The organism is Acinetobacter sp. YH12128, assembly GCF_013418655.1.
Taxonomy (GTDB): Bacteria; Pseudomonadota; Gammaproteobacteria; order Pseudomonadales; family Moraxellaceae; genus Acinetobacter; species Acinetobacter amyesii.
Genome location: NZ_VPBO01000001.1, coordinates 57,672 through 173,014, shown reverse-complemented (window position 1 = coordinate 173,014; position 115,343 = coordinate 57,672). Strand labels below are relative to the sequence as shown.

Below are 115,343 nucleotides of genomic sequence, written 5' to 3'. Positions count from 1 at the left end.
GATCTTGTTCATTCATCTTCATCAGCCTCGATGATATGCAATTGTTCACGTCCGCGAGTTACATCTTGAATCTTTAACTGTAGCGGTTGGATTTGATGAATTTGCAATGCTGCAAGTACATTTACGCCCTGCGCTGTATAGTCTTCCTGAAATTCAATTTGCTGCTGATTGAGTTCATATTGGAAAATTGCCCATTCATTAAACTGACAACTAAATTGCACTTTTTTCTTCTCAATAAGTTCAATTTTTTCAGCTTGTAAAAGGCATTGACCTGCACAGCCACCATAGGCACGTACCAATCCCCCTGTCCCGAGCTTAATTCCGCCATACCAACGATTAACCAAGACCAACACGTTGGTTAGGTCATTCCCTTCTATGGTTGCTAGAATGGGCCGACCTGCTGTGCCTGAAGGCTCACCATCATCATTAAAACGTACGGTATGTCCAATTTTCCATGCCCAACACTGATGTGTTGTTGAGATATCTTTATGGGCTTCGAGAAATTCTTTAACGGCTTGTTCATTTTCCACAGGAACTGCGATGGCTTGAAAACGACTTTTTTTAATGTCTTCTTCATATTCAAACTGTGCGGCGAGTGTAAATGGCATAACGTCTTTAGATCCTATATCAAAGGATATTATAGCGTTTTTTGAAAGACTTACATCCACAAAAAAGCCCCCAATGCTGGAGGCTTGATTGGCACTGCGCTATTAACGTTCGCGAAGTGCTTCTTTTGCTTTATTGAATGGCTTGATTAAGTACTCAAGTACAGTTTTCGAGCCGGTACGGATATCAACTGTCGCCACCATACCCGGAGTGATACTAAAACTTTTACCTTCTTTATTGCTTAATTTATCACTATCTGTACGAATATAAACACGATAATAGAACTGATCTTGTTTCACTTCATCACGTAAAGTATCTGGTGAAATGACGGTCACTTTACCTTTTAGACCACCATAGATCGAATAGTCATATGCCGTAATTTTCACTAAGGCTTCTTGACCCGGACGAATAAAAGCAATATCTCGCGGTGAAATACGTGCTTCTACCAAAAGCTGTTCATCCAAAGGTACAATAGTCATCAATTTACCATTTTGCGGAATCACACCGCCCAATGTCATCACATCAATCTCTTTGACCACACCACGAACTGGAGATTTAAAAACGGTACGGCTCAGCGTATCCGATTTGCCTTTCACCACTTGTTGCTGCGATTCAATATCAGTATTGGCTTTCGACAATTCTTCCCGTGATTTCACCAAATATTGGTTACGGACATCATTTAACTGATTTTGTAAGTCATTCGCTGAACGCTTTAAACGAAGTACTTCAACTTCACTTGCTGCCCCTTTAGCAACGAGCGGCTCAGTCATGGCCAATTCTTGTTGAACTAACACCAATGCCTGTTTTAAGCCGGCAACAGATTCTTCCAAGTTTGCACGACGTGAATGATATAAAGCTGTTTCTTCCTTCACTAAAGCTGGAATCTTTTGAACATCTTCAGGAAAGGTTAATGGTGTACCATTCACTTCTGCACGTAAACGTGCTGCTGTCGCACGTGATGCCACAAGTAAAGACTCGGTTTCACCAACATTTGATGCGAAGCGTGTTGGATCGAGTTGCGCAAGGACTTGACCTTGTTCAACAATTTGACCTTCCTTCACATTCAACTTGGTTAAAATACCTCCCTCAAGCGACTGAACAATTTGTTCTTTCGAAGATGGAATCACTTTACCTGTCCCTGTAGAGACTTCTTCTAATTTAAACAACCAAGCCCAAACTAAAAGGATTGCCAGACCAATCGTAATAATCCAAATGATTAAACTCGATTTCGGTAATGGTGGCTCTTTAAAGCTGACTTTGGTCGAGCGTTGTATTTCTTGTTTATTTTCACTCATGATTTAAGCCCCAGCTACTTTTTTCTGAGCATTCTGATTCAGAATTTGATCACGAGGCCCATCCATGACAATTTTACCTTCATTCACCACAATAATGCGGTCAACCAACTCAAGTACCGCACGGCGATGTGTTGCTACCACCATAGTTCGGTTTTGTAAATAACCTTTTAAATGATCGATCAACTGCTTCTCAGATACGTCATCAATGGCTGCTGTAGGTTCATCAAGCAATAAAATATTGGGTTGACGAATCAATAAGCGTGCAAGCAACAAAGCTTGGCGTTGACCGCCAGAGAAGCCTACACCACCTTCTAAAATGATATGGTCTAGCCCTTCTTTTTTCTCTTGAACAAAGTGAATTGCACCCGTAATTTTCAGTACTTCAATCAATTGTTCATCCGTAGCCAGCGGAGCACCCAAGGTCAAGTTTTCACGAATCGTACCATAAAATAACTGTGAATTTTGGTTCAATAGCCCCATATCACGGCGTACATCTGCGGGGTCAATTAAAGACAGCTCAATCCCATCTAATTTAACTTTGCCTTGTACTGGCGTTTGCATACCCGATAACAATTGGAGTAGCGTCGACTTACCAGCACCGTTACGGCCCAAAATTGCGATTTTTTCTCCAGCCTTAATTTCCAGTTTTGGAATTAAAAGACTTGGACGTGGGTCATCTTCACCATACTTAAATGACACACCATTGAGTTCATAATGACCATTAATTGATGGTCGATGAATAAGATGAGAATAATCCGGTTGATCGACAGGTTTCTTCATGAGCTCATCCAGACCGGCTTTTGCCACTTTAGCCTGTTGTAAACGACCTAATACCCCTGCCAGTGCAGAAATCGGTGCCAACATTCGTGAAGACAAAATCGAACAAGCCACCAAAGCACCTGTGGTCATTTCACCTTTCATCACAGCAAAACAGCCGACAAGTACAACAATTGCAAACGTTAGACCCTGAATTTTTTGCGTCCATGCCGACATTAAGCCCACAATTTTACGTTGACGCATGCTGACATCAGCAGACACTTCATTCATGTGGTTCCATTGGTTTTGGAAACGTGATTCAGCACGAAGTAATTTGATATCCTCCATACCTTGCACAGATTCAACCAATAAGGCATTACGAATCGAAGACTCGCGCATACCCATTTGTGCAAGTTTAGCCAATGGTTTTTGCGCCAAAATCCCTGGAATAATCATCAAAGGAACCACCAACAGCATAACCCAAAATAGATTGCCGCCAATTAACCAGAAGATGAACAGGAACAAGAAGAAAAACGGTAAGTCGGCAATCGCAGTAACAGTCGTCGAGGTGACCATTTCGCGTACCCCTTCTAATTCACGAATCTGTGAAATAAAAGTACCTGTAGATTTTGAGCGTTCGCTATTTTTAATTCTTAATGCATGACCAAATACACGATCTGAAATTTTCAAATCGGCACGTTTACCAATAATATCCGACAAATAAATTCGTGAAACACGTAATGCAAACTCAAATATCGCTGCAATTAACACCCCACCCGCAAGTACCCATAAAGTCGGCACAGATTGAGATGGAATGACACGGTCGTACACATTCATTGAGAATAAAATGGTGGCTAGGGCCAAGATATTTGCCATTAATGAAGCAAACATAATGTCGATGTAGCGTTTCCAGTCTTTTAAAACGATCGACCAGAACCAATTTTTTTCAAACGGCTTGATGTATTCATCAACACGTGCATCGGGTACAGATGACTCTGGACGCAGAATATATATATTGCGAACGCCATGGCTCAATCGTTCAATAGAGAAGACTTGAGATAAACCTTCATCTCCGCTCAATTGGACACTGGCATTACCGTCTACGTCGATGCGTTCTACCACACCCACTTCACCACTGATAAACTCAACCAATACAGGTAAGCGCCATGGATTGAGCAGATTTATGTCGTATTTGTTTTTACGAACACTTAATCCAATTTGGCGTGCCATAACTGCGACCAGTTCATCGGCATTTTTGTGTTGATCCCAATCCAACTGCAACCGTATACGTTCTTCAGAGGGTTCAATTCGATAATGCTTTGCAATATTCAGAACCGCTTGTAGCCACGGTTGATAATTTATTGTATTACTCATGGCTGAACTTCAAACCCCTGAATAGATATATTATTAAGTTCATAGATATTTCGTGAACGCCCTGTCACTTGGATGTACTGTGCAAGTGCTGAGTAGATATCATATTGCGATGTCACAATTTCTTGTGCGGCACTATGTATGGCTTGCTCTGCATTCAGTAGATCGACAACCGTTCGAGTGCCTAATTTATATTGTTCTTGATACAGCTCTTTGGTTCTTACCGTTGTTTCACGGCGCTGCACCAATATCGACATTTGACGCTTTTTATTTTCGATTTGTTCACGAATCATTCGGACTTGATCAATCACATCCAAATACACTGTATTTACTTGTGCTTTTGCTGCTTCTTCTGCATAGCTTGCGGCACGTGTTTGCGCTGCAATTGCACCACCTTGGTAAAAATTACTGGTGGCTTCCAACATGATTGAATTATATAAACCATCATCTTCATCATTATTTGGATTACGGCCATTCACCGCCTGACTCAGACTGCCTTTGACATTGAGGGTTGGATAAGCACTTAATTTTGACTGTTGCTTTTGCAGTTTGGCAACTTGAACTCCAGCCTGTGCTTTCATCATGCTCGGAATCATCTTGAAGTCCGGATCCTCATATAAAGCCGCTGCAGTTAAGATCCGATCGGGTATCACCCAATTGATCTGACTTACATCAAAACCTAACAAGGTACGAAGTCGCTGTTGGTACTGTCGAAGTTGAGTTTCTTGCACAATTAAATTTGATTCCGCAGCTTCTAAATTTGACTTGGCTTGAATAGGGTCTGCTTGACTACTGATCCCTGCGGTTGCACGTAAATTAGCAATCTCAGCAATCCGACTCACACCGGCAATTTGCTGCTGCGCAATTTTAGCAACTTCTTGATATCGTTTAATGTTGATAATGGCATTTGCAACATCAAAAGAAACTTCATCTAAATTTACAAGTACATTAGCCTGCTCTTGTAACATTTTTGCTTCTTCGATACCGACAGCACTTTTGGTTTTACCAAAGTCATATAACATCTGCGTCGCATTTAAAGATACCAACTGACGTCCACGCTCGCCTTTAGTCAGATCTGCAGTGCTCAATCCACCTGAAATTTGGGGATAATATGCAGCATTCGCTAGGTCAATATTAGCGTTTTGCGATGCGACTGTAGCAATACTTTGTGTGATTTCTGGACGTCTTTGGACGGCGATATGTATCGCATCAATAAAACTTAGATTCTTCGCTACTGTGTTTGGATTATAGCTGCCTTGTTGTGTTCGACCATAAGCAACGGCTGGCATTTCTTGGACACGTGAGGTATCTAAATTATATTTACTGAGTTCGGTGATGTTAATTTTTTCGGCAGAAGGTTTAGGCTTATTAGGTAAAAAAATCTTATCTAATGTCTTTTGAATGGTACTTTGTGCAGTGCTAGTATCTGCTGCATACACTGAACCAATGGAAAAGGGTAATAATAATATACAAAAGAAATTACACTTATTTTTACGCGGACGCCCAACTTCTGGACCATTCATCTTTCGTAATCGCATGATTTTTGCAGGTCGTATTTTTAGTTTAAAGTATACTGAATTCTTGTTAATTTTTTAGATTAATCGCTCAGTTTTTGTCATTTCAGACAATAACATAAACCCGCTGAATGAAACTAGCGCCATTCAACGGGAAATTTCTTATATTATTCAATTAAACGATAAAATCATCACCAAGATAAACTTTACGTACCGTTTCATCTGCAAGGACTTCTTCTGGAGTACCTTCTGCAATCACTGAACCTTCGCTCACGATATAAGCATGCTCACAAATCGCAAGGGTTTCACGCACATTATGATCTGTAATTAATACGCCAATACCACGATCTTTCAATGTTCGGATAATGTCTTTAATATCACCCACTGAAATAGGATCGACCCCTGCAAAAGGTTCATCTAGCAACATAAATTTAGGGTCTGCCGCTAACGCACGCGCGATTTCCGCACGACGACGCTCACCACCCGACACACTCATACCAAGAGAATCTTTGATGTGTGTGATTTTAAAGTCGGCAAGCAATTCCGTTAAACGTTGCTGACGTTGTTGCTTATTTAGATCTTTACGGGTTTCTAAAATCGACATGATATTTTCAGAAATGGTTAATTTTCTAAAAATAGATGCTTCTTGAGGTAGATAACCAATACCTTTACGTGCGCGCTCATGCATTGCTAAGTCAGACAAATCAAGATCATCTAAATGAATCTCACCTTTATCCATACGCACTAGACCAACGACCATATAGAAACTTGTGGTTTTACCTGCACCATTTGGACCAAGTAAACCCACAATTTGACCACTTTGCATGCTAAAGGACACATCCTTTACCACCCAACGCTTGCTGTAGTTTTTGGCTAAATGTTTAATACATAAAGTTTGAACTTGCGAGGTTTGCTCCATTAATCACGTGCTCCTGGGAAGGACTTAGTGCTTGACGGTGGAATTACGATCTGTACACGACCCGAAGAAGATCCAGATTTATTTGGTGTACCCTCAGCAACGATGTCACCTTTATTCATACTGTATTTCAGGCTATTACCCCGAATACTTGCACCATCTTGTTGTAACAAAGCACCACCTGTCATGGTGATAATACCCGTTTCAGCATTGTAGACAATTTTCTGAGCTTGGCCTTTTGCATAGCCTTTGGCAGGGTCAGTTTTTTGTTGGAAATGTGCTGGCCCACCCGTTGCTGTAATCGTACTGATCTCTTTTTTGCTGTTTAAGTTCGCAACGATTGAGTTTGCCTGAAGCTTCATCGAACCCTGTTCAATGATGACATTACCGGTATACGTCGTAATCCCGGTTTTTTCGTTAAATGTTGCACGATCGGCAACCAATGAAATCGGTTGATTACGATCTGAAGGCAAAGCAAAAGCTGCAACCGAACATATCGCCAGTGAACCGAGTAGCACTGTACGTTTTAGGAAAGTTTTTGCAGTTTTTCGATTAAAATTATGGTTCATACTTTCCTCGAATATTAAAAAATTCGTATTGACCGTCGTTTAAATTTGCTTTTAAACCTTGGCTGACAAATTCGGCTTGTGGTGAAATCACCGTTACAGTCTTGTCCGTTTCTATTTCACGCTGTTTTGGAAAAGCAGTTAGTTCCTCAGTACGAAACTCCATTTGCCCTTCACGCATCAATTTTGTTGCAACCACATTGTCACTCAGCACGACTTTTTGGTTATCGTCCATACCATTGGCTTGTTTGGCAAAAAACGTGGCATCGACAGCACCATCTTGATAGGTCGATGCTTTCAGATTGACCAAATGAGACGTTTGCTTTTGCAAATCCTGCTCAAGTCGATCGACTTGCGCACGAATATGCAATTTTCCCTGCTCATCAGTCTGCGTCAGGTTAATGTTTTCAGCTGAGTAAGTCATACTTTTCGAAGAGTCCGCCTGAAGCTTATTACCCTTTCCACCGAAATAATAAAAACCACCGCTTACTGCAGCAATGACCACAGCTGTCACGTATAAAACTTTAGTATCCATAAGCGGAGATTCAATCCAATGACTGCATCAATTTATTAATAAGGTGCACTTGCATATTTTTCAAGTAGTTCCTGGTATACACCTTTAGAAACTAAAAGCATATCGCAGATTTCACGAACAGCACCACGTCCACCCATCGCCTGCGTAACAAGATCTGCACGGCGACGTACTTCTAAATGTCCATTTGGTACGGTCACTTTCATCCCCGCAATAGCAAAGGCTGAAAGATCGGGCCAGTCATCGCCCATATATAGGCAATCTGAAGGATCAATACCGAACTGTGCGCAGGCTTCAGTCAAGGCAACGCCTTTATCTTCACGACCTTGAAAAACCAAGTCCACACCTAAGTCAGACATGCGTTTTTCAACAATATTACTTTTACGGCCAGTAATAATAATGACTTTGATACCCGCTTTTTGCACCAACTTCATGCCCAAGCCATCACGAATATCAAAAGATTTGATTTCATCGCCACTATTGGTCAACGTTACAAATCCATCACTTAAAATTCCATCTACATCCAGTACCAGTGCTTCTATGTGACGCGCTTGTTCTAGCAATACATACGATGCCATTTTCTTAATTTACCCCAGCCTGAATCAGATCATGCATGCTGATAATCCCAATCACTTTATTGGCATTATCAACAACTACAAATTGTGTAATTTTCTTTTCGTTCATACGTTCTAAAGCATGTACCGCGCGTTCTTCTTGTGAAATCGTCAACGGATTTTTAATCATCACTTCTGAGACTTTCATATTCACATCAAAGCCTTGCTGTTTATCAATCAAACGACGTAGGTCACCGTCGGTAAAGATACCCAATAAGGTATCGTTTTCATCGACAATCGTGGTAAGACCCAAACGCTTATTTGAAATTTCGTACAGAACTTTATTCATTGGTGTCTCTGGCGACACTTTGGGTAAGTCTTCACCTGTATGCATCAAATGTTTTACATGCAATAACAAACGTTTACCCAACGCTCCAGCAGGATGAGAACGTGCAAAATCATCTGAGGTAAAGCCACGTGCATCCAATAATGCAACTGCAAGGGCATCACCTAAGGCTAATGTTGCAGTGGTACTTGAGGTCGGCGCTAGACCCAAAGGGCATGCTTCTTGAATATTACCCAAGGTCAATGCGACATCGGCATTTTGTGGCATTGGGCCTTTATTGTCGCCACTCATGGTAATTAAAGGAATGCCCAAATGTTTAATCAACGGCATGAGCATCATAATTTCATCACTCTTACCTGAGTTTGAAATTGCAATGAGCACATCACCTTTAACTAACATGCCCAAATCACCATGTCCAGCTTCACCTGGATGCATGAAGAAAGATGGCGTACCTGTCGAGGCAAACGTAGCGGCCATTTTACGACCGATATGCCCCGATTTGCCCATACCAGTAATCACTAAACGCCCTTTGCACTGTAAAATGATTTCGCAGGCTTGGCTAAAACGATCATCTATTTGCGTCGCTAATACTTGTAAAGCATGCTCTTCAATACGCAAAGTTTCTAATGCGACTTTCTGAAAATCGACTTGATTCGGCATATTTGGTGGATTCAAAGTTGTTATACCTTAAGCCGTGAGAGGTGCGCTCTCACTTTCAAAATAAAAAATTTTCACAATTTTATCATATCTATGCAATTAGCACGTTTCCAAATGTATAAGAATTCATGAATTATGCAGAAAAGATGCATTTCTTCTTTTTTATCTTAGGAACAGATAAATTGAATTCAACTCTCAAATGAAATTCAGCCCGAATCAAATGAGCCTTCAACTTCTTTTTCCAGCAGTACAATTACATCAAGCATTAAAAAATATCTGCTTTTTTGGGTTTTAACTTTATGAAAAAAAATGCTTAGGTTAAGATGAGCCATCTTTCGGTAGAAACAATTTGAAGACCTATGCAACCTTTTGTTCTATATAACTCAGAGCAACGTAAAAAAGTAGAATTCGTACCTCGCAAAGAAGGACATATCGACATGTATGTCTGTGGAATGACTGTGTATGACTACTGTCATATTGGTCATGCTCGAGTTATGGTTGCATTTGACTATATTATCCGTTTCCTGCGCAGTCAGGGCTGGAGCGTTAAATACGTTCGAAACATTACCGATATTGACGATAAGATCATTGCCCGTGCCAATGAAAATGGCGAAAGCATTACTGCTTTAACCGACCGTTTTATAAAGGCCATGAACGAAGATGCTGCCAATTTAGGTTGTGCAGCACCTGATGAAGCACCACGTGCAACAGACTATATCGATCAAATGCAGAATATGATTGGTAGCTTGGTTAACAAAGGTACAGCATATCCATCTGCAAATGGCGATGTTTATTTTGAAGTTGAAAAGTTTGCCAAATATGGTCGTCTTTCGGGTCGTAAACTTGACGATATGCAGGCTGGTGCTTCTGAACGCGTTGATGTAGAAGTAGAAAAGAAACATCCTTTTGACTTCGTGCTTTGGAAACATGCCAAAGAAAATGAACCTTCTTGGGCTTCGCCTTGGGGCAATGGCCGTCCGGGCTGGCATATTGAATGTTCAGCGATGTCGACCTGCTGCTTAGGTAACCATTTTGATATTCATGGTGGCGGTTCAGACTTAACTTTCCCGCATCATGAAAATGAAATTGCGCAATCTGAGGCATCTACTGGCGAACAGTATGTTAATTACTGGATGCATGTCGGCTTTATTAATGTCGATGGCGAAAAAATGTCGAAGTCTTTAGGTAACTTCTTCACTATTCGTGATGTCATGGATAAATTCCACCCTGAAGTGATCCGCTTCTTTATTGTGTCATCACATTACCGTAGCCCAGTAAACTTCTCTGACACTGCTTTAAAAGAAGCGAAAAATACCCTTTCCCGTTTCTATCATTCATTTAAAGCGTATCAGCAAGTCTATGGTGAAAAAACCGTAGAAACTTTGGATGATGCTTTAGTTGAGCGCTTTAATGCCGCTATGCGTGATGATTTCAACACCGCAGAAGCAATTGCGGTATTGTTTGAAGTCAACAAAGAATTGAACCGTGCCGTGAAAGATGAAAATGCTGAACAAGCGACTGTGTATTATTCGACATTGCGTCACTTGACCAATATTTTAGGTTTGGTGCAACACAATGTGGATGATTTCCTGAAATCTGATATCGGTCAGGAAGCATTAGGCTTATCAGAAGAACAGATTGAAGATTTAATTCAACAACGTAAAGATGCGAAAAAAACCAAAGAATTTGCCAAAGCAGATGACATTCGTCAATCTTTGTTAGATCAAGGGGTTGTTCTGGAAGATACTCGTCAAGGTACTATTTGGCGCCGTGCTGATTAATTGAGCAAACAGAAGCATAGAGAGTTGACAGTTGTGTGAAATTCTCTATAATTCACCTCATTGCGGGAATAGCTCAGTTGGTAGAGCATAACCTTGCCAAGGTTGGGGTCGGGAGTTCGAGTCTCCTTTCCCGCTCCAGAATACGAAAAACCCTCATCGAAAGATGAGGTTTTTTTTATGTCTAAATTTTTCTTCAACGGCTTATTTTTAGATTTATTTACTCATGTTATGCACATAAAAGTAATTTCGCATTTAGGGATTGAATAAAGAGATTAGCCTTCGGCTGGAGGTACTCTTACGAAACGTTGTTTTTCATTCGGCAAAATGAGATGCGAAGCTTCGCAAGGAAACCATCTTGCGGTGCAATGCACCTCACCAACAAAACTCGTTCACTACCGTCAAATTATTCAACGTATCGCAAAAACATTTTTGATTAGAAGTCGTCCTGTCTCAAACAATTGCGCATGACATTACCGCGTATCTTTATTATTTGAAGCAAAGTACGCTTCTGATGCTACTGCGTCACCTCAGTTATTTATTATATTGTAGCGACGTTAATAGGCCTTAATTTTCCCCCAACGAATAAGGCTTCCCCTATTGCCACACGACCTTTCACCTACCTGTTAAAAAATAATCTGATGAAATGCTCATCTCGCCAATTTTCCTCAATTTTTCTCCATAATTTTCCGTTATTCTTTGCCAAAATTACATTTGGACAACCAAATAATGCACGGCGCGCACACTACACTCAAACTGACCAGCTTAAGTTACGCATTACTTACGATCTCAACATCAATTTGGGCCGCAGATACTGTTCAAAATCCGCAAGAATCTGTAGCAGTTCAGCAAATGGAAGCTTTAACATTTGAAGTTCCGACAGCAAGCACTAAGCCCAAAGACCCAGATATCAGTGCTGTCGCAAAAACCATTGTAAGCCGTGATGAAATGTTGAAATTTGGCGATCAGTCAATCAATGATGCGCTGCGTCGTGCTGCAGGGTTTCAACTCCCCGGTGCTGGTGGTGGTCCACGTGGTGGTGCAGGTGCTGGCGGCATGCGTTTTCGTGGTGGTGGCGCACCCGTGTTCTTAATCAATGGTGAACCTGTACAGGGTGGTCCTCGCGGCGGCATGTCAGTTGTTGATAGCATTACACCCGAAATGATCGAACGCCTTGAAATCACAAAACAACCGAGCGTCGCTCAAGGCTCGGTTGCATCATCTGCAGTCATCAATATTATTTTAAAAGAACCATTGAATGGCACGCGCTTGAGTGGATCTGTACGTGCTGGTTATGGCCTAACCAAATCAAATACACGTGAAGAAGAACGTACAAATTTAAACTTTCAAATGGATGGCCGCTCGGACCCTTGGATCTATAGTTTATCTGGGAGCCAAATGTGGAATGATTCAGATACACTCACCCGTACACAAGATGCAACAGGAACGAAAACCCAGAAACGCATCACCAATCGTACTTCACAGATGTTAACTCCTCGTGTTGAATATCAGCTTGATGATCAACAAAAACTGGTCGCTGAAATGTTTTATCGCAACAATGAAAGCGAAGGTTCAAGTGGCTCCCAAGTCCAAAAAGATAAAAATGACAGCATTCGTCTCAACACACGGTATGAGCGTAAAGACCAAGGAAATTCAGACAAAATTCGCTTATCTATCGAACAGCAAAATGAAACTGAATTGACAGAATTTAGAGATTCTCAATCGTATATTGACGAACAAATTAATGAATATGGCTTAGGCTACGACGGTGTCCGAAAGTTCGACTCAAAACGGCAAATAAAATTTGGTACCGACCTACGTAGCAATGAACTTGAAAGCAATATTGCAGAGACCTTAAATGAACAATTATATGCTGCATATGTCGAAGGTAGTTGGAGATATACGCAGCGCCAAACATTAACTTTAGGTGTACGCCAAGAGTGGATTGATCGTTCAGGTTTAGTGGATTATCAAGATCAGCATTTGAGTCCTGTATTAGCACACCGTTTTGACTTTAATGACCAATGGTCACTTCAAACCAATTTGAGTCAGGCTTTTAAAAACCCACGTAGCAATCAATTGATGCCGACTGTTTCAGTTTCTACAGATAGCGATGCAGGGACACTAAACAACCCTGACCGTGGTGGTAATCCTGACTTACGACCTGAAACTATTAATGCTTACGAAACAACCCTAGGCTATAACACCCCTGCTGGCGGCGTTAATGTCACAGCCTATTATCGAGAAATTAACGACTATATCGAAAAATCAATTCAGTCTGAAAATGCTGCAGGTGGTCGTTGCGAAACGGGAAATACAGATTGCCGTTTTGTCGAACGCCCATATAACCAAGACAGTGCAACCACCTATGGTGTAGAAATTGCAGGTCGTTATGCCCTAAAACAAACTGAAAACGGCCATTCATTTATGTTGAGTGCTCAGCTTTCAACTGTACGTGCAAAAATTGAAGAAGCTGACGGCTCTGACCGCTTGGCAAGCGATGTTGCACCGTATACCGCAAGTGCTGGTTTATCATACAACTACCAACCGTGGCGTATTGCAACAAGTGTGAACCTCAATTACACCCCAGAATATACACGAGCGCTGAGTAACGAGCCGTATAATCGCACCAGCAATGAACGTGTCAACATGGATGTGAGTTTTACTAAACGCTTTGATCAAAATTGGTCTGCATCGGTCAATGCACGTAATATTCTCAGCTCAGATTATAAAGAAGTGTTAAAAGAACAAAGTTCTGGCGCGCTATACCAATCTCGTATCAATGAAGCAATTCCAAGCTTTATATTTACCTTAGAAAAGAAATTCTAAACCGTTTCTAATAGACTTCTAAGAGATTCAATATAAAAAACCGATACGGATATATATCGGTTTTTTATGCGTACACGACCGCAAACTAGCGCTCAATTGCCTTCAGCATTTTCGCAATTTTTAGGGTATGTTCCTTCTGTCCTTTTTTCTCTAAGACTTTTTGCTCAACCCACCATAAATATTCAAAAATTTCTGATTCACTTGAATCCTCTTGAATTAATTTAAAAATATTGGGCAAATAATCATCATACTCATCACGTAAAGCAGGAATACGGCGAATCCCTAACGGGTCCCATTCCTTTAATAAAATTTTATGTATCGCATGCAAGAGACTGGCATCTCGATTATGTTTTGACTGCATACAAGTTCCCTGGCTTATATTTTTTTACTTTTAAAATCAGTTATCTAATTATGTGATGATATTAAAAGAAAAATGAACTGTTGTTTGTCGAAGATTTCATCATACGCATCTCTAAACGCTTTTCCATTGGTTTTTCATCTTTTTTTTATACTAAACCAAAGCTTTATCTAAATTTCATGCACTTTTTCTCATAAATTTTGCCAATAAAGCCTTGCGGGATCCCTTAATTCACAGCACCAAAGTTTTAAATGCTAAGTTCTATCGTCGAACATAATCACTCAAAGAAAAAACAATCCGCTTCAACCAACTTCTATATTTATTTCTTTTCGAAATTGTGAAAAATTTACAGTTTTCCTTTTTAATCTCCGGCAATTTAAGCTACATTCTATTTTGAAATCTTAATCCTGAAAAATCCCTATGAGTACTGCATTAAACGAAACCATCTACGTCATTCAACACCTTGCATTTGAAGATTTGGGTTCATTGGAAGATGTATTTTACCAACTGGGTTATCGGGTGAGATACTTCGAAGCTGGAGTCGATGACCTGAGTAAAGCTATGCAACATACAGGGCTTACCATCATTTTGGGTGGCCCGATCGGAGTCTATGAAACTGATGACTACCCATTCCTACAAAAAGAAATAGACTTACTTAAAGTACGTTTAGAGAGTAAATTACCGACTTTAGGCATTTGCTTAGGTGCTCAGCTTATTGCGTATGCATTGGGCGCTAAAGTTTATGCAGGTCATAGCAAAGAAATCGGTTGGAGTTCCCTAGCGCTTGAAGCCATTACTCACAATATTTTAGCGCCATTAGATCAAGTACCGGTACTGTATTGGCATGGCGATACCTTTGATTTACCTGCAAATGCACAGCTACTCGCCAGCTCGGCAATTTATCCAAATCAAGCGTTTAGCTATGGGCCCAATATTTTAGCCCTACAGTTTCATATTGAAGCAGAAGCACAGGCCATGGAAAAATGGCTGATTGGGCATACATGTGAATTACATAAAGCACAAATTAACATTCCAAATTTGCGCATGCAAAGCCAACAACAAGCACCTCATTTAGAACGTGTTGCTCCCCTTATTTTGCAACAATTTTTACAACAGCTTGAGCTTTAAAACAGCTATTAATTTAATGCTAAATGGCTTATAACGGTTGCACTTCAAAACGTATAAGCCATTAGAATGACTCCCTTACTCAGCATTGCGCTCATCCACTTTTTTGCTCTCATCAGCCCAGGCCCAGACTTCTTTTTTGTCACTCAAAGTGCTATTCGACAATCCAGATCACATGCATTATTTGCCGCATTAGGTATATCACTTAGTATTTTAGTTTGGTCAATTTGTGCAATAAGTGGCTTACATTTTCTATTTCAAAAAATGGCTTGGTTACAACAATGCCTCATGATTTTGGGTGGCTTATATCTTTTATATTTAGGCTCTCAGTTATTAAAATCTGCATGGAGTAAAGACCTCGGCACAATAACGAAACCAACCGAGCAAGCTGTACAGAAAAAATCGCCTTTGACGCTGTTATTCCAAGGTTTCTTGACCAATATGGCCAATCCTAAAGCATTGGTTTATTTCACTAGTGTATTTTCCATTGGGATCAGTGCAAAGGTCAGCATTTTTGATCAAAGCTCTTTATTGGCTTTAGTCTTTATTGAAAGTTTGATTTGGTTTGCATTGGTTGCGGTCTTATTCTCAGCACCTAAAATGACCCATTACTATCAAAAATTTAGTAAAAAAATTGACGCCATTACCGGTGGAATTTTCATCAGTTTTGGCTGCCTATTGCTGCTCAATCGCGATTGACCACTCATCAAATACTCATCTACGAGACATAAAAAAGCACCCAAATGGGTGCTTTCCTAACTTAGCTGAGGAAGCTAAATCTTATTTCGCTGCTGCCTTTGCTGTAGACACAGCCGCTTCAGTCGTAATATTTACCGTAATTTTGTCGCCTACATTTGGTACATATGCACCGACACCAAATGCTGAACGATCAAAAGAAGTCGTTGCATTAAAACCAATCGTTTCCGCCTTAGTCATTGGGTGAACGGCTTGCTTGTTCAATACAGCATCCAATACCACTGGTTTAGTCACATTTTTAACTGTTAAATCACCCGTGATTTTGTATTTAGTTTTGCTGATCGCTTGAACTTTTGTACTTTTAAACGTGATATTTGGATATTTTTCAGCATCAAAGAAATCAGCTGTTTTTAAATGATCATCTAATGCTTTGACATTGGTATTTAAGCTCGATAATGGAATCGTCACATTCACAGACGAATTTGCAGGTTTTGCATTATCGACATTGATTGTCCCTTGAATGTCACTAAAGTTTGCAGAAGGCGTTGAGAAACCAAAATGATTCCAAGTAAATACTGTTGCGGTATGAGTAGGATCAATTTGATAGGCAACAGGTTTTGCCATAGAAATTGTTGTAACTGATGCTACCGCCAAACCGATTGTTAATGCTTTAAAGTTCATGTTTTTATCTCACTTTCGAATACCATTAAGTCTATAGATTTTTAGCCGTATTACAGCTTTAAAGATAAAACGTTTTGTTGCATGTTTAGAACGATAGTTTTGTAAAATCTGTAGCAGCATCTACAACCACTCTCAATTATTAAATTTTCCATATATTTCAAATAATTATTCTTTTCAAGCTACTCCCCGACGATTTATCCTAAATTTAGGAAACATCAACCTATCTGAGTCGTAGGTTTTCTAAACAAATCCACTTAAGATTTTTAGACATCATAAAAATCTGAGTACCCAAAAATGACAGAACAATCGCTGGCTATTGAAAAAGCCTTAAACACTAAAACTCCCAAAGATGTCGTTTTGGCATTTCTTATGAATACTTCAAAAGAACTCGTCGAAAATGCAACTCAGCTGCTGGTTGCAGAAGACGCGGCGTATGTTTCCTTAAACTTCAGCAACCCAGAACTTAAACAAATTGAGCCGTGGGCTGGGTCTGGAACAGGTAGAGACATTTATATATACCTTTGCCAATGTCGGCACTTACTGGAATATCGATGAATTTCATATCACGGATATGATCGCTGAAGATGAAACTGTAGCTGTATTTGGTCAATTCACCTACACCTCAGTCTATGCAAAAAATACTTTCACCTCGCCTTTTTCAATTAAAGCCAAAGTTCAAAACGGTTTAATCAGCTTTTTCCAATTTATGGAAGACACCTACGCCTCAGCATCATCATTCCGCGTAGGTGGAGAATGGATCATTCAGCAAGAAGCCGACTCAGCTAAAAACTTTAAAGTTTCAGCTTAAATGCTCAGATCCAGCAGCTCTTCACGCAAGAGCTGCTGTTCATTTAGAATAGCCTTTTACATTGAGTTAATGACAGCGATATTGGATAAATCCTGTTTTTTTCGCGATTTGATCATACAGTTTTTGCGCAGTTTCATTATCCTGATGCGTAAGCCAATACACACGGTCACACTGCCGCTGATCACAATATTCTTTCACTTTCGCGATCAGCGCCTTGCCGATGCCCTGCCCGCGATAATCTTCATGGGTATATAAATCCTGCAAATAGGCATAAGGCTGTAATGTCCAGCAGCTCTCATGTTCAATGACATGCACAATCCCAACTACTTGATGATCAATCACAGCTGCAAAGCCATACATATGTTCGCAGTCAGCAGCATTTAACCTGTGCCACGTTCGCTCAGTCACTTCATCTGGCACCTGACTTTTATAAAATTTTAAATACAGCTCCCAAAGCGGCTGCCATTGGTTTTTTGAAATTTCTGTTAAATTTTTAATCTGTATTTGCACGTTTGATGTCTTTTTTAAATGAGCACTGGATTTTTATAACTGAAATAAAGCTTCATGTGTTTAAAACACTTTATTTAATGCGCTCTTTTTTAGTCTTGATAAGTCTTGGATGGACTTTTTCTTATCCGTTTTATAAATACGATAGGCAAATAAAAAGCCCGAACAATCGGACTTTTTAACCATTTAGCTTATAGCTTCTCAACCAAAATGCGGTCAACCTGCTTCAAGCCTGTATGCTTTTCATGGTTCTTACGGCGAATCTTAATCACTTTGTCTTCTTGCAAATCTTGCAGCATCAATTCTACTGCAACCATGGCTTCAAGCTCTAAGTCCGTGCCTATCCATTTCTGTTCACCAGCATCCATCAGTACAATTTCATCATTTATCTGATCGTAAAGGCTCATCGTTTCCTCACTTGGGGCAACATTGCACCCGTGGCTGAATACTGCATGAATGAATTAATTTTAAACCAATGCTTTAATTCATTCGTTACAAATCGTTATTTCACAATTAAAAATAAATTTAATCTCTGCAATAAAAAACGCCCCTTCTCTGGGGCGTCTTTATTACGGTTAATCTTTACAGATTAAGCGGTAATTTCTTTCACAGCAGCAACAACAGCATCAGCAGTAATACCAAAGTGTTGATACAAGTCTTTTGCTGGAGCAGATTCACCGTAAGTCGTCATACCGATTACACGACCATCAAGACCAACAAATTTCCACCAGTAGTCCACATGCGCAGCTTCAACAGCAACACGCGCACGGATCGCAGCAGGAAGAACCGCTTCACGGTAAGCAGCGTCTTGTTTTACGAATTCTTCAGCACATGGCATAGAAACAACACGTACGCCTTCAAGCTGTGCGTAAGCATCCATTGCCAATGAAACTTCTGAACCAGTCGCAATGATGATTGCTTTCAATTCGCCTTTTTCTTTTGCAAGTACATAACCGCCTTTCGCAACGTCAGCAATTTGATCTGCTGTACGAGTTTGGAATGGCAAGTTTTGACGAGAGAAGATTAACGCTGTAGGGCCTTCGCTACGTAACAATGCAGATTTCCAAGAAATAGACGCTTCTACAGTGTCACATGGACGCCAAGTGTTTAGGTTTGGTGTTCCGCGTAAAGATGCAATTTGCTCTACAGGTTGGTGTGTAGGACCATCTTCACCTAGACCAATTGAGTCATGGGTATACACATGAATTACACGCTGTTTCATCAATGCAGACATGCGTACTGCATTACGTGCATATTCCATGAACATCAGGAATGTTGCTACATAAGGAACAAAACCGCCATGCAGCGCTACACCGTTCGCAATTGCAGTCATACCGAATTCACGTACACCGTAATGAACGTAGTTACCCGCTGGGTTAGATTCAACGCCTTCTGCGCCTTTCCATAAAGTCAGGTTAGAACCTGCAAGGTCAGCAGAACCACCTAGAATTTCTGGAAGCTGTGGTGCAAATGCTTGAATGGCATTTTGGCTCGCTTTACGAGTAGCGATTGTTTCAGCTTTTGCATTTACTTCTGCAATATAAGCATCCGCTTTTACAGCGAAGTCAGCAGGTAATTCACCAGAAAGACGACGTTTGAGTTCAGCCGCTTCTGTTGGATATTTAGCAGCATAAGCCGCAAATGTGTCGTTCCAAGCAGATTCAGAAGTAGTACCTTTCGCTTTTGCATCCCAAGCTGCATATACATCAGCAGGAATTTCGAATGGACCTTCTGTCCAGCCCAAAGCTTCACGAGTTAAAGCGATTTCATCATTACCAAGCGGCGCACCGTGGCAATCTTCTTTACCTTGTTTGTTTGGAGAACCTAAACCAATAATGGTTTTACAGATAATTAAAGTTGGTTTAGCTGTTTCAGCTTTCGCTTCAACAGTTGCTGCGCGGATTGCGTCTGCATCATGACCGTCAACTTTAAGCACTTGCCAGCCGTATGCCAAGAAACGCTGTTCTGTGTCGTCAGAGAACCAGCCTTCTACTTCACCATCAATTGAGATGCCGTTGTCATCGTAGTAAACAACCAATTTACCTAGACCCAAAGTACCTGCCAATGAACAAGCTTCGTGAGAAACACCTTCCATTAAACAACCGTCACCCAAGAAGCAGTATGTGTTGTGATCTATAACTGTGATGTCTTCTTTGTTGAATTGAGCCGCTAAAGTTTTTTCAGCAAGTGCAAAACCTACAGCGTTTGCAATACCTTGACCCAATGGACCAGTCGTTGTTTCAATACCCGGTGCATAGCCCAATTCTGGGTGACCTGGAGTTTTAGAATGCAATTGACGGAAAGATTTTAAATCTTCAATAGACAGGTCATAACCTGTTAAGTGCAATAACGCATATTGCAACATAGAGCCATGGCCGTTTGACAATACGAAACGGTCACGGTTTGCCCATTGTGGGTTTGCAGGGTTGTGGTTGAGGAATTCACGCCACACCACATCAGCAATATCTGCCATCCCCATTGGAGCACCTGGATGTCCTGAATTTGCTTTTTGCACAGCATCCATTGCCAATACACGAATTGCGTTTGCAATACGACGTTCGTTAAGCGGGGTTGTCATAGGTCAGAGTCCAAACAAATGGTTTAAAAGAGTAAGATGAATAAGAATTCAAAGATGCGTATATTGTCTTAAAAAAAGCGGAATGGGTAAAGCCTCAGGGGCAAATTTTCGCTAATTATTCCTGCACCACCTGTATTTTGGGCGCTTATTGCTCAATTTCAAGCCTATGCATGTCGTTTATTTTGTATACAGTGATGCTTTTATATGGCGAATCAATGACAGCGCAATGCATATTTAGAGTTTGGTAGAGAAAGTAAACGCTTTATAACTGATAAAAGTCCGATACATCGAATGGAAATCGTGAATAAAAATAGCAGCCAAAGCCGATCCAGATAAATGACCATTTGAAATTTGATTTCATATAAAATACACCCACTACGGTTTGGGTAACTCAAACAGCAAACTCATCCCTTTGAAATCAGCACTTATCCAATATACTCACGGTTTCACATTCAATATTTATATACCACGACCAATATTTATATACCACGACATGTAGCAGGCAAATTTCGCTGCGAAATATCATCCGATTGACAATTCCAAGCACCATTTAAACCATCTGGAATATTAAAATAAATCTGCTTTGAACGAAGACCTAAAGTTACATCTGTTGATTTAAAGGTAAAAACCACTGAACACGTTCCTGCCACATCAGTAATTTCACTACTCGCAATATACTTGGTACTGATACTTTCATTCAGCGCTGTATTCAAATCTACACAGCTTTGTTCCGCTGAATAATTTTCAATCAGTTTTAATTTATAGGGTGAAATCATTGTTAATACTTCAGCCACTTGCGCCCGAGCGACATAGCCATTGTAAGATACAGTAGCAATTGCAGCCAAAATACCGATGATTACCACCACGATCATAATTTCAATGAGTGTAAAACCAGACTGTTTCATTACGTTTCCCCATTCAACGTAATGACAAATAGGCAATTTGCATACCAAGTCTCAAAAGTCCGTATTTATTGTGTTTTATTTTTCAAATTAAACGAATAATTGTCGTTTACAGTCATATTCTGACAGTTCATGACATTCATCAATGATAAATCTCAGGATATTGATTTGATTTTTTCTTATAATTGATTCACTTAAAATGCCAATTTAGGCATTTTAACGCCTAATCACATTGTTGCTTGTGCCAAAGCCCAATATCTCTGTTTTATCTCATCATAAAAATTTAAATTGAGAAATCCATAGCTCATATCAATTTTTTAGATGCATATATCAATTAAAAAGTCATTGAAATGAATTAATTTCATCCAATTTGGTCATGTTGAGCTAGTCCTAAACGCTTTCTCGATGTAACATATTGCGTCTTTAAATTTAACTGTGATAGGACTTATGCGCGAGTACGCTGTATTTACCTCGGAATCTGTAAGCGAAGGCCATCCGGATAAAATGGCTGACCAAATCAGTGATGCTATTTTGGATGCAATCTTAAAAGAAGACCCATATGCACGGGTTGCTTGTGAAACGCTTGTAAAAACGGGTGCGGTTGTACTTGCCGGTGAAATCACAACAACTGCAAATGTTGACTTTGAAGCGATTGTTCGTAATACCGTAAATGGTATCGGATACCATCATTCAGATCTTGGCTTTGATGGTTCAACTTGTGCCGTGATCAACATGATCGGTAAACAATCACCTGAAATTGCTCAAGGTGTAGACCGTCAAAAACCAGAAGATCAAGGTGCGGGCGACCAAGGTTTAATGTTTGGTTATGCAAGCCGTGAAACTGATGTGCTTATGCCAGCACCGATTTCATATGCGCATCGCTTAATGGAAAAACAAGCTGAACTACGTAAACAAGGCAAACTTGCTTGGTTACGTCCTGATGCAAAAAGCCAAGTAACATTTGCTTATGAAAATGGCATGCCAGTTCGCTTAGACGCAGTTGTACTTTCAACTCAGCACGATCCAAAAATTACCCAAGCTCAATTGAAAGAAGCGGTAATTGAAGAAATCGTGAAAAAAGTGATTCCTGCTGAAATGTTCCATGCAGACACTAAATTCCACATCAACCCAACAGGTATGTTCGTCATTGGCGGCCCTGTAGGTGACTGTGGTTTAACAGGCCGTAAAATCATTGTAGATACTTACGGTGGTATGGCTCGTCACGGTGGTGGTGCGTTCTCTGGTAAAGATCCATCAAAAGTGGACCGTTCTGCTGCTTATGCAGGCCGTTATGTTGCTAAAAACATTGTGGCTGCCGGCCTAGCTGACAAATGTGAAATTCAAGTGTCTTATGCGATTGGTGTTGCAGAACCAACATCTATCTCGATCAACACATTCAATACTGCAAAAGTATCTGAAGATTTGATTATTGCACTTGTACGTGAACACTTTGACTTACGTCCATACGGTATTACTCGTATGTTGAACTTAATCCAACCGATGTACCAACAAACTGCTGCGTATGGTCACTTTGGTCGTGAAGGTTCTGATACCGCATTTACATGGGAAAAAACTGACAAAGTGGAAGCGCTTAAAGCATCTGCTGGTCTTTAATCTTAATAGATTAATTTCTCAAAAAAGCCTGCATTGATTGCAGGCTTTTTTATGCCCAATATGTTCATAAATAAAACATTTAGGATAAAAATATTGACTAAAATTTACGCCTAGCTTATTCATAAAACACCAAAATAATTTAAGAACAACATCATGCCCTTTCCATTAGACTTAAAATTTATTACTGCAACTGAAGAACAATTAGGATTTAAGTTTCCAGAAAAATATAAAGCCAAAATGCAAATTGAAAATGGTGGCGAATTCGGCATTAGCTTTTCTAGCGCGGATGAATTTAAAGATGGTGATGACATCGAAGCATGGTGGCTTTTTCCCTTCCAAGACACCAGCGATGTGAAAAGAATAAAACGTACAACGAATCATCTAGCCGTAGAACATCAATCCATCAGTGAAATAGAAGACTTCCCTGAAAACAGCATTGCTATTGCACATAACGGCGATGGCGATTATTTATTGATGCGTACGGTAGACGATACACAATTGGGGGAAGAAATATATTTATGGCGCCATGAAGACAGTGAATTTATCTATCTACTTGTGACTTCAATTGAAGAATTATTTAGTCAAAACCCTTAACGCTATAAGTAGATATAAAGCCTTTCAAACTACAAAATAAGCTGAATAAAATTACACTAAATCAACAATTTTTGATCGATTTTTGAATATTTTTTCAGCTAATATAAATTCAGCCCATGCTACGGGCATAACAAAAAAAGGAAAGATCAAAATGAATAAATTACTTGTTGCTTTAGGTTTGGCTGCAACTGTTGCACTTGTTGGCTGTAATAAAGACAAAGCGCCAGAAACAGGTGCAACAACTGGTGAACACCTAGAAAACGCTGCTGACCAAGCAGGCCATGACATTGCTGATGCAACTTCAGAAGCAGCAACTGCGACAGCTACTGCTGTAGATAATGCTGCAACTGCAACTGCGACAGCAGCTGATAATGCAGCAGAAAATGCTGAAGCTGCTGCACACAATGCAAAAGAAGCAGCTAAAGACGCGACTGCTGCAACAGCAGGTGCTGTTGAGCAAGGTGCAGCAAACGTGAAAGAAAAAGCTCAACAATAAGCATTCTTTAAAAAAAGCACCTTCGGGTGCTTTTTTTATATTTGTCTTTTGTTCAGCGTGTTGTTTCAATCCATTTTTAACTTGAAATTTAACTGACGTCAGGTCAATCTTATGACGTCATATAAATAACAAATTTAGAGAAAAGAATGTCTTATTCACATCATACCGAAAAACATTTTATGGAACGTACAGGTTGGCTACGTGCATCTGTACTCGGTGCAAATGATGGCATTATCTCCGTCACTAGTTTAATTATGGGCATGGCTGCAAGTGGTGCTTCTAGCCATACCTTACTCATTACATGCATTGCAGGACTCATCTCTGGTGCAACCTCTATGGCGGCGGGCGAATATATCTCTGTGAAATCTCAAGAAGACGTCGAAAAAGCAGATCTTCACATGGAGCATAAAGAATTACAACGTAACCCAGATATGGAGCTTAAAGAGCTGACTCAAATTTATGTAAATCGTGGGTTAGAGCCGAACCTAGCACATGAAGTTGCAGTCCAATTAACTGCCCATGATGCACTAGAGGCCCATGCACGAGATGAAATTGGAATCCATGACAATACCGCAGCAAAACCCGTTCAAGCAGCACTCTCATCGGCTTTAGCATTTTCAATTGGTGCGCTATTTCCGATGGTTGCGATCTTGATCAGTGCTGACATGCATATTGAAAAAACTGTTATGGCCGTTGGCGTAATTTCCCTAGCACTCCTCGGTGCCTTGGCCAGTTATGCAGCTGGCACTTCTATGTTGAAAGGCAGTCTACGTGTTGCGCTTTGGGGCATTGCAGCCATGCTTTTTTCTAGTTGGATTGGTTCTTTATTTAATGTAAATCCAGTTTAATGCCCACTTCATCAGTTTTTTAAATATATTAAATCAATTATACACAGCAATGATTGTGTGATTTTTCAACAATATTCATTTTTACAATATATAAAAACCGTAAAATAGAGATACATTTTTTAAGCTTTTTTCTCCATGTCTGTTATTGCTACGCCAGCCAATCGATCCAATGTATCGATTTGGGTGGCTTTTGTTTTATTAATTTTAGGCACCCTTGGTGCTTATCTGGTTGTAGGCGTTAACCAAGCATTGCTATTTTTAATTGGCGGTGCTTTGGGTATGACCCTTTATCACGCATCTTTTGGTTTTACCTCAAGTTGGCGTGTCTTTATTAAAGAGCGTCGTGGTCGTGGCTTGCGTGCACAAATGATCATGTTGGCTTTGGCTGTACTGCTCTTCTTCCCTGCTTTAGGTGCGGGTGAATTATTTGGCAACCCAGTCAAAGGTAACGTTAATCCTGTTTCAATGTCCGTGATGATCGGTGCCTTTATTTTTGGTATTGGTATGCAAGTCGGCGGAGGCTGTGCATCAGGTACACTGTACACTGTGGGCGCTGGTAGCGCACGTATGATTGTAACGTTGATCTTTTTCTGTACAGGTTCACTGATTGCAACTTCACATATTCAATGGTGGTTTGACCTTCCCCACTTTGAGCCGATTTCTTTAGTCAAAAGCTTTGGTGTAGTTCCTGCACTGGCATTAAACTTTGTAGTTTTTGCAATCATTGCAGCAGCAACAGTTTACTTTGAAAAGAAACGCCATGGTCAGCTTGAAGTTGAGCCGCAAGCTAACCAACACGGCTGGAAACGCTTTCTACGTGGTCCATGGCCATTGGTTTGGGGCGGAATTATCCTGACTTTACTAAACTTTGCCACACTCGCACTTGCAGGCCGTCCTTGGGGCGTGACCTCTGCCTTAGCCGTTTGGGCAGCAAAATCAGCAAGTATCATGGGGATCGATGTTGCATCTTGGGCATATTGGCAGCAACCTGCGAATGCCAAAGCACTCACCGAATCATTATGGTTTGATATCACGTCGATGATGAATTTCGGCATCATGCTCGGTGCATTACTCGCAGCGAGCCTAGCAGGCAAATTTGCACCGAACTTTAATATCCCAAAACGCTCACTGCTAGCGGCTGTGATCGGTGGTTTGATGTTGGGTTACGGCGCACGTTTAGCATACGGCTGTAACATTGGTGCGTATTTCAGCGGTATTGCTTCAGGTAGTTTGCATGGCTGGTTATGGTTAGTATTTGCCTTCATTGGGAACGGTATCGGCGTCAAATTACGCCCAATCTTCTTCCCTGGCGAACGTCCACAACCTGAAAAATTAACAGGCTGCTAATTTCTGTAAATAAAAAGCCCCTCAAATGAGGGGCTTTTTTTAATCTGCTAGTGCAGCTTTTAGATTACAACCATATTGCATGGTTTCTTGTGCATGCTTGTATGTGGTATAGCGGTTGATAATAAAATCATAAAATTGGTCTGTATTCGCAAATACCTGACTCAAATCTTCGTTTGCGGCATTTGGCAGTTTAACGTCTTTCACCAAGGCTAAGTTCACATGTCCGAGATGATACATTTCAGAAAAATAATGATTCATTACTTCGCAATAGGCAATTTTGGAGCTTTTTAAAGCGGTATTGGCAACAAAATGCTGATTTAAAGTTTTTAAGTTCTGAACATCTAAAGCGGATTGATCTGAAAAAGCCATACTTTCTACTTTTTTTAGTTGGCTAAAATCAGCTGCTAGAGTCTGATTTAATTGTTCAAAGCGTTGTTGTAATCCCGCTGTATCGGCAACTTGATAACTTTGCGGATTGAATGTTTTCTTTTCTTGTTCATTTGCAGAACACGCCGTGAGCGTCATTGCCGTCAGAACGGTTGTAACAAGAAATAATTTCATCAAAGTCTCACTTAAACAATCAAAAGCTCGATCATTATGCCCGAAAACAACTAGATGATTCGCACCTAAATCGCTTTTTCATTCAGATAACGCCAATAACGACGTGGCACATACTGCACATGTAATTTCATATTACGTCGGGCTTCAATATTGACACTTCTAAAATAATCTTTCCAAAGCTGATCATATAAAACTTCCTCATCATCCAGTTCGATATTGAAAGATTGACTATGGCCTGACTGTATTTGCCCATCTATGGTTGTGGCATCCATATCCGCTTGATGCACCTGCTGTAGATCATAGTAAATGCCGTAGCTGCGTTTTTCATCGTAAATCAACCAACGTTGATCTTGATAGCGTGATTTGAAATGCCGTTCGATCAAAGGCAATACATTAAAGTCAGGTGAGACTAAACTGATAAACAAGCCATCCTGACATTTTTTAAAACGCACAAAAGCTTCCATTCGGTGCTTTTCACGCCCCACTTGCTTCGCCCACTGACTCATCCCTAATACATCAGCATGACCATAGTTTTTAGACACATCACGCTGTTGCTGGAACGCATAAATCGCAAAATTAAAACAATGTTGAAAAGCCTGCTGCTGCTCGGATAAAAACGCATAATAAAACTGCTTCAAAGCACTTTCAGATGCTTTAAGCTTTAATCCTTGCCATACCCGCTGTGCTTGTTCATCGTGACTAGCCACATCAATGACTTCGGCGAAAAGACCTGCCTGCACTTGCCCATCTGTACAAATCTGAATGTCAAATTGCTTAAATTGAAAGGCCCGAAAAACACAACTTAACAATCCTGTCATCGTGCCATCAAAGACATAAATACTCACGACTGTATCCTAAAAACCTAAGTTCAATTGTGGAGAAATTTGCTGCGTATATTTCGACTGGCCACTTTGCAAGATCTGCTGACGTATTTGATGTGGCTGTTGATCTCGAATAAATTTTGGAGAATCTTCACAGCGTATAAAATGTTGTGCTCTGTTGTAGGAAATACCCATACGTTTTAATTGGTCGATATGGATTTTCCCAAAACGTCGTGCTTGAACAATTTTTTGAGCAGAACGTACACCAATACCCGGCACACGTAAGATCATTTGATATTCAGCACGATTGATATCCACGGGAAATTGCTCGGGATGACGCAGTGCCCACGCTAATTTAGGGTCAATATCCAATTCTAAATTTGGATGCTCTTCATCGACCAATTCCGTCGCTTCAAACCCATAAAAACGCATCAACCAATCACTTTGATACAGCCGATTTTCTCGTAATAAAGGTGGCGCAGACCCCACAGCTGGCAGCGCACGCTCCTCTTCATTAATTGGAATATAACCCGAGTAATACACACGCTTGAGCTTAAACTCTTTGTAATGACGGTCTGCCATCAGTATGACATCACGGTCAGACTCTTGATGTGCGCCCACCACCATTTGCGTCGTTTGTCCTGCGGGTACAAATTTAGGAACTGTGCGTATTATTTTTCGTTCATCTTTGAATTGAATCAAACGATCTCGCACGATACCTAAGTCTTTTTGGACTTCAACATGACTTTTTTCAGGTGCAAATTTTTTTAAACCATCTTCTGTCGGCATTTCCAAATTAATGCTCATACGGTCGACATATAAACCTGCTTCGGTAATGATTTCCTGAGATGCCCCCGGAATGGTCTTCAGATGAATATAACCATTAAAATTTTCTTCTAAACGCAGTTTTTTTACCACCTGCAACATACGTTCCATGGTGTAATCCGCCGATTTAAAAATCCCCGAACTTAAAAATAACCCTTCAATATAGTTCCGTCGATAAAAATTCATGGTCAAATCGACCACTTCCTGTACCGTAAATGCTGCGCGCTTTACGTCGTTACTTCGACGGGACACACAATATGCGCAGTCAAAAATACAGACATTGGAAAATAGAATTTTTAACAATGATACGCAGCGGCCATCTTCAGTATAGCTATGGCAAATGCCATTTCCAGTATTACCCAGACCTTTGTCTTTATTTTGGCGCTTGCTACCACTCGAAGAACATGAGACATCATATTTGGCAGCATCGGCTAAAATTTGCAGTTTTTCACGGATACGTTCAGACATGGGAGAGTTTTAAAATTTAAAATGATCAGAGCATTATTTTAAAATGATCAAGTTCAAAAGTTAGGTCATACATCATCAATACGACATGAGGTGTCGCTTAATTTTAAGTACAGCATTGGTGCAGGCTCCAGACCATTTTGATATGAAATAACGAATATTATTTGCTTAATTTCACTCGCTTGGGCAAAGTATTTAGAGTGATTGGAGTATGCACATGACTTTATTAGAAAAACTTGGCATCAAACACCCTATATTTCTTGCCCCAATGGCAGGTGTTTCTACACCTGAGCTTGCTGCAGAGGTGTCAAATCAAGGTGGACTTGGTTCACTGGGTTTAGGTGCAAGCAGTGTTGAGAATGCACGTCAGCAAATATTACAAACTCAAGAACTTACTGACCAACCTTTTCAGGTCAATTTTTTTTGTCATGACACTGTAGAACTCGATGAACAAGTTGCTGCTAAATGGATCATGCAATTTAAGTCACGCTTTGCCCAATATAATGCAGAAGCTCCAGAAGCACTCAACTGTATTTATCCAAGCTTTAAAGACAATGACCAGTTTCTAAACCTCGTATTGGAAACGCGCCCTAAAGCGGTGAGTTTTCATTTTGGTATTCCACATCCACATCAAATCCAAGCCTTGAAACAAGCGGGTATTTTGACTCTAGTTTCTGCAACCAACTTAGCAGAAGCTAAACTGATCGAAGCTGCAGGCATTGATATCGTGATTGCTCAAGGTATTGAAGCTGGTGGTCACCGTGGCATTTTCAATGAAAACTTTGATAGCAGCGTTAAGACTCGTGATTTGGTTCAGCTCTTGAAACGCCATATTCAATGCCCCGTTGTTGCTGCTGGCGGCATTATGAATGGACATCAGGCCTATCAAATTATGGAGTTGGGTGCAGATGCTGTTCAATTGGGCACTGCTTTTGTGCAATGCAAAACATCAAATGCAAATGAAGCTTATCGCAAAGCATTATTTGATGCACCCATCACGCAGATTACATCTAGTATTTCAGGCCGCCCTGCTCGTGGCATTATCAATAACTGGCACACAGATATTGACACACCAACACGCCCGACCGTCCCGGCTTACCCATATAGCTATGATTTAGGCAAACAATTACATGCCGCTGCTAGCAAGCATGGTGTACATGAATATGGTGCTTTTTGGGCGGGAACCAATGTCTCTCAAATACGTGAATTGGAAGCACCTGACTTGATCAATCAATTGGTTTTAGAAATGCGCTTTAACTAAGACCTCGCTCAACGCGACATTCAAACATGAATGCCTATAAAAAGCCCTCAACATTGAGGGCTTTTTATGTGCAATTTAGGCTGTCATCGATGCACAATTTAATAATTGCTTCAGATCATTTGAATCAAGTTAGTTAAATCTATTTCAAATAAATCCAGCTAATTTTATCGACCTACTTTGTATCACATTGCACAGATCCATTTCGATTGGCTTTAAGTTACTTGGTTTCAAGCAAATTGACCTGATCAACTTGAACATCACTCATGATCTGACCATGATCAAGTAAGTGATTAAAATAGTTCTCGACGACTTTATATTGATCTGCTGTAGATTCAACTTTATACATATTTTGGCGGAACTCATTACTAGAGCGTAAACCCTTGGTGTACCAAGCAATATGTTTGCGTGAAATTCGACAACCTGAATATTCACCATAAAAACCATATAACTCAGATAAATGTCCGAGCAATACGTCACGGACTTCCATAATACTTGGTGCCGCCATATGCTCACCCGTCGTCAGGTAATGTCCTATTTCACGGAATATCCATGGGCGACCTTGAGCTGCACGGCCAATCATGACTGCATCGGCACCAGTATAATCCAATACATATTTGGCTTTTTCAGGTGTATCAATATCACCATTGGCAATCACAGGAATATTGATCAACGATTTCACATCTTTAATTAAGCTATAACGCGCCGTATTCAGATACATATCTTCACGTGTACGACCATGAAGCGCCAATGCAGCAATCCCAGCTTCTTCGGCACGTTTCGCAACGCGCATAATGTTTTCATGACCATTGAGATAGCCCAAACGGGTTTTTAAGGTCACGGGCACATCAACTGCATCAACCACAGCATCTAAAATGCGAGCCACTAAGTCTTCATCTTTGAGCAGCGCTGAACCTGCTAACTTATTACAGACTTTCTTCGCCGGACATCCCATATTAATGTCGACAATTTGCGCACCATTTGCCACTTGATAGCGAGCGGCTTCAGCCAGTTCAGCTGGATCTGACCCTGCAATTTGGGCAGAAATAGGCGCTATTTCACCATCAAAATTGGCACGATAAAGACTCTTTTTACTCATGCGTAGTGTCTTATCTGCCGTCATCATTTCACTGACCGCATGACCTGCACCAAAGTATTTGCAAAGTGTACGAAATGGGCGATCTGTAACCCCTGCCATAGGTGCCACCCACAGTTTTCTCTCGATGGGACGATCGAACAATTCTTGAATGACAGGATGTTGACTCAATGTTTTAACCTCTAGCTATATTTAGCAAATGATGCCCGAACCACATTCGAAATCTTCGAAGCCACTTTTACAATGCTAAATTCAAATGTATGTTCGCAAAATCTGTTGAGCGTAAAAACGTTTCATGGCAATGATTATGCAATTGAATGATGACAATGAATATCAACATTGCTCAACGATTGAATTGAGGAATTTGAAGCTTCGGAATTGGACGGCAAATTTGCAATGCGATAGTTTAGTAATTCCAAACAAAAATTTCTACGCTTTTGCTTAAGAGTCGTTGAAACTTATGCATCAGCCATGTAGTTAACACACTATCGATTCAACATCAGACTTTCAGCAGATCTGCCTGTACAGGTGTTACTATAGAGGGATACTGCTAAAATCATTGAAAACTTAAATCTATAAATTCACATCAGTGAGTTGAACTTTATGAAAAAATTGAAAATTCTCTCTTTTATATTTTTCGCTACTTTTCTGACTGCCTGCCAACAACCCAATGACGAGGTGGCTGCAGCTGAAAGCCAAAACGCTGATTTAACAACGGAACAAGCGACTCAACAATTTGAGCAGTCAGATGCGCAAATCAGTCAATACCTTGATGTTTTAGATGCCCCAAGCACATCTATCAAGGAAAAAACACAAGTCTTATGTCATGACTACCCTCATGAATATAAAACCAACTATATGCCTGCCATGCTCAAACTCGCAGCCCAAGACTATACTCAAGATAAAATGTTAAATGATTTGAAGATTGCACAGGACTACTACAAAGTAAAACTCAAAATTGAATGCCCTGCTGAATAATCTCCCTTTCATCATGGCGTCATATTTCAGCGATAAATTGTTATTAAGCGAAAAGTGTGTAAGTTTCGCTGTAATAACAATGTAAAATACACTTCCCGATTTATTCGGGTTTTTCTTTTTAAAGCCTTTCAAATATTAAACGACATTTGAATGACACATATTATTTTGTAATGGATTTCAAACTATTGATTTATTTTGATAAGTTTTTCGCAAATGTTCACAATCTAGACACATAACAACTCATTTTAATTACACTTTTATCATGATTAATACATTAAGTTGTTTTTTCCAAAAAAATAGACTGAAGATTGAATCATGAAAACTTTAAACAAAGTACTTTTCGCTACACTTATCTCTGCTGCTGCAACTACATTTGCTGCTGAAGAACAAAAAGTTGAAGCTGCTGCATCTGAAGCTCAAACAACTGAAGTTGCTCAAGATGCAACTGAAGCGGCTCCTGCTTCTGAAGCTGTTGCAAAATAATTGAGCAAAAATTTAAAAGCCCACAGATTGTGGGTTTTTAAATTCACAGACATTTTAGATCTGTCGCAGCTTTCAATGAATTTGATTTCAATTATTTAAAATATAAACGTTGAATTTGACGTGCCCGCCGGTTTAAACCCAATACTTTTTTTCTTTGTAAAATGTCTTCTTCACTAAATCCCAAGTGCTGGATTAATTCAGACATAGCTAAATCTGCATGTTCGATCAACACGGCATCTTGTTCAGTTGACCAAATCACGTTTGATACCTTTAATTTGTGCTGGCGTTTTAAATTTCTCATTTGCACAGTATAAAATACTTTAGACACATCAACAAAAAGCCCACCCGATGTGAGCTTTTTGCACAGACTGAGTAGTGATCATCTATTGGATTGAAATATAGATTTACTGAACGATGATGTTAAAGATTTTCATCCTTCGTGATCATCACTGAGGTTAAAATTGGAACGGCAAAACAAGGTAGTAAGAGTAAGATCCAATATTCCACCATCGGTTTAGCCACAACAAAGTTAATAATGATTGCCCCCAATACCATAACTAACGCAATCAAACCCAAGAAACGACTGAAAAATTTAGCTGGCATAATAATTCCCTTAAAAAATTATGGATTTCAGCTAGTATATACCTTCATTTTTATAATCTGTTGAAAATGATATTGGAATATTCATCTATTTAGCTCAAAAAGCATTCTTTTTCCAATCATCCTGACAGAACTGCTTGTTTTTACACGCGTAGATCTCCATAAATAGATTGACAGTCCCCTATGAGGCATATACATATTTATTCATTACTTATGTATTTTGCATAGTATACTGCTCTTGCTTTGTCGCCCCCATATGGCTGAGTTTATTGGAAAATATGAACAAAACTTTTTCGACCACATTATGCTTTAAATCCCTTTCTGTACTGGCTTTATCCATTGGCTTGGCTGCCTGTGGTAATGGTTCATGGTGGAGCAAAGATGAACCCACTATGGAAGCGGAACAGATCAAAAAAGCCATTCCACCTCGCGTGAATGAACGTCTTTCATGGGCCAATGATATCTACGACATTAGTGATCAGCTCGGTATTCCAACCACGAAAGAAAATGTTTGTACGATTGTTGCTGTAGTCGATCAAGAGTCCAATTTTGTTGCCGACCCGCATGTGCCGGGACTCGGTGAAAAAGCCGTCAAAGAAGTTCAAGATCGTCTTGAAGAAAAGTTTAAAGATAAATTGGGTGATGGCATCGGTGGTACAGTCGCTGGCTATTTCCAAGATGTGTTAAAAAATCAACCGAGTCCAGAAGATAACTATCTGAGCCAAATGCGCCGTGTACAAACTGAACGTGAACTAGACGAGTTATATCGTGAAATTTTTGACTATATGTCTAAACATTATCACGTGAGTGCTTTGACGGGCGCAGCGAAACTGGTTGGACAAGATATTGGTGAAAAGCTCAACCCCATTACCACTTTGGGTTCCATGCAAGTTCATATAGGCTATGCCAAAGACCACAAACGCCAAGGTGGAAATATTGCTGCTCTACGTACTGACATGTATAGCCAATATGGAGGTTTGTATTACGGCATCCACCGTTTAATGATGTATCCAGCTGAATATGACAAACCGATTTATCGTTTTGCAGATTATAACTCGGGTCGTTATTCGAGTCGTAATGCGGCATTCCAAAGCATGTTGAATGACTTAACCCCTGCTGAGCTCGGCTTAGATGGTGACCTCTTACTTTATAATAAAGATGGTTCTCCACGTTCTGCAAAAAGCCAGTCTGAAACCGCGTTGATTGCCGTTTTTGCAGAAAACAATGTGATCGCGACGCCACGTCAAATTCGTTCAGATCTTAAAAAAGAAAAAGATCAGGACTTTGAAGATACTTTGACGTATAAAGCGGTCAAAAAATTGTACCAAGAAAAGACTGGTAAAGAACCGTTTTACGCCATGATGCCTGAAGTCGTAATTTCGGGGCCAAAATTAAGCCGTGATTACAATACCAATTGGTTTGCCACACGAGTCGATGGACGTTATCAAACATGCATGCACCGCATCAAAAACCTAAAACTTTAGCCTTATTTGATTTTGACGGAACCCTGTGTAATAAAGACAGTTTTACAGGGTTCATCTTCTATTCCCTGCCTAAAAGGCATATCGTGCGCCAAGGGATTAAAATTCTTCCTTGGATTCAAGGCTATTATCTCAAGCTATATCCTGCACATGCAATGCGTCCTCGCCTATATGCCGCAATGTTTAGCCAAGCCAATCATGAGCACATTTTAAATCAAGCAGCGCAATATGCTGAACATTTGATGGCAGAACTCAATCCTTCACTGTATGAACAATTACAGCAACACCAAAAACGCGGTCATGAAGTCGTTTTAGTTTCGGCCTCCGTCGATTTATATCTTAAACCTGTGGCTGAAAAGCTCGGGGTCAAACTGATTTGTACCGAAACAGCAGCCAATGACCAAATACTGACTGGTTTGTATCAAACCTTAGACTGTAGTGGTGAGCAAAAGAAAATTCGCGTTTTGGAGCAATTTAACCTTCAAGACTATGAGCATGTTTATGCCTATGGAAATAGCGATGAAGACCTCGCCATGTTTGAATTGGCCACCCACCATTTCATGAATGGACAGGATAAGTGCCTACCAGAACTCGACTAAAGTCGAGTAATTTAGTTTGTTTTATTAATCAAAGTTAACAATCACAAACTTAAATTTAAGTCGCTCTAATATATGGGTAAATTTTGAAAATTCTGCTTTTATTTTGACTTTATAGTGTGCTATTTTTCTCATTAATTAGAAATAATGCGGTCAAATATTAAAAGCGGGAAAAGAATATGAATCAATTCAATCCACCGAAATATGTCAAAGGCCTCCATATTAAATTTGGCGAAAATCCATTTGTACTCCTTGCTCAATTTGCCTTCTCAGCCACTCGCCAGATGTGGACGAAAGAAGAAATTGAATTGGTCATTCGTATGGCTAAAAAAGGAAATTATATGAATTTGATTAAGATCCTCAAATTACATATCAAAAAGTAAAATAGATATTTCCCCAAAGTTAATATAAAAAAGCCATGCAATTGCATGGCTTTTTTTCCCGTAAATTTAGTGTAGCGTTTATTACTTTTTAAATGGAAACGCATATTTCACAATACGTTTTAGTACACTGCCGTACTGTTTCACTAAGCTTGCGTTGTTATAGTTCAAACCATATTTTTCACATACGGCCTGTACTTTTGGCGCCATTTTACGATAACGACGCGCAGGAACATCAGGGTATAAATGGTGTTCGATCTGATGGCTTAAATGCCCTGTCAAAATGTGAAATGCTTCTGAACCAGTAAGGTTTGAAGAACCACGGATTTGACGCATGTACCAATGTCCACGGCTTTCATTTTCAAGTACTTTTTTCGGGAAAACTTCAACATCTTTGGTGAAGTGACCACAGAAAATAATACTAAACGTCCAAATGTTACGAAGACCATTCGCAACGAGGTTCCCTGTGAGCACAGGTAATGCTGCCGGCCCTGCAATAAGCGGGAAAAACACATAGTCTTTAAATAATTGCTTGCCGATTTTGGCTTGCATTGGCTTCCATTCTTCTTTGGTCTGCTGTTTTGTTTTGCGACCTTTAAAGTATTTACCCAATTCAAGGTTTTGAATGGCAACACCCCATTGAAACAATAAGCAAAATGGAATGCTATAAATCGGTTGTAATAGATAGCCCGGCTTCCAACGCTGTTCTGGGAACAAACGAACGAGACCATAACCAATATCATCATCCATACCTTTAATGTTGGTATAGGTATGATGTTTAAAATTGTGAGTTTGGCGCCAGTTATCTGCAGTACCCACGATATCCCATTCATAAGTCTGACCATTGAATTTAGGATCATTCATCCAGTCATATTGACCATGCATGACATTATGACCTAATTCCATGTTTTCCATGATTTTGGCAAAACCTAAAAGACCTGTGCCTAAAATCCACGCTGGCGGAAACCAACCTGCAAACAATAATGCACGACCAGCCATAGATGAATATCGAATAGTCGAATACACACGACGAATGTATTTCGCATCCTTTTCACCTAAGTCATCTAAAACTTCTTGCTTAATCGCGTCAAGCTCACGCGCAAGTTCATCTAATTGCGATTGGGTTAACTCACGGTTTTTAGGATTTTTAAAATATTCAATTTTTACAGGCATGTTCATATTTTTTCTACCTTATAAATCAATAACGAGATCTGACTGTGCTGAGTTCACACAAATTTTGAGTAAATTACCCGGTTCTGTATTTTGGCTACCATTGACCATATTTTTAGTCGAACCTTCAACTTTGTTGCAGGCACATTTATTACAAATGCCCATACGGCAACCGTGATTTGGTTTGATATTTTGCTGTTCAAGACTCGCTAGAATTGATTGGCCTTTTGGAATACTGACGGTTTTATTGGATTGTGTAAGCGTGACATTCACAAAGCCAATATCATCCGTTGCAATTGGACTCATGCTAAATGCTTCACTCATAAAGCACTGTGCATGATCAAATAACGCTTCGGCCTGAGTGACGAAACCCGATGGACCACATGCAAACACAGTACTGTGCTCAATGTTGTCAAATTGAGCAGCGTGAGAGGCATTTAATCGTGGATCGGGAACATCTTCTTGGGTAAAGAAAATTTGAAATTTAAAGTTTGGATATTGATTTACCAAAGCTTCGAAGCGTAATTTGAATGCAGCATCATCGTGATACTTAACCCAATACATTAACTGAATTGGTTGCTCCGCAATTTGCTTGGTTTTGCTCATCGCTTTCAACAAACTCAACATTGGCGTAATACCACTACCCGCAGCCAATAGTAGCAAGGGTGTAGAATTTGACACCAAAGTCATATCACCAAAAGGCTGACCAAATTCTAAGATATCGCCCACTTGCGCTTGTTCTACCAGCCAAGTACTCACAATACCCGTATTCACTTTTTTTACGCTAAGCAATACGTGTTGATCATCTAACTGAGTCAAACTATAAGTACGTTCGTAACGGATCCCATTTACACGAGCAAAAACAGGATGATGCTGACCAGCTTCACCCATTTTAAACAAACGGTTCACCTGTATAGTTAGGCTGACCATCTCATTTGCTGCATTTTCTTTTTGTACAATTTTGCCGAGTGCCTGATTACCAGACCATAACGGATTAAATTTCTGCAACCAGAAATTTACCGCATTGACGTCTACAACACTGTCTTTGAGTGCGTTTAAAGGCTTTTTCGCTTTTTCGAGTACATGCATAATCAAATACAACTCATGGGAGGTTTTTAATTATTATACACATGTATATATATTTGTATATACGCTTGTACGTTTAATCAACATTTCCACAAAAGCTATTAGCAGACGCTATAATATGTTAATGTTTTTAATCTATTAAAAAATATGACTCAGTCTGCACAGACGAATATGGTTAACATGTACCAGGAAGAATTACATTCTGAAGCTGAAACTCCACTTGCAGTTCGCACTGTAGGCCGTAAAGCAACGATTACCAAGGAAGAACTGTTTCAGGCAGCGCTTAATTTAATTGGTCCACAAAAAAGTATTTCATCACTGAGTTTGCGTGAAGTTGCACGTGAAGCTGGCATTGCTCCAAATAGTTTTTATCGTCACTTCAAAGATATTGATGAATTAGCCATTGAGTTGATTGATCGAGCTGGCGGTGTGTTACGTCAAATTTTGCATGAAGCACGCCTTCAGGCATCACGCCAAAGCAGTATTATTCGTAGTTCAGTTGAAGTATTTATTCAGCAGCTAGATGCCGATGAAGGCAACTTAAGCCTTTTACTTCGTGAAGGCTATACTGGTTCGCATTCCTATAAAAATGCAGTTGAGCGTCAACTTAACTATTTCCAACAAGAATTAAGAGAAGATTTAATCGTCCTAGAACGTTTAAATCAGAGCAAGTTGGCTCATCCTGACATCGTGGCACGTGGTATTACCCAATTGGTGTTTAACATGGGTGCGAAAGTCATTGATCTACCGACAGAACAACGCAAAGAAGTTGCCGAACAAACCATGATTATGATTCGTATGATCTTGGAAGGTGCTCGCCATCTAGACGAAGCCCAAATTCGCTAAAAATTAACGGTGAGAAAAAAAAAGAAGACGTTCAGGTCCCCTTTTTTATGAGCAAAATATATTTTTCTAATGCTGTAAGTACTGCATGACGTGTAGCGCTGTCTGTTTCGGCTGCTCAAGTGGAAACATGTGCCCACCATCAACCACACTATAATCTATACCATAGGTTTTCTTCATTCCGTCAGGCAAACCTTGTTTATAAAAATGGCTGTCATCTGCGGTGATAAGGTGTACAGGTATTTGGGGCGCTTTACGTGGAGTACGCCACCACCATGCAGGCACTGTACGGAAAATTTGTGCTTCCACGGCTTTTGGAATGCTGAGGGTCACGCCACCGCGTTTTTCATCAGCTTGAATGCCTTGTGCAAAATAATCTTCAAAACACTGCGCATCAAAACTTTTAAATAAACGATTATTCCGTAGTGCCGTATAGGCTTCATCCAAATTTGGCCAATGGTCATTACGCTTCAATGTAATTGCTGCTGGGGTAATTTTATCGACTGCTTTGAGCTTTAATTTTTGCATGCCTTCAAAAATTGCGGACTTAGGGCCGATTACGAAAGGTGGATCCATAATGATCAGTTGTGAAAACAAATCTGGACGTTTATAAGCCGCCATCAAGGTGACTAAAGAGCCAAAAGAATGCCCAAGCCCAATCACTTGTTGCTTTGGAAATTGGTGCTCAATATCTGCAATGACTTGTTCGACCAAATATCGCCAATCTTTGGTGATCGGATAGCGCTCATCCATACCAATCAGCGGAATCGCCTTCACATCAAATTGCGGTGAAAAGTAAGATAAAAACTTTCGATAACTCGCGGCAGGAATACCATTGGCATGGGTAAAATGGATCGCGCTTTTCATGTAAAACTCATCCAATCAACTGATGATGACCCATCATAAAGAGATCAACTCGATTAGAATAGGACTCAATGAGTTTATTTAGATGAACTAAAAGTCAGTATGCAGATTATTTTTGTGATCCGACCATCGATTGATTGGGTAAAAAGGTTGCCCCACAAGTGGTTTTATCTCCAGCAACCACAACACCACGCCCCTTTACAGTTGTACTTTGATCTGCCGCGATCGCAGCCACAGCCGTATTGCATTTCGGGCAATAATGTTTCATGCCATTTAAATGTACTGCAATACCATTAATCACAAATGAAGGTTCACATTCTGAAACCACACCACCGTGTGACGTTTTACTACCTAAAGTAATTAAGGATTTCATATTTTTATTTTCTTCTAACGAACCGCTGAAATTTGAAGCATTTTAACGGAACTGCCCTCAACTCGCCAGCATCGACGTATAAATTTAACCAAACCAAAACTTTACTTAACTAAATCATCAAAACACGACATTAAGGCAGTTCGTGAACAATCATTTGATTATGATGCTATCGCTATATGTCCGAATACATTTAATAATTTCACTTTCATAATTCAATCGACACCAACAACGACAGTTTATGTCGCGATGCCGATTCTTTTACTAATCAAAGCATGTATATTGGGTCTAGCAATGAGCATGAAGCATAGCGCCCTATTTTACAATTTCAGTATTTAACTGAGCTTCGAATCAGAACAAGGTGTGTTTCTACACCATGATTAACTTTAGATCGTTCATAGATTGAACACATTATTCAAAACCATTTTTAGAAAATTTTAGATTCGATAAATAGCACCATTTCATTTTATAGCGCCGATAAATAAAGCATAACCATTCTATTTTCAGGAGGTTTTATGATTTTAATAAATGACTTTGATTTAACTCAACCGCAAAAAGTCATCGTGTTAGACCATACACTGGATGAAACAACCCTATTAACAGAAATACTGGCCTTGTGTAAGACCGCAGACCCAGAGCTGATCGTGGCGGCAAGCAAAGAAGCTGATTTAGTCTTACGTTTATTACCTGAAATACATGATTATTGCGGTGCCATTGCCTTAAAACAGCCGCTATGCATTGACATCAACTTTGATTTACTTACTGCTCATTATGCAACACGCAGCCAAGCAGACCGATGTACGATCCAAATTCAGTTAGCAAAAAATCATCCGGACTTTACCAAGCTCGAAGCCATATTTTATATGTTGGATGAACTAGAAGATTTTGATCAAGCTGTAGAATTACTGAAAAATAGTTACTTTTTTTATGCCGATGTCGACAATTTAGATTAAAAAAATAATACAAAACTAAGATTTAGCTTAAATCTGTCGTGATTAATTTTACAGTTATAATTTTAGCCATAAAAAAAAGCACCCGAAGGTGCTTTTTGAAGATTCTTAACTTATGGCTTAACCACTACCATAATTTGAATCGCTTCTGGTGTAACCGCTAGACCATCAAGCAGTGTTAAACCTTCTTTTTGCAGTTTTTGTAAACGTGCAATTTCGTCTTCACGAATACTTGGGTTGAACTGCTTCAAATAAGTCAAACGGTCAATTTCATACTGCCATTTGCTACCATAGATTTCTTTGGCTTGTTGTTTAAAGCCCGGTAATGCACCACGAGCAATTTCAAGCGCTTGCGTATAACGCTGTTCAATGACATCACGACGCGCCTTAACCACTTGGCGGCAACTGTTGCCATCAAGATGATGTAAATAAGGACGTAAAATTTCAGGTGCAATTTTTTGCGATAAATCCTGACCTTTTTCGCTCAGTAATACACGAACCAACTGTTGTGGCAAACTTGACGGCAAATTCAATGCTTTCGGTGCAACGACATCGACTTTAAACCACACTTCCATTAACACAGAACCTTGCGGTAAAGCGGCCGATTTCAATACAGCAACGTTGGTACTACCAAAGCCTTGCGTATTAATCATTTCCATCACACTTTCAGTGAATGGATGCTCAAGTGTTAAATACTGAGCATCTTCACGGATCTGTGCTTGGTCACGATAGAACGTCGCCGTCATACCTTCTTCGTCCAAAGTCAGACCTTGAACTTGCATTTGATCCGTTGGCTTGATGATCACGGTACCATTACTTTGCTCATCAAAATCAATGTTTGTAGACGCCATAAAGCGTTTCATAAACATTGGCAAAGTCGTGTTGTCATCATAATCTTCAAGTGCAGTCACAATTTCTTGTGCCACGATTGGACGGCAAGAGTTGTATTCAAGTAAACGGTCACGACCTTCTTGAAGTTCAGCTTCAAGCGCTTCACGTTGCACACTTACGGCTTCGAGCAGATCTTCAAACTCTTGGCCTTTATCTGCCAACAAACAATCTTTCAGATTGACGATGAAGTTTTCTTGTAAGGTTTGCGCAGTCGGCGAGATATTACAGAAAATATTTAATGCTTCGTTATACCAACGGAACATACGCTCTTGCGCAGTGCCAACCAGATAAGGCACATGAATTTGAATACGATTTTCTTGACCAATACGGTCTAAACGACCAATACGTTGTTCAAGTACGTCTGGGTTTGCAGGCAAGTCAAACAAAACTAAGTCCGATGCAAACTGGAAGTTACGACCTTCAGAACCAATTTCTGAACATAGTAAAATTTGCGCACCGTATGACTCTTCCGCAAAATAAGCTGCTGCTTGGTCACGCTCTAATAGGCTCATGCCTTCATGGAACATCGCTGTGCGAATACCCGCATGCAAACGAAGTACATTTTCTAAAGACTCAACGACTGGACCACTACGTGCAATCAATAACACTTTTTTGTGTTTTAGGTCTGTACGCAGACGTTCCATCAACCACATCACACGTGGGTCGGTTTCCATCCACGAGCCATCAAGCTGCGCTTCTTCAGGCCACATTTGTTCACGTAGCTTGCCATCTTTAGACCAGTTTTCAGGTGCAGGTAATGGCGCAGGCTGACAGTCACGACCTGGGAAACCTTGAATCGCTTCACGGGTATTACGGAATAAAATACGACCGGTACCATGACGATCTAATAACTCATGAATAGCACGGAAGCGTTGTTCAGGCTCGTCAGTAATTCGATGACCTAATAGACTTTCAATCGCTGCCAAATGCCCTTCTTCGAGTGGGAGATCAGACATAAGCACTTCAGCAATTTTAGCTGTTTGGTGATACTGCTCTTCTTCATCCAAGAAACGATCAAGCGAACTAAAACGTTGTGGATCAAGTAGACGTAAACGAGCAAAGTGACTTTCCACACCTAATTGTTCAGGTGTTGCGGTTAATAACAAGACACCCGGAGTTTTTTCAGCAAGTTCTTCAACAAGGTCATAACGGTCATTGCCGCCTTCTTCTTCTGACCACATTAAATGATGGGCTTCATCGACCACGAGCAAATCAAAACCAGCTTCAAGCGCTTGTTCACGCAAGTCATCATGGTCGATCATCAAATCGACACTCGCAATGATGCATTGTTCAGTTAAGAATGGGTTGAGGTCTGGATCGTGTTCTTTAATCGAAGCTGTACGCGTCAAGTCAAATAATGAGAACTCAAGATTGAAACGACGACGCATTTCAATCATCCATTGATATTGCAATGAATCAGGTACTAAGACCAAGATACGTTCTGAACGACCCGTTTTGAGTTGCTGATGAATGATCAGACCGGCTTCGATGGTTTTACCCAGACCAACTTCGTCAGCAAGTAATACACGTGGAGCAAAACGTTTACCCACTTCATGCGCAATATACAGTTGGTGTGGAATGAGACCCACACGTGAACCTACCAAGCCACGTAGAGGGCTAGACTTCATATTGGCTTGAAGAAGCAGTGCTTCGATACGCAGGTCATACCATTCTTTATAGTCCACTTGGCTTGCAAGCAAACGATCTAATGGTTTTGCTAACTGAATACTTGCACCAATACGTGTTTCATTCAGTGCTTTACGCTCTTCTGTGCCATCGGCAAGTTTACGTACCGCGTTATAACGAACCACACCACCACGGTCTTCAAGAGATTCAACAGTCCAAATTTGACCTTCTTGGTCTTGGACTTCGTCATTTACATTGAAAACAATACGAGATAAAGGTGCATTGTGACGGGCATAGACACGAGTTTCATCACTTTTCGGGAATAAAATGCTGACCGATCGCTCATCAACATCAATAAGAACACCTAAACCCAGTTCCGTTTCTGTATCTGATAACCAACGTTGACCAATAGCAAACTGCTGCAATTTTTCCACCTTTTTCTCAAGTTCGGTCTGAAAATATTATGCTCAAACTGTGAACGTTATTTGAGCAAAAATCTAGACCATAAAGCAATATATTTTGACATAAAGCCCACTAAATAGTGAGCAGAATTCTTAGGGATTTAAATGATTTTCCTAAAATGGTACGGGACAGTGAAATTCCACTGTTTGCTCAGTTTCAGGATGGTTAAAACTCAAGCGCTCAGCATGTAAACATAAGCGCGGCATCAGCTGCTGTTGCTCAGGTGTTGCATACAAAGTATCACCTACAATAGGATGACCTAAATATTGCATATGAACACGAAGCTGATGTGATCGACCGGTAATAGGCGTTAACACTACACGTGTTACGGCTTGCCCCTGAATCTCAAAATGTTCAGTGGCTTTCCAATGCGTAAGCGCAGGCTTATTGTGTGCAGGATCGGCAATATGCAGTGGCGGATGTTCTGGGTCATATATGACCGGTACATCGACAGTACCTTCACCTTCGAGCGTACCCGCAACCAATGCCTGATATGTTTTTGAAGTTTGACGTTCTTGGAACTGGCGTGAAATTCGATTTTGCCCTTGACGGGTTAATGCAAAAACCAAAATACCTGAGGTATCACGATCCAAACGATGGATGAGCAAGGTATTCGGTTCAATTTTTAATAATCGATTGATAACACAGTCTTGTAAATCTGCTGTTTTTCCCGGAACTGTGAGTAAACCTGCTGGTTTATGGATCACCATAAAGTCAGTGTCACGATGTATCAGGTGTTCGGTTAGAAAATTACTCAAAGTTCAATCCAGTTCTGATCTCGAAAAACAAGGCGGCAATAATAAAAAGCTTAGCCAACAATTACAATGCACAAAGGCATATTTCCCGACGTATTTTCCGATTTAGAACAAAAATAATTCCAATTGGCTTTGTTTAGTCTGTACTGAGCAATTTTTCTAGCAATGCTTTTAGACTTGCATCATCTAAAAAGTCTTCATAACGGATGTTAGCACCATTGGCACGCCACAACCCAATTAAGCTGACCATGGCAACGGAATCTAGTCCATAACTGCGTAAATCCAATAAGGGATCTATTTCCAATGCCTCCATATCTAGCTGTTCTGCGATAGCCAATAATATGCCTTTGGCTGACAAGACGAATTCAGTTGGTGCTGACAGATTCCAAAGCCGCATCAAATTATAACTACTCATGTGATGAATCCCTTGGCCTGACATGGAGTCCACCCACTGAATATGCTGCTCCTGATTATTCATCGCAATCGCATCATCAACGATACAGATTTGCTCTGTTACGCTATATAGATGCGGCAAGATCTGTTTCAGCATAGGCGTGATTTGCCCTGCAAAGATGAGCTGCGGGTGTGTTGTTGCATATTCACCGAGCTGCGGCATGCCTTGAAGTAAATCATCACCATATAAATCGACAATAGGAATCTCTAAGGCTTTGGCTTTATTGGTCAGCTGGATAATATTTTCCATCAGCTGCGTATCCTGTATACCCTGCTGCATGCGTAGATTTTGCAGTCCTGCTAATACCAATACTGACTGTGTTGAAGACAGCTGCCATTTTGCTTGAGATGGTGAAAATTGGATTTTTTTAGGCATGGGATAAAGCATGGGAGGCTCTAAAAAATATTTAACGATTCTATGGATAGGCTTTGTTGCATAAATATGTAAGCATCTGATTTAAATAAATTTAATTTTGGATCAAAAAATAATCAAAACCTTTAAAATCATATAGTTATGAAATCTTTGTGCAACAAAGCCGATAAATTGCTAAAATTCAATTTAGTTAAACTAAAACAATCATCCTGCTTGCATCAAAAACTTCTCAATCGCCTGCTGTGCAATTTCTGCATCCTGAAATGACTTTACCCCAGACACGCCCATTGCACCCACCAATTGCCCTTCGTACATAATCGGCTCACCGCCTTCCAGCATGCCTGAAAAGGTATCCATGGTCAGAAAACCCATCTGACCACTTTTGATGATGTCTTCAAATAACTTTGAAGGACGACGGCTAATGGCTGAACATTTGGCTTTTTCTAAGCATAGATTTGCTGTCATTGGCGATGCACCATCCATTCGTTTCATCGCCAATAAATTGCCTGTATCATCCATTACCGCAATGCTGACATTAAAACCATTTTCTACTGCATAAGTATGTGCTGTGTTTAGTAAAAATTCTGCATCTGCTAAAGTTAAATAATGCTTGGTTTTCATTTAAAAATCCTTTTCTTAAAAAACTGAACTTATAACAACAAAAAAGCCCACAGCAGGCTGCGGGCTTTATTCTAAAGCAGAATTTACCGATTTAAATGAAAATTACTTCATTTCAGCAAAAACTTCTTTCGCCATTTCAATTGTAAATGCGATATCTTCATCGCTATGCGCGCTTGAGAAGAACCCTGCTTCAAATGCAGACGGTGCAAGGTTAACACCACGTTTCAGCATGCCATGGAAGAAAGCGCGGAACGCATCTACATCACATTTCAAAATTGAATCAAAACCAGTGATTTCAGTTTGATCTGTAAAGTAAATACCAAACATTCCACCTACTTGCTGCGTAAAGAACGGAATGCCCGCTTCGTCTGCAGCTACCTGTAAACCAGCAAGCAAACCTGCCAATTTTTCAGTCAAAGTTTCATAGAAGCCCGGCTGACGCAAATGTTTAAACATCTCAATACCGGCACGCATAGCCAATGGGTTACCAGACAATGTACCTGCTTGATAGACTTTGCCAAGAGGTGCAATGCATTCCATCACTTCACGCTTGCCGCCAAATGCACCCACAGGCAGGCCAGCACCAATAATTTTACCTAAAGTGGTTAAATCAGGTGTTACGCCATAATGCGCTTGCGCACCGCCAAGACCTACACGGAAACCTGTCATTACTTCATCAATGATAAAGACTGAACCATGCTCATCACACACATCGCGAATTGCTTGCAAGAAACCATCTATCGGTTTAACCAAGTTCATGTTGCCTGCAACTGGCTCGACAATTACACCTGCAATTTCTGAACCGAATTTTGCAAAGCATTCTTTCAGCATGGCGATGTCATTGTATGGCAGTGTTAAAGTGTGTTTGGCAAAATCAGCCGGAACACCTGCAGAAGTTGCTTCACCCTCACCCTTTGTCAACAAGCCTGAGCCTGCTTTCACTAAAAGCGAATCTGAGTGACCGTGGTAGCAGCCTTCAAATTTTACAATCTTGTCACGGCCAGTGTAGCCACGAGCAAGACGAATTGCTGTCATGGTTGCTTCTGTCCCTGAGTTGGTCATACGCACCAGCTCAATAGACGGCATAATTTCGCAAATAATATCCGCCAATGTCGTTTCATGCACAGTTGGCGCACCAAAACTTAAACCATCAACAGCCGCTTCTTGAACCGCTTTAATAATGTCGGGCTGCGCATGACCTAAAATCATTGGGCCCCAAGAGCCGACATAGTCGACATAGCGTTTTCCGTCTACGTCATAGAGATATGCGCCTTGCGCTTTTTCGATAAATACCGGTGTACCGCCTACACCATTAAATGCGCGTACAGGAGAGTTTACGCCGCCAGGAATATGCTTGCTGGCTTGTTTAAATAATTGTTCTTGCTTAGCAGATAAGCTCATAAAAATTCTCTACTTATTCAATCTAAAAAATAAAATTAAGCTTGTTCAGCAAAAAGCTCAGACCATTCATAAACACGACTGCTTACAGCAGACATTGAACGACCTAATACATCACTAATCACAGCACAAAGATCAGCACCCGCTTCAATCACTTCAGCAGAATTTTCTACAGTTAAACCACCAATTGCACAAATAGGTACATTTAGTTTCGCTTTGGCTTGTTTTAGCGTTTCTAAGCCAATATTGCCTGCTTCAGGCTTAGTTTCAGTCGCAAAAATGGCGCCAAAAGCCACATAGTTTGCACCGTCTGCAATCGCCTGCTCAGCCAGCTCTAAAGAGTTATTACAGCTTCGACCGATCAAAACATTTTTAGGTAAGCGTGCTACAGCTTCAGCAATTGAACCGTCATCTTGCCCTAAATGGACACCCACACCATATTGAACTGCAGTTTCTAAATCGTCATTAATAACAAAAGGCACTTTGTACTGATTACACATATTTTTCATGTATTCAATTTCATAAGCCTGATCTTCCTTTGCCACTTTTTTACGGCGATATTGCAAAACAGCAACTTCATAAGTTGCCATCGCGCCTTCGAGTTTGGCTAAAAGCAATTCGATAGGATCATCATTGGTAATGAGGTATAAACCACGCATAGTTCAATCACAACTTAAAACTTTTGAATATTATAACGATTAGGTCTATGAAATGTTGCTTGGGGCATAAAATTTTAATGCTTTGCTGCTGAGAAAGTTATATTCCTTTTCACAGGACTACTTATATAAATGTTTAATTAAATTTTCTGTAGAAAATGGCAAAAAATACCTATTTTCAGGTATAGAACAAAACTGATACAAATTATTTAATAGTGCACTAGAAGAACTCAAAACTCAGCGCATAAAAACACAACACTTTTATAAAAATAAAAATGTGTAACCTATTAGACTTTTTGGTGCTTGGTAAGAAACGTTTTGGGGAGCGTTCAGAGCATCAAAAAGTCTAGCCTATTTTATAAAAGTTTTTATTGTAATATTTTTCAAATAATAGACTTTTCTAAAGCCATAAAAAAAGCCTAGAGAAGGTCACTCTAGGCTCGGAAAACTGGGGTTTATCGACTTTTCATCTTATAGACAGGAAGTAAATAAACAATATGAACATTATTAGACTAATCGCTCTAATTTTGCAAGTCATTTACTCAAAAAAATCACACCTAGATCCATAAAAATTAAACGTTTGATTAATAAATAATTAACTATCAATCTTATCTAAATTACGGTCTTTTAAGCTTAAGTTCCCCTTCACAATATCAGACAGCATGCGCCAATCGGAAATAAAACTGTACAAAGGTTGCTTGAAACTTGCTGGCTTGTTTTTTTCAAAGAAAAAATGTCCGACCCATGCACAGGCATAGCCTGAAACCAGGCCATAAGCAAAATACTTCGGTTGTTTTTTTAAAATTGCTTTTGCGAAGAAATAGAGTCCTATACTGCTGCCTGTGGCATGTAAACGTCGACTCATGATATTTCGATGTTCAGTCAAATAAAATCGATAAAATTGCGAATAGTCACGAATAGGCAACTGAAATTCGGGCTTTAAATCTCGATTAAACTCGGGTTGTACTTGTGAATTCATTTTGTGCTCATCCTGAACTTATTTTAATCAACATAGCTCAAAACTCGCCCACTTTAAAGGCGTAAAATTTTATTTTGATCCCATGAAAGTCGAACCATTGTGAATTATACAATTGATGGAATATCCATCTTTTAAAACTTTTATTAGTCCAAAAGCAGAGTTTTCAAATCCGTCAAGTCTTTCTTCTCAACTGTTTTTCGCTACAATCGATACGCGTTTAGCTCATAGAAAATGTACGCGCATTTTAGTTTTTCATTTTTATAAAAATTTAAAGATCGCTTCATGCCAGATCATGAAGTTTTGACATCAGGACAGAAAACCATGGTTGAAGTTGAATTAAAGTTCCAGATTCCAGAAGCACGTCGAACTGCATTATTAAAGGCACTCGATCCAAAAAAATCTGAACAAATTCAACTTAAAGCTAAATATTTTGATACCCCAGATCGACAAATGGCACAGCAGCATGCAGCCTTGCGTCAACGTTTAGAAGGAACCCGCTGGATTCAAACCCTGAAAGCTGCAGGTAAAAGCCACATTGAACGCTTTGAGCATAACTTAGATTTGGGTGAACTTGAACAAGCTCCTGCCCTAGATTTATCTGTTTATAGTAATGAAGCTGAAGTTCAATCAGTTTTAAAAACCACTTTAGGCGATCAGCAAGATTCACTACAACTTCAGTTTGAAACCGACATTCTGAGAACTTATCGCGTCATAGAGTTTGAAGACGCCAAAATCGAAGTTAGCTTAGATATCGGCTGTATCCGCAGCAACAGTACAGAAACAGAAGTTCACGAAGTTGAATTTGAACTGAAAAGCGGCTCTATTCAATCGCTCCTTGCCTTTAGTTTTGAATGGGTTAAAAAGTACCATTTGTGGTTAGACGTTCGAAGTAAAGCCGAAATTGGCAACTTGTTGGCATTGAGTCAAACTGTGAGTCCAGCAGTTGAGGCTAAAGAATTTCAACTCAGTAAAAAAGACACTGCCGCAAAAAACTTACGACTTTTAATTGCACAGGAAATGCAGCACCTTCTGCCTAATATTGCCGCAATTTCTGCAGGTGTTGCTCAAGCTGAGCACATTACACAAGCTCAGAAAGCACTCCATCATCTACAATTAACCATTTCGCTGTTTAAAGATTGGAACAGCGATATCGTTGAAAAATGGGCTGTGCAATTAGGCGCATTTAAGCAGCAGTTTGAACAATTACACCATTTTGAGCACATGCAAAATACCTTGGGTGGCTTTTTACAAAACCCAACGACCTCAGAAAATTTAACCAAAGATATTTTGTATGCCAAAGAGAAGTTAGGCAATTTGGTTAAATCGACTCAAAATGTGCATCATTATCTTGAGCTTTTAATGTTTAGTTTGAAAGTCGATGATGCACCGCAGCAGCATGATTTTAAATGGCATGCTCAAACAACCCTGCAAAACCAATATAAAGCCCTGCAAGAGGCTTTAAATGATGCCGACATTAACAATTTTGAAAGCTTAGATGTGCTTTCTCAGCGCATACAAGAGCTTAAATTTAGCTTCCCAATTTTGACGTCGATTTACGATGTAAAAAATTTGCAGAAATACAGTAAAGCACTCAATGATGCACAAGTTGCGGCACAGGAATACCAAGTTCTTTCCTCTTCTGCACAGTATATTCAGCAAACAGAGCTGGAAGCTAGCGATTGGTTTGTTCTCGGTTGGTTGACTGCAAAGCAAGAGGTTTATGCAGATAAACTTTTAGAAGCGACGGAACAATTCCTTGTCAGCCGAAAACTCATTAAATAAAACCTAAGGGAGATTGAATGAGTCTCCCTTTTTATTTGCGTCCCACATTATTATATAGATATTCATTTATTGGACATTCAGATTCGAATTCGGCTATTTTCAATTCATCAATTCCTTAGTTTGACTCAGTTACATTGAAATATTTTGAGAAGCTATTATTTTTGTTTTTTGAGTAAAAACTTTTAAAATAAGCTATCTGAAAAATTAGATTCAGGGTGGTTTTATGTTGAAAAGTCACATACCTGTAATTTATCCCCTATTTTCATTTTCACTTATTTTTATATTTTTCCCAATACTGAGTGCTTGTAGTGAACAACATAAGCCTGTGCAAAGTACCGAATTAAGGCGCACGGCATCCTTACAAGTCGAAAAGCCGCTTTCTCCAACTCAAAACTTTGATCAGACACGACGAACCTTTAAAGTCCTGCGCAATAATAATGAGGACTATGGTGATGAGTCTTACCAAATCAAAACCGATGCTGGCACACTGAGTATTTACAGCATGAACTTGAATCCGCAACAAGGTCAGCTACTATCTAGCGTCAAGTCTGGAGAATGTCTCACCCTATCGAGTCAAAGCGACAATTTGATTGCGGTTGATGGTTATATCAGTGTGATGGAATTGGGTGACATTAAAATTCATCCCTGCAAATAAACTTCAATATAGTATTTGCATATCAGTCATTCAAAAAAACTAAGAAAATTGCCTTAAGGCTACACTGCTATTGGGGGTTTAATTCATAATCCATACTGATTTAACCTTGTGCTAATAACCCCCATGATTTCATGGCATTACTCACCATGCGTTGTAATTGTGTCAAGGCCATACCATCACGTGCTTGTATCGTCATCCCTTGCAATAAGGTCATATAAAAATCAGTCAATTGCTCTGCATGAGCCAAACTTTCAATTTCGGCATTTGCCATAGTGGCTATTTTCACATTAGGGCGTGGATTACATAATCCAAAGCATCCTTGTGCAGCGAACTAAATTCACGTTCTAAGTAATATCGTCAACATATTTAATTAACTGATGTTACGCACGTAAAAGTAATTACGCATTTTTAAAATGATTTTTAAGTCTATTCGACGGAGTCTTACATCTAGGGTTTAAATAAAGGGATTAGCCTTCGGCTGGAAGTACTTTTGTTTCGGCAAAATGAGAAGCGAAGCTTCGCAAGGAAACCATCTTGCGGAGCAATGCTCCTCACCGCAAAACTCGTTCACTAGCGTCTACTTATTCAAAGTATCGCAAAAACATCTTTAAATAGATGTAGTTCTGTCTCAAACACTTGCGGATGACGTTGCCGCGTATCGCTCTTTTATTTGAATCAAATGGCGCTTCTGATGTTACTGCGTAACATCAGTAATTAACGATATTTATTAATTAACGATATTTCCCAAAGATTTTCCACGTATTGTTATCTGCTAAAGGGTCACTATAGCTATCGCTACGGGCTTTACGTGGTTTGTCACGGGCATCCACCAATTTAAAGTCGTTTTCGACACTGAGTACAATGCCATTCACATAAAAACGGGTACGGGTGTAATCACTTTGTCCATGTTGAAATACATAGGTTCTGAGATCAATAAATTCACGGTGTGCGACCAAGGCTGCCGTGTCATCGCTGTCAAGCCAATGTCGCATCGCTTGAATTTGATCTGCTTCAAACTGCCCACATTTTTCAACTAAGCTGGCAATACCCCGAAAGGTTTTAGATTCTTTTGCACGTGTTTTGTTGATTCGAATACGATCCACATGAAAATAAAAAAGCGGCAGATTCAAATGACTCGGCAAATGGATTGCATCAAGGACTTCATCTTCCACAAAGGGTTGAAATAAGTCTTGAGCACGTTCAATTAAACCTGTCCACTGTGCATAATATTCGGCTACTTCAGACTGCGTACCATAATAAATGGGCAGCCCTTCTACATTGGCTAAGGTTGAGGGCGGCCAAACATTTTGTCGAAGTAATCCAATATCACTTTTCAGACTTTGCACTGCGATTGCATCTTGCATGAAGCATTTCATTTTACTTAGGCTATTTTTTAGATTAAGTCAAAGGTTTAGTTTCTGCAAGGCTTTGCCTATAATACTGCATTAGATTTTTATGCTAGGACACATTCATGGTTCAAAAGATTGAAGCTACTGATGTAACCGAAGAAGAAGCGTTGAATGCAGCTTTCTTTGAACGTGCGGATGAATTTATTAAACAAGCCAATGAATTTTGTCGTGTTGAAAAGGGTTCTCAAGTCAAACCGGCAGAAATGCGCGGCCAAGTGAGTGCTGCCATGTTATTTGGTACTGCTCGCTTTAATACTTGGGTTGCTGCAAATGGCTTCAAAGATGGCAAAGAAATGCGTGATGCCAAAGATCAAGTGATGTCTTATATTCTTCAACAATTTCAAATGATGCTTGAAGATAATTATGATGAATATTGCGAACAGTTTGAAAACTATCTTCGCTTCCGTCATAACGAAGAATTCCATGCAAATAAGCATGATGACCACCACGATCATCAGCATTAATCAAAAGCCCTTCGGGGCTTTTTTTATACAACTTCTCTTTCACAAAGCTTTGATTTAATATTCAGTCATAACGTTGTATTTTCATCATTCAAACTATTTTCAGTGCCTCGCGTATTCGAAAATACAATGAAATACGCAAGAAATGGACATGGTTTTAAGGACAAGGATAGCAATGCAGACGCTCGATTTTGCCATCGTGGATTCACATATACATCAATGGGATCCATACAATACCCCACATGCCGCTTCACTTGCCGTGAAATTATTGGGTAAACATCCCTACTTGCTCGACAAAATGATGCGCTTAGTTAAGCCGCAAGAGTTAATTGACACAGTTGGTTTGACCAAACATGTGACGACACCGTATTTGCCTGAAAATTATAAGCAAGATGCAGGACATTATCAGGTTGATCAAATCGTACATGTAGAAGCGAGCTGGCATGACCATAAAGGCAAAGGGGTGGTTGGTGAAACCAAGTTTATTGAATCTTTAGACTTTAACGCTCAAAAGATTAAACTTGGTGCCATAGTCGGCACTGCAGACCCATGTGACAGTAGTTTTAAGAAAATTCTTAAAATGCATAAACAAGCTTCCCCGCATTTTCGTGGCATACGAAAAATGGCAGCTGTACATGAAGACCCAAAAGTTCATGCATGGACCAATGAGCCGCATCTCTATACCAATAAAAAATTTATGAAAGGTTTTGAAGCCCTCGCTCAAATGAACTTAAGTTTTGATGCATGGGTTTATTCAGACCAGATTCGTGATTTAACCGCTTTAGCACGTGCTTTCCCTGAAACATCTATCGTGCTGGATCATTTTGGGACACCTGTCGGTGCCTTTGGCGCTGTTGGCTCACATACAGGCTTAACCCAAACTTCACGTGACAATATCTTGTTTCGTTGGAAAGATGATTTAGCCGAACTGGCAAGTTGCCCAAATGTTTATACCAAAATGTCTGGTTTATTCATGCCGGTGTTGGGTCATCAGTTTCATAAAGAACAACGCCTTGCATCCAAACAAGAGATTTTCGATTGCGCCTTTCCGCTTATTTCTCATGCTCTACAATGCTTTGGGAAATACCGTGTGATGTTTGGCTCTAACTTCCCGATGGATAGTGTGAGTGCATCTTTGGTGAATATTATTGACGCCTTTTCAGATGCGGTCGCGAGTTATGATCATGATGCACTGACTTTAGTCTTCCAACAAAATGCCCGTCAGTTCTACCGCCTATAAGTTCGTTAAGATAATCTTACAATCAAGTCATACAATCAAGTCATACAATGCAGCTCAAAAAAAATCCTCCAGATGGAGGATTTTTTTATTAAGTTTATTTTTGAGTAGATTTTACAGCTTGACCATATTGGTCAGCCATCACCTCAACCAAACGCTCAGGTTGAATATATTTTTTGATGACAGCATCAACATCCGCCTTGGTCAAAGCAGCAATGCGTTGATCACGTTTTTCACGATAGTTTAGGTCACGACCTTTTTCTAACTGTGGAATCAACATACTATGAATGCGACGGTCATCTTCAAGTGCAGTTAAACGCTTTTTCAAAATACTGGCTTTGGCTGCTTCTACTTCCTGTTCCGTCACGCCATTTTTCAATAAGTTTTGCAAAACTTTATGAACAGACTGAGAAACTTGTGCTGATTTACCCGCAGTGTAGTTTGCATCAATACTCAGTACACCTGAATTCACCCATTCATCAAAATTAATGTCTGCACTAAAACCATAAACCAGTGCATTCTTTTCACGTAACTCTTGAGCTAAACGTGAAGACAACTGTGAATCACCAAGTATGTGGCGTAATACTTGTAGTGCAGGAGAATCGGTATGCTCTACGCCTACAGGTAGAGTCATAATGGCTTGGTAACTACCAAACTCACGCTGTTCAGACAATGCATGCACTTTCTGTGCAGGATATGCCGTAAACGTAGACTCTAAGCGTTGATATGGCTCGCTGGTTTTCCAATCTGCAAATTCTTTTTTCAGAATTTTTTCTATTTGCTTAGTATCAAAATCACCTGTTACCGCAATTTGTGCATGCTGTGTTTTAAAGAATTTTTGATGTAACTGCTGCACTTGATCACGTGTAGCCGACTCAATTTGTTTTTTCGCAAGTTCAGGTTCGAAGTGATAACGAATATCCCCCGGCTGATAGATCTCGACAATACGCGACAGAGTCATTGCAGCAACGGTATCCGGCTCTGTATAAGGTCGATCCAAACTCGATAAACTTTGCGCTTTGATTAAATCAAATTGTGATTGTTCAAATGCCGGAGCTTTAATAACATCAATGACATATTGCAAAAAGTCAGCAAATTTTTCTTTACGAGCAACCACTTGAATCATGAGGCCATTATCATTTGCACTAACCGTTGCACCGCCACCGACATCAATAATTTTATCGGCAATTTGCTGTAAGCTTTGATCTTTAGATGCACGGAACATGAGATAAGCTGTCAAATCTAGCAACTCCCCTTTATTCATTAAGCTTTGTGCTGTACCAAAATCCAATGCAATTGTTGCATAAGTCTTGTCATCACGAGTTTTGGTTGGAAACAATGCATACTGAATGCCGTTTTTAAATTTAGCGCGCTGAATCTGCTTTTCTTTCTGATTTAGATATTGCTTAGACTCAGCTACATATTGCTTCACTTCAGCTCGATAAACACTCGCATCTTTCAATGGCTCTTCTGCAGGCGCTTGCTGATCTAAAGTTTCAGCAGGTTTCGACGCTGCTTGTTGCTGTGCTTTCTTTTGATCTTCAGGTGTAGGCAGAATATTTCCTGTGACACGGTATTCAGGCTTTAGAAAGTCCTTATACACCTGATTCACGTCGCTTACATTCAGCTTTTGTACTTTATCTAAGTCTCGGAAATATTGAGACCAGTCCCCGTTATAAGCCACAGTATAAGAACTGAGACGCTCGCCAAGTGCTGTTGCGCTATTTTTGACATTGTCAGCCATATTTCGAGTTAGACTTTTAACACGGTTTAGCTCGACATCATTAAAGGCTTTGGTTTGCTCCACACCTTGTGCAAGACTGGTTGCCACTTTGTTAGCATCATGACTTGGGCCATATATCGCCCCCATAAACACCAAATTAAAATCTTTATCTAACCATGTGGTGGATTGAACTGCGGTTGCTGTCCCTGTTTCCACCATGCTTTGATACAAATGCCCACTTGGCTGTAAGGTATACAACGTTGGAGATACCGCCAAAGCAGTTTTAATTGGTTCGACTGCACCATTTAAATAAATATTAAATTTACCAAAGTCACTGCCCTTATGAACTGTAAATTCGCGTTGCTTTAATTTCGTTCCATCTAATTTAGGGACTTTGGCCTGTTCAGGAATTTGGCGTGCGGCAATTGGGCTAAATTGTTGATCAATTTGTTTTAATACAGCCGCTTTATCAAACTTACCAGAAATCACCATCACTGCATTATTTGGCGCATACCAACGGCGATAGAACTGGTTTAATTCGTTCATATTGATGGATTGAAGTTCTTTCAAATCACCTATCGGTAAGCGGCCTAAAGATTGATTGCCATAGGCTTCTTTTAAAACTTGGTCGATTAACACTGAAAATGGCTGATCTAAACGAATTTCACGTTCACGCTTAACGATATCAATTTCTGTTGGTACAAATTTTTCCTGAAGTACCAATTTGTCCATCCGTTCTGCTTCTAAATGCAAAACTTGATCGATTGAACTTTGTTCAGGACGAATCACATTGGTGTATTTCGTTGAATAATAATCCGTACTGGCATTGGTCATCAGCGTGAATTGGTCTAAGCGACGCTGAAATTCATCACCTTTGACATTTTCAGTGCCTTTAAAGGCCAAATGTTCGAGCAAATGTGCCAAACCACCTTTGCCCGCAGGGTCATTTAAAGAACCCGTGAAATACACCGTATTCATAAACACTTTGCTTTCTTTATCGTTTTGCGCCAAAACCACACGAAAACCGTTATCTAATTTATATTCTTCAATGGCTTGTTCAGTTTTAACCAATACAGGTTGAGCAAAGAGGCTTGTACTTAAACCTGCAAAAAAAAGTGAAAGCGTTAAATGTTTAATACGCATGTAATTCAAGTGTCCTTTATATTTAGCATCGATCAGCGCAGTGCTGTCGATCAGATTGGTTTTGATTTTATGCTGAGCTTTTCAGGATTAATAGTTACTTTTTATTAAATACATGCCGCAGATTTCGACAGCATGTATTTGATTTATGTTCAGATATAAATGTCCGACTGCATATACAAACACGCATAGCCTGAGATTTCTATACGGTCATTTTCGAGCATTTGACAGTGTAGTTCACCACCACGACTTGATGCTTGATATGCCAAGATCTGACTTTTTTGTAGACGTTCTGCCCAAATGGGCACAATTCCGGTATGAATAGAACCCGTAACAGGATCTTCATTGATGCCATTACCCGGTGCAAAATAACGTGAAATGCAGTCATATTGCTGGGCTGCCGCAGTGATTGCAACATCGGTAATCGTACCCGGTGCTGTAATTGCGGTGCGGATTTTGCCAAGACGTTTTAAAATTTCAAAATTCGGTTGTTCATCCAAGACTTGTTGAGCCGTTTCATATTCCACGATATACGCCTGCGCATTCAGATAAACTTGCTTAAAAGGTTGACTCAACCCTAGATGTAGCTCTTCAGGATATTCGCTCACGACCTGTGGCCGACGTACAGGGAAATTCATCAGAATTTTTCCATCTTCAGCTTTATTTACACTAAAAATACCGAGATTTTTGACATGAAATTGGATGTTTTTTTCAGCTGTATAAAACTCAAAAAGCACATAACTACTGGCCAATGTCGCATGTCCACAAAAGTCCACTTCAGTGGTCGGTGTAAACCAACGAATTTCATAATTACTGCTGTCAATTTTTTTCACAAATGCAGTTTCAGACAGATTATTTTCCAAAGCAATCTGTTGCATCAAGTGTTCATCTAACCATTCATCCAACACCAAAACCGCCGCTGGGTTGCCTTTAAATAACACTTGGGTAAATGCGTCCACTTGATACATTTTCATTGATAGAACTCCTGATTTAGTGATTTATATTAAAGGCTTTTGAAAATATTTCATGCGTTATATGCTATGTAACAACACTTTTTAATAAAACATCTAAGTTTTAGATGCACTTAAATATAGGTACAATTTTGAAAACGCATATTCACCCTGTTCCTTTAGAAAAATCATACCGACTTTTAAATCATGGCCCGACTGTGCTCGTCTCTGCTCAGGATCAAACCCATACTGGTGTGATGACTGCAGCATGGGCATGCGCCTTAGAGTTCAACCCTGCAAAAGTGACGGTAGTACTGGATAAATCAACTAAAACACGTGAGATTATTGAAAATTCAGGTTATTTCGCCTTACAAGTACCGACACTGAAACAACTCAAAATGGTCTATGCACTTGGCATGATGAGCCAACGTGATGCGCCAGAAAAATTACGCCAATGTGGCGTGGAATTATTTCAATTTAATGCCTCTGATATTCCTGTGGTTGAAGGTTGTGCTGCTTGGCTACTGTGCAAACTTATTCCTGAACCTCACAATCAACAAGCACATGATCTGTTTATCGGCGAAGTCATTGCTGCTTATGCAGACGACCGCGTCTTCCGTAACGGACATTGGTATTATCATGAAGTAGCAGATGAATGGAAAAGCCTACATCATGTTGCTGGCGGGCACTTTTATACCATTGGTAATCCTGTATCTGTAGACGAGACACCAGACTAAAATAGCGCTATGAACTCTGTCGTTTATTTAGGGTTGAAAATCGATAATCATACCTTTTGAGCATTTTCATGCTAACTTTAACTTAATTTAAAATATTGAATGAATGGATATGACGTTTAAAATACATACATTGGATGTCAAAAATTCACTGCAAAATTATATTTGGCTGCTTGAGCACACCGAAAGCCATGATGTCATTGCAGTAGATCCTACTGAAGCCGCTTTGGTCGAGCGCTATTGTCAGGTATATCAGCTCAATCTTACGCAAATTTGGCTAACGCATTGGCATAAAGATCACGTCGGTGGTGTACCTGAACTTATTCAAAATAAAAACATTGCCGTTTACGGCCCCCGTGCAGAATTAAGCCGTATTCCATGGGTGAATTTTCCTCTCGATCATAATGACCGTTTTGAATTTCATGGTCTTGAAGTTGAAATAACAGCAACGCCCGGCCACACCCTCGGTCATATCGTATATTTTATCGATGACATTCATACACTTTTCTGTGGCGATGTATTATTTGCTATGGGCTGTGGACGTGTATTTGAAGGCACCTTTCAACAAATGTACGATTCCTTGAACCGTATAGCCGCATTCCCTGCTGAAACTCAAGTGTATTGTACTCACGAATACACCCTATCGAATGCGCAGTTTGCGCGGCATGTTGAACCTGACAACCTTGCCATACAACAGCGGTTTGATGAGGTTGAATCCCTACGCATGCTCGGGAAATGTACTTTGCCAAGCAGCATTGAATTAGAACTAGAAACCAATCCATTTTTACGTGCAGAAAGTGTTGAAGCGTTTCAGCGCTTAAGAGAACTCAAAGACAATTTTTAATTGGATTGCGAGTTATAAGCATTTAAGATTTCATCACAAATAAACTGTTTTATTTGTGATGAATATTTCGGGCCGATTCATCATTTTATTTATAAAATTTGATTGGTTGCAGCAAAATCATCCAATTCGGCTTGAGTCACAACTCGTACGGCTTGCATTTCATCGATACGTACCATCAATAAACCACCTAATGCAGGCTGATAACGTCGCGCACTGCCAAAAGGCGTATATGCCACTTTGGATTGCTCCGAAAAGACCAACCAATCTTCATGTCCAAGCATCACCGCAATAGGCGTCTGCCCTGCTTGTTGCATCTGTTCAATTTTTGCTTTGACATCGTGCTCAATGTTTTGCATGCGTTCAATCTATTTATATCGATGGGATATAGTATAAAAGCATTTCGACAAATCTTGATGTGAAATAGCTTTGCATGCTCACCTATCCAGTTAATTTGGCTGTGAACAAGTCTTTATTTGCAATCAATACTGCACACCTAATCCACTATACTTTCTAAGTTAAGTCATCGCTTATTTTGCACACAGCTTCTCTATAGGCATAGGATAGATTTTAAGCCAGCAATTAAAACCCAAATTTTCAAAATACGTTATATTTACTTACATTAAGTTTAGATTGTTATAAAACAGCGAGTTAAATGAATTTATACAATTTATAAGCCGATAATCTGTTTATTTATCCATCAAAATTTCATATTTTAAATAAAAGTTTTCCATTTCCCCTTTAAAAAATATTTTGACACCCCTATTTAATATTTTAATGATTGATAAGGAGTTCGCTCGTGAAAAAAGTGGTTAAAGCAAAAAATTTAGTTGCCTTCCGTCTTTGGTTAGAAAAGTTAGGATATTCTGTTCGTACACTGGCAGATAATCGTGGATTTACATTCAGTTTTAAAAAAGAATATGGTCTAGTGACTGTAGATTTGTCTGGTAATGCTTTGGCCATGCAGCTCGGTGAAGAGTTTGAAGATCATCTAAAGGCGTAATCTTCTCTATAATTTATTCGAACGATTTGAAATAAATGATTTAATTCGAATCCGCATTTCTAAATTTGCCCGTATATGCGGGCTTTTTTTCACCTTTGTTTTACTGACTCATTTTTAACGAGATAAATTTCAGACAATAAAAAAGCAAGATTAGACATCTTGCTGTATCTCTTGGTTCATCATCTTTCATTAGATTTATTTCATTAGATTATGTTTTCAAAAAAACCACGTTTGAGACACTGATTTTTTCGAATTTCAAAAACAAAAAAGCAAGGTATAAAACCTTGCTTAATCTAATGGTGGGGACGGAGAGACTCGAACTCTCACACCTCGCGGCGCTGGAACCTAAATCCAGTGCGTCTACCAATTTCGCCACGTCCCCAACTCGGGTGCTGACAATGTCAGACTTTAATTTGTTTTAAAAACCTGTTTATTTGGCAACTTATAAATTAAGTGGTGGGGACGGAGAGACTCGAACTCTCACACCTCGCGGCGCTGGAACCTAAATCCAGTGCGTCTACCAATTTCGCCACGTCCCCAACAGGGTTGCTGACAATGTCAGACTTTTTAAAACTTGGCAGAGGATCAAGGATTCGAACCTTGACGAACGGTTTTGGAGACCGTCATGCTACCATTACACCAATCCTCTGTGACCTTCATTACCAAACTCATGTTTAGTAATTCAGTGGTGGGGACGGAGAGACTCGAACTCTCACACCTCGCGGCGCTGGAACCTAAATCCAGTGCGTCTACCAATTTCGCCACGTCCCCGATGGCTGTGTATATTATAGAGATCACCCCTACATGACAAGCCTTTTTTATAAAAAAGCATCTTGTTTGTTTAAATAAAAAACAATAGTGCTTTTTTTGTATTTTTCTTAAGCAAATTCAGCAACTAAGTCGCTTTTTAAGCGATAAAAATCCACCAATCTGTCATTTTTTTGCTTCATCAACATGTGTTGCAATAGCTGACTAAACCCTTGATATTGCATTGGCAGATCAAGCTTTAAGCGTTGGCAATGTAAATAGGCCCAATCTTGATAGTTTTTCGCCTCTAAACGCTGTGATGTCAGCCATTCCAAGAAAATAATCCCCAGCGCATAGATATCACTGTGCAAAGATTTCGCTTGTCCATGGAAAAGTTCTGGAGCCATATAACGTGGTGTCGCAGTTAAGGCATCTAACTGATCAAATTCTAAAGGTAACGCTTGCTCAAAATCGATGAGTCTGCACTGCCCTTGCCAATTCACAAAATGCTCTTGTTTTAAATCTGCATGTATCCAACCGTGCAAGCTTAATCGTTCAACCACATCGAGTGCTTGCCATAGCACTTGCCTCACCTGCGCAAGGCTCAAATTCGATGCAGGCTGTACGAACCAAGGCTCGGCATTCGGGAGTATTAATAGGCGATCAATAGACTCTTGCTGAATACTGAGATGCGACTGTTTTATCACTTGAAAAGGTAGCGTGATGCTGTTTTGTGTAGACGCTTGACTAAATAGTTGGTACAGCTCAATTTCACGACCAAAACTAGCTACATGTTCAGGACTGCTGTTACTGACTTGCGCCTTGAGCCAATAACGTTGTTGATTGAATTGAAATTGATATAGACGACGCCCAAAAACCAAACTTTTAGATTTGGTTTTTGGCTCATAAATGATTTGCGTTAAATCTGTGGATTTAAACCGCAATAAACTCTGCATGTCGTTGGCTGGGTTCATTTTGATAATTTAATAATTCCAAACAATGCTGAATGGTCTTACCGATACGGGCTTGCGTTTCGATTAATGAAATCTTCGGCCATGTGGCTCTTTCACCTTCACGTTGCAATACCTTAAACAGATAAGGTCGAGGATTTTGCAACATATAACTATAGTGTCTTAAGCCATATTTCCCCACAATATTGACATCACCATAGTAACGCTGATCCATCACGCCATAACCATGATCAAGCAAACGTCTAACAGGTGGAATACTTCCTGCGCGCTCACGGGCAAAATCCATAACCCCTTTACTAATCACCTTACCTTGACGACGAACGATCCGCTCAGGCCAACTCAACATGCTTTTACGAAAGCGTGCAGCATCATCCTGCATAAACGGCACAATATGCGGATTGACCTGACTGGCGATACTATAATTAATATTATATAGACGTGCCATTTTCTCCTGTGGGAAATCACTGCGCACACTACCATCTACCCAACGTGTTGCCGACATATATGGCGTAAATTGCCCGTCATAACGCTTACTTGTCAGTCGTACCGGTGGAAATAGAATGGGCACTGCACATGATGCCAGCACTGCACTCCATACCAACAAATCGGGTGATGTATAGGCATTCATAATTCTTGCATCTTGTGATGCATCATAAGGCGCAACTGCCACATTGATATGCAGACCAGATTGCTTATAGGCTTCGGAAAAAGTTAAGTCACCTAAGTTTTCAACCAAAAACTTTTTCAGATATTTTACATCCGCCAAGCCGCCATTACCCTGCACTAACTCAGTCAATTTCCGAAAGTGAAATGCCTCACTAAAGAAGTTTTGTCCGTTTAATAAATTGGTAAATTCTGACGGTTTAGATACACCCAACATCCCTGTCATAATGGCGCCAGCACTGGAACCTGACAAAACTTTTGGCATGAGGTCTTGTTCCATCAGCGCTTTACACACACCGGTATGAAACAAGCCTAAAGTTGAACCGCCGGAAAACATCAATACAGGTTGTCCATAGGCTTTTTGGCTTTGTTCAAAGAATTCAATTTTTTGTGCAGCATTGAGACAAACGCATTCTTCGGATGCGATAAATGCCAAACTTTGACTCACCTCATCAACATAGTCTTCAATAATTTTTTTGGTGCCGACGTAGGCTTCTGTAAACAGCAAGGGATGGGCAATATTGCCCACATCATAAGTTAAACCTTCACTTAAAATGTACATCAAATCTCGAGTACGTTTCTGAGCACGATATCGTCTCAGTAACCCTAAACGATGAGTAATAATTTCTGCATCAAAATACGGTGAACTATTATCGAATTTCCATTCTTGCGCACCCGATTCTTCATCTATTTTAAGTGCGATATCTTTCCATTCTTCATAACATTCAGCACGGTCGAGCTGACGCTTTAATTTTTTTATCCGATATGCCTGATGTGGATTAATACTTTTTGAAAACTCTGTAAACAACATGACTATCCCTCAGCACATTTTAAACTGTTCACTCGGCTAGATTTATAACAACTTTTTGGTTGTTCGAATAGCGCAGATCTGCCAGAACAATCATTTAACTTTGACATATTTCAGCAATTATAACTGCATTATTGATGTACACTGCTGTCATATACTAACCAACAACAAGACACGACAAGCTGACTTATCATGGCTACAATTGATTTACCTGACAACATCCTTCAATCGCTATCTACTGTACTCTTACAACTACAGCACAGTTTGCCTGAGCTTAAACAAGCACCCGATTTTTCGAGTATCGCGTTTAAATGGCAAGATAAACAGCTTAAAGCCATTCAACAGCCCAAAGTCATGTATTTAGAAGATTTAAAAGGAATTGAACGTCAAAAAGAAAAAGTGATTCAAAACACTTTACAGTTTTTAAAAGGCTTACCTGCCAATGATGTTTTACTCACTGGCTCTCGTGGTACAGGTAAATCATCCATCGTCCGTGCTCTGCTCACCCATTATGCAGACCAAGGTTTACGTTTAATTGAAATTGAGCGTGATGATTTATCTGATTTGCCAGAAATTCAAAAGTTAATTGAAAATCGTCCTGAAAAATTTATCGTATATTGTGATGATTTGGCATTCAATGCTGAAGATGAAAACTATCGCAGTTTAAAAAGTGTTTTAGATGGTTCATTACAGTCAGGTTCAAGTAATTTTATAATTTATGCTACCAGCAACCGTCGTCATTTATTACCTGAATTCATGCATGAAAATACACCTGTAACTAAGGTAGATGTTCCTCAATATACTGAGCTCCATCCACAAGAAGCGATCGAAGAAAAAATATCCCTTTCTGACCGTTTTGGGCTTTGGCTCTCGTTCTACCCAATGGATCAAAATTTATATCTCGAAATTGTGGAACACTATCTTGCCAAGGCTGATTTAGCCATGACCAGCGAAGTTCGTGCTGAAGCCTTAAGATGGTGTCAGTCTCGTGGGCAGCGTTCAGGCCGTGCTGCTTATCAGTTTTCAAAGCATTGGATTGGGTCTGAAAATCTAAAGGCTTTGGAAAAATAACGTCTACAATATTTTTATGATCTGAAAATATAAGTTCTGCAAAGCAAGTCAGACAATTTCAGCTAAAAGCAGCCACATCCTCGTTGGCTGCTTTTAAATGCTAATAAACTCTTGATTGAACCAATTGCTTGAAAATCATTAAGAACACACCACTTATGGCGCTAAATTGAGTTGACCAATCACATATAAGGTATTGCAATCAATCACACTTTTCTCCGCATCAAGGTATTTTTGCTCCAAGATCCCATCCGTTTCTGTAAAACCATAATCATCATCATTTATAATTGCCAAATGCTGTTCATCAATCACCCTCAAGCCTTCAACTTTATCGTGTGGATAATGTAAAGTTTCGACTAAATCGACAACTAAGCTCTTTGCCACAGGCAAAATATTTAACTTTTTGAGTGCTTCCCAACCATCATTAAGCAGATATTGTTCAAGTGTTTGCCCATCAATGAGCAATCCTAAAGATTCATTTTGCTGAAAATGATCACTTAGTTGAACTTTTTCTAGGTTTGTCGCCGCATCGAGATATATTTTATAGATTCGTTTAAAAGCGTTTGAATTATCTTTATAAAAATCATCATCACGTTCAGCGACTAAAAGCATGTCTCACTCAGCGCAACAATAGCTGTATTTGAGTTTGACCTAAGTTCTTGCCGATATAAATATTGTGCAATTGACCCATCGTCTAAATTGACCACCACAATACGAACCAAGTCTGACGTTGTGACTGATGAATCTGGATTACTCATCGTCGACTGCATGATGCCGACCAATTTTTTTTGATCTGGTGTAATCGTCAAACCTTCCATCCCTCGATTTTGCTTACGATTGGCAAATGCATTTGGAAGAAAATAACCCGACTTGCAACGCTCATCTTATTTGTATGCATTAATACGGTCTATTTCCACGCCTTCGCTATTAAAATGAACGAGATGAGGCCCATATTCATCACTCACCCAAAATGTGCCATCTTTTAATGCAACCAAACCCTCAGAATCTAAGCCATATTCATCTGTGCCAATTGCTAAAACCACACCATTTTGATCATAAGCCACTTCTTTTGTTGCACCGAAATGCTGATTTGGCAAACCTGTTATAGGTCTCCCAGTTGGATCTTTGAGTAATATTTCTTTCAATTTTTTAATCGATCCATCGAGCTGCAATTCAAAAAGTCTGATTTTTGGCGTATAGCTTGGATCTAAGAATATCTTGCCTTTATCTCCATTCACATCATAGGTTGTATTCGGACCTCGATCCGTAAGAGCATAAAATTGATATTTTTGAGTGGGATGTGAGAAAATTTCCGACCCAAAACCTCCACAATGAATTTCAATAAAATGGTCTTGTTTTGCCCCATCTGGAATATTGTGGATATCCAAAGTTTCATAGGGTAAAGAAACACCTTTATAAAATTTCTTTAGGTCAATATGACTTTGATTTGGTTTTGATTGATCCAAAGCTTCATTATTTTTTGTCATTATTTCACATGGCTCTAATTATTTATTGAGCCATCATATCCACAATATTGTTCTAAAACCACAGTCTCTTTTTTGAAACACACAATAAAAAAAAGAGGCTAATTTAGCCTCCTTTTTAAACGATTTTTACGCTTCGTTTGGATTACCTAATTCCGTCATCGGCCAACGCGGTGTAGTCGTAACAGACAAACCATCATGCTGGCCCGCTTTAAGACGCTGATAACCAGCAAATGCAATCATTGCGCCATTATCTGTACACAGTGCAGGTTCTGCATAAAACACATTTGCACGGATTTTTGCCAAATCAGCTTCTAAGCGCTCACGTAAACACTTGTTTGCACTTACACCACCGGCAATAACTAAACGTTTTAAACCAGTTTGTTTTAAGGCTTTCACTGATTTTTTCACCAATGTATCAACCAACGCTTCTTGGAAAGATGCAGCGATATCCGCCTCACGACCTTCGCCTTCAACTTTTTTCAATTGAACTGAAACGGCAGTTTTTAAACCACTAAATGAAAAATCTAAACCTTGGTGTAGCATTGGACGTGGAAATTCAAAGGCATTGATGTCGCCATTGATCGCCAATTTCGAAATATTTGGACCACCTGGGTATGGTAGACCCATCATTTTAGCGACTTTATCGAATGCCTCACCTGCTGCATCATCAATCGACTCACCCAATAATTCATATTGACCAATTCCATAAGCAGCCATCAATTGAGTATGTCCCCCAGAGACTAAAAGTGCCACAAATGGAAATTCTGGTGGAGTTTTAGACAACAGCGGCGCCAACATATGACCTTCCATATGATGTACACCAATTGCAGGTTTATTCAGTGCAAATGCCAACGTACGACCAAACAATGCGCCTGTCATTAATGCACCCATCAAGCCCGGCCCGCGAGTATATGCAATGGCATCAATTTCTGATTTATCAACTTTACTTTCTTCAAGCAGTTGTTTTAATAACGGAATTAACTTACGCACATGGTCACGTGAAGCTAATTCAGGTACCACACCACCATATTCTGCATGCAGTTTGATTTGGCTATACAATACTTGTCCGCGTAATCCTTGCTCACTATCGTAGAGTGCGAGTCCTGTTTCATCACACGAAGTTTCCAAGCCTAAAACGATCATTAAACTGCCTTTTGCCCATTTCAAAATATTGCGAAACCTATTATAGACTTGTGATATGAGATGTAAATGAGTAAAATACTGACCTTCACTTGTGATCAAGGGTAATTCGACCCGAGATCTTATCCATAACTTAATGAGGATTCTTCATGCCACAAGTTAAATTGAAAGAAGGCGAACCAGTAGACGTAGCTATCCGTCGTTTCAAACGTTCATGCGAAAAAGCGGGTGTTCTTGCTGACGTTCGTAAACGTGAATTCTACGAAAAACCAACTCAAGAACGTAAACGTAAAAAAGCTGCTGCTGTTAAACGCTACCAAAAGAAATTGGCTCGCGAATCAGTACGTACTACTCGCCTTTACTAAGATTAATTTGTGATTGATTGACTAACCTGGACAAGATAAATGACTACTTTAAAAAACCAAATAACTGAAGTTTTAAAAGCCGCTATGCGTGCTAAAGAAATGGACAAGTTAACGGTAATACGTAGTCTACAGGCAGCAATCAAGCAAATCGAAGTCGATGAGCGCATAGAGCTTGACGATAAGCAAGTTCTTGCGGTCATTGAAAAGCAAATCAAACAACGCAAAGAATCGGTTAAAGCCTTTTTAGGTGCAAATCGAGATGATTTAGCTAGTAAGGAACAAGCCGAGATTGAGGTGTTATCTCAATTTCTACCAGAAGCTATGACTGAGGAAGAACTTGATTCCATCATTGCGCAAACAATTACTGCGCAAGAAGCTACTAGCATGAAAGATATGGGTAAGGTGATGAACTCTCTACGTCCGCTCATAGCCGGACGTGCCGATCCTGCACAAGTTTCAGCTAAAATTAAAGCGAAACTCTCTTAATCTTTCATCTATATTGTTTGATTTGGTCTATTTAAGTACGCTGATGACTTAAATAGCCAAATTATCCAAATTCAAATTTATTCATCATTTATAATTTTCTTTCTTATCTAACGATTTCATACTTACAAATATCTCGCCAACTTCCATCTACTGGATTTTGAATTGCAGCTTGTTCGATTTCAATCAATTTAAAATTTGCTCGTTCACATAGACGTCGTGCTTGCTTGTTTTCTACATCTACAAAAGCGTTTAATTGCTGAAATCCTAGATCATTCAATAATTGATCCACAAATAACTGCAAAGCTTCTGTCATCAAACCCTGCCCTTTAAATTCAACATTTCCCCAAAACCCAACGTTAGCTTGGTTTTCCATCCAATTGATTTGATGAATATCCATGACACCTAGAAAGTTATGCGACTGTTGCTCACGAATCACATAAACAAAATTTTCCTGATTTAACGCAGCCAACACTCTCGAATCACAAAATGCCAATGAAGCATCTAAATTAGGTTCTTGTAAGGACCAAGCCAAACTTGCAGGAAACATTCGTAAGGTCTCTATACTTTGACAGATCGCTTCATAAAGTGCTTTTGCATCGTGACGCTGAATCAACTGAAGCGTGATTCTGCCATGACTTATATCAAAATCATCGAGTTTCATTTTTTTCAGTTTCTCGCAATGATTTAAAATGTTTGTAAAACCAATTTTAATTTAGGGCACACTGCACATTATATTTTTTTAATAATTGCATCTCTTTTGATGCGATCACCTGCTGAATCACATCCTGCTTATTCATATTACGGTACTCACGATCTAAAAATGCACGATTTTCGTCTGCAGCACGATAAAGATCATTCACATAAGTCTGAACAATACCGCAGTATTTCACTTGCTGGTCTGCTTTAAATCCCTGTTGCTGCGGGTCTAACTGACTAAAAAATTGGCGTACATCAGTTTTATATTTTTCGTTAATATCATTCACAGCAATCACATATTGTTCTGCGCTAGCTGCTGCAATATTCGTTGCTAAGCCCAACAGACAGGCCGCCAAAATCATATTTTTCATTTGTAAGTTCTTAATCATAAACTTTTTACATCCAGCTAGTTTACACTGATTAATCTAAACCACTAAAACTACAATTTGCACTTTATAATCGACATAGATAAGTACATCACATTTGAAATCTTTATATTTTTAATTTCCGTTCATTTTGCATTTCGTCCACACGCTGCTTGATTTTCGCAGAAAGACTTTTCGAGTCTTTGGCGATGCGCTGCGCCTGTAGCAAAGATTTAATCGCGCGTTCTTCATCCCCACCCCAATACTCTACTTCAGCTCGATATCGCAGCACATTGACCGAACGGAAGCTTGCATCTTTGTCTGCATCAGCCATTTGCAACATCAGTCGCCAACCACTCAAGTCACGTGGATTTGCTTGTAAAAATCGCTGTAGAATCAGTTGTGCCTGGGCATATTCTTTGTTTCGAATCAAAGCCTCTGCATATTTATAATTTAATGCCCGATTTTCAGGCATGATGATTGCCGAACTTTTCACAGCGTTCACAGCATCGGCTGTTTTGTTTTGACCCAACAGCACATCGGTCTGTAAAATAGTAAAAAGTGCATGCGATGCATTTTGTTTTGCTGCTTCATTTAATAACTTTTGGGCAGCACTAAAGTCACCTTGTTTAATATGCAAGCTCACCAAAGCCAACTCAGCTGCATAATTCTTTTGCGCCACCATCGCATTTAATTGCAATTCGGTTGCCTGACCCGACAGTACTCGACTATACCAACGCAGAATTTCAAAATCTTGATCAACCAAACTGGTTTTAACTTGAGGCAACTGATTGGCACGTAAGCGCGCCTCGCTCATACGTTCCGTGGTTAAAGGATGTGTCAACCAAAAATCAGGCAGAAAGCTCACTCGACTCGTAGAGCGATGCATCACTTCAAAAAAGTCAGCCATGCTTTGCGGATTGTATCCTGCACGGTACATATACTGCATCCCGATGCGGTCTGCTTCACGTTCTTGATTGCGGCTATAGGTTAGCTGTTTATCCATCAAAGCGGCTTGTGAACCCATCATTACAGCCGCACCGACATCACCATCTGCCTGTGAGGCCACCAAGGCGCCGACCAAGATACCGGCTAGGGACAATAAACCTTGCCCTTTAAAAGCTTCTTGTGAACGACTGTAATGACGTTGTGAGACATGTGCAATTTCATGTGCCATCACCCCTGCCACTTCATCCATATTACGTGCTGAATTAATTAATCCCGCATTTAATGCAAACAAGCCACCTGGTACAGCAAAAGCATTAATTTGTGGATCATTAATTAATAACAATCCGACCGGTTGGTTGAGTTGGGTTTGGCTCAAAATATGCGTAAAGACAGATAAAAGACGATCTTCCATCCACGGATTTTCAGTCACAGGAAGTTGACGATGCACCTCACGATACACCTTCTCGCCAATGGCACGCTCTTTTTGTTGATCCAACAAGCCGACGCCACTACCTATTTCAGGCACAGAAAATTGTGGGGATGAACTAAAATCTACGGACTGCGTCTGCGCCAATGTCGAACAAAGCCCGAGACCACATGCCAGTAAAATCTTTTTCAAGGTCTATTCTCTAAATTTCATATTCGTACTTCATCGAATATAGCATTGAATTTTGGTGAATTATGGAGAAAACTGTTGTGATTGTTTATTCAAATTTTGGATTGACCACATAGCGTGGCGCGCGTTCATGTACCAAAACATCCACTAAATTTTGATAAGCCAACTCTGCCATACGTTTACGGGTTGCCGCTGTTGCTGAACCTACATGGGGTAATGTCACGACATTGGCTAATGTAAATAATGGGGATTCTTGAAGTGGCTCTTGCTCATACACATCTAAGCCTGCTGCAAAAATTTGACCACGACTTAATGCATCGATTAAAGCGGCTTCATCAATCACTGAACCGCGTGAAATATTGACCAATACCGCATGCGATTGCATAAAGGCCAACTCACGTTCACCAATTAAAGCTTTCGATTCTGCATTTAAATCCACTGCAACGACCACAAAGTCAGCACGTTGCAACAAATCATCCAAATCGCAATATTGCGCTGATAAAAATTCAGCCAATTCAATTTTTTCTCGGCGATTATGATAGAGCACATTCATATTAAAGCCGTAGCGAGCACGACGCCCAATTGCTGCGCCAATATGTCCTAAGCCAATAATTCCGATGGTTTTAGCAAAGACATCCATGCCAAATTGCTCAGGACCAACTGTACGCTTCCACTGCCCTTGTTTGGTCCATTGATCCAATACAGGCACTTTACGTGCTGCACTCATCAATAAGGTAAATGCTAAATCTGCTGTAGTTTCCGTCAATACATGCGGAGTATGGCACAACCAGATATTTTTTTGATTTAAAAATGCTAAATCATAGTTGTCATAACCGACACTTACACTTGAGATGACTTTTAATTGTGATGCATGCGCTAAATTTGAGGCATTCAACAAACGTCCCGCACCAATCATGGCGTCAGCATCTTTTGAATGCTCAAGAATTTGCTGATTCACATCGCCCAATTTAGGACTAATTTGGAAAACTTTAAATTGCTGTTCTAAACGTTGGATTATTTCTTGATCTATTTGACTAAAAACCACTACTTTTTTTTGCATAAATTTTCCATTTACGTCATTTAAGTATTTTGTCCTGCCTTATTTTGCATAAATTGCCATAGGCGTTTTTTCAATAAAGGCTGTTCAATCATTTGCTGTAAAGATGCCAATGGATACACCTTCGCATGCTCTAAATGCGGAATATCGCCTAGACAAATGACATTTTTATCCAAGCTCATCGCATCGATAAAACCCTGTACATAAGATGCTGCACCACGACCATCTTGCAAATTCACCCAGCCAAAAGGCCACTGTAAAGCAAAGAAATCGGCACTGACTGCGCGCTGAATATTGCTCCACAAAACTTGCTGCTCTGCCGTTAATTCTGTGGCATTAATGACAATGACACAGTGCATTAAACAGATGGCTTCTAAGTTAAACGAAGGTATTTGAACAATTGGACGAACTTCAACAGGCTCAACAACCTTTAGTTCATCTTTAGGTGCTTCTACAGGTTGATTTACAACAACATCAACGTTGTTTTTAAGCTCAGTCTGTGATGAAACAGGCGTTGGCTGAGGCTCATTTTTGAGTAGAATTTCAGAGACTATTTCAGGAGCCGCCTGATCTCGCCAAATATTTGAGCTAAATTGCTGACACGGAGCCGCCTGAGGAATCCATACATCAATTCCCATTGCCGCCATTATGCTTCGCTGATGCCCAATCATGCTTTCATTTTCACCTATTCAAGGCTTGATATTCTAACGGGATTCACACTTTTTTGCTGAACTTTTATAAAGCAATTAGACCACTCTATTTCTTTAAAGATTTAGTAGAATCGCTCAAGCTACTTTTGATTCCCCCCACAATCTATTCATAAATCAAGCAGCTATAAACAATTATACGATCATTAAACTATTTTTCTTTTGCATTAATTCAACCATTTCAGCCGATTCAAATCCAATACGCCAATATAGCAACTGCAAAACATCCAACTCATCTTGCGTGATAATTCGATCATTCCATAGACATACTTCTGCAACCCCAAGGATGCTTAAACGCTCACGCAGCAACAATCCTGAAATATCATTTAGGATTTCAGCCAAGTCTATTGGCTCATCAGAAATATCACGATAAAACTCTAGTTCTTCTTTCGTTAAGATTCGATTGAGGATTTTTTCACGTACTTCGAGCTGGTTATCACTGTTAATTTGTTGCACATGCAACAAGGCATCAATCAAACGCACAATACTCGGTTTTACATCTTCTAATGATGTAGGTGTATGTGCAGGCAAAAGATTTAACTCATATTTGACTGTTTCAAGTAGCAAGGCATCGAGTAGACCAATTTCACCATCTTCTTGAATAATCTTAGCAAGCTTGGTTAAGAACTGCCGAGAAATCGTCGCAGGCATGGTGCCAATATTTTTACATGCTTCATGAAAAATTGAGATATGCACACGACCATCAAGATTCAATAAGGCATCTACAATCGCACGACTCACCTCAGCTTCAGTCGGAATAAACTCTCGGTACTGACGAATCATTAAAATCGCAACCATGACCTCACGCGAACCCGTTGCTGTTTGTAAGGCACGTTGGATCAATTCAGGTCTTTGCCAATTTTCACGAATCTCGGGGTTCAACGGTTTAATTGCATCTCTTATCGCAAAACTAATCGGTGATAAGCGCAGTAAAGGCAATGGTTGTGGCGAATTCCATGGTGTTGCAACATCTGGATTAGCTTCTTCCAGTGAACGGAATAAATAAAATAGCGGTTGGTTTCGCAGTTTTTTTAAATTTTCTAGTTGTAAATCATGAATGAGCGCTGGATTTAATTCAAAAATGCGCTGTTCAATACTCGGATGAATATTCATCCAGTTTTGCGGACTGAGTGAGTTTGCAAAACACATATGAGAAATCGATTCCGCATATTCACTATGAATTTGCGAACCTGAATGATGCACATAAATCCTTAATAAGGTTTGAATATTGGCATCATTTTGAATCAGACGTTTGGTTTTCTGATCATTGCGATAGGTTCGAGAACCCAAAGAGATATATTTAATAAAGCGGGAAATCAAAACACCCAAGCTTCCGATCAACCAAATGACCGCGCCAATCGCTACAAAGAGGGTTTCAAACTTATTGTCCCGTGCTTGTCCATTTTTATAGAAACCACGTTTTGCAATTTTACTACCCCACTGACTAAAGGTCGTCAAACCGCTATATAAGATTTTCAAACGGGTATTTTCCGCAGCTTCCCCTGACAAGATTTTATTAAATTCATGGCTCAGCAAACCATACATTTCCATCTCATCTAAGGTTTGTAATGCACCCCAGGTTAAAATGATCGATGTATCTCGAGGGCTAAAACCTGCGGTGAGTGCATTTACACCCACTTCATCGGGTAAGACATAAAGTGCAGGAGTATCGATTAGAAAGGTATCTGCCAGCTGCTCAGTCATACGCAGTGCAACACTTTCTTCAGGAATACTTTCTATCAGACTCAGACGACGCGCACCCAACTGTTTTGCAAGTGAATAGCCGCCTAAGCGAAAGGTGTAAAAATCATAGAGAACTGAAACCAACATAATCAGCAGCACAGCAGCCACTAAAAATGGGCTAAGTACATGCCAATAAATAGACTGAGTGGAATCATAATAATCCACAATTAAACCAACAATTACATTAATAATTGCGACGGTCAAAAACACTGCCGCCATACACATGGTGACAGGCCAAAACATATTTTTGTTTTTTATAAAATCATAACCCACACGTCTCAATGTAATACCCTTAAGCTACATTGTCTTTTGTTTGCTCATCATAAATGAAAAAAGCGGGAAATTCCCGCTTTTTCAGTGTGTTTTCAGCAGATTATTCTTCGCGAACACCTGTTAAATCCACAGAAGCTGCATCAATGTTAACATCGATATAAGCTGGCTTTTCATTTTTTGCAGAGTCATTACGCTTACGCTCTAATGCTGCCAAATATTCAGCATCAATACCGCCTGCCACATATTTACCATCAAATACCGAGCAATCAAAGTCTTGTAACTCAGGGACTTTCTTGGTGCGTACTGCAGATTTCAGATCTTCCAAGTCTTGGAAAATCAAGCGATCAGCACCAATAATTTCACGGATTTCTTCAACGCTACGTTCTGACGCAATCAGTTCAGATTTGGCTGGCATATCGATACCGTACACGTTTGGATATTTCACCATCGGTGCAGCAGACGCAAAGAATACTTTTTTCGCACCCGCGTCACGCGCCATTTGAATGATTTCGTTACAAGTCGTACCACGTACAATCGAGTCATCGACCAATAGTACGTTTTTGCCTTGGAACTCTAGCTCTACAGGGTTTAGCTTTTGACGCACAGATTTCTTACGAAGTTGCTGACCCGGCATAATGAAGGTACGACCGATATAACGGTTCTTCATGAAGCCTTCACGGAATTTCACACCTAAGGTATTTGCAAGCTCGAGCGCAGAAGTACGTGAAGTATCAGGAATTGGGATCACGACATCGATATCGTGCTCATCACCCCATTCACGTAGAATTTTCTGAGCAAGTTTTTCGCCCATTTTCAAACGTGCTTTGTAAACTGAAATACCATCAATAGTCGCATCTGGACGCGCAAAATATACGTATTCAAAGATACAAGGACGATATTCAGGGGCTACTGCACACTGCTTGGTCGACATCACGCCATCAGCAGTAATATAAATTGCTTCACCCGGTGCAATATCACGCTCAACCTTAAAGCCGAGCGCTGTAATTGCGACAGATTCAGACGCAATGATATATTCCATACCATTTTCAGTCTCACGCGAACCGTAGATCAATGGGCGAATACCATTTGGATCACGGAAACCAACAAGGCCCTGACCGGTGATCATAGCAACAACCGCATAACCACCTTTGCAACGTTCATGCACACGTGAAACCACGTGGAATACATCTTCAGCGCTTGGTGTAAGTTTTGCGCGTTTTTGCAATTCGTGAGCAAATACGTTTAATAATACTTCTGAGTCTGAATCGGTGTTCATATGACGTAAGTCAGTCTTGAACAAGTCATCATGAATTTCAGCAGCATTGGTTAAGTTACCGTTATGTGCAAGCGTAATGCCATAAGGTGAGTTTACATAGAATGGCTGAGCTTCAGCACTGCTAGAAGAACCCGCAGTTGGGTAACGAACATGGCCAATACCATAATTACCCTGTAATGCACGCATATGACGTGTGTGGAACACATCACGTACCATACCCGTATCTTTACGCAGGAATAAACGACCATCCTGACAAGTTACGATCCCGGCTGCATCCTGTCCACGATGTTGTAACATCGTTAACGCATCAAACAACATTTGGTTAACAGGTGATTTACCAGCTATACCAACTACTCCACACATAGCAACCTCGCAGACAAGCTAGGGTTAATAAAAAGGATTATTTGTTGACTCATCCGATCCAGAACGTCCGTGCCTGTTCTGCGACTCAGATGGGAGGTCTGAAGATTTCTGAGCATCTTCAGACTGAATATGATGAAGTGCTTGATTTGCAGCATCTTTGGACAATTCGGTTGCCCAAGGCGCATATGGCAATAATGACTGAACCATTTTAGATTGTTTCCAATGTGGTGAACTTTCTACCCAAGGACCTAGCCCCTGCATAGTGATCAGCACCACCAACAATCCTTTTAAGCTTCCAAAAACACCACCTGCCAGTCGATTTAACGGACCGAGCTTTAATGTTTTCAAAATACTGTTCAATAACCATGTCGCGACCCAAGTCATGACTACAATCAACAATACAATAAATGCGAACGCGGCAATCTTCTGTACCACTGGATCTGTACTTAAAGATGTCATCGAAGGTGCAAGGACGGTTGCATACTTTGCCGCAATGACAAGTGCAAGAATCCATCCAATGAAGTTCGCAAAGGCTTTTACAAATCCTTGACGCAAACCGTTAAGCCCTCCAATGAGCAAAATAATCAGTATAAAGATATCAATGGTATTCATGATATTTACAATGCGTCTACGCAGTCTTTTACAAGTGTCGGACCTGTATATATGAGGCCACTATACACTTGTACAAGGCTAGCTCCTGCTTTTTGTTTCGCAACAGCATCCGCGCCCGACAAAATACCACCTACACCGATCAATGGAATTTGACCGTTTAATACTTTAGCAAAAGCCGCCAAACATGCCGTACTTTTTTCAAAGACTGGCGCACCGGATAGACCACCTGCTTCATCACCATATGGAAGGCCTTCAACACCTTCACGTGACAAAGTCGTATTGGTAACAATCAGACCATCAATTTTAAATTTTAACAATTGTTGGGCAATAAAATTAATGTCTTCTGGTTCTAGATCTGGTGCAACTTTAAGTACTAAGGGTACATAATGTTGATTTTCATCCGCCAACTCGAGTTGACGTTTCTTGAGTGTCTCTAACAGTTCAGTCAAAGCATCACCGCTTTGTAAGCTGCGAAGATTTTTAGTGTTAGGAGATGAAATATTAACCGTAATATAAGAAGCGTAGTTATAAACTTTTTCTAGACAAATCAGATAATCATCAACTGCTTTTTCAACAGGTGTAACTGCATTTTTACCGATATTGATCCCAAGTACACCCTTAAATTTTGCAGCTTTGACATTTTCGATCAGCTGATCCACGCCATCGTTGTTAAAACCCATACGGTTAATAATGGCTTTTGCTTTCGGTAAACGAAATAAACGAGGTTCAGGGTTACCTAATTGTGGAAGTGGGGTAATTGTACCAATTTCAATAAAGCCGAAGCCCTGGCTCGCCAGCGCATCGATATAAGCACCGTTTTTATCAAGACCGGCTGCTAAACCAACTGGATTAGGAAATTCGATTCCCATACATGTCACTGGTTTAGACGCCACGTTTTGACGCATCATTCCCATCTTGTGAGAAGATTTCAACAGCGATAATGTCAGCTCATGTGCACGCTCTGGTGCTAAAGTAAACAACAAAGGGCGGGCTAGAGAATACAACATATCTATAAAAGTCTACTGCTTTTTAAGTCGGCATATTATAGGCACAGCACAAATAAAACACCATGCTTAGCAGATCTTTATTTTTACCGATTATTGCACACTCGCTGTTAATTTGACCTGTCCCGCTTCAGAACTTAATTCCATCTTTTCAATACTTAAGCCCATTTGAACCAATTGCGTCAAAAAATTGGCCAGAATTGCATAATTTTCATGCATCACTGCAATCTGTATTTGCTCACCGACTTGTTGCGATGCTACTGACAAGCCCTGTTGTTGCGATACACGCTGAACTTTTTCCAACGCGCTCAGTTGTGTATCACCTGCTGGTTTCATCGTGACGGCATTACTTTGCATCCAAACAACAGTATCTTTGAGTTCATTCACGCGCTTTTGTTGAAAATTTGCAGCTTTGTTCATATAAAACAGTGCCGAACCAATCGCTGCCACTACAACAAAAATCGTGGTAAAGATCACCATGACTCGTTCACGAGTAGAAAGTTGGTCTAAATAATCAGTGATGCGCTCAATTTGCCCATCTATTCGTTGCTGTAAGTTTTCCATTTTTGTCATTATTGTATTTTCACCAATCCAATCGCGCCGTTGGCACTTGGTTGAATATTCCCTAATTCAACCTTAAAACCTTGTTGTTTTAATTGATTGGTTAGGGTTTGTAGTACTTCTGCCGAATTGGCTTTTAGCTCCATATTCAACATCGAGGCTTCATAGCTGACACGATTTGCAGAAATTTGGTTTTGCATTAAAACTGGCCCGACACGGCTCAGTAAAGACAAAGCCTGCGCATTGCCTGTTTGACTCTGACGCAATTGTGATTCGAACTGGCTTTTCAGCGTTTGTTCAGTCACAGGATAGCTTTGACCAAACCAATATTTAAACTGATCAATCGCTTGTGACGCAGTGATATTTGCCACTTTTTTGTATTGATACCAACGAACTGCATCATAGCTAAACTGTGTAATTAAAGCCGCAACCAAAACTGCTGCACATGCTTTCCAATAACCACTCACACCCGTATTGGCTTTGGCTTTCGGCAAAACATTCAGTGGATGTTGTTTCGGTTTTTTTATATTGGGTAGTTCATAATGAAAAGATTCAATGTAATCATGCGTTACAGCGGCTTCAAGACTATGCGTCTGATCTGAACTTAGATTTGAAATCTTATAGTTCGGCTGACCAATTTGATAATCTAAATACAATGCCAAATCATCAACAGACTGACCGACATATTCATTATTTCGGACCAATAAATGACCGCTGACATTTGCCAAAACATGTTGCCCTGATTCTGGACTTGGTAAGACCAAAAAGTCTGGTAATAATGAAATAACTTTTACAGGAATTAGCGTCAAAGCATGCTGCATCGTTTCGACTGCACTATGTGCAATCCCCATGACCGTTAATTCATCTGGACTTTGAAAATGATGCAATACTTTCATTGCATCCAAAGGCAAAATGACATATTCCTCAAGTAAATATTTTACGCCGTCTGGGCCAAGTTTTTTATATTGGTTTTTTGGAAAATTTTGCTGAATGATTTGTACATCACGACTCGGAAAGAAAACAACCGCTTCCTTTCCCGCATGTGGCTGAATTTCCTGAATCAACTGTTCAAGTGTCGATGACTGCTTCCAGAAATCCCCTTCTGACCATTGCCAAACCCCATTGGCTTCGGGCATCCATAAATACAACATTAATTTTTCTGCCGTTTTAATTGGTTTTTATGTTGATGGTATAAACGTTTTAATTTGAGTTGATAACCCTGGAGCAATGACCGCTTGTTCATAAATGCGCGCTTCTGCCAAAGCATAGGGATTAAAATATTCTGAGACCAAAACACTGGCCATATGTGCCACAACGTTCATATGGCACACCACCACAATAGACTCATACGGTAAATGTGACAACCATTCCACTGCAACTTTGGCATCATCTTCCGGTTTGATGGCATTACAAATAACCACAGGTACATGTGGAAAATGTTTTTGCAAAAATGAAAGTGTTTGCTGCGCACGCAGTAACGGACTCACCACAAAAACGTCTGGTTGAATTAAATCTTTCAAATATGCTGCAGTTTCTTCCGCTTGAGTTTGTCCACGCGCTGTTAAAGGACGCTTTTCATCATTCCCCATTACAGGTGGAGCAGCTTCGCCATGCCTAACCAATGTCAGTTGCATAAAATTTCCTTATTCTATTCCGCACATTATATACAGCCAGTATGACAAAGCTATGTGTATTGCATATTAATCAGCAAACTTAAACTTGCTGATGTGGCAAGACAAATTCAACGTCACTGCGATGTCCATTTTTCATCAATGACAAAGCAATGTTCAGGGCCGGCGCACCTTCAAAAATCACTTCATACAATGCACTGGTAATTGGCATATATACACCCAACTCCTCAGAGCGTGCGCGTACTTGCACAATAGTATTAATCCCTTCCGCAGTTTGTCCTAGTTCTTTGGTCGCTTGTTCTAAGCTTTTACCACTGCCGAGTGCAAAACCGACTTGGTAATTACGACTGAGCGGACTACTACAAGTTGCAAATAAATCACCGACACCAGATAAACCTAGGAATGTTAATGGGTTTGCGCCTAATTTCACTGCAAAGCGGCTCATTTCTGCCAAAGCACGTGTCAAAATCATACTCTTGGTATTTTCACCGACACCATAAGCTGCAGCTAAACCCATCGCGACTGCATAGATATTTTTCAGTGCACCGCCCAATTCCACACCATGCACATCATCACTTGCAAACACACGGAACAAAGCACTGTGTAGCGCTTGTTGAACTGCATAACGAACCAGTTCAGATTGGCTTGCAATCACAGTCCCCGCAGGTTGTCCCGCAACAATTTCCTTCGCCAAGTTTGGCCCTGAAAGCACACCATAAGGGACTTCAGGAAGTTCTTCACGAATAATATCGCTCATAAAACTAAAGGTATTGGCTTCAATACCTTTGGTCAAAGACACCACTGCTTGTGACGTGATAAAAGGTTTGATCTGCTGTAAAACACTACGGAAAGAATGGCTCGGAATAGCCACTAAAATAATGTCACGATTACATACTGCTTTTTCTAAATCTGAAACAGCGAGCAACCCAGCTTCTAATTGAAAATCTGGCAAGTAACGTTTATTGATATGTGTTGCATTGATATCCGCAGCCGCCGCCTCATCACGAATCCATATCATGGTGTCACAGCCATTACGTACTGCGGTATTGGCCATCGCAGTACCAAAACTCCCGCCACCCAATACCGTAACACGCAGTGCAGTTTTTTGGTCAACTGACACAGGGCTAACAAGACTTGCAAAATCAAGTTCTGACATTGTTCTTTTATCCTAATTTCTTTACTGATCGATCTTGTTCAATCGAACTATTTTTCACTTTTATTGGTTTGCTTTATGCCAATGGCTTACAAAGTCAGCAGACTGTATTTCAGCACGCGGTGGAATTGCTTTCACTGCTGTACCGATATAAATAATGCCTGAAATCAAATCGTTTTCCGTTAAGCCTAAGGCTTGTTTAAACAATTTAGATTCAACCACCGCCCCACTACGCCACATGGTTGAAAAGCCCTGTGCTTGTAAAGAGAGCAAAAAGTTTTGTACTGCTGCGCCTGAACTTAAAATTTGTTCGAAATGCGGAACTTTGGGATGATCTTGTAATTGAGTTAAAGCCAAAACCAAGAGTGGCGCACGAAATGGATGGTGTTTCACACGTTCCAACTGCGCTTCTTCTGTTTGTCCAGTATCGGCTAAGGCATGTGAAAGTAATTCACCAAATGCTTCACGTTCAGTTTCAGGAATAATCACGAAACGCGTAGGCTTAAGACGATGATGATCTGGCGCCGTTAAAGCGGCTTGAAACGCATTTTCCAATTGCTCAGCATTCGGCGCAGGTTCAATTAAATGACCAATCGACTGACGCTGATGAATATTTTGATGAACTGTATCAACTGCTGATTTTAGAATTGACATCTATACACTGTACTTTAAAACGTTTGCTCAAGATTAGCATATTCTCAATAACTTACTCTAGAATGTTTACATCAGACTCGGTGCTTATTTGTTAAGTCAGCTTTATTCACAGATTTACTATAAAAAATCGCATAACTTGTACAGCAGTTCCCTGTTCTATAAGAAATTTTATGTTCAAATAAATCAAATTGTTTCTAACTCGGGGCACCGCATGAAAAAATTCAACAAAACTGTTGCCATTGTTAGCACGCTAAGCGCAACTGTGCTTTTAGCTGCATGTACATCTACGCCAACAAAATCTTTAGCGATTCAAAAACCGAATAATCAATATGAAGTGACTGCCGTAGGTAAAACCAGTTTAGCGGCAAAAAATAATGCAATTGCAGCAGCAAATAGTACCTGTGGTAAAAATGCGACCCCTGTTGTCGTGGATGAAAAGCAAGAATACAACGGTGTTTTAAAAGGCGTGGTCGATGAAAAGACAGGTCAAATGATTCAGGCTGCGGCTGGCGTACTTGGCACCATTACAGGAAATAGCGGTAGCATCAGCAAGGATGATGATTACCAAACTGTACTAACCTTTAGTTGCCGTGCAAACTAAAACGTTAGTCTGTGATTTTGTTTTGTCATTAACTCAAAATGAAATAGTCGACATGAAATAAAAAAGCCTGCAAATCTGCAGGCTATTTAGAAGCAAAATTAGCAATAACCGTCTAAACGGGTTAAAGGTAATTTTTGACCAATGGCTTTTTCAATTTCAGGCAGTGAAAAAGCATCATCTTCAGACAAGAAACTAATACTCACACCACGAGTACCCGCACGACCTGTACGACCGATACGGTGTACATAATCATCAGACTGTTCAGGAAGTGTGAAGTTCACTACATGAGAAACACCATCGACATGGATACCACGACCCGCAACGTCTGTTGCAATCATGATGTTATGTTGACCATTTTTGAACTGATCAAGCATTTTCAAACGTTTATCTTGAGCGATTTCACCTGACAACATCACCACTTTATAACCATCTTTTTTGAGGTGATCATAAAGTTTACGCACTTGATCACGACGGTTGGCAAAGATCATGACCTTTTCAATTGGTTCATCACGTAAGATGTCTTCCAATAATTTATATTTATCAGACTTCGCCACCATGTAGACACGTTGCTCTACATCTGCATTGGTTTTTTTCTCAGGTTCAATTTCAACAGTTACTGGTTCAAACAACCATTGCTGTGCCAAATTTAAAACGTCATAACTAAATGTTGCAGAGAACATCAAAGTTTGTCGTTGTTCTTTACGTGGTGAAAAGCGCACGATACGTTTCACTGAAGGAATAAAGCCCATATCTAAAAGACGGTCAGCTTCATCGATCACTAAAAATTCAATTTGATCGAGCCAAACTTCTTTTTGTTCCACAAAGTCAATTAAGCGACCTGGGGTTGCAACCATAATGTCGACAAAATTACGATTTAATAGATTTTTTTGCTTATCAAAATCTACCCCACCGAGCAAAGTCATGACATTGAGATCAGTGTATTTCACTAATTCTTTTGCATCACTTTCAATTTGCAAAGCAAGTTCGCGCGTAGGTGCAAGAATCAATGCACGCGGTTCACCACGATAACGCTGTTCCTTAATTGGATTATTCAACAAGTCATTGATCACACTGACCAAGAAAGCAGCTGTCTTCCCTGTACCAGTTTGAGCACGACCAATAGCGTCATGTCCAGCCAATGTAAATTTTAAAACCTTTTGCTGAATAGGCGTCATATCCTTAAAACCTAAAGCATCAATGGCTTTTTTAAGGTTCGGATGTAAATTTAAGGTTTCAAAACCTGATGACATATAGATGTGCCCTAATTGAATAATCACAAAATTGCTGAAGCATTATAAACAAAAAACGCCCCAATTTACATTGGAGCGTTTTTGAGTACATTCAGACGATTAGTCTAAAGGTTGTACTTCTTCAGCTTGGAAGCCTTTTTGACCTTTAACAACGCTGAATTCTACGCGTTGGCCGTCACGAAGTGAACGGTGGCCTTCGCCCATAATTGCGCGGAAATGAACGAATACGTCGTCGCCGCCGTTACGTTGAATAAAGCCAAAGCCTTTAGTGTCGTTGAACCATTTAACAACGCCTTGTTCACGAGCTGTCATAAGTTAATCCTTATCGTATTTAAAAAAGAAGGACCACCCGGTGTTGCAAACAGCAGACCAAACAAGGTTAAAAAAAATATTTTTATTTCTAAGCTTGTAATCATTCTGTAAAACTATCAACAAAATCCCGGTTACATCCAAATATATCAAGAGTTAAGAGGCTTCACAGCCAACAAAAATCTTAACAACGCAACGAGCTTAACACGGGTTTACCGCAATTAATAGATTTTTTTGATCTATTTTCCTTTTGAATATTCTTATTTTTTCACATCGTTTGAGTTATAAATCACAAAGGATTTTTACCTATTTTAGGTTGGGATTTGGCACTGTATTTGCTAATATTTCCATTGAAATGTAAACATGTTGGATCTGCTTCGTGAGTGACAGCCAAAATTCGCTTTTAACTGTAGATGCAATGGGTAAACCCTGCCCGATGCCACTATTGATGCTCAAAAAAGCTTTAAAGAAAAGTCCAGACCAATCTTTATTGTTAAAGTCATCCGATCCGCACAGCCAACAAGATGTATCACGATACTGTCAAATACATCAGTTAAACTGTGAAATGCGCAAAATTTCCGATTCTGAGTTTCATTACTTAATTGAATCTTAAAAAGATTCAGCTAAACTAAATTGCTTCATAATTGAATAAAAGTTTACATTTCTATACCCAATTTTCCATAATTTACGGAAATATTGGATTAAGATGAATCTTAGTTATTGGGCTTACCCATTTTTAGTTCTCAAGGAGAAAACATGAGTGACAGCAGCAATCAATTGATGCCCCTGTCATTATCGGCACCTGGGGTGAATCTTGGTGCTTATATTAGTACTGTTAATCAGATTCCAATTTTATCGGCCGAACAAGAAAAAGAGCTGGCCGAGCGTTATTATTACGACCAAGATTTAGACGCAGCTAAAATGCTGGTGATGTCGCATCTTCGTTTTGTTGTGCATATCGCACGTAGCTATGCAGGCTACGGCTTGCCACAAGGTGACCTGATTCAAGAAGGTAACTTGGGCTTAATGAAAGCGGTAAAACGTTTTGACCCAAATATGGGCGTACGTCTCGTATCTTTTGCTGTGCATTGGATTAAAGCAGAAATTCATGAATATGTGATTCGTAACTGGCGTATTGTCAAAATTGCGACCACTAAAGCACAGCGTAAATTATTCTTTAATTTACGTAGCTTAAAAAAGTCGTCTAAAAAATTAACTTTGGCTGAAGCACAGTCAATTGCCAATGACTTAAATGTGACACCCGAACAAGTCTTGGAAATGGAAGGCCGTTTAACCGCTTATGATGCTGCGTTTGAAGCTCAAGGTGATGATGACGATGAAGGTTCGACCCATGTCGCTCCTGCCCTTTATCTCGAAGATAACCGTTACGACCCTGCGCGTTTAGCGGAAGATGAAGACTACGAAGAACAAAGTACTTCAGCTTTACATGAAGCCATGGATCAGCTGGATGATCGTTCACGTAACATCTTACAACGTCGTTGGTTAGATGACGAAAAGTCGACGCTACATGAATTGGCGGCGGAATATAATGTATCTGCTGAACGTATTCGTCAGTTGGAAAAAAATGCGATGGAAAAAATTAAAGTCGCAATGTCTTCAAACTAAGTTGAAGGCTTTTCCCAGTCATACTAAAAAAGAGCATTTCGATGCTCTTTTTTTTATGCCTGAATATTGTCGAATGACAAACTGCAACACAAAAACTTTGGGCATTTTTGCTTTAACCCAAGGTACTAAATATGCTATGGTTATGCGCAAATTTTGTTAAGGTGAATGCACATGTGGATTGCCATTTCCGCACTTAACTTAGCTTTTGCTGTGATGCTTGGTGCCTTTGGTGCACACGGATTAAAAGCGCGCGCGACTGAAGCCCAATTGGCTTGGTGGCAAACTGCAACGGACTATTTCTTTTATCATGCACTGGGCTTACTTGCCCTCGCGATCTTATCCAAAGTCATTCCCCAACTTCCAATAAAAGCCAGTTTCCTGCTTATACAAATTGGTATTTTCTTCTTCTGTGGTTCTTTATATGTGATGGCTCTAGGCTTACCACGCGGTCTCGGTGCAATTACCCCGATTGGTGGAGCGCTGATGATTGCTGGATGGCTCATATTGGCATGGAATGCGTTTAAATACGCAAAATAATCAACAGCAGATATTGGCCTTACTCAATAGGCAAGGCAGCAAGAACGGAATCCACAAATGCAAATCTATTTAAATGGCGAAGCTACACAAACCGAATGTGTCAACCTCTTGCAATTGGTTCAACAATTACAACTGGAAGGCAAACGCTTTGCTGTTGAAAAAAATGAAATGATCATCTCGAAAAGTAAATTGGAACAAACCCCAATTGCAGAGCAAGATCATATTGAAATTATTCATGCCGTAGGTGGCGGCTAAAATGGAGCTCCCATGGAAGATACACCCCTAATCATTGGTTCACGTACATTTAATTCACGACTTTTAGTTGGTACAGGTAAGTACAAGGACTTAACGGAAACTGACCAGGCCATTCAAGCCAGTGGTGCTGAAATTGTGACCGTTGCCATTCGCCGTGTGAATATTGGTCAACATCCAGACCAACCAAACTTGCTTTCAGTGGTTCCACCTGAAAAATATACGATCTTGCCAAATACAGCAGGTTGCTTCGATGCGAACAGTGCGGTCCGTACTTGCATGTTGGCACGTGAACTCTTAGATGGTCACAATTTGGTTAAACTTGAGGTTTTAGGGGATGAGAAAACCCTATATCCAAATATTACCGAGACTTTAAAAGCTGCACGTACATTAATTGACGATGGCTTTGAAATCATGGTTTATACCTCAGATGACCCAATTGTGGCACAAGAACTGGAAAGCATGGGCTGTGTAGCCATTATGCCTTTAGGTAGCCTTATTGGCTCAGGTTTAGGCATTCTCAACCCACATACTATTTCGATTATTAAAGACAATGCCAAAGTACCTGTCTTGGTCGATGCTGGTGTAGGTACAGCAAGTGATGCAGCGATAGCGATGGAATTGGGCTGTGATGGCGTATTAATGAATACAGCAATTGCAGCAGCTCAAAACCCTGTTCTGATGGCTTCAGCGATGAAAAAAGCTGTTGAAGCTGGTCGTGAAGCTTTCCTAGCAGGACGTATGCCTCGTAAACGCATGGCAAATGCCAGTTCACCTGAAACCGGATACTTCTTTAAATAAGAACTCATTCACGGTATAAAAGAGGACTCTATTGAGTCCTCTTTTTGATTTTGAAAACCTGATAACAATGAAAAAATCCCATATATTGTGTACTTTGAGTCTTTGTGCCGCATCTAGTTGGCTGTCTGCCCAAGTGCCTAGCACAGCCAAATCACTTGCGCCTCAAGGTTGGAACATTTTGATGACTACGACTGGCGACCTAAACAAAGATCAAATGCAAGATGTTGCGATGATCGTGGAAAAGCAAAAAGTCGATGTAGCGACCTATGATGACGATGGCAAAGTCGTTCATAACCATCCACGACAACTCATCGTATTTTTTAAAACCGCAAAGGGATATCAACGTATCGTTGAAAACAACAGTATCCCAGTCGCTCAGCAGCCCAATTCATGCTTACTTGATCCACTTGCTGAAGCAGAAGACATCCAAATCAGTAAAGGCAATTTACTCGTTCATTTTAGTTATTTTATGGCTTGTGGTGGCTGGGAATGGCCCCGACATAGTTATACCTTCCGTTGGCAAAATCAACGCTTTGACCTGATTGGTTTTGACTACAATAGCTTTCACCGAGCTTCTGGTGAAGAAACATCGAAAAGCTATAATTTTTCGACCTTAAAACGTAAGGAAATTGTAGGCGGCAATATGTTTGAAGATGCCAAAACTCAGACCAAATGGTCAACCTTCAAAGCACCACAGCAACTGACGCTTAAAAATATTAACTTTGATGATTTCTATACACAGTTCGAGTATTAAGCTAAACCTGAGCAATAAAAAACCGCCAATTTCGGCGGTTTTTTTAATTCAATTTGAATACACAACTTAAGGAATCAATCCTTCATCACGCATCGCAATTTGAACTGATTGGCGCTCTGCAACTTTGTTTCGTAATGCAATGATATTTTTATATGGCGTTAAATCATGTCCGATGCCATTTGACCAATTTGTCAGTACAAAGAGATAGGCATCCGCTGGGCCGAAGTTATCATCGACTAAATAATCGTTATCCGATTCACCAATCGCTTTATCGATATATGTCAATAAACGATCAATTTCTGCATAGGCTTTTTCTTTAGCGTCTGCATCTAGTGGAGCACCAAAGAATACGGCATAAGCATCATGTAATTCTGAGTTCAAATAGCCAAGCCATTCTAAAACTTTGGCACGACCTAAACCTGATGGCGGAATTAAGTCTTGTTTTGGATCATGCTGTGCAAGAAACGGTAAAATTGCCACGTTCTCGGTCAGGATCAAACCTGGGTTAATTTCTAATGCAGGCACATAACCTTTTGGGTTGATCTCGTAATAATCCACCCCTTTTTCTGTTTTATGGTTTTTTAGGTCAACACGGACCAAATCAAAATCGACATTAATTTCATTTAAAATTATATGTGATGCTAATGAACATGCACCTGGAGAATAATAAAGCTTCATATCTGATCCTTGTTATGTACTATTCAATGTTTTAAATCTCTTCTGTCAAACTTTCAAGTGATCAAACCTGTAAATTGCAAAAAAGCGTAAATGCTGAAACACATATACTCATTGACTATTGTCCATTATCAAGAAGATTTCAAGTCAATCTGTTATGCATTTTTATACTCAGTTGTTTTAACATAGCCGCGTTTAAGATTTGATGAAAAGTTACCGTGTTACAACTTAAAAAAGAACAATGGTTTTCCAATATTCGTACCGATGTGCTCGCTGGCTTAGTAGTTGGACTGGCGCTAATTCCAGAATCGATCGCCTTTTCAGCCATTGCTGGGGTTGACCCTCAGGTTGGTTTGTACGCTTCGTTTTGTATCGCCGTCACCATTGCCTTTTTTGGTGGTCGTACAGCAATGATTTCAGCTGCTACGGGTGCGATGGCCTTACTTATGATCACTTTGGTCAAAGATCATGGTTTGCAATACCTTTTGGCTGCCACGGTTTTGACTGGTGTGATTCAGATCATTGCTGGCTATTTTAAAGTCGCAAAACTTATGCGCTTCGTCTCGCAGTCAGTGGTGTATGGTTTTTTAAATGCACTCGCGATTTTGATTTTTGTCGCACAGCTACCTGAAATGTCAAAGATGGATAGTTGGGGCTATGTCTTTATGCTTTTAGGGCTTGCGATTATTTATCTTTTTCCATATCTACCTAAAATTGGCAAAGCCATTCCATCACCACTGATTTGCATTATTGTCCTCAGTGGTTTGGCATTATTTTTAGGTGCTGACCTGCGTACTGTGAGTGATTTGGGTAAGTTTCCAGAGACTTTACCTATTTTCTTGATTCCTGAAATTCCTTTCAATCTTGAAACCTTCACGATTATTTTCCCTTATTCCATCACCCTAGCAACAGTTGGTCTATTAGAAACCATGATGACCACGACAGTGATCAATGAAGTCACGGGAACTGAAGGAGATCGTCATCAGGAATGTCGTGGTCAAGGGATTGCCAATATTGTCAGTGGCTTTATGGGCGGCATGGCTGGATGTGCCATGATTGGGCAGTCGATTATTAATGTTAGTTCTGGCGCGCGAACTCGCCTTTCCACTTTGGTTGCAGGTATATTTTTGTTGTGTTTGGTGGTGTTCTTAAAAGACTGGTTGGCTTATGTCCCAATGGCGGCCTTAGTCGCGATTATGGTCATGGTGTCATTCACTACGTTCCAATGGAATTCAGTCAAGCAATTTTCAAAGCATCCGATGTCTTTTAATGTCGTGATGATAGCTGTGGTGATCGTGGTGCTTGCAACACATAATTTGGCGCTTGGCGTATTGGTTGGTGTGCTCCTCTCTGCGTTGTTTATTATCAATCAACTGGAAAGTTCGGTAAAAGTCACATCAGAACTTAAAGACAATATTCGTAGCTACACAGTCTATGGACAAATTTTCTTTAGTAGCTCTGAGAGTTTTTATCAATTTTTTGATTTTCAGGAGAGGGTTAGTCATGTGCGAATTGATCTGAGTCATGCACATATTTGGGATATTACTTCTGTTAATATTTTGAAGAATGTCGTGCAAAAATTTGAATCAAGACAGATTCAAGTAGAGGTTTTTGGCTTAAATGAAGCAAGTAGCACTTTACTTGACCGTGTCAGTGACTAATGGATTTTTGAAATATTCACTTTGAATCAAATCAATTTTCAATAAAGTGTGACCTATTGAAACCCTATGCAGGATGTATATAGCAAAGGGTTTCAAAGATCGAAGCTCTGATGTGTAATGACATTACATATAATACTAAGCCTATAAAAAAGAGAAAAATTCACCATTCATTCGATTTAACTGTATAATTCATCTCATAAAATTATAACTATTAAAAATAAAACAAAGATTTGATGTGACTTTCTATATATTTTTTTAAATTGTGGATACACAAAATTGGGGGAATTTTGATGGTTTGGTTTTGGTCACGACACTGCATTCAAGCAAATCGGCTGCTGGTCTTAGCGAGTCTATTTTGCCTGCTATGTTGTATCGCTATACCCAGTTTTGCCAATGCCACCCCACAGATCTCAAGCAGTCATTGTCCTGTTGAAATCACCCATATTGCCACAGCTAAAATCGCTGTCGAGCAAGAGCGCCCACGTACAGGTTGGCAAAATCTGCAAAAGCTTCCAGACACTTGGAATAAACGTTGGCCGGATTATCATGGTATCGCTTGGTACAAAATCCAATTTAAGTTGAACTGTGACCTCCATCAGTTAAATCAACCCATTGCTATCGCTATACAAGGCATCACCCAAAGTGGACGGGTTTATATCAACGAAGCCCTACTTTGGCAAGATTACATTTCAGCAGAACATTTTTCGCGAAGCCAACATCAACCTAGACTGTTGAACTTACCTAGCTCGAGTTTAAAGCAAGGTGTAAATACCATTTGGGTGCAAGTGTATGGTTCGGTGACCCAAAAATCAGGACTCAGTTCAGTTCAAATTGGGGATTACCAGCAAGTCTATGACACCTTTAAAATTTGGTTACTCGAACAACGACAATTAGTCGAACTGAATACGATGATTAATTTCGTCGTGGCCGTGTTCTTTTTTTTAGCATGGCTCGCCAATCGTAATGAAAGAGCTTACTTATGGTTAACCATTACAGGCATGGCTTGGGTATTTTATAGCCTGTGTATTATTTTTAATGGGCCAATTGCATTACTAACCACCGTACAGGTCGATCGTCTACAAAATATTATTTTCTGTTTTTATACGGTTTTTGGCTGTATTGGTGCGTGGTATTTTGCAAACCACCCCTTCCCAAAAATTCAAAAGCTGTTATTAAGCCTTGCCACTATCGCAGCGATCTGTATTGGTTTTGCACCAGAGGCTTATTTAAAGACCGTCATCCAAATTTGTTTTAGCTTCTTTGTTTTAGTCTTTGTGGCCAAATGTATTAGCTACCCGTACTTGGCGTATAAAGCCAAAATGGCCGAAACCTATTTGCTTGCAACGCTGTATCTGATTTATTTACCGATTGCGGTACATGATGCGCACTTTATGATGACCATGGAAGGCCATGCGCTCTCACCATATACTGGCCCACTAACGACCCTCGTTTTGGGTGGCGTACTGGCTTTGCGTTTAGCTCGACACACCCGTCAAATTGAACGTTTTAATAAGACCTTAACTGAAAATGTACAACGTGCAGAACTGAAACTTGCTACCTCACTCGGTCAACAACATCAACTCGCACTTGAAAATGCACGACTTCAAGAACGAATTCATTTATCTCATGACTTGCATGATGGTTTAGGCGGATCTATTGTCCGTTCAATTTTACTGTTAGAACAAAATGACAAAATTGAAAAACCACAAATCATGTCGATGCTTAAACTGTTCCGAAATGATTTAAGACAAGTTATCGATTCGGGTTCAAGTATAGGGACGAAAGTTCCAGACACCCCGATCGAATGGGCGGCGCCGATTCGCCATCGCTTTGTACAGCTCTTTGAAGAATTAGACATGAGCTCGAGCTGGAAATTTGCTGCCGAATGGATTCACTCACCCTCTGCGACCCAATGTCTCAATTTGACTCGTGTCGCAGAAGAAACCCTGACCAATATTTTAAAGCACAGTCAAGCAAGCAAAGTTCAGGTCAGTTTGTGCGAAACAGAGACTCAGCTGATCTTACGTATTGAAGATAACGGTATCGGCTTCAACCCTGACGAAGTTGAGCAAGGCCTACATGTCGGCCTTCACAGTATGCAAACGCGAATCCATCGTATTGGTGGTGAATTTAAAATACAGTCACAGCCGGGTTGTACCGTGCTTGAGGCCATTTTGCCGTTTAAGCTTGACGGTGCTGATAATGAAGATCTTGACGATAAAAACGCCTAGCTTAATGTTATTTCATCACTTTTGAGCTGAGCATTTGACTGCTCATTGCAAATGCTCAGCACGGCTTCAGTCGGTGAGATTGAGCAAAAAGCGGATTTATTCACGGTAAAAAATTTGACTTGTGCATCTCAGGACTTAAAATACCGCATTCGAATTTTTTACATTTGCCAAAGTTATGTCGAACGATCAATTAGACCAGCACGCAGTAGATCTGGATAACCTAAACGAACACCGTGAAATCGTGACGTTTATGCGCCGCTCTGCGCCACTTAATACTTCGCAACGTACTGCGCTGGAACAATATGGTCATCTAATTTTGGAATACCCTGTTGGTGATTTGCGTCAGCATTTTGAACACCCTGAACGCCCACTAACTGTAGAAATCGGTTTTGGTATGGGCCGCTCTTTGGTACTAATGGCAAAAGCAAATCCAGAACGCAACTTTGTCGGCATTGAAGTGCATGTTCCGGGTATCGCTCAATGTGTGTATGAAGCCGGTCTTGCAGGTTTAACTAACCTACGAGTATTGGATGCCGATGCCATCCAAGTGCTACGTGAAATGCCAGACAACAGTATTAATACTGTCCAATTATACTTCCCAGATCCATGGCAGAAGAAACGTCATTTCAAACGTCGTTTTGTATCTCATGACCGTATGCCATTGGTTGAAGAAAAATTAGAAATCGGCGGTACATTCCACTCAGCGACTGACTGGGAACCGTATGCTGAATGGATGATCGAAGTTCTTGAAGAACGTCCACGTCTTGAAAACCTTGCGGGTAAAGGCAATAGCTACCCTCGTCCAGACTGGCGTCCACAAACTAAATTTGAACGTCGCGGAATTGAAGCAGGCCATAAAATTAATGACTTCATCTTCAAAAAAGTAAACTAATTTTTGAATGAAATAAAAAACCACCGTTAGCGGTGGTTTTTTATTGCTGTTTTTGATCTAAGATTTATCTGTGTTGTTTCAAATCACAGGAAAACTGCTTACACCTAGGCTACTTGCGCTTGGAGCTGACTTTGACGAATCATATCCACGGCTTTTTCAGCAATCATCACTGTTGGGGCATTGGTATTGCCATTCACCACAGAAGGCATGATGGAGGCATCGACTACACGAAGGTTTTGAATCCCGTAGACTTTCAATTCAGGGTCAACCACAGACATCTCATCTACGCCCATCTTACAACTACCGACAGGGTGATAAACCGTATCCACACGCTGACGTAAGATTGCACGTATATCATCATTTGTTTTGACCAGTGAGGTAAATAAATCTTGCTGATAATGACTCGATAAAGACGGAGACATCATTAATTGCTGCGTCAACTTAAAGCCTTGTACCAAATCTTCTAAATCCTGCTCATTCCCTAAAAAGTTTGGATCAATCAATAATGGATCATTTATACTGGAACCACTTAGTTTGATCGTGCCACGACTTCTTGGATTGAGCAGACACACATGACACGACAAACCATGGCTTGCGTGAAATTTACGTGCATGGTCATCTACTAACGCCACAACAAAGTGTAATTGCAAATTTGGAATGGCTAAATCGGGTGAAGACTTTAGAAAACCACCACATTCTGCAAAATTTGAAGCAATCATACCTCGTCGTTCCTTACGATAGCGACTGATCTGCTTGAACATATCAATTGAGCCAGGTAAGGACACGCCAAATGTGCCTTGGTATTCTTTGACTTTATAACCAAAAATGAAATCGGGATGATCGTGGAAGTTCTTTCCTACACCCGGTAAATGGTGTTTCACTTCAATGCCATGCGCTTGGAGTTCGGTCTGATCGCCTACTCCAGACAACATTAAAATCTGCGGTGACTGCATCGCTCCGGCACTGAGTAAGACCTCCCGTCTGGCTTTTAGGTGTTTCATTTGCCCTGCATGTTGTACTTCTACACCAGTCGCAACTTGATGCTCTATGGTAATTTTATGTGTCGTTGCTTTGGTTAATACAGTTAAATTTGGCCGATCTAAATGTGGAAATAAGTACGCACGCGCCACACTACAACGTTCTCCATTGATATGCGTAACCTGATAAACCCCTAAGCCTTCTTGTTCTGCACCATTAAAATCATCGAGGACTTTATGGCCTTGTGCACGAGCCGCTTCGGTATAGCGTTGATGGAAAATATTATCGCTTTGCACATCTGTGACGGATAGAGGGCCGTCATTACCGTGGAATTCATTCTGTATTCGATTGTTATTTTCTGAGCGAATAAAATAGGGCAAGACCTCGTCGTATGACCAGCCAGTATTGCCCTGTGCTGCCCATTGATCATAGTCATTTTTATGTCCACGAATATAAATCATGGCATTAATACTGGATGAACCACCAAGGCATTTTCCACGTGGTTGATAGCCTTTACGACCATTCAAGCCAGCTTGAGGCACAGTTTCAAAGGCCCAATTATTGATCTTGGTCGGCAGGCTCACGACGCACGCAGCTGGAATATTGACCGTCCACTGATCACCTTGCCCACCTGCTTCTAACAAGCACACGGATATATTCGGATCTTCACTAAGGCGTGCAGCCAGTACGCATCCCGCACTTCCGCCACCAATCACAATATAATCAAATTCCATTTTTGACATTATTTTCATCCAATTGATTCTTTTTATAAATGCACAATAAGTGATTTAACGCTGACTGAAAAGTTTCTTTTTTAAAAAAATGAACACGCTACCGTGCAAGAAGGATGAAACTGATGATCGAAATTTTGTTTCATGCTTCACTCTTGCAAGGTGGCATCAATATCTGTCAAATTGATCGATGAACTTCATACGCCCAATCGTGGACTCTATTATTTTTTTCAATTAATCGACGTTTTAAAAGCACAGTAAGCTGCATAGCTAAAGATTTGACTGAAACAATGGATTTGATCAAAGCCTATTTCCCTCAGTAAGCTTTGATAATACTGCTGGCTAATCAGTTCAAAATCATCCTCTAAACGCTGCATCATTTTTGTCGCTTGTGCAGCAGATAAACCTTGCATTTGGCAAAACTCAGGCAGGACACGCTGCTCAAAATTCGAATGAGTTTGCATCAAGTCAAAACTTAAAAAAATGCCCTGCGGTTTAAGCAATTCAAAAGCTTTTGTTAAAAATTCATTTTTTTCGGACAACGCAATGAAGTGCGTCACCAAGATACTTAGCACCGCATCAAAACAACTCGCCTGCTCAAAAGTAGTATGACTGCCCAAAATAAAATTGACGCGATGCAACTCTCCAGCGGCTTCAATACGTTGCCGTGTTTGATTCAGCATGTTTTCAGACAATTCTGTAACGGTAAATGACCATGTTGGATTCAAGGTCATGAGATAGCCCAATTCATAGCCCGTCCCACATCCAATAATCAGTACATGGGCATCTTCAGCGACATAGCAATTTAACACCGCCTGAATCTGTTGATGGACAAGTTCATAACCAGGAATTAATTTACGTATATGTGCATCATAACTTTCGACCACTTGTGGGCTATTAAAATCTTTTGCCATGTAACATCCTGTTTGACATGTATGTCTAAGCTAATAAATATTCATTATTCTATATGGATTGTTTATTTCTGATGATGCCCAAGAATCTGCTGACTCAACATTTCATAGACCGCTTTCAGATCGACTTGATCAGCTTGCTCAAGCATATTGGCATGCATCTGCATGATATTTTGATCCCCACGCATTGCAGGGCCTGTTTGCATGTTACGTGGTTCAGCCTGAGTAGCTTTATTGGCTGTCTCTAAAATCAAAGGATAAAGTAAGCTAAATTCGACTTGTTTTGCATCAACAATCTGCTTTGCCATGTCATAACAATAATTACTAAAATTACAGGCAAACACCGCAGCAAGATGCAGACTCAAGCGCTGTGCCGAATCATATTGATAAACCCTTTGGCTAATGCTGTTTGCTAAATCTGTAAGTGTCGTCAAATCTGCAGAGTCGGCCGCTTCTACAAAGATCGGTGTCGACATCCAGTCCACATCTCGATCTAAACTAAAGGTTTGTAAAGGATAAAACACCCCTGCTCGCGAATGCTGTTGGGTCAGTACCGTGATATTGGTGCTACCTGACGTATGCACAATCAAAACTTGTGGCAAATAAGCTTTCACTTGATGAATAACGGTTGCAATCGATTGGTCGCTCACCGCAATGATCAAAAGATCAGTCTCAGCATTCAACTTATTTGGGGTATGAATGGCTTCGGCACCTACACTTGCTGCAAGTTTTTCTGCCTTATCAAGATTTCGCGCATAAACTTGCACAATGTGATGTTGTGGATGAAGTACTTTGAGCAAATGATGTGCAACACGACCTGCACCCACAATACTGATTCGCATATAGTTTTAACTCATTTTCGATGGCTACAGCATGTCAGGAAAATATCGGACGTGCAAATCGAGTTGTATCGATAGAATGATTTATTTTCAATTCTTCACATTAGTTTCGCTCAGATAAGCACAAAAAAAGGGATGCGTTTCATCCCTTTTGCTAGACGTCAATCTAAGTCTAATGCATATCATATCGCTTTCAATCTAGACAATATTCGATATGCACTTTAGCTTTTACGATTTACCAATGATTTGATTCAGAGTCTGTAGGTATTGTTCTGCGTCACGGCGCGCATTGAATTTCTTTTCAAATACACCTGTGTTTTGCACACTGTTCGGTGTGTATTCTACCGAAACAACAAAGGTATCAAGCAAATCTCTATTAATCCGAATTGCAATAATATGATGTGAGTTTAAATAAAAACCATCATCAACCTTAACTAACATGACTCGCCTCAAAAATCTTGCATAATGAAATAGATAAAAATATCTAAACATTCATAAACTTGGATGCCTTACCGCATACAGTTATAAATAGGATAAACCGAAATCATTGTAACGCCATTATGTGATTTGTATTGCAATTATTATGCAATTTAAATGAATAATTAGAGAAAATCATTCAGTTCCAGTCATCTAAACATGATTGATTTTCAATCCTAGCTAAAGATTGGATAAAAAGACTGGATATAAAAAAGACTGGATATAAAAAAGCCTGCTGCCATAGCCATGGCAATAGGCTCATTTCAGTACGACTGATTTAACTCAAATCAATCGTACAATGTGGTTGAACGATTAAACACTCAACATACTGTTTAATGTTTCTGACACATTCTTCGATTTCACAACAGGTTTAAGTGCTTCAAGTTTTGCTTTGACTTCACTACGCTGCGGTTCTGCCAAAGTGTACCAACGGGACAAAATTTGCAGTAACCGTGAACCGACAATTGGATTCTTCTCATCGAGGAATTTTGCCAATTCAACAATGTGCTGCACACCAAAGCTCCATGTATTAACAGGATTGCTATTTAAACCGCCTGTAACCGCACGAATACGGTTCGGTACTTTCAAGTCATAGTCAGGATGAGCAGTAAGTGCTTTGATGGTTTCCGCAGTTGCTTTCGGATGAGCCGCTTGCAACATAAACCATTGGTCCATCGACAAAGCTTCATTTTTAAAGCGTGTATAGAAGGTTTCTAAAGCTTGCTGTGCTTGTGGTGCATCATTCCAAACCAATACTTTTAAAGCACCAAGGCGTTCAGACATATTTTGCGTGGTTTTAAACTGTTCAAAGGCTAAATCAAATACTGACTTATCCCCCTGACGCGCCATCATATTCAAAGCGATATTTTTCAGCGCGCGCACACCCATTGCCTGACTGAACTCTGCAGGCGCTTCTAATGTTTGATAAATATTTTTCCAGAAACCGGTAAATGACAATGCAACAGCGGTAAGTAAAGCATTGCGCTTTTCTTGGATCATGGCTGGATTGTAGTTCTCATCAATACGGCTGCCCAAATAGCCCTCAGCCGGAACATCCAGCAAGCGTGAAGCCAATAACGGATCTTTGCAGACCAATTGAGGCAGCAGCTTAGGCGAACTGATCGCATCTAAATAAATTTGCGCATCATGATCTTTCAGCAGAATGTTTTCGACCAGGCTCTGCGCCGCCTGCCATTGGTTAAAGCCATTGGTTTCATACTGCAGAAGGAATGCAAGCTCTTCATCTGAATAGTTAAATTCAAGATTAACAGGTGCAGAGAAGTTACGTAGTAAAGAAACAACAGGCTGAGTTTTTACACCGCTAAATGTAATGGTTGCAGTATCGGTATCAAATAAATACACGCCATCTTTGATGCCATTTTCAACCAATGCATCTGAGCTGAGAACTAACTGTTCACCACTCGTCGCATCAAACAATGCCAAAGCCACAGGAATAGGCACAGCTTTTAAATTTGGATATTTCGGATGAGCTTTTAAGCTTTGTTTCAAGCTTAAAGTATAGGTTTGATTTGCAGCATCGTACTCACCTTTTGCTTCAAGTTTTGGTGTACCCGGTTGGTTATACCAAATCAAGAAACTCGACAAATCTACACCAGAACCCGCTGTCAGAGCTGCTACCCAATCTTCAACAGTCACAGCTTGACCATCGTGGCGTTTGAAATATTCGTCAGTACCTGCACGGAATTTTTCTTTGCCCAAGAGTGTCGCCATCATGCGGTTAATTTCCGCACCTTTTTCATACACAGTTGCGGTATAAAAGTTATTAATTTCAACAAAATGATCTGGACGCGGTGGATGTGAAAGCGGGCCTGAATCTTCTGGGAACTGATGAGCTTTTAACACAGCAACGTCATCGATTCGTTGTACCGCAGCAGATTGTAAATCTTCTGAGAACGACTGATCACGGAATACCGTCAAACCTTCTTTTAAGCAGAGTTGGAACCAATCACGACAGGTAATACGGTTACCCGTCCAGTTATGGAAGTATTCATGTGCAATCACAGACTGAACGCGCATGATCGCAGCATCAGTGGTGTATTCTTCATCAGCAAGCACACAAGAGGTGTTGAAAATATTCAAACCTTTGTTTTCCATTGCACCCATGTTAAATGCACTGGTTGCCACGATCATATAATTGTCTAAATCATAAGGACGACCATAATGTTCTTCGTCCCAACGCATCGAATGTTTTAAAGCTTCCATGGCAATATGACATTTTGGAATGTCTTTTTCTTCTGCATAGATTTCTAAAGCAACATTACGACCTTCAGACGTCACATAAGTGTCTTTAAGTACTGCCAAATCACCAATCACACAAGCAAATAGATACGATGGTTTTTTGGTTGGATCTTGCCAAACGGTATAATGACGACCTTCACCGGTTTCACCCGCTTCAATCAAATTACCATTGGCAAGTAATACAGGGAATTTTTTATCCGCTTCGACACGTGTGGTAAATACCGACAACACATCTGGACGGTCAGGATAATAGGTAATTTTACGGAAGCCTTCAGGCTCGTTTTGAGTAACGAATAAATCGCCTGCCGCTTGGTATAAACCTTCGAGTTGAGTATTGCTTTCAGGATGAATCACGACTTCGGTTTCAATGACAGCTTGGTCAGGTGCATTTGAAATCACCAGTTGTTCTGCATCTACAACATAGGCATCTGCTGGCAAAACTTGACCATTTAAGCGAATTGATTTGAGTTCCAAATCACGACCCAATAACACCAAATCTCCAGCCGTTTGACGCTGCATCACTAATTTTGCATTTACATTCGTATGCTTATCAAAGACTTGAATATCAAGATCGATACTATCTACGACAAATGATGGTTTTTGATAATCTTTTAAATAAACAGTTTGGTCTGCTTCGACCACTGGATTTGCCGCAATATTCATATCTCGTCCTATTCCTTAGTTATTGCTTCATCAGCTTTTTGAACACATTGTGAATGACTTGATCATACGACAAGATGCATAAGCTGTCTTCGCATTTACAATGATTTATATATGGGCTCAGCGCATGTTGTTTTCAATCATCTTTATAGAATAATTTAAAGGCTGGCACATATTTTCGCCATGTTTAAGCAAAATAAATGCCTGAGTTGAGTACAGCTATAACAATGTGCAAATTTTTTATCTACCTAAAATAAATAAAGCGCCTATATACTAGACAGAGAAAGTACAGGTGCTTAATCCATCTGTACGTTCAAATTATTGCGCTCAAACTTACCTGCTTAAGACTTAGAGGATTATTGATTTGCAAAAATTAAATCGAGTGCGCTGTCATAGTCTGCAGCAAAGTAAAATTGAAATGCCGTGACTTTTGAGGTGAGGAATTGCTGAATTTCTTCCGTCGCACCCGCCACATAAATTTTAGATACTTGATGTTGCTGCGCCAGGCCCAATAACTCGATCGTCTTTTCCAGTGTTTGATCATGCCCAATAATCAGCGCACCAACCGTACCCTGTGGCTGCTTATATAATTGCATACGGGTGATATTGCTGTTTTTAAGTGCGTCTGACATATGTATTCCATACAAAGAAAGGATAAAAAAAGATCAAAACCTTTAGAAATCCAGCTGAATCATACTATGTATCAATTTCAGTAGATTCCGCTTTGTTTCAGTCCTGCAAGTTAAGATCATTAGAATTATAAGCTCAATATATACAAATATACTTTTCAAATCCAATCGCTTAGACGATTCCCTCCAAAAAGCACCTAAGCTCTCAAATAATCTCAGTCTTCTAATTTGGATTTGATTGCATACTTCTGTTTAAACCATGCACCAAGATGTTTCTTTTTCAACAGTTTAAGCATTTTGAGAATTCATTAGACATAGCCATACGCATCAATATTATTTTGTTACTTTTAAATTAATAATTTATTTTCAATATCTTAGTAAATAATTATAAAGTTTATCTGCTTTAAAATGTCTACTCAAAACATTTGAGCATGCGTTTTGCATCTACTTAATTGCCAAAAGCAAAATCATCAGGCTAAAACAAAAAGAGGTGCATTATGTTTATTAAAGAACACATCATCCGTATTGAAAATATGAAGACCCTGCAAGCGCTTGATGCTGCAAATATCGACCATCAAGTAATTGCAATGTTTATGACTTGCGAAGGGATTCCACTCAAAGCCTTTGAGGTCAGTTCATTACTTAACTCATATAGTGCATTAGGCACTAAAAAAGTCGCGTCTAAAAAAGTGCAAGCTTTAATACAAGCCAAACAACTTGGAGAGGAGGACGAATCGATCCCATGCCCAGCCGCCTATTAATAATCCATTCTGACTAAAAGCTGCATCATCACTATGCAGTTTTTTTATTTGTCGACATATCGCCTGAGCTGCCGCAACTGAAATTGCAAACCCGTCTTCAAACAGAGATGTGTATAATCAATTTAACCTTTCAAGAAACGCTGGCAACATGTTCAATATTCTACGCAAACAAATGGATGAAAGTACGCAATGCCCGTTGTGTCGTGCATCAATGTATTGGGTAGATGCTGAAAAATTAGATGAGCAAGAATTTAATTTTTATCAGTGTAGCCACTGTCATCATCAAATATTTCCAGAACAGCAATACAACTGTCATTGTGAAAACTGTCAGGCTGCGCGAAAAAAACTACTGAAAGAAACCCGTTTACAAGAACAGCGTAAACTCAAAAATAAAGATATCGTTGAACGTGAATTAAGTGAACTGAGTTTTTTACAGAAACTCTTTTTGCTGGCTTTATTGGATAATCACGTCCAAGAACATACGGCGCATCAAGAATTTATCGACTGGGACGCTATTAAGTATCATAACATCAGCCCGAATTATTTCTTCCAACAATCACTCAAAAAGCATCTCGTGCATGAGCAAATTTTGATTGTGAAAGATGATGCGCTACAAGCTGAACAGTTTTATATCAATGTCCGTCTGGATGGCTATTCGGAGCCCAGTCTTTTTAGCGTAGCGCAGCAACTCCGCCATTGGTTTTATGAAAATTTAGCCTTGGGTGTCCCGTTTAAAAGCGCTGACGAAGTGAAAGAATGTTTGTATCTCCTACTGTTTCAAGAAATTGTGCAATTTATGCAGTTTTACTGTAAGACATGGGGCATTCAAATTGCAGGGAATAAAAGCTTTCAAGTGTTCTGTTATCGCCTACTCGACCATCTTGCGGTTGGGCAGATTTACTATATGATTCAGTCAGCACTCGAATACCTACATAAACAAAAAGCTCTGCAAGTGCGTAATGAAAATTTCATTAATACAAATCTGTTAAAAAAGACCTTACAGCAATATCGTGAACGTGGCTTACAGGAAAAATGGGAAACCTTTACTCTACCTCGTCCGCCACAACTCCCCTTTAGTAAAATGAGTGAAATTTTGCTCTTTCACTTTTTAGGACTCGATGAAAGTATCTTTGTGCAACCGATACGCCATGCTTGGAAAAAAATCGAACCTCGCTTAAATTTTTATTCCACAAAGCGCTGCATGTACTGTGGTTCACAAGAGCTCTCTGTCGATTATGATGCCGCAGATTATGTGACCCTGTTCTGCCGTAATTGTAAACATCAAGACCATTACTTCACCCGCTAAGGGAGAAACCGATGAATCAATCTGAAAATTTTGAAACGACCATGAACAGTGAATTGACTGACTTAAATAGCCCGCTTTTGCAAAGCGTCATTAATGCGTGGATTGAACTTCAATCCAAACAACCTTTGGTGCACATCATCACCAATGCAGTTGCGAGCAATTATGTCGCCAATGTCCTTTTGGCTGCGGGTGCTTCTCCTGCAATGATTGACAATCCCTTTGAAGCCGAAAGCTTTGCCTCGATTGCCAGTGCATTGAATATCAATTTAGGTACGCCAACGTCTGAACAAATGCAGGCCATGCAAATTACTGCACAAACAGCACAAAATTTAAATAAACCTTGGGTGCTTGACCCTGTCGGTTATGGCCCCGTTTTGCCGTGGCGATCTGAAATGGTTGACCAATTACTCCAATACAAGCCAAGTATTATTCGCGGCAATGCATCAGAAATCAGCTGTCTTGCAGGTAATCAAGGTGAATCCCGCGGTGTCGATAGCACGCTCAATAGTGCCGAGATTTATTTAAATGCTGTGCCCTTGTTAGAACACTGTGAATGTGTGGCAATTTCAGGCGAATCAGATTTCATCTTATCGAAAGAAATGAATGCAGTGATACAGATTAATGGTGGGTCTTACTTACAACCCAAAGTGACGGCTTCTGGCTGCGCTTTAGGTGCGCTAACAGCAGCTTATTGCGCCGTAAGTGAATCACTAACTGCTGGCACGGTCGCAGCACATTTGCACTTTGCGATTGCGGGTCAAAAAGCCTATGAAATTAGCTCAAGTGTCGGCAGTTTTAATGTTGCATTTTTAGATGAAATTTATAATCTCAATGAAGATGATTTCAATCAACTTGCCAACATGCAAATTTATGCACTATGAAGCTACGATAGCTTGAGAAAAAAATAGCTTGAGTAAAAGACTCAAGCTGTTCAGGGTTTCACGCTGTTTTTTATAATTAGAACGCGTCAAAAGCTTACTGTGCCGTGCTGTCACTTGCAGCATTAGCATCAAACATTTCTGAATCTTCGATCGTTTCTGTTGGATTACTCAAAATCATGTCGAGGTCATAGTCCCCCGCATAAACAATATTTTTGATTTTTGAACAGTCGCCATCACTCATTTCATAATTTAATACTTTGGCTTCATCGCCAATTTTAAACTCAGCACGAACGACGTTTTTATTTTCATCAAAACTCAGTTTAGGCTGAACGCCTTTTTTCGAATCTTGCTGCGGATCTTGGCTATCCGTGAAAATATCAAAATCCACATTACACGCTTGTTGCGACTGCTTACAGTTAATTTCTTCTTGCATACGTTCCGCTAACGATGGCTCAAAATAGGCAGTAAGTTGATCTTTACTCAAAGCATGTAACTTCAACTCTTGGTCATAAATTTGTTTGACCAGTTTTTCCGGTGCAACACATTTCTGCGATTGCTCTTGTACTTTTTGCTCTGCAGGCTGACAAGCCGTTAAAAAGATTGCCGCACCAAAACCTAATAATAGATATATCGTCATTTGTCCCATAACACATCCATGTCCGTCATTAAACTGCTCGCCCAACTGCCAGATTCATACTTGCTTCAAAAATGGTTGAAACATTTAATTTACAAATACACATTAACCCCATGCCATCAAAATAATCTGGCACGTGCTGCATAAAAAATTGAACATGTTCATCAGATTTTTTCCGAAGCCGAACCAATTGCTCAGGCGTCACCTTCGGTAAATCACAACGATGAACAAAAATATCCTCAGCCCGATGCTGCACATCATGCTGACGGATTTTATAACTATTTAAAACATCCGCATACTCAGTGGGCATCGGGACACCGTGCCTTGGATAAAACTTAACAGAGCGCGAGGCAAATAATGTATATACCTTTGGTTGTGCCAATGTAGCCACAAACCACATCGGAATCGCTGGAAATCGAATCTGATACTGCATTGCCACTTTAATCGCCGAGTTTAAGGTCAGGTTTTTCCGACGATAATCAACCAATACCCCAGCGCGTGAATTAAAAATAAAAATCGGCCGATTGTTATGCATAATTTTTAATATACGCACAATGTTTTGCCCAATCAGTTTTTCCTGCTCAAAATACTGAATGATTGGTAAGGCAACAATATCTGGGTCATGCATGTATTGATAAAGTTGCTCAATCCTAGAAGTTGGAAAAATACATTGATCAAACTCCCAGAGCCGTTGAAACAACTCATGTTTTTCTTCAATCGTGAGTTTACTAAAATCAATGATATTCTCAGTGATCGCCATACCAACACCCATTTTTTTAATGGATTAACTTTGAATTTCTTCAAAGTCCCTAGTTATAAAGTTTTCCGAAGCGGTATTTAAATGAAATAAAATTATTCATAGATCATCAATGATGATTAAAACCCCAAGTTAAAAATGAATCGCTATTTAACCTCATGCTTTTTTAAAATCAACCCTATCAATATTTCTTACTTTTGAATCGTTTTAGCCCTCTAAAAGCCCAAAAGTTGCAGCGTTTTTTGACTGTTACATCATGTAAATATAATACGTTTTAACATAGTGAATTACAGCCTCCTTGGATAGGATTTCTTATACTTTCTAGTCATACAAAAAAGACAGCTTCGAAAAGCTGTCTTTGAGTTATTTTTAAAATTTAAGCATTAAGCTTGGTAATAGATATCAACCGTTTTAATGCGGTTTTCATCCATTGCCGTAACTTTAAATTGGATGCCTTTAAAATCAACCACAGTCCCGACTTCTACATTGCCGTGGGTCTGATCTAAAATAAGACCTGAAACACTGATATAACCATCATCTTCTTCGATCAAATCCAGCATTTCCAATTCAAGTTCTAACTGATACAGATCGAGCATGCCTGAAGCTTTCCAATGTTCATCATCGATTTTAATCAAATCAAGTTGTTCATCTGCATCAGGGAATTCACCAGCAATCGCTTCAAACACATCGAGTGGTGAAATCAGACCTTGTACCGCCCCAAACTCATCCGTAACCAGCACCAAAGAGCCTTTAGAGGTACGCAAGGTATTAATCGCATCAATCACCTTCATCTTTTGGAAAATAAAGATTGGACGATGACGTTTAATCAATGCTTTTAGATCATCTTCACTGTCTAGAACATCAATAAGTTCTTTCGCACGGACAATACTAATGACTTTATCCAAGCTACCACGACACACAGGGAATAAACTGTGCGGCACCGAAAGGACTTGCTCACGAATTTGCTCAGGTGTGTCATTTAAATCCACCCAAGAAATTTGATTACGGGGTGTCATAATCGACGCAACTGAACGCTCTGCAAGCGTCAATACACCACCAATCATGTAACGCTCTTCATCTGCAAAGGTTTCTTGCGCCTGATTACCGACTTGATCGGCTTCTAAGCGTCCACCCATCAGCTTTAAAATACTGTCCGCAGTACGATGACGTAATGGAATTTTCGCTTCGTGTTTTTGAGCATTGCGTTGACTAAACTGGTTAAAGGCTTCGATGATAATCGCAACACCAATACCTGAGTAGATATAGCCTTTCGGAATATGAAAACCAAAGCCTTCTGCAATCAAGCTAATACCGATCAGCAATAAGAAACTTAAGCATAGGATCACGACAGTCGGATGTCGGTTTACAAAGGCCGTTAACGGTTTAGATGCAAGTAACATCACTGCCATTGCAACAATCATTGCAGCCATCATGACATAAATGTTGTCGACCATACCGATTGCTGTAATAACAGAATCAAGAGAGAAAACTGCATCTAAGACAACAATTTGTGCCACGACTGCGGTAAAGCTGGCATAAGCCACTTTTGTTGTCACTTGAACTTCTGGTTTACCTTCTAATTTCTCATGCAGCTCTGTGACCGCCTTATAGACTAAGAACAATCCACCGAACAATAATATGAGATCTCGACCAGAGAATGTCCAATCAAAAACGGTAATCAGGGGCTTTGTTAATGTGACCAACCAAGAGATTGCAAATAACAATCCTAATCGCATAAATAATGCGAGTGAAAGACCAAGTACGCGGGCTTTATCACGTTGTTCTGGAGGGAGTTTTTCTGCCAAAATGGCAATAAAGACTAGGTTATCAATCCCTAGTACAATTTCTAAAATAATTAATGTAAGTAAACCAACCCAGATTCCGGGATCTAACAAAAATTCCATTAGCCCTCTTCCTCATTCTGGATTGTAAGAATATCTTCAATCAGACCAACGCACGGCGACGGATCCATAAATTTAACCTGTGTAACTAGAGACCTTTCCATTATGCACAATCTTGCGCATTTGTAATGTATTCAAGCATATTTTTTCGCATCAACTATATGACAAAATGTTAAAAAACGCTGAATGCGTTACAGTTTGAATGGCCGATATAAAATACACTTCTAGATGTTAAAACCTACTTTTTGAGATATCCGCTTCCACTTTAAAAAAAGCTTGAATTCACCTGACTTTTAATTAAATGTAATTAAATACGTTGTATGAGATTGTATGACAAATCTAATGAATTATTTATTTCAACCTTTTGGTAAAATATATTAATATTCAATTTAAATTAAAAACTTATTTATTTTCACTACACTATCTGTATACCCAACTTTGCTTTTATTCTCTTTTAATCATTTGGACAGAATATCAATATAATCTATTAAGATAATCTAAAAATGAGATATCTTATACTTTCTATTTTTTTATTGTGAACTCTTGCTATTACCCTCTATTTTTCAATAGAATGTTAAAACATTAAATAAAATTAAAACAAATATTCAGGGGACTCCTTCATGACAAAAAAGTATTCAAAATTTTTACCATCCACCGATGACTTTAGTTTAGAAAATTTTCCTTTCTACTGGGTTACTCAGGTGCATTCACAATATGTTTTAAACGTCGACCATGCCTTAAAAAAGTATGGCGTTGATAATTCACGTCGTCGCATCCTGCTCGCACTCAAGTCTAAACCTCATGCGAGTGTTTCGGATTTATCTGAAATGGTCGTGTCTAAAATGTCGACGACAACCAAGATCGTTTATCGTTTAAAAGATGAAGGCTTAGTAGATACCTATTCTTGTGAAGATGATGCGCGTATTACCCGCGTCGTGTTAACCGATAAAGGCACTGCTATGACGCAGAAGATTAACGATCTAACGAATGTCGTTCTAGAGCAATCTTTTGAAGGCTTAACACCGCTACAAATTGAAAAAACCATGGAAAGCTTAAAGCATATTTTCAAAAACTTAGCGCGCTAAGCATTCTGCATCACCGAAATATCAATCGAAAAAGTTCAGTTGGGGACTGATTTTTTCGATTTTTATTTTGGGTGCGTGTGCACATTCAAACTCATCAACAGGAAAACCTTGTACAAAACTTTGGATGTTCGGTGATTTCCAACTTAACCATTCCTCTAATCGCGCATGCGGAATCACAATCACTGAGCGTTTTACATTGCCCGGCTCATGAAAGTGTTTCATCATCTCATGCTGAATAGCGTCCATCGTAATCATGGTACTTGAACGTACAATCTCATCACCTTGTCTACAAATGTCATATAAGGCAGCGATGTAAAACGCTTCTCCATCTTTGCGTTTAACGCTCCAACGCTGTGGCTTATTGTCGATATACATTGACTCATAAAACTCAGACACGGGAATTACACCAAATTTACATTTTGAGATTGCATTAATAAACGTAGGCTTTTGGTACAAAGTTTCATTACGAGCATTATAGGTTTTTAGTGCAATAGATTTGTCTTCGGCCCATTTAGGCACCATGCCAAAACCCACTTTTCGCCACTCTAGCCCTTGCTCAGACTTAAAGAGCAGCGGTAAATCATAATTTGGATAGACTTCCTCAGGATATTCAAAACTGATTTCAGGCAAGTTTTGCGACTTTAATTGCGCTAAGGTAATCGGTTTGAAATTGGCACACATATTTGCCATAATCCGCAAAAATTCAATCTTTATAATAAATGAAAAATCTAGACCGAAGTCGCTTTATCGTTTTAATTCTAATTTCAAGCCTATATTCAACCGCACATGCCGCAAAAGTTTCTGTACATACCGTTTCATTTCTACCTTTTAGTCTCGACGCGCTCTATCTCAATGAATATCCATTTAAACAAAGCCTGATCAATGAAATCGAGATCCCTGCAGGCAAATACCGCATTCAATATAAGCATTTTCGCAATCAGCAAATGATCAGTACACATCATTGGGTTACGGTCAAAAATCTTCCCAATACCCAAGAACAACAATTTTCATTGGTCATCTTGCCTGATGGTGAAGTAATCAATGTCTCTGATTTTAAAATTACATCTCCAGAGATGTTTCCTGAAATCCGTTTTGCAAAACGTGCTCAAAATAGTTATCGCTTGATGCAAAATCAGCAAAGACAAAGAGATCAGTTTGGCGTGATTCTTCCTGACGTAGATGAAGCCCATACGACAGAATTAGAAGATCAATTTGGCTGGTTTACGGTAAACTCAGATGAAGGCCGTGTCAGGACTTCTTGTACTGGCACGTTTAAAATCAACCCTCAAGATGCGCTCCCCTATTTCACTACTGCAAATTCAGCTCTTCAGTTTAATGATTAACAAGGAAACCAAAAACATAACGCATATTTAGCGTTTAGTGATAACAATCCGCTTATTCCAATCGAAGATCGAACAATTCATGAGGCAACGGATTACAAAAATAGCTTGAAGTTTGATGTCTATATTCACCATATCCAAAAAATGAAAACCGAGACTATTTCTTCTAATTATTCAATCTACAATTATAAGGTTCAGGTCAAGCTGTATATGACGGCTTTGCAACGTAAGCCCATGCTGTTGATGAATCAGCAAATGCACTATCAGGATAATTGTTCAAGTCAGGATATTGGCGCTTTTCTGTATTACAAAACACGTTGGAGTCGTTTTTGGGACTATATACTTCCTGATATTTCATGGAAATAAACTAGAGAGGTCCTGCTCCTGCGCAACAGAACCTGTTGTGAAGTCTATTGCACAAGATAAAATAGACTTCATTTTGTGTATTTTAAGCGGGGAAAGTCTGCCAATGGGTGCGGGTAAATTCCTCAAATATCCACTCACCATTAAAACGGCCAAGGCCTGAATTACGTTCACCACCAAAGGGTGCATTAGAATGATCCGCCACACTGATGCCATTGATATGCGTCATGCCTATATCGAGTTTGGCAGCAAACTCTCCGCCGCGCGCTAAGTTTGACGTACATACCGCACTCGATAAACCAAATCGGGTTGAATTCGCCAATTCTAGTGCATGTGCTTCATCTCGCGCTTTTAAAATCGGCAAGATTGGCCCAAAGCTTTCTTCCAATGCAATATCAGCGTGTGCATCCACATGGGTAAAAATATGCGGTGCAACCAATTGACCTTCAATGCCGCCTGCATAGGCTAAAATTGCATCTTGCTGAATAGCATTTTGAATAATGGTTTTTAATTTATCAACCTGCGCCTTGTTGATGATAGGCCCTATGAGGGTTTCAGTAGCATTTGGATCACCGACGACAATTGTTTTTACTCGCTGAATAAGCTTATCCACATAAGCATCATGTATAGATTCATCCACAATGACGCGGTTCGTACTCATACAGATTTGACCTTGATGCAAAAACCGCCCCATTACAGTCAATTCAACAGCTAAATCTAAATCTGCATCATCCAAAATTACCAATGGCGCATTACCACCCAACTCTAGTGCAAGCCGCTTAATTCGTGAACTTGCCAAAGCTTTCACGCCAACTTGCTTACCGACTTCTGTAGAGCCAGTAAAAGAAATCATTTTAGGTACAGAATGTTCTACAAAATAATCCCCAATTTCACTGCCGCTGCCTGCAACAACATTCAATACGCCATGCGGCAAACCTGCTTCTTCAAATAATTTGCCGAGTAATGTACCACCTGTGACTGGCGTGTCACTTGCAGGCTTCAACACCACACTATTACCGCAGGCAATCGCAGTCACCACAGAACGCATCGATAAATGAAATGGAAAATTCCACGGGCTAATCACCGCAATGACACCCAAAGGTTTGCGCAGTACAAAACTTTTTCGGCTCGGGTCTTTACTCTCTAGCTCCACGGTTTGCATTTTTTTAGGAAAACTCAGCGATTCTTGGATAATGCCAACCGCTGCATCAACTTCAATATTGGCTTTTAAACGTGTACTACCAGATTCATCAATCAGCCATTGAATAATTTCTTCTCTTCGTTGCTGAATGGTATGAGTTAATTTAGTGATGACTTGCTGACGTACTTCAATGGACTTGGTTATTTCTGATTTAAAGGCAGCTTCTGCAGCACTATAAGCACTGTCTACATCGACACTGCTTGCAGCCTGCAATTCAAAAATTTCTGCTTGGCTAAAGGGATTGATATTCTTGATGTGACGCGTTGAAGTCCCTGCTCGCCACTGTCCACCAATATATTGCAAATCTAATGCGGTATATGCTGACATCGTTTCCATCCCATTTTTATCATTCATTCCAATGTAAAGGCTTCAGCATCGAAAAGCTATGAGAAAAACAGGAAGAAACTTTATCCATAATTTATTGTACAACGCTACAACTTAAATAGGATGATTAATCTGCTGCATCGCTTTATAGATTCGCCAATAAATATAACAGCTAACCAAAACTTCAAAACTCAGGTCTTTAACTGTGGTGAGTTGCTCAAGTGCAGCCTCCTCCATGTTTACGGTCAACATGGGTAGTAGCGCTTCGATGACAATGCCGATGGCAATAAAGAGAACTAAACTCTGAATGGTCACGGGTAGATACAATGCGATAAAGCGCTTTAAAAAATCTCGGCCTTGCTCGCCGCCATTGGCTTTAAATATGGCATTCACCCAGCTAATCAGCAGACCAACTTGTAAAACAAACGAAGCCCAAGCTTCTGTAGGTTTGGATTCTGGGGTTAAGGTCAGTGCTAAGTAGCTAAAGAAAATCAATATTGAACTGGCAATATAGTAGTTTTTATAATGGGTTTCAGAGACTTTATTCAGTCTTATATCATCCACCAACCGATTTACATTCCATAAATACATGGATTTTCCTTTTCATTTTTTATGTCGACATTCTAACTTTCTAAAGTAATAAAAAAAGCCTCCGAAGAGGCTTTTTTTGATTTACAGATTAGTCACCTGTATAACCTTTTAATTTTAAACGGTAAGCATGAAGAAGCGGCTCTGTATAACCAGAAGGCTGCTCGCCACCTTTGAATACTAGGTCATATGCAGCTTTGTATGCATAGCCATCAAAGCTTGGTGCCATTGGCGTGTAGAGTGGATCGTTGGCATTTTGCTCATCTACAACTTTCGCCATGCGCTTAAATACTTCTTCAACTTGCTCAGCAGTTACGATACCGTGACGTAACCAGTTCGCAACGTGTTGAGAAGAAATACGTAAAGTTGCACGGTCTTCCATCAAACCAACGTTGTTGATGTCTAGAACTTTTGAACAACCTACACCCAAATCAACCCAACGAACCACATAACCCAAGATACCTTGAAGGTTATTTTCGAGTTCTTTGGTTTTCTCTTCTTCAGACCAGTTTGTATCTGTCGCTAAAGGCGGTGTTAACAAGTCATCTAAAGATAGCGGTTGAGTATTCAACAACTCTTTTTGACGCTCAGAAACATTGCACTGATGGTAATGGATCGCGTGAATAACAGCACCAGATGGAGACGGAACCCATGCACAGCTTGCGCCAGCTTCTGGATGCTCAATTTTCGTTTTATACATATCAAGCAACATATCTGGTTTTGGCCACATGCCTTTACCGATTTGCGCTTTACCACGTAAGCCTGCTTGTAGACCGATCATCACGTTACGGTTTTCATATGCAGGGAACCAGATTTGAGACTTCACTTCGCCTTTACGAACGAATGGACCTGCTTCCATGAAAGTATGGATTTCATCACCCGTACGGTCCATGAAACCTGTATTAATAAAGATCGTACGATCTTTCGCTTGCGCGATACAGTTTTTCAAGTTCACAGAAGTACGACGTTCTTCGTCCATGATACCGATTTTCAAAGTCTTCGCAGGTAGACCAAGCGCTTGTTCAGCACGCTCAAATAATTCAACTGCAAATGCAACTTCTTCTGGACCGTGCATTTTTGGCTTAACGATATACATAGAACCTTTACGAGAGTTCTTGTTTTCGTTTTCGCCTTTAATATCTGCAAACGTCAATAACGGTGTGATCAATGCATCCATGATGCCTTCGTAGATTTCAGCACCATCTACAAGGATCGCAGGGTTTGTCATCAAATGACCCACGTTACGAAGCAACATCAATGAACGACCGTGAAGCGTAGTTTCACCACCGATTAAGTTTTTGTGCGTACGATCTTTATTTAATGTACGCGTGATGATCTTACCATTTTTCTCGATTGACTCAGAAAGTGTACCTTTCATTAAGCCTAACCAGTTACGGTAGCCTTCAACTTTCTCTTCAGCATCAACTGCTGCAATTGAGTCTTCTAAGTCTTGAATTGTGGTTACTGCAGCTTCAAGAACTAAGTCTTTAACGCCCGCAGCATCAGTTGAACCAATTGGGCTCGTCGCATCAATTTCAATGATTACATGCAAACCATTGTTTAAAAGTACGATTTCAGTTGGCGCAGCTTCGTCACCATTAAAACCAACAAACTGAGCTTCTTTCGCTAAAGTTGCAGTTGAGCCATCTTTTAGGCTTACAACTAACTTTTTGCCTTCTACTGCATATTTAGTTGCATCTGCATGCAAACCATTAGCTAGCGGGAAAGTTTCATTTAAGAAGTTTTTAGCAAATTCGATAACTTTTGCGCCACGAGCTGGGTTATAGCCCTTACCTTTTTCCGCGCCGCCTTCTTCAGAGATCACGTCAAAACCGTAAAGAGCATCGTAGAGTGAACCCCAACGTGCGTTCGCAGCGTTTAAGCAGTAACGTGCATTACGCACAGGTACTACCAATTGCGCACCAGCCAATAATGCGATTTCTTCGTCTACATTTTCTGTGCTGATTTGGAAATCTTCTACTTCTGGTAATAAGTAGCCAATTTCAGTAAGGAAAGCTTTGTAAGCTTCGAGTTCAAATTTGTTGTTGCGGTGCCATTCATCAATTTTAGCTTGAATGTCGTCACGCTTAGCCAATAGTGCTTTGTTCTTTGGGCTAAGATCGACAACGACTTGTTCAAAGTTTTTCCAGTAAGTTTCACTGTCTAAACCTGAACCCGGTAGTGCTTCATTTTCGATGAAATCGTAAAGTTCTTTAGCAATCGCTAACTTGCCTTTTTGAATACGTGCAGTCATTGTCTTTCCTGATATTGCTATTTTTTATAACAAGAGATTCTAGTATACCCATTTATACTTTGCTGAATAGTACTATCACATTCCTAAATAATGATCATTTTCTATGTAATGAAATACCCTCATCATTCAACATAATAAAGATCAGAAATACGACGTCATCATCAGCCTGAATACCTTTTTACAGTGTATAAAGTTTTTGAAATGTCGAAATTAGACTTAAGTGCAGAATTT

General features: G+C 40.0%; 116 protein-coding genes, 5 tRNA genes and 1 pseudogene (1 of these 122 only partly in view). 45 read left to right on the top strand and 77 right to left on the bottom strand.

The genetic code is table 11. The features are described from left to right. The 10 genes from FTU64_RS00895 to FTU64_RS00850 form a co-directional block, all read right to left on the bottom strand. Positions 1-16, bottom strand: the beginning of a protein-coding gene (locus FTU64_RS00895) for a DapH/DapD/GlmU-related protein (RefSeq protein WP_180054460.1). It extends 602 nt beyond the left edge of the window; only the first 16 of its 618 coding nucleotides appear in the window; the start codon lies at positions 14-16; the stop codon falls past the left edge of the window. Further along, positions 9-608 carry a YigZ family protein gene (locus FTU64_RS00890; protein ID WP_180054462.1) on the bottom strand — a complete coding sequence of 200 codons (600 nt, stop codon included), beginning with the start codon at positions 606-608 and terminating at the stop codon, positions 9-11. Before FTU64_RS00890 ends, FTU64_RS00895 begins: the two co-directional genes overlap by 8 nt. 102 nt (positions 609-710) lie before the next feature. After that, positions 711-1,901, bottom strand: a complete 1,191-nt coding sequence (locus FTU64_RS00885) for an HlyD family type I secretion periplasmic adaptor subunit (RefSeq protein ID WP_078193562.1) — start codon at positions 1,899-1,901, stop codon at positions 711-713. Between the two features lie 3 nt (positions 1,902-1,904). Next, positions 1,905-4,031 (bottom strand): type I secretion system permease/ATPase, encoded by a 2,127-nt coding sequence (locus FTU64_RS00880; RefSeq protein WP_180054464.1) that lies wholly within the window; start codon positions 4,029-4,031, stop codon positions 1,905-1,907. After that, a complete protein-coding gene (locus tag FTU64_RS00875) occupies positions 4,028-5,551 on the bottom strand; it encodes a TolC family protein (protein WP_180040100.1) in 1,524 nt (507 codons plus the stop codon). The genes FTU64_RS00880 and FTU64_RS00875 overlap by 4 nt, the downstream gene beginning before the upstream one ends. Before the next feature lie 166 nt (positions 5,552-5,717). Beyond that, entirely contained in the window at positions 5,718-6,461 is a 744-nt protein-coding gene (gene lptB, locus FTU64_RS00870; RefSeq protein WP_180040050.1) for an LPS export ABC transporter ATP-binding protein, read from the bottom strand. After that, on the bottom strand, positions 6,461-7,027 hold the full coding sequence (lptA, locus tag FTU64_RS00865) for a lipopolysaccharide transport periplasmic protein LptA (protein WP_180059071.1): 567 nt from the start codon (positions 7,025-7,027) through the stop codon (positions 6,461-6,463). Before lptA ends, lptB begins: the two co-directional genes overlap by 1 nt. Then, complete coding sequence (lptC, locus tag FTU64_RS00860; protein WP_078188761.1) at positions 7,017-7,559, bottom strand: LPS export ABC transporter periplasmic protein LptC; 543 nt, start codon at positions 7,557-7,559, stop codon at positions 7,017-7,019. Before lptC ends, lptA begins: the two co-directional genes overlap by 11 nt. 35 nt (positions 7,560-7,594) lie before the next feature. After that, a complete protein-coding gene (locus FTU64_RS00855; protein WP_078188762.1) occupies positions 7,595-8,134 on the bottom strand; it encodes an HAD family hydrolase in 540 nt (179 codons plus the stop codon). A 4-nt stretch (positions 8,135-8,138) separates the two neighbouring features. Further along, positions 8,139-9,116: an SIS domain-containing protein gene (locus FTU64_RS00850; RefSeq protein ID WP_180059102.1), complete on the bottom strand. Its 978-nt coding sequence runs from the start codon at positions 9,114-9,116 to the stop codon at positions 8,139-8,141. A 356-nt stretch (positions 9,117-9,472) separates the two neighbouring features. On the opposite strand from FTU64_RS00850, the gene cysS reads away from it, so the two are divergent. The 3 genes from cysS (at position 9,473) to FTU64_RS00835 (ending at position 13,720) form a co-directional block, all read left to right on the top strand. Further along, positions 9,473-10,894, top strand: coding sequence for a cysteine--tRNA ligase (cysS, locus tag FTU64_RS00845; protein ID WP_180059070.1), 1,422 nt, complete (start codon positions 9,473-9,475; stop codon positions 10,892-10,894). A 62-nt stretch (positions 10,895-10,956) separates the two neighbouring features. Further along, a tRNA-Gly gene (locus tag FTU64_RS00840) sits at positions 10,957-11,032 on the top strand. A 588-nt stretch (positions 11,033-11,620) separates the two neighbouring features. Continuing rightward, on the top strand, positions 11,621-13,720 hold the full coding sequence (locus FTU64_RS00835) for a TonB-dependent siderophore receptor (RefSeq protein ID WP_180059069.1): 2,100 nt from the start codon (positions 11,621-11,623) through the stop codon (positions 13,718-13,720). An 85-nt stretch (positions 13,721-13,805) separates the two neighbouring features. On the opposite strand, the gene FTU64_RS00830 is transcribed toward FTU64_RS00835, so the two are convergent. Beyond that, positions 13,806-14,081 carry a hypothetical protein gene (locus FTU64_RS00830; protein WP_078193570.1) on the bottom strand — a complete coding sequence of 92 codons (276 nt, stop codon included), beginning with the start codon at positions 14,079-14,081 and terminating at the stop codon, positions 13,806-13,808. 417 nt (positions 14,082-14,498) lie between these two features. On the opposite strand from FTU64_RS00830, the gene FTU64_RS00825 reads away from it, so the two are divergent. Both FTU64_RS00825 and FTU64_RS00820 read left to right on the top strand, forming a co-directional pair. Next, complete coding sequence (locus FTU64_RS00825; protein WP_180059068.1) at positions 14,499-15,206, top strand: glutamine amidotransferase; 708 nt, start codon at positions 14,499-14,501, stop codon at positions 15,204-15,206. Between the two features lie 66 nt (positions 15,207-15,272). Further along, positions 15,273-15,902 (top strand): LysE family transporter, encoded by a 630-nt coding sequence (locus tag FTU64_RS00820; protein ID WP_111883787.1) that lies wholly within the window; start codon positions 15,273-15,275, stop codon positions 15,900-15,902. Positions 15,903-15,983: 81 nt separating this feature from the next. Here the strand turns inward: FTU64_RS00820 and FTU64_RS00815 are convergent, their stop codons facing one another. Further along, positions 15,984-16,580, bottom strand: a complete 597-nt coding sequence (locus FTU64_RS00815) for a YceI family protein (RefSeq protein ID WP_078188771.1) — start codon at positions 16,578-16,580, stop codon at positions 15,984-15,986. Between the two features lie 472 nt (positions 16,581-17,052). Between FTU64_RS00815 and FTU64_RS00810 the strand changes: the two genes are divergently transcribed. After that, positions 17,053-17,388, top strand: a complete 336-nt coding sequence (locus FTU64_RS00810; protein WP_257222162.1) for a hypothetical protein — start codon at positions 17,053-17,055, stop codon at positions 17,386-17,388. Positions 17,389-17,454: 66 nt separating this feature from the next. Here FTU64_RS00810 and FTU64_RS00805 read toward each other — a convergent pair whose 3' ends face one another. From FTU64_RS00805 to FTU64_RS00790, 4 genes are all read right to left on the bottom strand, one after another. After that, positions 17,455-17,898 carry a GNAT family N-acetyltransferase gene (locus FTU64_RS00805; protein WP_180059067.1) on the bottom strand — a complete coding sequence of 148 codons (444 nt, stop codon included), beginning with the start codon at positions 17,896-17,898 and terminating at the stop codon, positions 17,455-17,457. 188 nt (positions 17,899-18,086) lie between these two features. Next, positions 18,087-18,302, bottom strand: a complete 216-nt coding sequence (locus tag FTU64_RS00800) for a hypothetical protein (protein ID WP_078188774.1) — start codon at positions 18,300-18,302, stop codon at positions 18,087-18,089. Between the two features lie 182 nt (positions 18,303-18,484). After that, positions 18,485-20,473, bottom strand: coding sequence for a transketolase (gene tkt, locus FTU64_RS00795; RefSeq protein WP_180059066.1), 1,989 nt, complete (start codon positions 20,471-20,473; stop codon positions 18,485-18,487). A gap of 479 nt (positions 20,474-20,952) precedes the next feature. Beyond that, entirely contained in the window at positions 20,953-21,378 is a 426-nt protein-coding gene (locus tag FTU64_RS00790) for a pilin (protein ID WP_180059065.1), read from the bottom strand. Between the two features lie 444 nt (positions 21,379-21,822). Between FTU64_RS00790 and metK the strand changes: the two genes are divergently transcribed. The 5 genes from metK to FTU64_RS00765 all read left to right on the top strand — a co-directional run bounded on the left by metK (position 21,823) and on the right by FTU64_RS00765 (position 26,274). Next, positions 21,823-22,989, top strand: coding sequence for a methionine adenosyltransferase (metK, locus tag FTU64_RS00785; protein ID WP_078188779.1), 1,167 nt, complete (start codon positions 21,823-21,825; stop codon positions 22,987-22,989). 153 nt (positions 22,990-23,142) lie between these two features. Next, positions 23,143-23,583, top strand: a complete 441-nt coding sequence (locus FTU64_RS00780) for an SMI1/KNR4 family protein (protein WP_180059064.1) — start codon at positions 23,143-23,145, stop codon at positions 23,581-23,583. A gap of 151 nt (positions 23,584-23,734) precedes the next feature. After that, on the top strand, positions 23,735-24,079 hold the full coding sequence (locus FTU64_RS00775) for a hypothetical protein (protein ID WP_078188782.1): 345 nt from the start codon (positions 23,735-23,737) through the stop codon (positions 24,077-24,079). A 146-nt stretch (positions 24,080-24,225) separates the two neighbouring features. After that, on the top strand, positions 24,226-24,927 hold the full coding sequence (locus tag FTU64_RS00770) for a VIT family protein (protein ID WP_180027050.1): 702 nt from the start codon (positions 24,226-24,228) through the stop codon (positions 24,925-24,927). A gap of 135 nt (positions 24,928-25,062) precedes the next feature. After that, entirely contained in the window at positions 25,063-26,274 is a 1,212-nt protein-coding gene (locus FTU64_RS00765) for a YeeE/YedE family protein (protein ID WP_180059063.1), read from the top strand. Between the two features lie 39 nt (positions 26,275-26,313). On the opposite strand, the gene FTU64_RS00760 is transcribed toward FTU64_RS00765, so the two are convergent. The 3 genes from FTU64_RS00760 to FTU64_RS00750 form a co-directional block, all read right to left on the bottom strand. Further along, a complete protein-coding gene (locus FTU64_RS00760) occupies positions 26,314-26,835 on the bottom strand; it encodes a hypothetical protein (RefSeq protein ID WP_180022261.1) in 522 nt (173 codons plus the stop codon). Between the two features lie 65 nt (positions 26,836-26,900). Next, positions 26,901-27,680 carry a TIGR03915 family putative DNA repair protein gene (locus FTU64_RS00755; protein ID WP_180022262.1) on the bottom strand — a complete coding sequence of 260 codons (780 nt, stop codon included), beginning with the start codon at positions 27,678-27,680 and terminating at the stop codon, positions 26,901-26,903. Positions 27,681-27,689: 9 nt separating this feature from the next. Continuing rightward, on the bottom strand, positions 27,690-28,949 hold the full coding sequence (locus FTU64_RS00750) for a putative DNA modification/repair radical SAM protein (RefSeq protein WP_180040075.1): 1,260 nt from the start codon (positions 28,947-28,949) through the stop codon (positions 27,690-27,692). Between the two features lie 214 nt (positions 28,950-29,163). Between FTU64_RS00750 and FTU64_RS00745 the strand changes: the two genes are divergently transcribed. Then, positions 29,164-30,207: a nitronate monooxygenase family protein gene (locus FTU64_RS00745; RefSeq protein ID WP_180027046.1), complete on the top strand. Its 1,044-nt coding sequence runs from the start codon at positions 29,164-29,166 to the stop codon at positions 30,205-30,207. Positions 30,208-30,424: 217 nt separating this feature from the next. Here FTU64_RS00745 and dusB read toward each other — a convergent pair whose 3' ends face one another. Next, entirely contained in the window at positions 30,425-31,444 is a 1,020-nt protein-coding gene (gene dusB / locus FTU64_RS00740; RefSeq protein WP_257222171.1) for a tRNA dihydrouridine synthase DusB, read from the bottom strand. A 459-nt stretch (positions 31,445-31,903) separates the two neighbouring features. On the opposite strand from dusB, the gene FTU64_RS00735 reads away from it, so the two are divergent. Further along, entirely contained in the window at positions 31,904-32,278 is a 375-nt protein-coding gene (locus tag FTU64_RS00735; RefSeq protein WP_180059062.1) for a hypothetical protein, read from the top strand. Between the two features lie 315 nt (positions 32,279-32,593). Continuing rightward, positions 32,594-32,761, top strand: coding sequence for a hypothetical protein (locus FTU64_RS00730; protein ID WP_180059061.1), 168 nt, complete (start codon positions 32,594-32,596; stop codon positions 32,759-32,761). 91 nt (positions 32,762-32,852) lie between these two features. On the opposite strand, the gene FTU64_RS00725 is transcribed toward FTU64_RS00730, so the two are convergent. Beyond that, on the bottom strand, positions 32,853-33,020 hold the full coding sequence (locus FTU64_RS00725) for an acyl-CoA thioesterase (RefSeq protein WP_373683444.1): 168 nt from the start codon (positions 33,018-33,020) through the stop codon (positions 32,853-32,855). Positions 33,021-33,181: 161 nt separating this feature from the next. Next, positions 33,182-33,364, bottom strand: coding sequence for a hypothetical protein (locus tag FTU64_RS00720; RefSeq protein ID WP_168377709.1), 183 nt, complete (start codon positions 33,362-33,364; stop codon positions 33,182-33,184). A gap of 275 nt (positions 33,365-33,639) precedes the next feature. Here FTU64_RS00720 and FTU64_RS00715 point away from each other — a divergent pair, with 275 nt between their 5' ends. The 3 genes from FTU64_RS00715 (at position 33,640) to FTU64_RS00705 (ending at position 35,821) form a co-directional block, all read left to right on the top strand. After that, a complete protein-coding gene (locus FTU64_RS00715) occupies positions 33,640-34,845 on the top strand; it encodes a DUF1615 domain-containing protein (protein WP_180059060.1) in 1,206 nt (401 codons plus the stop codon). Then, positions 34,812-35,441 carry an HAD-IB family hydrolase gene (locus tag FTU64_RS00710; protein WP_180027043.1) on the top strand — a complete coding sequence of 210 codons (630 nt, stop codon included), beginning with the start codon at positions 34,812-34,814 and terminating at the stop codon, positions 35,439-35,441. Before FTU64_RS00715 ends, FTU64_RS00710 begins: the two co-directional genes overlap by 34 nt. A gap of 176 nt (positions 35,442-35,617) precedes the next feature. Further along, on the top strand, positions 35,618-35,821 hold the full coding sequence (locus FTU64_RS00705; RefSeq protein WP_078188800.1) for a hypothetical protein: 204 nt from the start codon (positions 35,618-35,620) through the stop codon (positions 35,819-35,821). Between the two features lie 81 nt (positions 35,822-35,902). Here the strand turns inward: FTU64_RS00705 and FTU64_RS00700 are convergent, their stop codons facing one another. Beyond that, positions 35,903-36,997 carry an acyl-CoA desaturase gene (locus FTU64_RS00700; protein WP_078193588.1) on the bottom strand — a complete coding sequence of 365 codons (1,095 nt, stop codon included), beginning with the start codon at positions 36,995-36,997 and terminating at the stop codon, positions 35,903-35,905. 12 nt (positions 36,998-37,009) lie between these two features. Next, positions 37,010-38,077, bottom strand: a complete 1,068-nt coding sequence (locus FTU64_RS00695; RefSeq protein WP_180059059.1) for a ferredoxin reductase — start codon at positions 38,075-38,077, stop codon at positions 37,010-37,012. Between the two features lie 168 nt (positions 38,078-38,245). On the opposite strand from FTU64_RS00695, the gene fabR reads away from it, so the two are divergent. Next, positions 38,246-38,920 carry an HTH-type transcriptional repressor FabR gene (gene fabR / locus FTU64_RS00690; RefSeq protein WP_372491111.1) on the top strand — a complete coding sequence of 225 codons (675 nt, stop codon included), beginning with the start codon at positions 38,246-38,248 and terminating at the stop codon, positions 38,918-38,920. 66 nt (positions 38,921-38,986) lie between these two features. On the opposite strand, the gene FTU64_RS00685 is transcribed toward fabR, so the two are convergent. Together FTU64_RS00685 and FTU64_RS00680 are read right to left on the bottom strand one after the other, a co-directional pair. Beyond that, on the bottom strand, positions 38,987-39,784 hold the full coding sequence (locus FTU64_RS00685) for an alpha/beta fold hydrolase (protein WP_180059058.1): 798 nt from the start codon (positions 39,782-39,784) through the stop codon (positions 38,987-38,989). 106 nt (positions 39,785-39,890) lie between these two features. Further along, positions 39,891-40,154, bottom strand: a complete 264-nt coding sequence (locus tag FTU64_RS00680; protein WP_180059057.1) for a PAAR domain-containing protein — start codon at positions 40,152-40,154, stop codon at positions 39,891-39,893. A 512-nt stretch (positions 40,155-40,666) separates the two neighbouring features. Between FTU64_RS00680 and FTU64_RS00675 the strand changes: the two genes are divergently transcribed. Next, positions 40,667-41,104, top strand: coding sequence for a hypothetical protein (locus tag FTU64_RS00675; RefSeq protein ID WP_180059056.1), 438 nt, complete (start codon positions 40,667-40,669; stop codon positions 41,102-41,104). A gap of 110 nt (positions 41,105-41,214) precedes the next feature. Here the strand turns inward: FTU64_RS00675 and rapA are convergent, their stop codons facing one another. The 7 genes from rapA to FTU64_RS00640 form a co-directional block, all read right to left on the bottom strand. Next, entirely contained in the window at positions 41,215-44,052 is a 2,838-nt protein-coding gene (rapA, locus tag FTU64_RS00670; RefSeq protein WP_180003802.1) for an RNA polymerase-associated protein RapA, read from the bottom strand. 141 nt (positions 44,053-44,193) lie between these two features. Then, the gene (locus tag FTU64_RS00665; RefSeq protein WP_180003800.1) at positions 44,194-44,838 is read right to left on the bottom strand and encodes an RluA family pseudouridine synthase; all 645 of its coding nucleotides are present in this window, start codon (positions 44,836-44,838) and stop codon (positions 44,194-44,196) included. Positions 44,839-44,971: 133 nt separating this feature from the next. Next, a complete protein-coding gene (locus tag FTU64_RS00660; protein WP_180003798.1) occupies positions 44,972-45,676 on the bottom strand; it encodes a phosphopantetheine-binding protein in 705 nt (234 codons plus the stop codon). A gap of 189 nt (positions 45,677-45,865) precedes the next feature. Next, the gene (locus FTU64_RS00655) at positions 45,866-46,282 is read right to left on the bottom strand and encodes a heme-binding protein (protein WP_180003797.1); all 417 of its coding nucleotides are present in this window, start codon (positions 46,280-46,282) and stop codon (positions 45,866-45,868) included. Between the two features lie 102 nt (positions 46,283-46,384). Then, positions 46,385-47,683, bottom strand: a complete 1,299-nt coding sequence (gene hemL, locus FTU64_RS00650) for a glutamate-1-semialdehyde 2,1-aminomutase (protein WP_180003795.1) — start codon at positions 47,681-47,683, stop codon at positions 46,385-46,387. 35 nt (positions 47,684-47,718) lie between these two features. After that, entirely contained in the window at positions 47,719-48,339 is a 621-nt protein-coding gene (gene thiE, locus FTU64_RS00645; protein ID WP_078188828.1) for a thiamine phosphate synthase, read from the bottom strand. A gap of 592 nt (positions 48,340-48,931) precedes the next feature. Then, positions 48,932-49,315 carry a DUF962 domain-containing protein gene (locus FTU64_RS00640; RefSeq protein ID WP_180059055.1) on the bottom strand — a complete coding sequence of 128 codons (384 nt, stop codon included), beginning with the start codon at positions 49,313-49,315 and terminating at the stop codon, positions 48,932-48,934. Positions 49,316-49,636: 321 nt separating this feature from the next. Between FTU64_RS00640 and FTU64_RS00635 the strand changes: the two genes are divergently transcribed. Further along, positions 49,637-51,097 carry an inorganic triphosphatase gene (locus tag FTU64_RS00635; RefSeq protein WP_180059101.1) on the top strand — a complete coding sequence of 487 codons (1,461 nt, stop codon included), beginning with the start codon at positions 49,637-49,639 and terminating at the stop codon, positions 51,095-51,097. A 223-nt stretch (positions 51,098-51,320) separates the two neighbouring features. Continuing rightward, the gene (locus tag FTU64_RS00630; protein WP_168378945.1) at positions 51,321-51,752 is read left to right on the top strand and encodes a hypothetical protein; all 432 of its coding nucleotides are present in this window, start codon (positions 51,321-51,323) and stop codon (positions 51,750-51,752) included. A gap of 100 nt (positions 51,753-51,852) precedes the next feature. Here FTU64_RS00630 and FTU64_RS00625 read toward each other — a convergent pair whose 3' ends face one another. Next, positions 51,853-52,023 (bottom strand): hypothetical protein, encoded by a 171-nt coding sequence (locus FTU64_RS00625; protein ID WP_180002979.1) that lies wholly within the window; start codon positions 52,021-52,023, stop codon positions 51,853-51,855. A gap of 460 nt (positions 52,024-52,483) precedes the next feature. Next, on the bottom strand, positions 52,484-53,116 hold the full coding sequence (locus FTU64_RS00620) for a hypothetical protein (protein ID WP_180059054.1): 633 nt from the start codon (positions 53,114-53,116) through the stop codon (positions 52,484-52,486). 107 nt (positions 53,117-53,223) lie between these two features. Here FTU64_RS00620 and FTU64_RS00615 point away from each other — a divergent pair, with 107 nt between their 5' ends. Beyond that, positions 53,224-53,625 carry a DUF3144 domain-containing protein gene (locus FTU64_RS00615; protein ID WP_180007294.1) on the top strand — a complete coding sequence of 134 codons (402 nt, stop codon included), beginning with the start codon at positions 53,224-53,226 and terminating at the stop codon, positions 53,623-53,625. Between the two features lie 172 nt (positions 53,626-53,797). Further along, the gene (locus tag FTU64_RS00610; RefSeq protein ID WP_180059053.1) at positions 53,798-54,862 is read left to right on the top strand and encodes an amidohydrolase; all 1,065 of its coding nucleotides are present in this window, start codon (positions 53,798-53,800) and stop codon (positions 54,860-54,862) included. 94 nt (positions 54,863-54,956) lie between these two features. On the opposite strand, the gene FTU64_RS00605 is transcribed toward FTU64_RS00610, so the two are convergent. Next, on the bottom strand, positions 54,957-57,725 hold the full coding sequence (locus FTU64_RS00605) for a pitrilysin family protein (protein WP_180059052.1): 2,769 nt from the start codon (positions 57,723-57,725) through the stop codon (positions 54,957-54,959). A 149-nt stretch (positions 57,726-57,874) separates the two neighbouring features. Next, entirely contained in the window at positions 57,875-58,696 is an 822-nt protein-coding gene (locus FTU64_RS00600) for a PhzF family phenazine biosynthesis protein (protein ID WP_180059051.1), read from the bottom strand. 104 nt (positions 58,697-58,800) lie between these two features. Between FTU64_RS00600 and FTU64_RS00595 the strand changes: the two genes are divergently transcribed. Further along, the gene (locus tag FTU64_RS00595; RefSeq protein ID WP_180007298.1) at positions 58,801-59,409 is read left to right on the top strand and encodes a flavin reductase family protein; all 609 of its coding nucleotides are present in this window, start codon (positions 58,801-58,803) and stop codon (positions 59,407-59,409) included. A 109-nt stretch (positions 59,410-59,518) separates the two neighbouring features. After that, positions 59,519-60,250: a hydroxyacylglutathione hydrolase gene (gene gloB, locus FTU64_RS00590; RefSeq protein WP_180026842.1), complete on the top strand. Its 732-nt coding sequence runs from the start codon at positions 59,519-59,521 to the stop codon at positions 60,248-60,250. 89 nt (positions 60,251-60,339) lie between these two features. On the opposite strand, the gene FTU64_RS00585 is transcribed toward gloB, so the two are convergent. Further along, positions 60,340-60,606: a hypothetical protein gene (locus FTU64_RS00585; RefSeq protein ID WP_257222160.1), complete on the bottom strand. Its 267-nt coding sequence runs from the start codon at positions 60,604-60,606 to the stop codon at positions 60,340-60,342. A gap of 440 nt (positions 60,607-61,046) precedes the next feature. Here FTU64_RS00585 and FTU64_RS00580 point away from each other — a divergent pair, with 440 nt between their 5' ends. Continuing rightward, positions 61,047-61,250, top strand: coding sequence for a hypothetical protein (locus FTU64_RS00580; protein WP_078188846.1), 204 nt, complete (start codon positions 61,047-61,049; stop codon positions 61,248-61,250). Positions 61,251-61,547: 297 nt separating this feature from the next. Here the strand turns inward: FTU64_RS00580 and FTU64_RS00575 are convergent. From FTU64_RS00575 to FTU64_RS00550, 6 genes are all read right to left on the bottom strand, one after another. Next, a tRNA-Leu gene (locus tag FTU64_RS00575) sits at positions 61,548-61,632 on the bottom strand. A 72-nt stretch (positions 61,633-61,704) separates the two neighbouring features. After that, a tRNA-Leu gene (locus FTU64_RS00570) sits at positions 61,705-61,789 on the bottom strand. A gap of 36 nt (positions 61,790-61,825) precedes the next feature. Beyond that, positions 61,826-61,899 (bottom strand) — tRNA-Trp (locus tag FTU64_RS00565). 37 nt (positions 61,900-61,936) lie between these two features. Next, positions 61,937-62,021, bottom strand: a tRNA-Leu gene (locus FTU64_RS00560). Positions 62,022-62,128: 107 nt separating this feature from the next. Then, positions 62,129-62,953 carry a protein kinase gene (locus FTU64_RS00555; protein ID WP_180059050.1) on the bottom strand — a complete coding sequence of 275 codons (825 nt, stop codon included), beginning with the start codon at positions 62,951-62,953 and terminating at the stop codon, positions 62,129-62,131. Further along, positions 62,931-64,442 (bottom strand): DUF3336 domain-containing protein, encoded by a 1,512-nt coding sequence (locus tag FTU64_RS00550; RefSeq protein ID WP_180059049.1) that lies wholly within the window; start codon positions 64,440-64,442, stop codon positions 62,931-62,933. Before FTU64_RS00550 ends, FTU64_RS00555 begins: the two co-directional genes overlap by 23 nt. 189 nt (positions 64,443-64,631) lie before the next feature. Between FTU64_RS00550 and FTU64_RS00545 the strand changes: the two genes are divergently transcribed. Further along, entirely contained in the window at positions 64,632-65,510 is an 879-nt protein-coding gene (locus FTU64_RS00545; RefSeq protein WP_180007302.1) for an ATP-binding protein, read from the top strand. Between the two features lie 153 nt (positions 65,511-65,663). Here FTU64_RS00545 and FTU64_RS16270 read toward each other — a convergent pair whose 3' ends face one another. From FTU64_RS16270 to tsaD, 3 genes and pseudogenes are all read right to left on the bottom strand, one after another. Further along, positions 65,664-66,119: an esterase-like activity of phytase family protein gene (locus FTU64_RS16270; RefSeq protein ID WP_257222159.1), complete on the bottom strand. Its 456-nt coding sequence runs from the start codon at positions 66,117-66,119 to the stop codon at positions 65,664-65,666. Next, a pseudogene (locus FTU64_RS00540) lies at positions 66,110-66,994 on the bottom strand (esterase-like activity of phytase family protein). The gene FTU64_RS16270 and the pseudogene FTU64_RS00540 overlap by 10 nt, the downstream one beginning before the upstream one ends. 126 nt (positions 66,995-67,120) lie before the next feature. Further along, on the bottom strand, positions 67,121-68,137 hold the full coding sequence (gene tsaD / locus FTU64_RS00535; RefSeq protein WP_180007303.1) for a tRNA (adenosine(37)-N6)-threonylcarbamoyltransferase complex transferase subunit TsaD: 1,017 nt from the start codon (positions 68,135-68,137) through the stop codon (positions 67,121-67,123). Between the two features lie 146 nt (positions 68,138-68,283). On the opposite strand from tsaD, the gene rpsU reads away from it, so the two are divergent. Both rpsU and FTU64_RS00525 read left to right on the top strand, forming a co-directional pair. Next, positions 68,284-68,499: a 30S ribosomal protein S21 gene (gene rpsU, locus FTU64_RS00530; protein ID WP_001136722.1), complete on the top strand. Its 216-nt coding sequence runs from the start codon at positions 68,284-68,286 to the stop codon at positions 68,497-68,499. 39 nt (positions 68,500-68,538) lie between these two features. Next, positions 68,539-68,985 (top strand): GatB/YqeY domain-containing protein, encoded by a 447-nt coding sequence (locus tag FTU64_RS00525; RefSeq protein ID WP_078193617.1) that lies wholly within the window; start codon positions 68,539-68,541, stop codon positions 68,983-68,985. Positions 68,986-69,088: 103 nt separating this feature from the next. Here the strand turns inward: FTU64_RS00525 and FTU64_RS00520 are convergent, their stop codons facing one another. From FTU64_RS00520 to FTU64_RS00455, 14 genes are all read right to left on the bottom strand, one after another. Further along, positions 69,089-69,646, bottom strand: coding sequence for a GNAT family N-acetyltransferase (locus FTU64_RS00520; protein ID WP_180007304.1), 558 nt, complete (start codon positions 69,644-69,646; stop codon positions 69,089-69,091). A gap of 46 nt (positions 69,647-69,692) precedes the next feature. After that, positions 69,693-70,052 (bottom strand): hypothetical protein, encoded by a 360-nt coding sequence (locus FTU64_RS00515; protein ID WP_111885700.1) that lies wholly within the window; start codon positions 70,050-70,052, stop codon positions 69,693-69,695. Positions 70,053-70,173: 121 nt separating this feature from the next. Continuing rightward, a complete protein-coding gene (locus FTU64_RS00510) occupies positions 70,174-71,613 on the bottom strand; it encodes a M48 family metalloprotease (protein WP_078188859.1) in 1,440 nt (479 codons plus the stop codon). 85 nt (positions 71,614-71,698) lie between these two features. Beyond that, entirely contained in the window at positions 71,699-72,670 is a 972-nt protein-coding gene (locus FTU64_RS00505; RefSeq protein WP_180059048.1) for a D-glycerate dehydrogenase, read from the bottom strand. Positions 72,671-72,690: 20 nt separating this feature from the next. Further along, positions 72,691-73,338 carry a hypothetical protein gene (locus tag FTU64_RS00500; protein ID WP_180059047.1) on the bottom strand — a complete coding sequence of 216 codons (648 nt, stop codon included), beginning with the start codon at positions 73,336-73,338 and terminating at the stop codon, positions 72,691-72,693. A gap of 171 nt (positions 73,339-73,509) precedes the next feature. After that, positions 73,510-75,399 (bottom strand): M48 family metalloprotease, encoded by a 1,890-nt coding sequence (locus FTU64_RS00495; RefSeq protein WP_180059046.1) that lies wholly within the window; start codon positions 75,397-75,399, stop codon positions 73,510-73,512. A gap of 91 nt (positions 75,400-75,490) precedes the next feature. After that, the gene (gene purF / locus FTU64_RS00490) at positions 75,491-77,029 is read right to left on the bottom strand and encodes an amidophosphoribosyltransferase (RefSeq protein WP_078193623.1); all 1,539 of its coding nucleotides are present in this window, start codon (positions 77,027-77,029) and stop codon (positions 75,491-75,493) included. 24 nt (positions 77,030-77,053) lie between these two features. After that, positions 77,054-77,641: a CvpA family protein gene (locus FTU64_RS00485; protein ID WP_180059045.1), complete on the bottom strand. Its 588-nt coding sequence runs from the start codon at positions 77,639-77,641 to the stop codon at positions 77,054-77,056. A gap of 5 nt (positions 77,642-77,646) precedes the next feature. Beyond that, complete coding sequence (locus FTU64_RS00480) at positions 77,647-78,648, bottom strand: quinone-dependent dihydroorotate dehydrogenase (RefSeq protein WP_180059044.1); 1,002 nt, start codon at positions 78,646-78,648, stop codon at positions 77,647-77,649. Positions 78,649-78,738: 90 nt separating this feature from the next. Then, entirely contained in the window at positions 78,739-79,218 is a 480-nt protein-coding gene (gene gspM, locus FTU64_RS00475; RefSeq protein ID WP_078188869.1) for a type II secretion system protein GspM, read from the bottom strand. After that, a complete protein-coding gene (gene gspL, locus FTU64_RS00470; protein ID WP_180059043.1) occupies positions 79,218-80,357 on the bottom strand; it encodes a type II secretion system protein GspL in 1,140 nt (379 codons plus the stop codon). The genes gspM and gspL overlap by 1 nt, the downstream gene beginning before the upstream one ends. Positions 80,358-80,384: 27 nt before the next feature. Continuing rightward, the gene (locus FTU64_RS00465; RefSeq protein WP_180059042.1) at positions 80,385-80,840 is read right to left on the bottom strand and encodes a histidine phosphatase family protein; all 456 of its coding nucleotides are present in this window, start codon (positions 80,838-80,840) and stop codon (positions 80,385-80,387) included. Positions 80,841-80,919: 79 nt separating this feature from the next. Further along, positions 80,920-81,993: an NAD(P)H-dependent glycerol-3-phosphate dehydrogenase gene (locus tag FTU64_RS00460; RefSeq protein WP_180041318.1), complete on the bottom strand. Its 1,074-nt coding sequence runs from the start codon at positions 81,991-81,993 to the stop codon at positions 80,920-80,922. Between the two features lie 60 nt (positions 81,994-82,053). Further along, positions 82,054-82,644, bottom strand: coding sequence for a nitroreductase family protein (locus tag FTU64_RS00455; RefSeq protein ID WP_171525909.1), 591 nt, complete (start codon positions 82,642-82,644; stop codon positions 82,054-82,056). A gap of 211 nt (positions 82,645-82,855) precedes the next feature. On the opposite strand from FTU64_RS00455, the gene FTU64_RS00450 reads away from it, so the two are divergent. Further along, positions 82,856-83,245, top strand: a complete 390-nt coding sequence (locus FTU64_RS00450; RefSeq protein WP_078188876.1) for a hypothetical protein — start codon at positions 82,856-82,858, stop codon at positions 83,243-83,245. Between the two features lie 98 nt (positions 83,246-83,343). Here the strand turns inward: FTU64_RS00450 and rhlB are convergent, their stop codons facing one another. Together rhlB and FTU64_RS00440 are read right to left on the bottom strand one after the other, a co-directional pair. Further along, positions 83,344-84,495 (bottom strand): ATP-dependent RNA helicase RhlB, encoded by a 1,152-nt coding sequence (gene rhlB / locus FTU64_RS00445; RefSeq protein ID WP_180003018.1) that lies wholly within the window; start codon positions 84,493-84,495, stop codon positions 83,344-83,346. A gap of 99 nt (positions 84,496-84,594) precedes the next feature. Continuing rightward, positions 84,595-84,807 carry a cold-shock protein gene (locus tag FTU64_RS00440; RefSeq protein WP_005014923.1) on the bottom strand — a complete coding sequence of 71 codons (213 nt, stop codon included), beginning with the start codon at positions 84,805-84,807 and terminating at the stop codon, positions 84,595-84,597. A 415-nt stretch (positions 84,808-85,222) separates the two neighbouring features. On the opposite strand from FTU64_RS00440, the gene FTU64_RS00435 reads away from it, so the two are divergent. The 6 genes from FTU64_RS00435 (at position 85,223) to FTU64_RS00410 (ending at position 88,774) form a co-directional block, all read left to right on the top strand. Then, positions 85,223-85,417, top strand: coding sequence for a sulfurtransferase TusA family protein (locus FTU64_RS00435; protein WP_078189214.1), 195 nt, complete (start codon positions 85,223-85,225; stop codon positions 85,415-85,417). Positions 85,418-85,560: 143 nt separating this feature from the next. Further along, entirely contained in the window at positions 85,561-86,430 is an 870-nt protein-coding gene (gene rpoH, locus FTU64_RS00430) for an RNA polymerase sigma factor RpoH (RefSeq protein ID WP_078188879.1), read from the top strand. A gap of 171 nt (positions 86,431-86,601) precedes the next feature. Continuing rightward, positions 86,602-86,967 (top strand): DUF423 domain-containing protein, encoded by a 366-nt coding sequence (locus FTU64_RS00425; protein WP_078188880.1) that lies wholly within the window; start codon positions 86,602-86,604, stop codon positions 86,965-86,967. 57 nt (positions 86,968-87,024) lie between these two features. Then, positions 87,025-87,222 (top strand): sulfur carrier protein ThiS, encoded by a 198-nt coding sequence (thiS, locus tag FTU64_RS00420; protein ID WP_111885686.1) that lies wholly within the window; start codon positions 87,025-87,027, stop codon positions 87,220-87,222. Positions 87,223-87,234: 12 nt separating this feature from the next. Beyond that, the gene (locus tag FTU64_RS00415) at positions 87,235-88,020 is read left to right on the top strand and encodes a thiazole synthase (protein ID WP_111885685.1); all 786 of its coding nucleotides are present in this window, start codon (positions 87,235-87,237) and stop codon (positions 88,018-88,020) included. 67 nt (positions 88,021-88,087) lie between these two features. Continuing rightward, positions 88,088-88,774: a hypothetical protein gene (locus FTU64_RS00410; protein WP_180059041.1), complete on the top strand. Its 687-nt coding sequence runs from the start codon at positions 88,088-88,090 to the stop codon at positions 88,772-88,774. Between the two features lie 66 nt (positions 88,775-88,840). Here the strand turns inward: FTU64_RS00410 and FTU64_RS00405 are convergent, their stop codons facing one another. Further along, positions 88,841-89,452, bottom strand: a complete 612-nt coding sequence (locus FTU64_RS00405; protein ID WP_078188886.1) for a glutathione binding-like protein — start codon at positions 89,450-89,452, stop codon at positions 88,841-88,843. 215 nt (positions 89,453-89,667) lie between these two features. Between FTU64_RS00405 and FTU64_RS00400 the strand changes: the two genes are divergently transcribed. From FTU64_RS00400 to trmB, 3 genes are all read left to right on the top strand, one after another. Beyond that, entirely contained in the window at positions 89,668-91,110 is a 1,443-nt protein-coding gene (locus tag FTU64_RS00400; protein WP_180059040.1) for a SulP family inorganic anion transporter, read from the top strand. A 290-nt stretch (positions 91,111-91,400) separates the two neighbouring features. Beyond that, positions 91,401-93,341 carry a sensor histidine kinase gene (locus tag FTU64_RS00395; RefSeq protein ID WP_180059039.1) on the top strand — a complete coding sequence of 647 codons (1,941 nt, stop codon included), beginning with the start codon at positions 91,401-91,403 and terminating at the stop codon, positions 93,339-93,341. A 175-nt stretch (positions 93,342-93,516) separates the two neighbouring features. Beyond that, entirely contained in the window at positions 93,517-94,233 is a 717-nt protein-coding gene (gene trmB / locus FTU64_RS00390; RefSeq protein WP_078188891.1) for a tRNA (guanosine(46)-N7)-methyltransferase TrmB, read from the top strand. A gap of 104 nt (positions 94,234-94,337) precedes the next feature. Here trmB and FTU64_RS00385 read toward each other — a convergent pair whose 3' ends face one another. From FTU64_RS00385 to FTU64_RS00360, 6 genes are all read right to left on the bottom strand, one after another. Further along, on the bottom strand, positions 94,338-95,954 hold the full coding sequence (locus FTU64_RS00385) for a GMC family oxidoreductase (protein ID WP_180059038.1): 1,617 nt from the start codon (positions 95,952-95,954) through the stop codon (positions 94,338-94,340). A gap of 218 nt (positions 95,955-96,172) precedes the next feature. Then, a complete protein-coding gene (locus FTU64_RS00380) occupies positions 96,173-96,856 on the bottom strand; it encodes a class I SAM-dependent methyltransferase (RefSeq protein ID WP_180059037.1) in 684 nt (227 codons plus the stop codon). 62 nt (positions 96,857-96,918) lie between these two features. Next, complete coding sequence (locus tag FTU64_RS00375) at positions 96,919-97,695, bottom strand: Rossmann-like and DUF2520 domain-containing protein (protein WP_180054541.1); 777 nt, start codon at positions 97,693-97,695, stop codon at positions 96,919-96,921. A gap of 225 nt (positions 97,696-97,920) precedes the next feature. Beyond that, positions 97,921-98,133: a hypothetical protein gene (locus tag FTU64_RS00370; protein ID WP_180003031.1), complete on the bottom strand. Its 213-nt coding sequence runs from the start codon at positions 98,131-98,133 to the stop codon at positions 97,921-97,923. 348 nt (positions 98,134-98,481) lie between these two features. Further along, complete coding sequence (gene pepN / locus FTU64_RS00365) at positions 98,482-101,091, bottom strand: aminopeptidase N (RefSeq protein ID WP_180054543.1); 2,610 nt, start codon at positions 101,089-101,091, stop codon at positions 98,482-98,484. 353 nt (positions 101,092-101,444) lie between these two features. Then, positions 101,445-101,720, bottom strand: coding sequence for a hypothetical protein (locus tag FTU64_RS00360; protein ID WP_078193640.1), 276 nt, complete (start codon positions 101,718-101,720; stop codon positions 101,445-101,447). A gap of 494 nt (positions 101,721-102,214) precedes the next feature. On the opposite strand from FTU64_RS00360, the gene FTU64_RS00355 reads away from it, so the two are divergent. The 3 genes from FTU64_RS00355 to thiM all read left to right on the top strand — a co-directional run bounded on the left by FTU64_RS00355 (position 102,215) and on the right by thiM (position 104,665). Further along, positions 102,215-102,478 (top strand): hypothetical protein, encoded by a 264-nt coding sequence (locus FTU64_RS00355; protein ID WP_078193641.1) that lies wholly within the window; start codon positions 102,215-102,217, stop codon positions 102,476-102,478. A 148-nt stretch (positions 102,479-102,626) separates the two neighbouring features. Further along, the gene (locus FTU64_RS00350) at positions 102,627-103,784 is read left to right on the top strand and encodes a hypothetical protein (RefSeq protein WP_180054545.1); all 1,158 of its coding nucleotides are present in this window, start codon (positions 102,627-102,629) and stop codon (positions 103,782-103,784) included. 11 nt (positions 103,785-103,795) lie between these two features. Continuing rightward, positions 103,796-104,665 carry a hydroxyethylthiazole kinase gene (gene thiM / locus FTU64_RS00345; protein WP_180054547.1) on the top strand — a complete coding sequence of 290 codons (870 nt, stop codon included), beginning with the start codon at positions 103,796-103,798 and terminating at the stop codon, positions 104,663-104,665. A gap of 94 nt (positions 104,666-104,759) precedes the next feature. Here thiM and FTU64_RS00340 read toward each other — a convergent pair whose 3' ends face one another. The 3 genes from FTU64_RS00340 to FTU64_RS00330 form a co-directional block, all read right to left on the bottom strand. Then, positions 104,760-105,311: a DUF3828 domain-containing protein gene (locus FTU64_RS00340; protein ID WP_180059036.1), complete on the bottom strand. Its 552-nt coding sequence runs from the start codon at positions 105,309-105,311 to the stop codon at positions 104,760-104,762. A 19-nt stretch (positions 105,312-105,330) separates the two neighbouring features. After that, a complete protein-coding gene (locus FTU64_RS00335) occupies positions 105,331-106,059 on the bottom strand; it encodes a hypothetical protein (RefSeq protein ID WP_180059035.1) in 729 nt (242 codons plus the stop codon). Positions 106,060-106,439: 380 nt separating this feature from the next. Further along, a complete protein-coding gene (locus FTU64_RS00330) occupies positions 106,440-107,960 on the bottom strand; it encodes a transporter associated domain-containing protein (RefSeq protein ID WP_078188911.1) in 1,521 nt (506 codons plus the stop codon). Positions 107,961-108,577: 617 nt separating this feature from the next. On the opposite strand from FTU64_RS00330, the gene FTU64_RS00325 reads away from it, so the two are divergent. Beyond that, the gene (locus FTU64_RS00325; RefSeq protein WP_078193646.1) at positions 108,578-109,042 is read left to right on the top strand and encodes a MarR family winged helix-turn-helix transcriptional regulator; all 465 of its coding nucleotides are present in this window, start codon (positions 108,578-108,580) and stop codon (positions 109,040-109,042) included. Between the two features lie 21 nt (positions 109,043-109,063). On the opposite strand, the gene FTU64_RS00320 is transcribed toward FTU64_RS00325, so the two are convergent. Next, the gene (locus tag FTU64_RS00320) at positions 109,064-109,723 is read right to left on the bottom strand and encodes an SOS response-associated peptidase family protein (RefSeq protein WP_180059099.1); all 660 of its coding nucleotides are present in this window, start codon (positions 109,721-109,723) and stop codon (positions 109,064-109,066) included. Between the two features lie 38 nt (positions 109,724-109,761). Here FTU64_RS00320 and FTU64_RS00315 point away from each other — a divergent pair, with 38 nt between their 5' ends. Next, positions 109,762-110,385 carry a hypothetical protein gene (locus tag FTU64_RS00315; protein WP_180054551.1) on the top strand — a complete coding sequence of 208 codons (624 nt, stop codon included), beginning with the start codon at positions 109,762-109,764 and terminating at the stop codon, positions 110,383-110,385. 207 nt (positions 110,386-110,592) lie between these two features. Beyond that, positions 110,593-110,748: a hypothetical protein gene (locus tag FTU64_RS00310; protein ID WP_180054553.1), complete on the top strand. Its 156-nt coding sequence runs from the start codon at positions 110,593-110,595 to the stop codon at positions 110,746-110,748. Between the two features lie 82 nt (positions 110,749-110,830). Here the strand turns inward: FTU64_RS00310 and FTU64_RS00305 are convergent, their stop codons facing one another. The 3 genes from FTU64_RS00305 to FTU64_RS00295 form a co-directional block, all read right to left on the bottom strand. After that, positions 110,831-112,273, bottom strand: a complete 1,443-nt coding sequence (locus tag FTU64_RS00305; RefSeq protein ID WP_180054555.1) for an aldehyde dehydrogenase family protein — start codon at positions 112,271-112,273, stop codon at positions 110,831-110,833. A gap of 111 nt (positions 112,274-112,384) precedes the next feature. Then, the gene (locus tag FTU64_RS00300) at positions 112,385-112,861 is read right to left on the bottom strand and encodes a hypothetical protein (protein WP_180054557.1); all 477 of its coding nucleotides are present in this window, start codon (positions 112,859-112,861) and stop codon (positions 112,385-112,387) included. 88 nt (positions 112,862-112,949) lie between these two features. Further along, positions 112,950-115,112, bottom strand: coding sequence for a malate synthase G (locus FTU64_RS00295; protein ID WP_180059034.1), 2,163 nt, complete (start codon positions 115,110-115,112; stop codon positions 112,950-112,952). Positions 115,113-115,343: the final 231 nt, after the last annotated feature.

What these genes read in the sequence shown, in the direction of transcription:
- FTU64_RS00615 (WP_180007294.1), top strand. Translation starts at nt 53,224, where the DNA reads ATGGTTCAAAAGATTGAAGCTACTGATGTAACCGAAGAAGAAGCGTTG.
- pepN (WP_180054543.1), bottom strand. Translation starts at nt 101,091, where the DNA reads ATGAATATTGCGGCAAATCCAGTGGTCGAAGCAGACCAAACTGTTTAT.
- FTU64_RS00485 (WP_180059045.1), bottom strand. Translation starts at nt 77,641, where the DNA reads ATGAATACCATTGATATCTTTATACTGATTATTTTGCTCATTGGAGGG.
- FTU64_RS00815 (WP_078188771.1), bottom strand. Translation starts at nt 16,580, where the DNA reads ATGAACTTTAAAGCATTAACAATCGGTTTGGCGGTAGCATCAGTTACA.
- FTU64_RS00630 (WP_168378945.1), top strand. Translation starts at nt 51,321, where the DNA reads ATGTTGAAAAGTCACATACCTGTAATTTATCCCCTATTTTCATTTTCA.
- FTU64_RS00760 (WP_180022261.1), bottom strand. Translation starts at nt 26,835, where the DNA reads ATGAAATTATTTCTTGTTACAACCGTTCTGACGGCAATGACGCTCACG.
- FTU64_RS00385 (WP_180059038.1), bottom strand. Translation starts at nt 95,954, where the DNA reads ATGTCAAAAATGGAATTTGATTATATTGTGATTGGTGGCGGAAGTGCG.
- FTU64_RS00715 (WP_180059060.1), top strand. Translation starts at nt 33,640, where the DNA reads ATGAACAAAACTTTTTCGACCACATTATGCTTTAAATCCCTTTCTGTA.
- FTU64_RS00720 (WP_168377709.1), bottom strand. Translation starts at nt 33,364, where the DNA reads ATGCCAGCTAAATTTTTCAGTCGTTTCTTGGGTTTGATTGCGTTAGTT.
- FTU64_RS00600 (WP_180059051.1), bottom strand. Translation starts at nt 58,696, where the DNA reads ATGAAAATGTATCAAGTGGACGCATTTACCCAAGTGTTATTTAAAGGC.
- FTU64_RS00315 (WP_180054551.1), top strand. Translation starts at nt 109,762, where the DNA reads ATGAAAAATCTAGACCGAAGTCGCTTTATCGTTTTAATTCTAATTTCA.
- FTU64_RS00585 (WP_257222160.1), bottom strand. Translation starts at nt 60,606, where the DNA reads ATGCAAAACATTGAGCACGATGTCAAAGCAAAAATTGAACAGATGCAA.
- FTU64_RS00890 (WP_180054462.1), bottom strand. Translation starts at nt 608, where the DNA reads ATGCCATTTACACTCGCCGCACAGTTTGAATATGAAGAAGACATTAAA.
- tkt (WP_180059066.1), bottom strand. Translation starts at nt 20,473, where the DNA reads ATGACAACCCCGCTTAACGAACGTCGTATTGCAAACGCAATTCGTGTA.
- FTU64_RS00655 (WP_180003797.1), bottom strand. Translation starts at nt 46,282, where the DNA reads ATGAAAACCAAGCATTATTTAACTTTAGCAGATGCAGAATTTTTACTA.
- FTU64_RS00705 (WP_078188800.1), top strand. Translation starts at nt 35,618, where the DNA reads ATGAATCAATTCAATCCACCGAAATATGTCAAAGGCCTCCATATTAAA.
- FTU64_RS00790 (WP_180059065.1), bottom strand. Translation starts at nt 21,378, where the DNA reads ATGAAACAGTCTGGTTTTACACTCATTGAAATTATGATCGTGGTGGTA.
- FTU64_RS00375 (WP_180054541.1), bottom strand. Translation starts at nt 97,695, where the DNA reads ATGCGAATCAGTATTGTGGGTGCAGGTCGTGTTGCACATCATTTGCTC.
- FTU64_RS00555 (WP_180059050.1), bottom strand. Translation starts at nt 62,953, where the DNA reads ATGCAGAGTTTATTGCGGTTTAAATCCACAGATTTAACGCAAATCATT.
- FTU64_RS00830 (WP_078193570.1), bottom strand. Translation starts at nt 14,081, where the DNA reads ATGCAGTCAAAACATAATCGAGATGCCAGTCTCTTGCATGCGATACAT.
- lptA (WP_180059071.1), bottom strand. Translation starts at nt 7,027, where the DNA reads ATGAACCATAATTTTAATCGAAAAACTGCAAAAACTTTCCTAAAACGT.
- FTU64_RS00885 (WP_078193562.1), bottom strand. Translation starts at nt 1,901, where the DNA reads ATGAGTGAAAATAAACAAGAAATACAACGCTCGACCAAAGTCAGCTTT.
- fabR (WP_372491111.1), top strand. Translation starts at nt 38,246, where the DNA reads ATGGTTAACATGTACCAGGAAGAATTACATTCTGAAGCTGAAACTCCA.
- gspL (WP_180059043.1), bottom strand. Translation starts at nt 80,357, where the DNA reads ATGTTGTATTTATGGATGCCCGAAGCCAATGGGGTTTGGCAATGGTCA.
- FTU64_RS00695 (WP_180059059.1), bottom strand. Translation starts at nt 38,077, where the DNA reads ATGCATGTACTCGAAAAAGCGAAAAAGCCTTTAAACGCACTCAAAGAC.
- FTU64_RS00700 (WP_078193588.1), bottom strand. Translation starts at nt 36,997, where the DNA reads ATGAACATGCCTGTAAAAATTGAATATTTTAAAAATCCTAAAAACCGT.
- FTU64_RS00395 (WP_180059039.1), top strand. Translation starts at nt 91,401, where the DNA reads ATGGTTTGGTTTTGGTCACGACACTGCATTCAAGCAAATCGGCTGCTG.
- FTU64_RS00380 (WP_180059037.1), bottom strand. Translation starts at nt 96,856, where the DNA reads ATGGCAAAAGATTTTAATAGCCCACAAGTGGTCGAAAGTTATGATGCA.
- FTU64_RS00320 (WP_180059099.1), bottom strand. Translation starts at nt 109,723, where the DNA reads ATGTGTGCCAATTTCAAACCGATTACCTTAGCGCAATTAAAGTCGCAA.
- FTU64_RS16270 (WP_257222159.1), bottom strand. Translation starts at nt 66,119, where the DNA reads ATGCTTTTAGTCGCTGAACGTGATGATGATTTTTATAAAGATAATTCA.
- FTU64_RS00350 (WP_180054545.1), top strand. Translation starts at nt 102,627, where the DNA reads ATGTTCAATATTCTACGCAAACAAATGGATGAAAGTACGCAATGCCCG.
- cysS (WP_180059070.1), top strand. Translation starts at nt 9,473, where the DNA reads ATGCAACCTTTTGTTCTATATAACTCAGAGCAACGTAAAAAAGTAGAA.
- FTU64_RS00660 (WP_180003798.1), bottom strand. Translation starts at nt 45,676, where the DNA reads ATGCTTTATCCCATGCCTAAAAAAATCCAATTTTCACCATCTCAAGCA.
- lptB (WP_180040050.1), bottom strand. Translation starts at nt 6,461, where the DNA reads ATGGAGCAAACCTCGCAAGTTCAAACTTTATGTATTAAACATTTAGCC.
- FTU64_RS00635 (WP_180059101.1), top strand. Translation starts at nt 49,637, where the DNA reads ATGGTTGAAGTTGAATTAAAGTTCCAGATTCCAGAAGCACGTCGAACT.
- FTU64_RS00765 (WP_180059063.1), top strand. Translation starts at nt 25,063, where the DNA reads ATGTCTGTTATTGCTACGCCAGCCAATCGATCCAATGTATCGATTTGG.
- gloB (WP_180026842.1), top strand. Translation starts at nt 59,519, where the DNA reads ATGACGTTTAAAATACATACATTGGATGTCAAAAATTCACTGCAAAAT.
- thiE (WP_078188828.1), bottom strand. Translation starts at nt 48,339, where the DNA reads ATGCGTGGTTTATACCTCATTACCAATGATGATCCTATCGAATTGCTT.
- FTU64_RS00800 (WP_078188774.1), bottom strand. Translation starts at nt 18,302, where the DNA reads ATGAGCCTTTACGATCAGATAAATGATGAAATTGTACTGATGGATGCT.
- FTU64_RS00685 (WP_180059058.1), bottom strand. Translation starts at nt 39,784, where the DNA reads ATGAAAAGCGCGATCCATTTTACCCATGCCAATGGTATTCCTGCCGCG.
- FTU64_RS00775 (WP_078188782.1), top strand. Translation starts at nt 23,735, where the DNA reads ATGAATAAATTACTTGTTGCTTTAGGTTTGGCTGCAACTGTTGCACTT.
- FTU64_RS00770 (WP_180027050.1), top strand. Translation starts at nt 24,226, where the DNA reads ATGTCTTATTCACATCATACCGAAAAACATTTTATGGAACGTACAGGT.
- FTU64_RS00745 (WP_180027046.1), top strand. Translation starts at nt 29,164, where the DNA reads ATGACTTTATTAGAAAAACTTGGCATCAAACACCCTATATTTCTTGCC.
- FTU64_RS00355 (WP_078193641.1), top strand. Translation starts at nt 102,215, where the DNA reads ATGTTTATTAAAGAACACATCATCCGTATTGAAAATATGAAGACCCTG.
- thiM (WP_180054547.1), top strand. Translation starts at nt 103,796, where the DNA reads ATGAATCAATCTGAAAATTTTGAAACGACCATGAACAGTGAATTGACT.
- FTU64_RS00305 (WP_180054555.1), bottom strand. Translation starts at nt 112,273, where the DNA reads ATGTCAGCATATACCGCATTAGATTTGCAATATATTGGTGGACAGTGG.
- gspM (WP_078188869.1), bottom strand. Translation starts at nt 79,218, where the DNA reads ATGACAAAAATGGAAAACTTACAGCAACGAATAGATGGGCAAATTGAG.
- FTU64_RS00525 (WP_078193617.1), top strand. Translation starts at nt 68,539, where the DNA reads ATGACTACTTTAAAAAACCAAATAACTGAAGTTTTAAAAGCCGCTATG.
- FTU64_RS00450 (WP_078188876.1), top strand. Translation starts at nt 82,856, where the DNA reads ATGAAAAAATTCAACAAAACTGTTGCCATTGTTAGCACGCTAAGCGCA.
- FTU64_RS00340 (WP_180059036.1), bottom strand. Translation starts at nt 105,311, where the DNA reads ATGGGACAAATGACGATATATCTATTATTAGGTTTTGGTGCGGCAATC.
- FTU64_RS00370 (WP_180003031.1), bottom strand. Translation starts at nt 98,133, where the DNA reads ATGTTAGTTAAGGTTGATGATGGTTTTTATTTAAACTCACATCATATT.
- FTU64_RS00310 (WP_180054553.1), top strand. Translation starts at nt 110,593, where the DNA reads ATGACGGCTTTGCAACGTAAGCCCATGCTGTTGATGAATCAGCAAATG.
- FTU64_RS00880 (WP_180054464.1), bottom strand. Translation starts at nt 4,031, where the DNA reads ATGAGTAATACAATAAATTATCAACCGTGGCTACAAGCGGTTCTGAAT.
- FTU64_RS00735 (WP_180059062.1), top strand. Translation starts at nt 31,904, where the DNA reads ATGAAAAAATTGAAAATTCTCTCTTTTATATTTTTCGCTACTTTTCTG.
- FTU64_RS00460 (WP_180041318.1), bottom strand. Translation starts at nt 81,993, where the DNA reads ATGTCAGAACTTGATTTTGCAAGTCTTGTTAGCCCTGTGTCAGTTGAC.
- lptC (WP_078188761.1), bottom strand. Translation starts at nt 7,559, where the DNA reads ATGGATACTAAAGTTTTATACGTGACAGCTGTGGTCATTGCTGCAGTA.
- FTU64_RS00820 (WP_111883787.1), top strand. Translation starts at nt 15,273, where the DNA reads ATGACTCCCTTACTCAGCATTGCGCTCATCCACTTTTTTGCTCTCATC.
- FTU64_RS00835 (WP_180059069.1), top strand. Translation starts at nt 11,621, where the DNA reads ATGCACGGCGCGCACACTACACTCAAACTGACCAGCTTAAGTTACGCA.
- FTU64_RS00780 (WP_180059064.1), top strand. Translation starts at nt 23,143, where the DNA reads ATGCCCTTTCCATTAGACTTAAAATTTATTACTGCAACTGAAGAACAA.
- FTU64_RS00360 (WP_078193640.1), bottom strand. Translation starts at nt 101,720, where the DNA reads ATGTCAGACGCACTTAAAAACAGCAATATCACCCGTATGCAATTATAT.
- FTU64_RS00455 (WP_171525909.1), bottom strand. Translation starts at nt 82,644, where the DNA reads ATGTCAATTCTAAAATCAGCAGTTGATACAGTTCATCAAAATATTCAT.
- FTU64_RS00675 (WP_180059056.1), top strand. Translation starts at nt 40,667, where the DNA reads ATGATTTTAATAAATGACTTTGATTTAACTCAACCGCAAAAAGTCATC.
- FTU64_RS00875 (WP_180040100.1), bottom strand. Translation starts at nt 5,551, where the DNA reads ATGAATGGTCCAGAAGTTGGGCGTCCGCGTAAAAATAAGTGTAATTTC.
- purF (WP_078193623.1), bottom strand. Translation starts at nt 77,029, where the DNA reads ATGTGTGGAGTAGTTGGTATAGCTGGTAAATCACCTGTTAACCAAATG.
- FTU64_RS00855 (WP_078188762.1), bottom strand. Translation starts at nt 8,134, where the DNA reads ATGGCATCGTATGTATTGCTAGAACAAGCGCGTCACATAGAAGCACTG.
- trmB (WP_078188891.1), top strand. Translation starts at nt 93,517, where the DNA reads ATGTCGAACGATCAATTAGACCAGCACGCAGTAGATCTGGATAACCTA.
- FTU64_RS00680 (WP_180059057.1), bottom strand. Translation starts at nt 40,154, where the DNA reads ATGAAATCCTTAATTACTTTAGGTAGTAAAACGTCACACGGTGGTGTG.
- hemL (WP_180003795.1), bottom strand. Translation starts at nt 47,683, where the DNA reads ATGAGCTTATCTGCTAAGCAAGAACAATTATTTAAACAAGCCAGCAAG.
- FTU64_RS00330 (WP_078188911.1), bottom strand. Translation starts at nt 107,960, where the DNA reads ATGGAATTTTTGTTAGATCCCGGAATCTGGGTTGGTTTACTTACATTA.
- FTU64_RS00520 (WP_180007304.1), bottom strand. Translation starts at nt 69,646, where the DNA reads ATGAAACTCGATGATTTTGATATAAGTCATGGCAGAATCACGCTTCAG.
- FTU64_RS00750 (WP_180040075.1), bottom strand. Translation starts at nt 28,949, where the DNA reads ATGTCTGAACGTATCCGTGAAAAACTGCAAATTTTAGCCGATGCTGCC.
- FTU64_RS00515 (WP_111885700.1), bottom strand. Translation starts at nt 70,052, where the DNA reads ATGAAAAATATGATTTTGGCGGCCTGTCTGTTGGGCTTAGCAACGAAT.
- FTU64_RS00435 (WP_078189214.1), top strand. Translation starts at nt 85,223, where the DNA reads ATGGGTAAACCCTGCCCGATGCCACTATTGATGCTCAAAAAAGCTTTA.
- FTU64_RS00325 (WP_078193646.1), top strand. Translation starts at nt 108,578, where the DNA reads ATGACAAAAAAGTATTCAAAATTTTTACCATCCACCGATGACTTTAGT.
- rpsU (WP_001136722.1), top strand. Translation starts at nt 68,284, where the DNA reads ATGCCACAAGTTAAATTGAAAGAAGGCGAACCAGTAGACGTAGCTATC.
- FTU64_RS00300 (WP_180054557.1), bottom strand. Translation starts at nt 112,861, where the DNA reads ATGTATTTATGGAATGTAAATCGGTTGGTGGATGATATAAGACTGAAT.
- FTU64_RS00410 (WP_180059041.1), top strand. Translation starts at nt 88,088, where the DNA reads ATGAAAAAATCCCATATATTGTGTACTTTGAGTCTTTGTGCCGCATCT.
- FTU64_RS00610 (WP_180059053.1), top strand. Translation starts at nt 53,798, where the DNA reads ATGCAGACGCTCGATTTTGCCATCGTGGATTCACATATACATCAATGG.
- FTU64_RS00730 (WP_180059061.1), top strand. Translation starts at nt 32,594, where the DNA reads ATGAAAACTTTAAACAAAGTACTTTTCGCTACACTTATCTCTGCTGCT.
- rpoH (WP_078188879.1), top strand. Translation starts at nt 85,561, where the DNA reads ATGAGTGACAGCAGCAATCAATTGATGCCCCTGTCATTATCGGCACCT.
- FTU64_RS00405 (WP_078188886.1), bottom strand. Translation starts at nt 89,452, where the DNA reads ATGAAGCTTTATTATTCTCCAGGTGCATGTTCATTAGCATCACATATA.
- FTU64_RS00415 (WP_111885685.1), top strand. Translation starts at nt 87,235, where the DNA reads ATGGAAGATACACCCCTAATCATTGGTTCACGTACATTTAATTCACGA.
- FTU64_RS00620 (WP_180059054.1), bottom strand. Translation starts at nt 53,116, where the DNA reads ATGCAAGATGCAATCGCAGTGCAAAGTCTGAAAAGTGATATTGGATTA.
- FTU64_RS00480 (WP_180059044.1), bottom strand. Translation starts at nt 78,648, where the DNA reads ATGTTGTATTCTCTAGCCCGCCCTTTGTTGTTTACTTTAGCACCAGAG.
- tsaD (WP_180007303.1), bottom strand. Translation starts at nt 68,137, where the DNA reads ATGATCGTTTTAGGCTTGGAAACTTCGTGTGATGAAACAGGACTCGCA.
- FTU64_RS00335 (WP_180059035.1), bottom strand. Translation starts at nt 106,059, where the DNA reads ATGGCGATCACTGAGAATATCATTGATTTTAGTAAACTCACGATTGAA.
- FTU64_RS00850 (WP_180059102.1), bottom strand. Translation starts at nt 9,116, where the DNA reads ATGCCGAATCAAGTCGATTTTCAGAAAGTCGCATTAGAAACTTTGCGT.
- FTU64_RS00710 (WP_180027043.1), top strand. Translation starts at nt 34,812, where the DNA reads ATGCATGCACCGCATCAAAAACCTAAAACTTTAGCCTTATTTGATTTT.
- FTU64_RS00625 (WP_180002979.1), bottom strand. Translation starts at nt 52,023, where the DNA reads ATGGCAAATGCCGAAATTGAAAGTTTGGCTCATGCAGAGCAATTGACT.
- metK (WP_078188779.1), top strand. Translation starts at nt 21,823, where the DNA reads ATGCGCGAGTACGCTGTATTTACCTCGGAATCTGTAAGCGAAGGCCAT.
- FTU64_RS00550 (WP_180059049.1), bottom strand. Translation starts at nt 64,442, where the DNA reads ATGTTGTTTACAGAGTTTTCAAAAAGTATTAATCCACATCAGGCATAT.
- FTU64_RS00545 (WP_180007302.1), top strand. Translation starts at nt 64,632, where the DNA reads ATGGCTACAATTGATTTACCTGACAACATCCTTCAATCGCTATCTACT.
- FTU64_RS00425 (WP_078188880.1), top strand. Translation starts at nt 86,602, where the DNA reads ATGTGGATTGCCATTTCCGCACTTAACTTAGCTTTTGCTGTGATGCTT.
- FTU64_RS00825 (WP_180059068.1), top strand. Translation starts at nt 14,499, where the DNA reads ATGAGTACTGCATTAAACGAAACCATCTACGTCATTCAACACCTTGCA.
- FTU64_RS00505 (WP_180059048.1), bottom strand. Translation starts at nt 72,670, where the DNA reads ATGCAAAAAAAAGTAGTGGTTTTTAGTCAAATAGATCAAGAAATAATC.
- FTU64_RS00295 (WP_180059034.1), bottom strand. Translation starts at nt 115,112, where the DNA reads ATGACTGCACGTATTCAAAAAGGCAAGTTAGCGATTGCTAAAGAACTT.
- FTU64_RS00595 (WP_180007298.1), top strand. Translation starts at nt 58,801, where the DNA reads ATGCACTTAAATATAGGTACAATTTTGAAAACGCATATTCACCCTGTT.
- thiS (WP_111885686.1), top strand. Translation starts at nt 87,025, where the DNA reads ATGCAAATCTATTTAAATGGCGAAGCTACACAAACCGAATGTGTCAAC.
- FTU64_RS00440 (WP_005014923.1), bottom strand. Translation starts at nt 84,807, where the DNA reads ATGACAGCTCGTGAACAAGGCGTTGTTAAATGGTTCAACGACACTAAA.
- FTU64_RS00640 (WP_180059055.1), bottom strand. Translation starts at nt 49,315, where the DNA reads ATGAATTCACAAGTACAACCCGAGTTTAATCGAGATTTAAAGCCCGAA.
- FTU64_RS00500 (WP_180059047.1), bottom strand. Translation starts at nt 73,338, where the DNA reads ATGATTGGGCATCAGCGAAGCATAATGGCGGCAATGGGAATTGATGTA.
- FTU64_RS00465 (WP_180059042.1), bottom strand. Translation starts at nt 80,840, where the DNA reads ATGCAACTGACATTGGTTAGGCATGGCGAAGCTGCTCCACCTGTAATG.
- FTU64_RS00605 (WP_180059052.1), bottom strand. Translation starts at nt 57,725, where the DNA reads ATGCGTATTAAACATTTAACGCTTTCACTTTTTTTTGCAGGTTTAAGT.
- rhlB (WP_180003018.1), bottom strand. Translation starts at nt 84,495, where the DNA reads ATGTCATCAGGTTTTGAAACCTTAAATTTACATCCGAACCTTAAAAAA.